Origin of the sequence: Micromonospora saelicesensis (assembly GCF_900091575.1) — a bacterium.
In the GTDB taxonomy this organism is placed as follows: Bacteria; Actinomycetota; Actinomycetes; order Mycobacteriales; family Micromonosporaceae; genus Micromonospora; species Micromonospora saelicesensis.
This window is the reverse complement of sequence record NZ_FMCR01000004.1, coordinates 561559-660392: the sequence shown is the minus strand read 5'-3', so window position 1 is coordinate 660392 and position 98834 is coordinate 561559. Positions and strand designations below refer to the sequence as shown.

The following is a 98834-nucleotide window of genomic DNA, read 5'->3' as shown; positions in this document are numbered from 1 at the left end:
ACTTTGTGGGGTAAGGCCCCCAGCTAGACGACTGGGTTGATAGGCCGGAAATGTAAGCCCGGTAACGGGTTCAGTTGACCGGTACTAATAGGCCGAGGACTTGACTACTAAGCTGCTACGCGTCCACTGTGCAACTCTGAACAAGCGAACACCCGTGAAGTGTTACCGGGGTTGTTTGATATGTTCATAGAGTTACGGCGGTCATGGCGGAGGGGAAACGCCCGGTTACATTCCGAACCCGGAAGCTAAGCCCTCCAGCGCCGATGGTACTGCACTCGTGAGGGTGTGGGAGAGTAGGACGCCGCCGGACAATCTTTCAGAAAAGGCCACCCCTAACGGGGTGGCCTTTTCTGCATTCCCCTGCCTGGTTGATCGGCTCGGTTTCCTGATACCCCCGGGCTACCCGATGACCCGGTGAGGTCGGGAACGATGACCTGTCAGGCCGGGGACAGGGGCCGAGCTGCTCCGAAGCCGTCAAGGTCACGCTCGAACCAGGATGTAGTGGCCTCACGGCGTGCGGACACCACTACATCCAGGATGTTGCGCGATCTTGCGAACGGGCCAGGTGGTGGTCAGCGATTCTGCAGATCAGCAGATCAGCAGATCAGCGGTCGGGGGGTCAGCAGATCAGGGGTTCGGCGGTCAGCAGGTCGGCAGGCTGGGTGTGCAGTCCAGGCTTGGGCCTGGCGTCCAGGGCTAGGCTCGGCCTGTGGATGAGGTCCTGATATTTGTGGTGTTCGCGGGCTGCGTGGCGGCGGTCCTGGGCATCCTCTGGTGGCTCGCGTCCCGGGTCCGTCGTCGTGGCATCGGTGGCGAGGTCATGGGGCCGTTCGAGGAGATGTGGCACCCCGCGGCGCACCGGTTCCGGGCCGAGATCCGGGTGCAGGAGACTCGCACGGTGCCGATGCCACCGCAGGGCGGCAAGCGCATGGGCGCGGCGGCAACGCCGCCTGAGCTGGCCCGGGACCTGAGCTGACCGCAGAGCAGGACCGACCTCTCGGAGCAGGACTGGCCTCAGAGAAGGGCTGACCTCGGACCTGAGCGGACCCTCAGACCGTCGGGCCTGAGTAGACCCCCGGACCCGCGCTGACCGGAGCAGGGTCGGCCTCAGAGCAGGGTCGACCCCGAGCGGGGGCCTCAGGACGTCTTCGGCCCGCAGACGTAGCGGGGCTCCGCGTCGTAGCGCCAGGTGAACTTCTCCCGCTTGACCACCACGCCGCCCTTCTTGATGACCCGGAAGGCGTCCTGGGTGAAGCCGTTGATGCCGTTGGTCTCGATGCACGAGGGGCCGGGAGCCAGATGGATCTGCTTCGGCGCCGTGATGTTGCGGCGCGGCCCGTACTCGGTCTTCACGCTGTCGTAGATCTTCGTGCTCCAGATCGACACGGTGATCGTGCTGGACGTGTACGACGTGTCGATGAGCACGCCGTACTCGGTGTTGTTGCGGAACTTGAAGTCCAGATTCGGCCAGAAGATCGTGGACTCGATGACCGCCGGGTACCTGTCGAACCAGTACGAGTGCGGCTTGTGCTCGACATCCTCCAAGCCGGCGTAGTAGGTCGCGTTGAACAGCGTGGTGGTGAACTGCGAGGTGCCGCCGCCGACGCCCGGCACCAGCTTGCCGTCGAGGATGACAGGTGCGTCCCGGTAGCCCTGGGCGTAGCCGCGCTCGCCGGTGTGCCCGTTGAGCGAGAACGTCTTCCCGGGTAGCACGACGGTGCCGTCCACCTTCCTCGCGATGGTCGCGATGTTCTGGCTGCGCGACGAGGCCATGCCGCCGGTGAACCGGGTGGTGAAGGTCGACACCCGCTCCTTGATGCCCAGGCCGGCGAGCTTCTCCCCGGTCAGCTCCGGCGGCGTCGGCTGCAACTCGCCGGTCACCTCGCGGCCGTCCGCCTTCGGCAGCACGGCCAGCAGGTCTCGACTGAGGGCTGCGGTGTCCAGCTGCTGCCCGGATCGCCCCTCCTTGGCGGTGGGCCGGCCACCGGAAATCGTCATCGTGGCGTCCTTCGGCGGCACCTCGATGGCGGCCAGCTTGTCGCCGAGCGCCGCCCGCAGCCGCTTGACGTCCACCGACGGGGTGAGCTTGCCGGTCTTGTCGGCCCCGAACCGAAGGCTCTTCGCGATGGCGGCGGGCGGGATCGTCACCTGGCCCTTGTTGGTACGCAGGGTGACCGGCGCGGCGACCGCCGGCTTCGCCAGCTCGCTGACCATCCGGTCCAACTCCTCCGGAGTGGTCGCCGGGTGGGTCTCCACCAGGGGCACGGTGACCGGGGCGCCGGCCAACCAGCCGGCGCGGACCACCTCGGCGGAACGTTCCGGGTTCAGAGCCAGCCCGGGCTTGGGCTGTACGACCTTCGGCGTGGTGCCCTGATAGGTGATCGCCGGCATCGTCATGCCCTGGGCCTGGTTGCCGAGCACCTTACGGAGTGCATCGTCCAACCGGCCCACGTCGACGGTCACCACCGGCTCGACGGTGCGGGAGCCGACCAACCGGCTGACCGGGTGGGCGTCGGCCTCGGCGGCTGCCGCGACGGTCGCCGGCACGTCGACGGTCAGCCCCACGTCGGCGGGGTTGATCTCGGCGGTGCGCCCGTCGACGGTGACCTTCAGCGGCGTGGCGAGCGTTGCCGCCCTCCGGTCCAGCTCCGCCCGCAACTCCCGGTCGGCGTCCGCGCGGCTCCGGCCGCCCAGTTCGGTGCCGAGAACGCTGGTGCCACGGGGAACGTCACCGGCGTACGCCCAGGCGCCGGCACCCGCCACGGCGGCGAGGACGCCACCCGTGATGCCGGCGGCGAGCAGCACGCGCATCCGACGCGGCCGACGCGGGCCGCCGTCCGGCTCGCCGGGAGCGGCTGTGGTGACCGGCTCAGCTCCGTCGTCCGGCCAGGTGACCGCGGTGACCTGCACGGTGGGCCGGTCGTCGGCGGGTGGACTGTTTTCGCCGTACAGCGTCACTGCAACCTCGATCGCCAGGGTGCCGCGGGAGGTCCTCCCTCCCGGAGGCACCTACGGTAACGAATGCCCGGCCGTCCTCGTCGGCTGCGCCCTTCAGGCGCTGCTACCGCGTGTCGTTCGGCGTGTCGCACCGGTCCGGGGGCGGTGCCGACGGCCGACCACCGGCGTGGCACGGTGACCGGGTGGACACTGCGGAGCGGGTGTTGGCGTACGGGGGCGGATCGCTGGACCGGGCGGGACCGTTGCGCACCGATCCGACGCGGTTGGGTGCGCTGCTCACCGAGTCGACCACCATGCTGCTGCCGATGTGGCGGGACCGTTGTCTCGTCGACGGGCACGGGCCGGTTCGGCTCAGCGCGGAGCGCGCGGCGCTGGTCCGGTCCGCCGCCGGCGAGACCGTCTTCCTGGGGCTCGACGGGGAGGCCGCCGTGTTCGCCGCGGACCTCTCCGCGCTCCCCGAGCGGTCCGCCGTCGAGATGGCCGGTGCGGTGCGGTCCGTCGACGTGCGGGCACTGGTCGGGCGGCTCGAACCCGGCGACGCGGCCGTCCAGGCGTACGCCAGGGGTTTGTTGCACTGGCACCGGCAGCAGCGATTCTGCGGGACGTGCGGCGCGCCGGCCGTCGCCGACGGCGGCGGGCACCTGCGGACCTGCACCGACACGGAGTGTGGACGTCTGCTGTTCCCCCGGATCGAGCCGGCCATCATCGTGTTGGTCGAGGCACCCGGTCGGTCGGGGCGCTGTCTGCTGGCCCGGCACGCGGGCGCGGCCGAGGACGCGTACTCGACGCTGGCCGGCTTCGTCGAGATCGGCGAGAGCCTGGAGGACGCGGTCCGTCGGGAGATGGGCGAGGAGGCGGGCGTGACCGTCACCGACGTGACCTACCAGGGGTCACAGGCGTGGCCGTTCCCCGCCGGCCTGATGGTGGGCTTCCGGGCCACCGCCACCTCCGACGAGGTACGCGTGGACGGCGAGGAGTTGCTGGAGGCGCGCTGGTTCACCCGGGCGGAGCTGCGGGGCCGGGCGGCCTCGGGTCGTCCGCTCGGTCGGGTGGACTCGATCGACCACCGACTGCTGACGGACTGGCTCGCGGAGGGCTAGTCGGGCTCAGCCGCCGGAACCGGAGCGGGCCGACGGGCCGTCACCGCCATCAGCGCGGTGGTGACGATGGCCGTGCCCACGGCCACGAGGAGAAGACCGGGGACGGTGTGGGGCCGGAGGGTCGCGGTGACGGCCACCAGGCCGGCCACGCCCACCCACAGCGGTGCCGCCGCCCAGCGCGCGCCGGCCGCGAGACGGTCGTTGAGCAGCACGAACGTCACCGCGTAGAGCGCACCGACCGCCGCGAAGAGCGGCGCGTACCGGCCCAGGTGGTCGTAGTCGGGCCCACCGGCGAGGCGGAAGGCGAGCCCTCCGGCGAGCGTCGAGGCGAGGACCAGTGCCACCCCACACCCGCCGGTCACCGCGAGCGCAACCGTTCGGCTGCGCCGGTCACCGCGGGCCAGCCGCGGTAGGGCGAGGACGGCGGCGACCTGCGGTGCCCAGAGGGCGCCCTTGCTCAGGACGGTGCCGACCGAGTACGCACCGGAATCCGACGGGGACAGCAGTTGCCGGGCCAGCAGCAGGTCGGCGTAGGAGACGACGAGCATCGCCAGTGTCGCACCGCAGCCGGCGACGACCTGAGCGACTGTCAGCCGTGGCGCGGTGGACGAACGTCCGGGCTCACGGGCGAGTCGGGCCAGCACCGCAGGGGTGAGGGCGGCCGTCAACGCGCCGATCGCCAGCGCGCCGGTCGGTCCCGCGCCGAGCAGCAACCCGGCGATCACGCCGCCGTAGCGGCCGGCGGCGAGCAGTGCCATCCCGACGGCGAGTCGTACGAAGCGTTGGCCACCCTGCAACTCTCCGAGGGACCGGGAGGAGAGCACGACCGCCGCGGTGGTGACCGCCAGCAGTGCGGGCATCTCGATCGGAAGATCCAGGGCGGCGACCAGCAGTGGTGTCGCCGCGACGAGGGTTCCCGCGCACACTGCGGCGGTGACCGCGGTGAGCCGTCGAGTGTCGGAGGCGCCGTGCCGGGCGCGGTGTACGGCGACGGCCAGTTGCAGGCCGAGCCCGGGCACACCGGCGATGGCCACCAGACCGAGGGCGGCGGCGAGCGCGCTGAGGTCGGCCGGGTCGAGTCGCCGGGCGGCCAGGACCGGCACCAGGTAGGCCAGGCCGTTGACCAGGACCCCGGCCACTGTGACGCTGACCCCGGCAGCGCCGAGGCCCGTACTCCATCCGCGTGTCAGTCCCGTCTGGGCCGGCCGCGCCGTCTGCGCCGTCCGCTCTGCCGCCGTCGGACGGACGGGTCGCCGAGGGCTCATGTGACCTCTGAGAAGGTCGGGAGTTGCCCGTCGGCCGGCCCCACCGCCGGGTCCGGCCCCGCCGGGCCAGGTTCGGTCGGGTCAGGTTCGGTCGGGTCAGGTTCGGTCGGGTCAGGTTCGGTCGGGTCCGGCTTGGCCAGGTCCGGGTCTGGTCCCTCCCCGACCAGCGCGGTCGCCGCAACGGCCGAGGTCACGGCGGTCGGTCTGGCCCGGCGTACGGGCCGTCGTCGGGAGGCAGTGGAGAGCCAGAGAGCACCCAGGGCGACGACGATCATGAGTTGCAACAGGGCGTCGGTGTTGCGTTGCGTCGAATTGAGATAGAACCACCCGGCGAGCAGGACGAGCGCGCCGGGGAGCCACGTCTCGACGGCCCGGCTGATCGTCCTGGCCCGACGTGGGTCGGCTGGCCAGGGCAGGCGGCGTGGGCCGGGTACCGCCAGCATGAACCCCGCCGCGACCAGCAGGCCGCCGATGAGACCGCTCGCCAACACCAGCGCGGCGGCGCCGACGGCCAACAACGGCAGGGATCGGGTGACCCGACGACGGCCCCGCGGTACGGCGGTCGACGACGTGCGCCCGGTGGGCTGCCGGGCGGGCAGCACCGCGAGGAGGACCACCACCGCCAGCAGGATGCCGCCGAGCAGAAGGCCCGCCCGGTACGTCGTGTCCGGGGCGAAGCGGAGTACCACCTCCCCGGAGGTGCCGGCGGGAAGAATCCAACCCTGCTGCCATCCGTCCACCACCAGCGGCTTCAGCGTCCGCCCGCCGATGGTCGCCTCCCAGCCGGTGTTGGTGTTCTCCCGCACGGCGAGTACGCGGTCGACTGGGTGATCGGCCACCCGTACCCGTCGTTCGGTGGCTGCCCAGGAGCCCACCTCGATGGCGCTGGCGACCGCCGCCGGGGTCGGCGTGGGCGTCCGCGGCACCAGGGCGACCCGAGTCGGCGAGGCGAGCTTGCTCGGTGTGGTCACGAGGCGGTGCTCCCCGCGGCCCAGGTCAAGCTGCCCTGGCGTGGCCCGCCCGCACGGTGTCACCGGCATCTCGCGCAGTTCCAGCAGGTCGCGGAGTGTGCCCCGGAGCGTGGTGGTCACCCGGGACGCGCCGATCTGCAGCGTCGGGCCCGACCCGCAGGCCAGCGCCAGGGGTGCGTCGAGGCGCGGTTTGACGATGGCCGCTCCGGGCAGCACTGCCACCTCGCCGACCGCGACGGGCAGCTTCTCCGGCAACCGCAGCTTGTACGGGTCCGTGCTGGTGGCGGCCGGCTTGTCGAGGAACTGGATGGTGATCTCGTCGGTCCGCATCGGCGGGTCCAGGCGAAGGAGCCCGTCGTCGCCGAGCAGGCTGCTTCGGAAACCGTCGTCGCCGACCACCCGCACACTGCCGAGGCGGGTGGCGGCTGTGTCGTCGTCGACGGAGAACCGGAGCCCGGTGATGGTCTGCGGCTTGAGCCACTTGAGGCGCAGGATCGGTGCCTCGTCGCTGACCGCCGGTGACCAACTGGTGGTCGGGTCCCCGTCGAGCGCCGCGCCGGCCCGACCGGTCGGGTCGGCAACGGCCGTTGAGGAGGCGCTGGCCTGCGCGGCGAGGCGCAGCGGCTGTGCGTCGGCCACCAGCTTGTCGAGAGTGTTGTCCAGGTCCGGGCCGGCCGTCGGCCGCGCCCACAGCTTGGCGTCGTACGCGCCGGCGGCGGGCAGGTTGACGGTCCGGTCGATGGTGGAGGCGTCCTCAGAACCGCGTACGGCGTCGGTGGAGCAGCGAGGGTGGCCGTCGACGGAGAAGCAGGCCGGCGTGGTGGGCGCCGCCGACACGACGACGGTCGCCGGCCGGTCGGTGGCCGGTGCGGCGGGAAGGACAAGGGTCCGGCTCGTCTGGACGCCGGGAATCTTGATCTCGGCGATGCCGACCGACCCGTTACCGAGCGGGCGGAGGTCGTAAGCGTCGTCGATCGAGATCTGAACCGCGCGGGTGACATGGACGCCGGGCAGGTCGAAGACCATGTGATCGCTGAACTGTTCGACGGTGCGGCTCTCGTACCCGGCGGTGACGGTCACCGTCGTGGGCAGAACGTCGGCCTTCAGGTCGAACCACACCTCGACCCGGGTGACCCGTGTCGGGTTGGCGAGGCCCACCTCGACCCACTGGCGGTCGCTGGGCGAGTACGGCGCGGACTGCCAGGAGGTTTCGGGATTGCCGTCCATCGCCGCGTACGGCTGGTGCTCAGGGCGGGCGCCGCCGGGGGAGTCCACCTGCGAACGGGCGGTCGACGCGCGGATCGCGCTGATGCCCTCGAAACGGGCGACGGTCAACTGCTGCGCCCCCCACTCGGGCAGGTAGTCGTGAGCGGGTGCCGCCACCTCGAAGGTGTCATCGGCGGTGAGAGTCTGGGAGGCGTTGTCGCGCGATCGGCCGAACGACACGTCCCGCCTGCGCAGCCCGTCGGTCATCGCGACCGGGCCGGCAACGCCGGCAGCCGCCGCGTCGCCCGCCAGGACCGTTGGCGCCGCGCCGAGCTGCCCTGCCGCGGCGAGGTCGAGGAGCGATTCGGGGCCTCCCACCACGGTGCTCACGTCGTCACTGTCGTACGCGACTACCGGCTCGACTGGCCGGTCGACCTGGTAGACCTCCAACGCCCGGACGGGCACGTCGAGCCCTTGGTCGCGGAACTCGTCCCGGGACGAGGGCCCGCCGCGCAGGGGGCCGAAGGAGGTGACGCGGGTCAACCCGGGTGAGCGATCCAGTGCCTGGCGGACCACTGCCGGGCGGGCCGTATCGGAGCGGCCGTGGTCAAGGTCGGCGCGGAACAGGACGTGGCTGATCCCGGACCGGGCGAGCAGGTCGGCCAGCCCGGTCGAGCCGGCGCCGGTGGCGAGTGTCGACTCGATCGCGTCCAGCAGCCGGATCGTGGTCGGTGGGGTGAAGGGGATGGCGTTGCGTACCGCCCACCGGCTGTTCAGCAGCGGCTGGGCGATCTCATCGGTGGTGTTGCCCCAGTCGTACGAGGGGAAGCGGGCCCCGGGTACGACGAGTACCCGCCCGCGCCCGGTGTTCGCGTCGAGCCAGTCGGTGGCCTCATGCCAGTAGCCGGGCACCGCCTTGACGCCGCCCGGCGTGGCGAGACCGCCGGCGAGCGCGGGCGTGGCAACCGCCGTGACGGCGACCATGGCCACGCCGGCCGTGAGCCAGGCGCGTGCGACCGTTCGCGGGCGGTGCTGCTCGGGTGCGGTGCGTGCCGCGCGGACGGCCAGGCCGATCAGGTGCGCGATGCCCAGGGCCAGGGGCAGGCGGAGCAGGACGTCGAACTTGTGCACGTTGCGCAGGGGGGCGCCGACGCCGTCGAGGAACTCGCGCTGAGGGCCGGCGAGGATGTTCGGCAGGTCCCCGACGTGCCCGAGACCGACGAGGGCGGCGCCCAGCACCAGACCGGTGATGAGGAACCGGCGGTGCGGCATCCCGCGTCGGGACAGCCCGAGGACACCGAGGGCGGCGACCACCAGGGTGGCGGCGACCAGTAGCGCCTCGTTGGCGAGTCGTGCGCCGGACGGAAGGTTCGGCCCGAACGGGGAGGCCAGGTAGGCGAGCCAGTAGGAGGCGCCGCGGAGCGTCGTCACCGCGTCGGTGACGCTGGTCGTGTTCCGGGCGGTCTCGATGTAGTCCAGGAAGGGTGGGCTGTACCGCCCCAGAACCAGCAGTGGAACCAACCACCACGCCGTGGCCAGCGCCACCGCGCCACACCAGGCGGCGATGGCGGTGACGCGGCGGCGTAGCGGCTGGAGGGTGGCGAGCCATAGCAGGGCGAGTGGCACCACCGCGGCCACGGCTGTGGCGTTGACTCCACCGGCGCAGGCGACGGCGACGGCCGACCCGGCGACGGCACGCCGCACTGGGGTGCCGCGGGCGAGGCCCACCAGCGGGATGAGCACCCAGGGGGCGATGGCGCTGGGCCAGGACTCCACCGAGCCCCAGCCGAGCTGGGTGAGGATGCGGGGTGACAGCGCGAAGGCGACACCTGCGATCATGCGTCCGGCGGGCGTGCCGATGCCCAGCCTGCCCGACAGCCTTACCACTCCCAGGTAGGCGACACAGAAGATCAGCGCCCACCACAGCCGCTGGACCACCCACGGCGCGAAGCCGAGTTCCGATCCGAGCAGGAAGAACGGGCCCATCGGCCAGAGGTATCCGTACGCCTGGTTCTGTAGCTGACCGAACGTGCCGGTGGGGTCCCAGAGGTGCAGCGAGCGGAGCAGCCACCCGGCCGCGTTGACATTCAGGTCGATCTTGGTGTCGGGGACGATCTGACCCGGGGCCTGCTGGAAGGCGAGGGCGGTGAGAGCGATGCAGATGGTCAGGTGCCGAAACCGCCGGGCCGTGTGCCGGGTACGGCTGGACCCCCGAGCGGGATCATTGGTCACCTCTGCACGCATTTCGGCTCCTGTCTTCGCCAGCCGGACGCGCACCTGCAACCGACAACCGTCGCGCGACGTTATCCGGATCAGGCACGGACGGGCCACCAGGGGTGCTGTGGTGGCGTTATCGGGAAAACGGCCGTCCCCACGGCGTGTAAGCGTGTGGCAGGCTGCCGACCATGTCAATGCCAGAAGCTGAGGCCGAGACGCATCTGGAAGGCGTCGCGTCCGAGGGCGACCGGCCGGGGCCGATCGGCCGATGGTTCCGTGCCGACCGTGTCCGCGCGGTAGCGTTCGCCCTGATCGTCGTGTCCGTCGCCTGGCGCGCCGGCCTCGCCACCCGTGGCTGGTTCTCGCAGGACGAGTTCGTCATCGCTGCCCAGGTCCTCGACACCCGGTTGGACGCGGACTACCTCCTGCGTACCTTCAACAACCACCTCATGCCCGGCGGCCTGCTGGTGGCGTGGGCGATGGTGCGGGTGGCGGGCTTCGTCACCTGGCCCTGGGTGCTTCTGCTGGCGGTCGGCCAGGCGGCGACCGGGTTCGCCGTCTACCGGTTGCTGCGCCATCTGCTCCGGCCAGGCTGGGGGCTGCTCATCCCGCTGTGCCTGTTCGTGTTCAGCCCGCTGACGCTTGAGGTCTCCTCGCTGTGGCTGGTCGGGCTGCTCGTGATGCCGATGCAGTTGGCCCTGGTCATGGCGGCGACGGCCCAGGTCTGGTACGTGCGGACCGGCCGACTGCGGCACCTCGTGGCGGTCGTCCTGTGGGTGGTGTTCGGCCTGCTCTTCGACACCAAGTCCCTGCTGATCGTGCCGCTGCTGTTCCTGCTGACCGTCTTCCTCTTCACGTCGGGGGGCGCCTGGCGCAGCCTGGTGACGGCGGTCCGCCGACACTGGCCGGCGTGGCTGGCGCTCGGTGCGCTCTCGGGGGCGTACCTGGCGTTCTACCTGACCCGTCCCGCCCGCGAGCTGGACGAACCCACGTCGGTCGGTCAGGTCCTCAACTTCCTCGGTGACCTGGTCGGCGAAACCGTCGTTCCGGGTCTACTCGGAGGTCCCTGGCGTTGGTCGTACGCCGGTGACGGTCCGCCGCCCGTGGACCCGTACGACATCGCCAAGTGGCTGTCCTGGGCGGTGCTGGGGGCTCTCATCGTGGTCACCGCGAGGCGGCGCCCGTCGGCACGGCGGGCCTGGCTGCTGCTCGCGTGCTACCTCGGGCTGGTCGCCGCGCTCTTCGCCGTGACCCGCCTCGGTGGGCCGCTCGGCACGTTGGTGGGCATCATTCCCCGGTACGTCGCCGACGTGGTGCTGGTCGCCGCGATCTGTGTCGGCGCGGCCCTGTTGGGGACGAAGGACGCCGATGAGGACGACGTGTCCGCGTGGCCGGTGCCGACCGTTCTGCGGGAGCCGGGTGCCTTCGCGGTCGGCCTGGTCTCGATGATCGTCGTCCTGGCCACCATCGGGGTGGGCACGCTGTGGAGCACGGCCCGTTTCGGGGACAACTGGAGCACCAAGTACGGACGGGACTACCTAGCGACGACGCAGATCGAGCTTGCCGCCGCTGCGCCGGGCACCGTCTTCCTGGAAACCACCGTCCCGGACCGCGTCATCGCCGGCTACTTCTGGCCGGACAATCTCCAGTCGCACTTCTTCCGCCCGGCCGAGCGTCGGCCCACCTTCGTGGCGGAGGCCGAGCGGCCGTTCATGTTCGACGACTTCGGCCGGATCCGTCCGGTCGTGGTGCAGGGGCGAAAGATCGTGCCGGGAACGGTGCCCGACTGCGGGCACCTGGCCGAGGGTGGTCGACCCGCCCGGATCCCGTTGGACGGGTACCTGGAGGAGTGGCCGTACGCGGTCCATTTCGGCTACGTCAGTTCGGGGGACTCGACGGCACTCTTCCGTCTCGGGGACGCCGTCCGGGTAATCACCCTGAAGCGCGGGCTGAACGACGTGTTCTTCCTGCTGGAGGGGGCTGGGGACGCCGTCGAGGTCACCGTGAGCACCTCGGGGGTCAGCGTGTGCACCCAACTGATCACCGTCGGCCGGGCGGTGCCGGCGCCGTGAATGGTTGAGCAGACCACCGGCGCCGGCGCCCCGCCGGTGCGGTGGGTGCGCGACACGCTGCCGCTGTACGCCGTTGCGGCGGCCGTCACGGTGCTGGTGCTGGCCCCGCTTGCGGCACCCGGCTACGCGCTGCTGTACGACATGGTGTTCGTCCCCCGGCAGCCGCTGAGTTGGGATCTCGTCGCCCCGGCGCAGACTCTGCCCCGGGCGGTGCCGATGGACGCAGTGATGTCAGTGGTCACCCAGCTCGTGCCGGGCTGGGCGGTGCAGCGGGTGGCGCTCGGTGGGGCGGTTCTCCTGGCCGCGGTCGGCGCCGGCCGTCTGGTGCCGACCGAACGGCTCGCGGTCCGGTTGCTCGCCGCGGTGGCGTACGCGTGGACGCCCTACCTTGCCGAGCGGCTGCTGATCGGACAGTGGGGGCTGCTGCTCGTGTACGCCGCGCTGCCCTGGTTGGTCCGGGCGGCGCTGGACCTGCGGGCGGGCCGTGATGGCGCGCTCGCTCGAGTGGTTCTCGCCGCCGCTCCCGCCGCGATCACCCCGACCGGCGGGTTGATCGCGTTGGGCACGGTGATCCTGCTGGTGTCGGACGGGACGCGCCTTCGCCGGTCGGCGCTCGTGGTGGGCGGCGTCGCGTTACTCAACGCCCCCTGGGTGACCGCGGCCCTGGTCACCGGAGCTGGCGGGTCATCCGATCCGGCGGGGGTGGCTGCGTTCGCGGCGCGCTCGGAGAATTGGGCCGGTCCGCTGGTGGCGCTCGCGGGTACGGGTGGCGTCTGGAGCGCACAGGCGACGCCCGCCAGTCGCGCGGCACCGCTGGTGCCGCTGGCGACCCTGATCCTGCTGATCCTGGCCGGTGTCGGAGCCGGCCTGCTGCGGCGCCGGCTGTCCCGGGGTACGGCGGTGCGGCTGGCGGTGCTCGCCGGGATCGCCTTCCTCCTCGCTGCCCTCGGGGTGCTCCCCGGCGGGGCCGCCGCGCTGCGTTGGGCGGTGGTGCACCTGCCGGGCGCGGGGCTGCTACGAGACGGCCAGAAGTTCCTGGCCCCGTACGCCCTGCTGCTGGTGGTGTGTGCCGCGTTGGGTGCCGAGCGGCTGGTGGCCAGGATCGACCGGGAGGTGGCGGGGGTGGTTCTGGTCGGCCTGCTGCTCCTGCCGGTGGCCGTCATGCCCGACCTCGCATTCGGCGGTGCCGGCCGGCTTCGTCCGGTGAGCTATCCGGCGGACTGGCAGGCGGTCGCCGAGCGGGTGGCCGGCGAGCCGGGGGAGATCCTCGCGCTGCCGCTGTCCGCCTACCGGGCCTACCCGTGGAACCCGGGACGTGTCGTCCTGGATCCGCTGCCGCGCTATCTGCCGGGGACGGTGTTGACCGACGACACACTCCGGGTCGGCGATGTCGCTGTGGCCGGGGAGAATCCACGGATCCGCGAGGTGCGCCGGGTGTTGGCCGAGGGGCGGCCCGTCTCGGCCACCGGCGTGCGCTGGGTGGTGGTGCAGCACCAAGGGCCCAGCGAGGTCGACCCGGCGACCCTTCGCGATCTCGAAGTCGTCCACGAGGGACCGTTTCTCACTCTCTACCGAAATCCAACTGTTCCTCCCGAATCGGACCCCCCTGGACATGGCGCGTGGGCAGTCGTGATGGCGCTCGGCGCTGCCCTTCTGATGGTTATGGCTGCTGCCATTTCGGCACTACACCGGCGCCCTACCGCGTGGTAACGTCCGCTCGCACGTCTCGCCATTGGAGGATTGGCATGCGTAGAGCTCTGACCCTGGTCGTCTCCGGCATGGTGGCGGCGTTGCTGGGGATCCTGGCCCTCGGCGGGCTCTCGGCCGCCGCGACCGCCACCGACAAAGAGGCGGCCAACGAGGCCAAGAGTGTTTCGGAAGCGGCCAAGCGTGCCGGAAAGAAGGACCCGTACGCCCCCGAGGTCTACGGCGTCAGGTAGGACGGCTCGCCCCGCTGCTGCACTGGGCGGGGCGACTCCACACCGTTCAGCAGGTCCGCGAAGTGCCCACCCGCTGCCTGCCAGGTGAAGCTCGCCGCGTGCTTCCGGGCCTGCGCCCCCATCTCTCGCCGCATCTCGTCCTCGTGCAAAAGCGTGCGCACCTTCGCCAGGTAATCGTCGATGTCGTCGGCCAGCAGGCCGGTGCGCCCGTCGACGACAGCTTCGGCGACTCCACCCGCTTCCCGGAACGCGACGGTTGGCGTGCCCGCGGAACCCGCCTCGACAATCGTCAGACCCCAGCCCTCCTTCAGTGACGGGGTCAGGGCAACCCAGGCGGAGGCGAGCAGAGCGGCTTTCTCCTCCTCCGTCACGAAGCCCCGGAAATCCACCCGCTCGGTGATGTCCAGCTCCGCGGCGAGCTCGCGCAGGTGCGACTCCCACCAGCCCTGGCCGGCGACGACCAGTCGCAGCTGGGGCAGCTCGTCGGCGAGGGCCGCGACCGCCCGCAGCGCCACCTCGACCCGCTTGTGTGGCACCAGCCGATTCAGCGTCACGAGAAGCGGGAACGGCGCCCGCTCGGCGTCGGTGCTGCGCAGCGCCGGGGTGCCGTTGTGCACCACGGCGACCTGCTCCGGCGGTACGCCCAGCACGGCCAACTCTCGGCGGGTGGCCTCGGAGACGGTGACGTACCGGCACCGCCGGTAGACGCGTACGGCGAGCGACGACTCGATCCACCAGCCGAACCGGGCGGCCCACTGCGGAAGGACCACCGGCCACTGCTCGCGATGCACGTGGTGGATCAGCTTGACCACCGGTCGCCGTGTCCACAGCGGGGAGAGGAACGGCAATCCGTTGCAGACGTCGACCAGGATGTCGGGGCGGCCGCCCCGACGGCTTGACAGCGGGCCCACGCCCAGCGCGCCGGCCAGGTAGCTGAGCGCCGCCCAGAGGTAGACGGTGTGTCTGCCGCCGCGCCGCACCAGCCGGACGCCCGCCTCGTTGATCTCGTCGCCGGGTGCCTCGCTGTGGGCGGCGCAGAAGAGGGTGGCCCGGAAACCGCGCGCCACCAACTCGGCGGCGATCCGTTCCACGTACACCTCGGAACCGCCACCCTCGGGGTTACGGGTATCTCGCCAGTTGAGGAACAGCACGTGTCCGGGCATGCCGAAGCGACGCTCCACGCGAACCCTACTCTCAAGTAATTTAGGGACGCGCGTCACACTAGGGGCTGGGGTGCCGGCCCGGCAATGCCCCGATGGGGCAGCGCTGATCGACTGGCGCTACGCGTTGACAGTGGGTGCGGGCGTGACCGTCGGTACCGCGACGGCCGGTGCGGCCACGTCGACGGCGGGTGTGCCGGACGCCTGCCCGCGCCCGGCCCGTCGGTTCCGATGCTGCGATCCGAGGACCTGCAGGGGCCGCTCGACGCCGTGGTAGCTGACGGCGGCGTACACCAGGCCGAAGACCATGGTGAGTACGAAGATGTTGAACAGCCCGCCGGTGAAGAGCGGTCGGTCGTCGATCAGGTAGATGAGTTCGATGACCAGCGGGTGCCACAGGAACAGTCCGTACGAGACGGTGCCGAGCCATCGGGCGGACTGGGCACCGAAGGCCTCCTTGACCCGCGTTGGCCCGCCGAAGGCCACCGGGATCAGGATCAGCGTCGCGATCGCGAGGTACAGGGCCAGCTTGACCGCGAACTCGGCGGCTGTCGGACCGGCGAGGTCGCGGGGTCCGGCGATGGGCGTCGTCGCGATCGCCATCAGCCCGACCGCCGCTGCCCAGCAGGCAATGGGTGCGGAGGCGAGGTCATCCAGTACGCGGAATGCGGCGGGCGCGGTCCCGGTGCGCAGGGCGACGTGCGCCGCCGCCAGGGCCATCCCTGCGCTGAACCAGGCCGCGTACGAGGGGAGCCACATGGTGTGCAGACCATTGCTGAGCCAGCCGAACCCCATCAGGGCGAGCCATCCCGCGGTCACCAACAAACCCCCGCAGACGATCACGACGGTTCGGACGGGACGCCATGACCGACCAACAGCGAGCACGGCGACCAGCGGCAGGATCAGGTAGAACGCGACTTCGGTGGCGAGACTCCAGGTCTGGGTGAGCCCGGAGCGCAACTGGCCAGGCCCGTAGATCTGGGTGAAGGTGAGGTGGCGAATCCAGTCACCGGCGGACGCCGGCCGATTCTGCGGCAGGACGATCAGGCAGACCAGCACCGCCAGCCAGTAGGCGGGCAGGATTCGTAGGGCCCGCCGCCAGAGGTACCGCCCGGCGCGCGGCCGGGCCTGTCCCGTCGCGGCGTTCAGGGCCCACGGTCGGAACAGCAGGAATCCGGAGAGCACGAAGAAGATGGCGACGCCGACGTCGAGCCGGGCCAGCCAGCCGCCCCACGAGGTGTTCATGGTGGCGGCGGTCTGGAACCCGACGTGGTGACCGACGACCGCCACGGCGCCAATTGCTCGCAGCGCATCGAGGGCGGGGAGTCGATCGGTTACCGAAGTCTGCGGAAATGTTGGCGCGGCGGCTGTGGACATCTGGACATCCAGGGGGTCGCTTTCGAAGGTGACCGGGGAGTAACCTCCCGCCATGTTAAGGATCGGGTGCCCCGGACAACAGGTCGTAGGGCGGCAGGTTACAGGAGGATGAGTGAAGCTTCGCGTGGGCGCCGCGCTATTCGGGCTCGGTGTTTTGTTGCTGGTCTTCGCGGCTGGGCTGCCGTTCTATGTGGCCCCCTCCGTGACCAAGCTCCCTTATGATCTTGAACCAACGACGTCCGTCGCGGAGGCAAAGAACGCCAAGTTCCTGAAGATCACTCGCGTCGGCGAGTCGGTGAGCATCGAGGTCCTGCAAGGTGACCTCGTCTCCAGCGTCGAGGTCATTCCTCAGCCGGACGACACGAGGGACCGGCTACCCAAGGAACTCAAGGGCGACGCGGTGATCTGGGACGTCTACCAGACGGTCAGGCGTGCCGACACCCCGGATGTGGTCAGCCAGTACAGCACCGAGCTGGCTCTCTACCGGATCTCCGGCGCGGCCGCCCCGTGGAAGGAGCAGTGGCTCAACGAGAGCGGCGCGGAGCAGACTCCGGTCGGGAACGTGAATTACTCCGGCCAGATCTACAAGTTCCCGTTCGGCGCCGACAAGCGGGACTACCAGGTTTTCGACCGTGACCTGAAGCGGGCCGTCCCGGCGAAGTTCGTCGGCACGGAAAAGATCAAGGGCATCGAGGCGTACCGCTTCGAGCAGCGGATCGAGAACGAGGTGCTGAACACCCCGGAGGCGAGCCTCAAGCCGCTGTTGGGCAGGTTCGCCCCCGGCGCCACCAGCGGCCAGATCGTCTACAGCAACACCCGTACGCTCTGGGTCGACCCGGTGACGGGCTCGTACGTGAACGTCCGGGAACAGCAGAACAAGGAGCTGCGCCCAGACACCGGCACCGCCACGGTGCTGCTCGACGCTGACTTCAACTACAACGACGACACGATCAGCCGCAGTGTCGAGACGGTCAAGGACAACCGCTTCAAGATCGGCCTGATCAGTTTCTGGGGCCCGATCGCCGCCGGTGTCCTTGGTCTGATCGCCCTGGTCGTCGGCGTATGGCTGGTGACGCGGACCAACGACGGTGCCGCCCGGCACCGCGCCGACCCGGCTGTGACACCCGGCACCGACCCGACTCGGACCCGGGTGGACCAGGAACCGGTACGCGACGCGGAGACCGCCGAGCAGCCCAGGACCGAGCCCGCAGGCGGTCCACTGACCGACGAGATTCCGCCGGCCTCGACGAACTGGAAGTCCGAGGACCCGACGGTGCCGACCCAGCGCCCGGCGCACGGCGAGGTGGAGCAGCGCTGACGGGCACGACAGGAAGCACGACCGAGGGGTGGGCCGCGATGCGGGCCACCCCTCAGTCGTGGAGCGGCTCCTGCCTCGAATGCCCTGCGCGGCGTACCGCGTACCGCATGCAGACCCAGTCTTCGCTGTACAGCAGATCGCGCCATTGCCCGACGATGTCCCCGCCGTGTGCGGCCATGAGCCGCACCATGTCGGCGTGTGGTACGACAGTCATTTTCATCGGCGCCGGATAATTGAGCAGGTGGCACTGTGCCCAGCTGATCAGGCGGGACGGCGCCAGATGCCAGACGATGCCCCTGGCCGTACGCCCCGGCTCGGTTGGCAACCCCACGACGGCGATGCCGCCTGGCCGCAACACGCGCAGGAATTCGGCCAGATAGTGATCGATGGCGGGGCGCGGCAGGTGTTGCAACACCAGGGCGCTGTAGACCAGGTCGAAGTGGCCGTCGGGAAACTGGCTCAGGTCCGGTGCGTCGTTGAGGACGAACCGGACGTTCTCGGCGCTCCGGTTCAGTCGCCGGGCGGCCTCCAGCATGGTCGGAGCTATGTCCACTGCGACGACCTCGTCCGCGTGTGGGGCGAGTGCCTGAGACAGTCGCCCGACGCCGCAGCCGAAGTCGAGCACCCGCTCCCAGCGGGTGGGCAGGCCGAGTTGGCGAAGTTGGCCGGACGTCCCCTCGACGTCGGTGCGGCCGGTGGCCAGGAACTCCTCCACGTCCCACCGTCCGCCGCGTTTGCCGGGCTCAACGAGTACGGCCCAGAGTGGATCTTCAGCTCCGAGCTTGGTCCAGTCGCGTCGCACGTCGTTCAGTTGCACGTCGAAACCCTAGGACCTCCGGCCGCTCGGTGGGGTCCTGCTGTTTCCCGGATCGCCTGGATATTCGGACGAGAGGAAGAGCCGAACGGCTCTCCGCGATTGCGCGCTTTACATCTGTTATCTAATTGTAATTCATCGATGCTCTGCCACTCTCCGCTGTTGGGGAGCAGGGTTATGTCTTCTTTGTCACTTGCCAAGGTTTCTGTCCACACCGGTACTTCTACGATTCGTGACGTTGGCCTGCTGTTGAGTCACCCTCGTGTTGCCGCCGGATGGCCAGGGGGTTGTGAGCCGCGCCGCAACGGGTGCACCATCAGGCTCGATCGTTACCCGCCGGTAACACATGACGGGCCCGGCGCGGGGCCGCCAGTCCCGGGACCGGCCACCTGAGGAGGAACCCGTGCAGGATCGGTTTGAAAATCAGGGTCGTACCCGGTGGCGGCGGTTCGTCGCCATGGCGGTCCCCGCCACCGCCGCCGCCGGCGCCATCCTGTTCGGCATGTCGACCGGCGCCATCGCGTCCGACGTCACCGTGTCCGGGCAGACGTTCAAGATCGGCGCGGCCCGCCTCGAGGGCGACGGCTTCAAGCAGTACGGCGGCGTCGTCCGCGAGAAGGGTAAGGACGGCAGGACCCACCCGATCGCCGTCGCCGAGATCAGCAGCGCAGAGCTCTACAACCTCTGCCAGTCCATCCGCTCCGACCTGCCTGGCCTGCCGGTGGTTCTCACCATCAACGCCGGTGAGGGCAAGGAGCCTGCCCGGGCCAAGGACCTGCTGATCGCCATGGACTCGCTCGACGGCAACGCGACGTTCACCAACATCAAGATTGGCCGGGACGCTACCGACCTGAACGCGACGGCGCAGAAGGGTTCGTTCGGCCAGAACTCCGACCACGTCACCATCACGAACCTGCAGCAGGTGTCCCGGTACACCACGGCGGCCACCTTCAACCTCGTCGGACTCCGGTTGAAGGTCAACGTGGGCGACGAGGCCAAGGGCAAGGAGTGCTTCTGACGTGAGTCGGGGCCCGCGGTGGCCGACCACCGCGGGCCACGTCCCCGTCCCCGTCCCCGCTCCGCCAGGAGGAGTACGTGACAACCGCCAACACGTCCCACGCCCGACCCGGCGGCACGGCCCAGGCGTGGCGGACCTTCCGCCGCTGGCAGCGGAGCCGACCGTTCTGGGGTGGCTTCTTCATCGCCCTGGCCGGGGTGGCGATGTTCGCCTCCACCCGGATGACGATCAACGGCCTGAGCTTCCACAGCGGAGCCACCGGTCTGCTCTCGCTCCTGATCCCGGTCATCCTGGTGACCTGCGCCCTGCTGCTCTGGTTGAGCCCGGCGCAGCGGCTGTTCTACTCGGTCGTCGCGGCGGTCACTACGGTCTACTCGCTAATCGGGCTCAACCTCGGCGGCTTCTTCGTCGGTCTGCTGCTCGGCATCGTCGGCAGCGCGCTCGCCTTCTCCTGGACCCCGATCCGGCCCGCACCACCCACGCCGCCACCGGCCGAGATCGAGCAGAACGGCGACGACCCGGGCGGTGCCGGCCTGGCCGGCGTTGGCCTGGCTGATGTCGGCGCCGACGAATCTGACCGTGGCGGCGCCGAGCAGGACGGTGTCGGGCGGGTCGGCGACAGCCAGGGCGGTATCGACCAGGACGGTGCTGGCCAGGGTGGTGTCGACCAGGGCGGTGTCGGTCAGGGCGGTGTCCTGCGGGTCGATCATCCGGGGGTCGGAGCGTCCGACGGTGCGCCGCCCGAGTGGCCGGGACGTTCCGCTGATCCGCGAGCCTTCGCCATCGCTCTCGTGGTCGTCGGCCTGGCGGCCGTCGGGTTGGCCAGCCAGCCCCGAGCGGTACAGGCAGCGCCGAGCCGACCGGCCTCGACCGGCTGCCCCACTCCGCCCCGGGCCGTCACCCCGTCGCCCAGCCGCAGCGCGGCCACGCCGACGCCCGCCCCGAGCCCGGGACAGGGTGGCAACGTGATCACCGACATCCTGGACGGAATCGGTGATCTGCTCGGCCTCGGAGGCCGCGAGGACCCCGCGCCCTCGGCGAGCCCCACCGCCACGCCGGCAGCCCGGCCGACCAGCACGGCGACGCCCCGCCCCGGCCCCGCCGACTGCCCGGCGCAGCCCCCGGGCAAGCCGACCCCGGGCAAGCCCGGAAAACCGGCACCCGACCGGCCGGGAACGGTGCAGCCGGGCAAGCTCCTGCCGCGGATCGCCGCCGATCCGGCCCTGCCGACGGTGGCCCAGACGCCGTCGAAGCTCACCGGGTCCTCGGTGCGGATGACCGGGCTGCGGTTCGACGGGGTTACGGACCTGCACACCGTGAAGGGCGACCTCAAGGTGCTGAAGTTCAGCATGCGGGAAGCGGTGACCACCGACTTCCTGCTGCGGGCCGACGGCCCCGAAGGGCGCAACCAGCGGTACGCGACCAACCAGTTGACCGTGCGGGGAGACGTGGCCTTCTACGCGACCCGGTTCGTCGGCCGACTGCTCGGCATCAAGATCACGCTGACTCCGGATCTGCCCCTACCGGACGGCCTTCCGATCACCTCGCCCATCCCGATCACGTTCACCGACCCCACCATCGACCTGGCGTACGTCACCAGCGACACGCTGACCGCCCGCCCGGCGTTGGCACTCACCCTCGGCTGAGCGCACAGCCGCAGAGCGGCCTCGGGCGCACAGCCGCAGAGCGGCCTCGGCGTCCGGTTGCGCGAGCAGCTTCGGCTCGGGGCGTGGCCGCGCGCGGCGACGGACTCGTCGTACCGTCGGGCGCGCGCAGCCACCGCCGGTCAGAGCCGGGCCAGCGCCCGGCGCAGCGGGTCGAGACCCAGCGCACCCAGGTCCAACGCCTGCCGGTGGAACTCCCGCAGGTCGAAATCGGCGCCCTTGCGGGCCTTGGCGTCCTCGCGGGCCTGGAGCCAGATCCGCTCACCCACCTTGTACGACGGCGCCTGCCCCGGCCAACCCAGGTAGCGGTTCAGCTCGAAGCGCAGGTTCTCGTCCGGAACCCGGCAGTGCGCCCGCATGAACTCCCAGCCCAGCTCGGGCGTCCACCGCTCGCCCGGGTGGAAACCGAACGGATTGTCCTTCGGGATCTCCAGCTCCAGGTGCATGCCGATGTCCACGATCACCCGTGCCGCGCGCATCGCCTGGCCGTCGAGCATGCCCAGCTTGTCGCCCGGGTCCTCCAGGTAACCAAGCTCGTCCATCAGCCGCTCCGAGTAGAGCGCCCAGCCCTCACCGTGCCCGGAGACCCAGCAGAGCAGCCGCTGCCAGCGGTTGAGCAGGTCGGCCCGGACGGCGGTCTGCGCCACCTGGAGATGGTGACCCGGCACGCCCTCGTGGTAGACCGTGGTCACCTCTCGCCAGGTGGAGAAGTCGCTGATGCCCTGCGGCACCGCCCACCACATCCGACCCGGGCGGGAGAAGTCCTCACTCGGGCCGGTGTAGTAGATGGCACCGTCACTGGTCGGTGCGAGGCAGCACTCGATGCGGCGGACCTGCTCCGGGATGTCGAAGTGGGTGCCGTGCAGCTCGGTGATCGCCTTGTCGGCCAGCGCCTGCATCCAGTCCCGGAACGCCTCCTTGCCCTGGATGGTCCGGGCCGGGTCGGCGTCCAACTTGGCCACGGCCTCGTCGACGCTGGCACCGGAGCCGGCGATGCGCCCCGCCACGACCCGCATCTCCGCCTCCAGGCGGGCCAACTCCGCGAAGCCCCAGGCGTACGTCTCGTCGAGGTCGACCTTGGCGCCGAGGAAGTACTGCGAGGCGAGCTCGTAGCGCTCGCGGCCGGCGGCTTGCTTGTCCCGCCCGTGCGGGGCCAGCTCGGTACGCAGGAACTGGCCGAACTCGGCGGTCGCCGCGGTCGCCGCCGCCGCACCCCGACGCAGCTCCGAGCCGAGCGTGCCCTCCGCCCCGAGCCGCTCGACCAGCCCGTGGAAGAAGTTGTCACCGGTCGGGTCGACCCAGATGTCGCACTGCTTGGCCACCTCTACCAGCTGCACCTTCGAGCTGACCTCACCGGCGGCGAGAGCCTCACGCAGGGTGGTCTTGTAGCCCTCCAGTGCGGCGCCGAAGCCGTTGAGGCGGGCGGCGATGTTGGCCTGGTCGTCGCTGGTCGCGGTGGGCATCAGGTCGAACACCATGCGGATCTCGTGCAGCCCGCTGGTGATGACGCTGACCTCGCTGGTCACCTCGCCGGCGTCGTACCGGGCGAGATCCAGGCCGAGCCGTTCCTGCATGGCCTCCTTGGCGGTCCGTTCCGATTCGGTCTCCGGCTCGGTCACCTCCAACTCGGCGAGGGTCCGGCGGGTGAGGTCCGCGCGCGCCCCGTAGCCGTTGGGTGAGAGGTCGTCGAGCTGGTCGTCATGGCCGGCGATGCCGACGAAGGTCGCGCCGGTGGGGCTCAACGGCGCCCACTCGGCCACGTAACGGTTGGCGAGTTCATCAATTCGTCCCACGCTGCGACCCTACGTGACCACCCCACCCCTGTGTCGCCGACGTTTGTCGTGTTGGACCTGCGGGTTCAGGCACGGCGTGACGGCCGAAAGGCGCGCGACTTTGTCGTACGGTTGCGGCAGAGTGTCAGGGGTGACCACCGATACCACTCCTGACAAAGCGCCGGTCCGCGCCTGGCTGCCCGGCTTTGTCGCCCTCGCCGCGATCTGGGGTTCCAGCTTTCTCTTCATCAAGGTCGGGGTGGCCGAGCTGCACCCGGTCCAACTCACCCTCTACCGGGTCGTCGCCGGCGCGTTGACGCTGCTGGTGGTCCTCGCCGTGCTGCGCGACCGGCTGCCCCGCGAGCCCCGGGTCTGGGCGCACCTGACCGTCGTCGCCGCCTTCGGCGTGGCAGTGCCGTTCACCCTCTTCGGCTACGGCGAGCAGCGGGTCGAGTCGATGCTGGCCGGCATCTGGAACGCCACCACGCCGTTGATCGTGCTGCCGCTGGCGGTGCTGGTCTTCCGCACCGAGCGGCTCACAGTGCGCCGTGCGGTCGGGCTCGGGCTGGGCTTCGTCGGGGTGCTGGTGGTGCTCGGGGTCTGGGAGGGCATCGGCGGGGCGCACTTCACCGGGCAGCTCATGTGCTTCGGTGCGGCTGCCTGCTACGGCGTGGCCATCCCGTACCAGAAGCGGTTCGTCGCCGGCAGTTCGTACTCGGGTCTGTCGCTCTCCACGGCGCAACTGCTGCTCGCCGCCGCGCAGCTGGCCATCGTCGCCCCCTTCGTCGCCGGCCTGCCGCCGCTGCCCACCGAACTGTCGGCGGGGGTGGTGGCAAGTGTGCTGACCCTCGGCGCGCTCGGCACCGGGCTCGCGTTCGTGATCAACATGCGCAACATCCGGGTGGCCGGCGCGAGCACCGCGTCCACCGTCACGTACCTGATTCCGATCTTCGCGGTGCTGATCGGTGCCCTGGCGCTCGACGAACGACTCAACTGGCACCAACCGGTCGGCGCGTTGATCGTGCTGCTCGGGGTCGCGGTCTCGCAGGGGATGTTCAGTCGCCGCCGGAGCAGCCCGGTCGTCGGCGTCGGTGCTCCCGCCACACCCGCCGCCGAACCCGCCCGCCGCTGACAGACCACCGCTCGATCCGGCGCGCGATCGACTCGGTTTTCTTGAAGTCGGGATGTCCGGCGGACCGGAACAGCCCGACTTCAAGGAACGCGAGTGGATCAGCGCCGGAAGGCTGGTCAGGTGCGGTCGTGCGTCCAGGCCACCAGTTGCTCTGCCGACCAGGTGTTGATCACGCGGTCGGCGGGGACGCCGCAGAGGGCGGCGCGTTCACAGCCGAATCGTTGCCAGTCGAGTTGGCCGGGCGCGTGCGCGTCGGTGTTGACGGCGAACCGGCAGCCAGCCTCCAGGGCGCGGCGGATCAGGCGCTTCGGCGGGTCCTGTCGCTCCGGCCGAGAGTTGATCTCGACGGCGGTGTCGTGCTCGGCGCAGGCGGCGAAGACGGCGTCCGCGTCGAAGTCACTCTCCGCCCGGGTACGCGCGCGGTGCCCCCGATCGCCCGGGCCGGTCACCCCGGCCGGGCGGGACGACACCATCCGGCCGGTGACGTGACCGAGGATGTCCAGGTGCGGGTTGGCAACCGCCTTCAGCATGCGCCGGGTCATCTTCGACCGCTCGTCCTTCAGGCCGCTGTGCACCGAGCCGACCACCACGTCGAGCCGCGCCAGCAGGTCGTCGTCCTGGTCCAGGGAGCCGTCGGCGAGGATGTCCACCTCGATCCCGGTGAGGATCCGGAAACCCTCGGGCAGCGCCGCGTTGACCTGCGCCACGTGGTCGAGCTGCCGGCGTAGCCGCTCCGCGGTCAGCCCCCGGGCCACCGTCAGCCGGGGCGAATGGTCGGTCAGCACCAGGTACTCGTGGCCCAACTCAACAGCGGCCAGCGCCATCTCCTCGATGGGCGAGCCGCCGTCGGACCAGTCCGAGTGGGTGTGACAGTCGCCGCGCAGGGCGGCGCGGAGCGCCGTGGCCTCGGCGTCCAGGTCGCTGCCCTCGGTCGCCACCAGCCGGCGGAGGTAGACCGGTTCCTCACCGGCGAGGGACTCCGCCACGCAGCGGGCCGTGACGTCACCGACACCGGCCAGTTCGGTGAGCGTGCCATTGCCGGCCCGTTCGGTCAGCTCGGCCGCGGGCAGGCCGGCCAACGCCTTCGCCGCCGACCGGAACGCGCGTACCCGGTAGGTGGCCTCGTTCGCCCGTTCCAGCAGGAACGCGATCCGGCGCAGGTCGGCGATGGGATCTCTCGCGCGAGCCATGTCAGGGCGCCTTCGGGCAGCCGTGCTTGCGTTGCCACGCGGTGACCTCGGCGGCCGGCTCCCGGTTGCCGCCGCGCCGCCAGGAGTCCAGGTAACGCGCCGGCCAGATCACCCCGCGCCGGATCCACCAGCCGTCCTTGCCCGCGCACGCCGGCGAGATGCCGAAGTGCACATGACACACGTTGTTCGCGTTGCCGGTGCGGCCCACCTTGCCGAGCTGCTGCCCGGCGCGGACCCGCACCCCGGCGTCGACTCCGCTGGTCACGACGCTCAGGTGCGAGCCGTAGTAGCGCACCCCGTCGTCACCGAGCAGGGCGACCGACAGACCGCCGTTGTCCGGGCCCTGTGGCCCACGCTTGCGGTACCGGTCCACGCGGCTCACCTCCAGCACCGTCCCGTCGGTCACCGCCACGAACGGCTCGCCGCAGTCGGCGAAAAGGTCCGTCGCCGGGTACGCCCCGTGCGTCGGGTGATAGTCGACGTCGTCGGCGCGTACCGGAAAGACGTGCTTCAGCCCGGCGCGGGGTGCCGTCGCCGACGGCCCGGCCGACGACGGCGCCGGGGCGCTCGGGTCGGTCGCCGCCGGCGTGGGCGGCTGCGACGCCGGCTGCTCGGCGGTCGCCCAGACCGAAGGCGCCGTCGGCGCGGCGCCGTCGGGCACCCCCGGCCGGGTGGTCGCACAGCCGGCGGCCAGCACCGGGGCGAGCAGCAGCAGGATCGGGTACGCCGGACGAGCGCGGCGGCTGATCGTCGGCGAGGACATCCGGTCATCCTGGCAGAGCCGGTACCGTGGGCACGAGCGGCACGCGTGAGGGAGGGCAGCGACGGTGACCATTGCCCGACCCGACCCTGGCCCGGATTTCGGTGCCGTCCGCCCGGTGCCGCGTACCCCCTCGGGTCTCTTCCCCTCCGGGCCACCGATGCGGCCCACCTACCGCGAGCCGCACCCGGTCACCGGCGGTGGTGTCGCCTCCGGTGGTGGCGCGGCGGCCGGTTGGCTGCTGCTGTTCGGCCTGCTCGGCACCGACGTGACCAGCTACGCGTGGTGGACGGTGTTCGCCGGCCTGCTGGCCTGGGTCACCGCCCTGGTGCTGGTCCGCTACGGCGACCGAGGGGTGGCCACCGGGGTCGCCATCGTCACGGCGGGTGGTTGGAGCATCGCGGCCGCCGTGGTGGCGGTCCGCTGGGCCACCAGTGGTGACTGGCCGCTGTGGTGACCGGCACGGACGGGCTCCGAAACGGCGCTCGGTGACTGCACCGTGTGCCCGGTTGGCTGCGTAGCGAACGCCGTCTTGACGTGGCCGCCGAGACTCGGCACGCTCGGGACTATGGCCTGGACCACTCCCCGGCAGGATCCCGATCGCAATCGCCGTCGACTGCAGTTGCTGGCCGAGTTGGCGGGCGCCCGGGCGGTCCGCCAGCGCAGCCGACCGCAGCGGCAGCGCACCGAGCGTCTGCGCCAACTCATCGCCACCCGCCGTCGAGTCGTCGGCTGATCCGACTTTGTCAGGAATGACCCGCCCTTCGGGGCGTTGACGGGTCGCGTGCCGACCCGACCGGCTAACGTGCACGCGTAACGAGTCGACGCTGTGTCGAGGGCTATTGGGGGGACCGTGTCGTACTTCGCTGCGGCCGTGGTGCGCGACGACAGTGGCTGGACCGCCGCCGAGGTCAGCCTGCGTGGCGCCACCGACATCGACGAGGTTGCCGACCGGCTGCGTGACGTCGACCAGGAGGCCGACGTGTCGCTGCTCTTCGTCGAGGCCGACGACGCGTACCTGGTGATTCTGCGCCTCGACGAGGGCGAGGACCTGCGCGTGTTCGGTTCGGACTCCGCGTTCGCCGAGGAGTCGCAGCTCGGGGCACTGCTGGTCGGTGACCTGAAGACCTCGGTCACCGGGCTCGACGGTGACGACGAGCCACGCCCGGTGAGCACCGGTGACGAGGAGAGCGAGCAGCCCGTCGTCGACCCGGAGGCCGACCCGGTCGGTGAGGCCGACCTGCTGGCCAACCTGGGCATCTCCGCGCAGAAGCTGCTGACCCTCTGCACCCACGAGGGGATGATGCCGGCGGACGTCACCGCCGAGATCTGCCAGGTGCTCGGCTGCGCCGACGAGGTCGAGGAGCTGCGTGAGGTCTGAGCCGGCCGACGCCACCGATCCGTCGCTGGAGTCGATCCGACCGGGGCAGCCGACCCCCGGCGCGGTGGACCGCGCCGGGCCCGGCGCCCACGAGGGCCTGGCCGACCTGGGCGAGGTCGGCCGACGACAGCGGCACGAACTGTGGATGCGCCGCGCCCTGGAGATCGCCGTCGCCGGCCCACCAGTCGACGACACGGTCAGCACCGACGTCGACGACGTGCCGGTGGGGGCCGTGCTCTACGGGCCGGACGGCACCGAGTTGGCCACCGGACGCAACGAGCGCGAGCTGACCGGTGACCCCACCGCCCACGCCGAGGTGCTGGCCCTGCGGCGGGGCGCCGAGCGCACCGGCCGGTGGCGGCTGGACGGCTGCACCCTGGTGGTCACCCTCGAACCGTGCACCATGTGCGCCGGGGCGCTGGTGCTGGCCCGGGTCTCCACGGTCGTGTTCGGCGCGTGGGAGCCCAAGACCGGCGCGGCCGGATCACTCTGGGACGTGCTGCGGGACCGCCGGCTCAACCACCGCCCCGAGGTCTACGGCGGGGTGCTGGAGGCCGAGACCGCCACCGTCCTGCGCGCGTTCTTCCGCTGAGGCCGGGTCGCCGGTCAGGCCGGCGGCACTGTGACCGTGACGATCAGACCGCCGTCCGGGCGGGGCTGCGCCTCGGCGGTGCCGCCGTGGGCCCGGGCCACCGCGCGGACGATGGACAGCCCCAGCCCGAAGCCCCGCGCCCCGACGACCCGCTCCCGCGACAGCCGACGGAAGGGCTGAAACATCGTCTCGACGTCGTAGCCGGGGATGACCGGGCCGGTGTTGGTCACAGTGAGGGTGGGCCGGCCGTCGACCAGCCCGGTGCGCACCTCCACCCAACCGTCAGCGGGCAGGTTGTGCCGCAGCGCGTTCTCCACCAGGTTGAACGTGAGCCGCTCCAACAGCACCGGGTCGCCGCTGGTGGGTGCCGGGGCCAGGGCCCGCCGAACCCGCACGCCGGGTGCCTGCTTCCCGGCCTGATCGGTTGTGTGCGCACAGACCTCGGCCAGGTCGACCGGCGTACGCTCGGTCAGCTCGTTCTCCGAGTCGGCCAGGGTCAGCAGACCGTCGATCAGCCGCTCGTGGCGTTCGTTGACCGCCAACAGCGACTCACCCAGTCGCCGGGTCTCCCCTGACGCGTCCGGGCGGGTGATCGCCAGCTCCACCAGGGCGCGGTTGAGCGCCAGCGGCGTACGCAGCTCGTGCGAGGCGTTCGCCACGAACCGGCGCTGCCCGTCGAAGGAGCGATCCAGTCGTTCCAGCATCTCGTCGAAGGTGTCGGCGAGTTCGCGTACCTCGTCGGGAGGGCCGGTGAGCGCGATCCGCTCGTGCAGGCCACGGCCGGCGGTGTCCGCGCCGGCGATCCGGCGGGCCGTGCCGGTGATCTGGAGCAGGGGCTGCAACGCCCGACCGGCGAGCAGCCAGCCGAACGCGATCGCCACCGTCGACACGACGATCAACGCGATACCGCCCTGGGTGAGCAGCGACTCCAACGCGTTGCGCTTCGCCTCGTCCTGCACCTCCTGCAACAGGGCGCGCAGGTTGTCGACGTTCTGCCCGCTGGGTGTCGTGGGGGCGGTCTTCGGCAGGTCGCGCAGGCTCACCCCGAACGGCTGCGGCATCCGCTGATCCACCAGCACGTACGTGACGGCGAGCAGGACCACGCCGGCCAACAGGAAGAGCCCGCCGTAGATGAGGGTGAGCCGGGCGCGGATCGTGAGGCGTTTCATCGGATCTGGTACCCCGCCCCGGGGACCGTCTCGATCACCGGCGGGTCGCCGAGTTTGCGGCGCAGCTTCATGACGGTCACCCGGACCACGTTGGTGAACGGGTCGATGTGCTCGTCCCACGCGCGTTCCAGCAGGTCCTCGGCGGAGACCACCGCGCCGTCGGCGCGCAGCAGTTCGGCCAGCACCGCGAACTCCTTGCGGGACAGCGCCACGTGCCGGTCGTCGCGGCGTACCTCGTGTCGGGCCGGGTCGAGCTGGATGCCGGCGCGACGCAGCGTCGGCGGCGCCGCCGGGCGGGACCGGCGGGTCAGCGCGCGCACCCGGGCCGACAGCTCGACCAGGGCGAACGGCTTGGTCAGGTAGTCGTCGGCACCGAGCGCCAACCCCGCCACCCGTTCCCGGACCGCCGCCGACGCGGTCAACATCAGCACCCGGGTCTCCCCGCCCGCGTCCACGATCGCCCGGCACACGTCGTCGCCGTGCACCACCGGCAGGTCCCGGTCCAGGACCACCACGGCGTACTCGTTGACGCCGAGCCGTTCCAACGCGGCGTCCCCGTCGTACGCCACGTCGACCGCGAACGACTCCCGACGCAGCCACTCGGCGATGGCGTCCGCCAGCACGTTCTCGTCCTCGACCACCAGCACTCTCACCCCTCCATGGTGCTCGGGGTGCGGTAACGCCGGCATAACCGCCGACGGTAACGCCGGGGATACGCCCGCTGCCGTGCACTGGGTGTCACGTTCGGCGAACCGCGCCGGACCTGAGCGGAAGCGGACACCATGCGACGACAGATGCTTGCGATCCCCGTCCTGCTCGCCCTGGCGCTGTCCGGGTGCGGTGCGGGAGGCGACGACGGCGGCGGGGTCGCGACCGCCGGTGGGGCGAAGGCAGAGGCCACGGCGAGCGGCACGCCGGTCAGTGACTCCGAGCGGCAGCTCGCCTTCGCCAGGTGCATGCGGGAGAACGGGGTGGACATGCCCGACCCGGAGGCGGGCGGGCGTCCCGGCTTCCGGTTCGGTGCGGACGTGGATCAGCAGAAGGTCCAGGCGGCCATGGAGAAGTGCCAGGACAAGCTGCCCAACGGTGGGCAGGGGCCGCAGCTCAACCCCGAGCAGGCCGAGCAGATGCGGACGCTGGCCAAGTGCATGCGGGAGAACGGGGTGCCGGACTTCCCGGACCCGGACGCCGACGGGCGGGTCCGTATCGGGGCGGGGGGCAACGCGATCAACATCGGCGACCCGGCCATGAAGGCTGCGCTGGAGAAGTGCCGGCAGCACGCGCCGCAGTTCGGAGGTGGCCGGTGACCGGCGCCATCCGACGCTCGCGGCTGCGCGCCGCCGTCACCGGCGGCGTCGTCCTGCTGGTCGCCGCCGTGGGCGTGGTCGCCGCGGTGGGTTTCGGCGGCGGCGCCGACGGGGGCCGCGCCCAGGCTGGCAGCGCGCCACCCGCCACCGCCACTGTCACCCGGCAGACCCTCGCCGACTCGGAGACCGCGGACGGTGAACTGGGGTACGGCGCGACGCGTACCGCCACGGCGAAGCTCAACGGCACCGTCACCGGGCTGGCGGCCACCGGGTCGACGGTACGGCGGGGCAAGGCGCTCTACCTGGTAGACAACGAGGAGGTGGTGCTGCTCTACGGCGGGCTGCCCGCGTACCGGACCCTCGCCCCCGGGGTGGAGGGGCCCGACGTCGCGCAGTTCGAGCGGAACCTCGAAGCGCTGGGCTACACCGGCTTCACTGTCGACGACGAGTACACCGGCGCCACCGCGGACGCCGTCCGGGACTGGCAGGAGGACCTGGGCCTGACCGAGACCGGTCGGGTCGAGCCGGGGCGGGTCGTGTACGCCGACCGGGAGGTCCGGGTGGAGAGCCACCAGGTCGACGTCGGCGATCTCACCCAGCCCGGCCAGGCGGTGCTGACGTACACCGGCACCAGCCGGGTCGTCACCGTCGAATTGGACGTGGACGACCAGCGGTTGGCCGAGCGCGACGCGAAGGTCAGCGTGCGGCTGCCGGACGGCGGGACGGTGGCGGGCACGATCAGCACTGTCGAAACGGTCGTCCAGGCCGGCGCGGCCGGCGCCAACGGGCAGGCCGGCGACGCCGAGACGAAGATCGAGGTGACAGTCGCGGTGACCGACCCGAAGGCCCTCACCGGCTTCGACCAGGCCAGCGCGGACGTGACGTTCACCGTCTCGGAGCGCCGCGACGTGCTCACCGTGCCGGTGTCGGCCCTGTTGGCGCTGGCCGAGGGCGGTTACGGCGTCCAGGTCGCCGAGGGCGACGCGAGCCGGGTCCTCGCGGTGACCACCGGGTTGTTCGCCGACGGCCGGGTCGAGGTCACCGGTGCGGGCCTCACCGAGGGCACGTCGGTGGTGGTGCCGACGTGAGCGGCGAGGTGATCGTGCTCGACCGGGTCAGCAAGCGGTACGCCGGCGGCGTCGTCGCGTTGGACGACGTGTCGCTGCGGATCGGTCACGGCGAGTTGGTCGCGATCGTCGGCCCATCCGGATCGGGCAAGTCGACCATGTTGCACCTGATCGGCACCCTGGACCGGCCGTCGTCGGGCAGCGTGCTCATCGACGGGTACGACGCGGCGAAGCTGACCGACCGGGAGCTGTCCGCGCTGCGGGCCACCCGGATCGGTTTCGTCTTCCAGCAGTTCCACCTCGCCCCCGGCGTCCCGGTCGTGGACAACGTGGCCGACGGGTTGCTCTACTCCGGCGTACCGCTGCGGCGGCGGCGCGAACGGGCGGAGGCCGCGTTGGTCCGGGTCGGCCTGGGCCACCGGTTGGGGCACCGGCCGCACGAGCTGTCCGGCGGGGAACGGCAGCGGGTGGCCGTGGCCCGTGCGGTGGTCGGCGAGCCGGCGGTGCTGCTCGCCGACGAGCCGACCGGCAACCTCGACTCGCACTCCGGTGCCGGGGTGTTGGAGTTGCTGCACGATCTGCACCGGGCCGGCACCACCGTCCTGGTCATCACCCATGATCGGGAGATCGCGGGAAGCCTGCCCCGGCAGGTGCGGATGCGCGACGGCGCGGTGCGGCACGACTCGGCCCTCGCGTCGGGCGGGGTCGGCTGATGGCGGCGCTGACCCCGGCCCGACTGCGGCCGGCGGACGTCGTGCGCGTCGGTGGGGTGGGGCTGCGGACCCGTCCGCTGCGGGCGTTCCTCTCCGCGTTGGGCATCGCGATCGGTATCGCCGCGATGATCGCGGTGGTCGGCATCTCCTCGTCGTCCCGCGCCGAGCTGGACCGGGCGCTCGACGCGCTCGGCACCAACCTGCTCACCGTCGAGCCGGGCAGCACCCTGTTCGGCGCGGACGCGCAACTGCCCGAGGAGTCGATCGCGATGATCGGGCGGATCGGCCCGGTGACCGAGGTGTCCGCGACCGGGCAGGTGCCCGACGCCAAGGTGTACCGCTCGGACCGGATCCCGGCGGCGGAGACCGGTGGCATCGCCACCCGGGCGGCCCGGCTGGACCTGCTCGGCACCGTGGGCGCCGAGGTGACCACCGGCACCTGGCTCAACGAGGCGACCGCTCGCTACCCGGCGGTCGTGCTCGGCGCCACCGCCGCGCAGCGGCTCGGGATCACCTCGGCGGATCCGCAGGTGCAGGTGTGGCTGGGTGGGCGGCCGTTCACAGTGGTCGGCACCCTCGCCGCCGCACCGCTCGCCCCCGAGTTGGACACGTCGGCGTTGGTCGGCTGGGCGGCGGCTGCCGAATACCTGGGCTTCGACGGTCACCCGACCACCGTCTACACCCGGGCGCAGGAGTCGCAGGTCGAGGCGGTCCGGTCGGTGCTCGGCGCGACCACCAACCCGGAGGCGCCGAACGAGGTCGAGGTGTCCCGGCCGTCGGACGCGCTGGCCGCCGCCGAGGCGAGCGACGACGCGTTCACCGGCCTGTTGCTGGGCCTGGGCGCGGTCGCCCTGCTGGTCGGTGGGGTCGGTGTGGCGAACACCATGGTGATCTCGGTGCTGGAACGCCGGGCCGAGATCGGCCTGCGCCGGTCACTCGGCGCCACCCGCGGCCAGGTACGGGCCCAGTTCCTCACCGAATCGCTGCTGCTCTCCGCGCTCGGCGGGATCGGTGGGGTGGTGCTGGGCATCCTGGTCACCTCGGGCTACGCGCTGTCCCAGGACTGGCCGACCGTGGTGCCGGCCTGGGCGATGCTCGGCGGGGTGGGCGCGACACTGGTCATCGGCGGCTTCGCCGGCCTCTACCCGGCGGTGCGCGCCGCCCGCCTGGCGCCGACCGAGGCGCTGGCCGCCGTCTGACTGGGGTAGTCGGTCGGGCCGACGTGGCGGTCTGGGCCCGGCGTGGCGCGGGTCGGGCTGGCGTGGCGGTCCGGGCCCGGCGTGGCGCGGTCGGGCCGGCGTGGCGGTCCGGGCCCGGCATATGCGAGAGAGCGGTATGACTCTGAGGCATATTTATACCTCTGAGTCATACCGCTCTCTCGGCAGTGACGCCGCCGGAATGGATCAGGCGATGATCGTGTCGAGGGCGATCTCGACCATCTGGCTGAAGGTCTGCTCGCGCTCCTCCGAGGTGGTCTTCTCACCGGTCTTGATGTGGTCGCTGACGGTCAACACGGTCAGCGCGCGGGCCTTGAACCGGGCGGCGATCGTGTAGAGCGCCGCCGACTCCATCTCCACCGCCAACACGCCGTAGTCGGCGAGGGTGTCGTACAGGTCCGGCCGGTCCGTGTAGAAGGCGTCCGCCGCCAGGATCGGCCCCACGTGCATGGTGATGCCGCGCCGCTCGGCCACCTCGACCGACGTACGCAGCAGCCCGAAGTCGGCCACCGGGGCGTAGTCGATCAGCCCGTCGAAGCGCATCCGGTTCATGTTCGAGTCGGTGGACGACCCGATCGCGGCCACCACGTCCCGCAGTTGCAGGTCGGTGCTGAGGGCACCACAGGAGCCGACCCGGATCAGCGTCTTCACGCCGTACTCGTTGATCAATTCGTGGGCGTAGATGGAGGCCGACGGCATGCCCATGCCGGAGCCCTGGACGGAAACCTCGACGCCGTTCCAGCGGCCGGTGAAGCCCAGCATGCCCCGAACCGTCGAGTAGCAGGTGGCGCCCTCGAGGTAGGTCTCCGCGATCCACTTGGCCCGCAGGGGGTCACCCGGCATCAGGACCCGCTCGGCGATCTCGCCCGGCTTCGCGCCGATGTGCGTACTCATGGCAAAGATCCTGCCAGGCCGGCCCGGGCGATACCGGTTCGGCGTCGGAACCGGCGGTCCTGTACCCTCGTCGGCGGTGGCGTGTCCGAGCGGCCTAAGGAGCACGCCTCGAAAGCGTGTGAGGGTTAACGCCCTCCGAGGGTTCAAATCCCTCCGCCACCGCTCTGAAATGCAGAAACGCCCGGTCGATCCGCGAGGATCGACCGGGCGTTTTCGCGTCAGAGCTGCTGCTCGCCGCCGTCGACGAACAGCTCGCCGCCGGTCATGAAGCTGCTCTGGTCGGAGGCGAGGAAGAGCGCGGCGTTGGCGATCTCGTCCGGGTGTGCCATGCGCTGCATGGGCACGCCCGAGGCGATGGCCTTCAGCAACCCGGGGGCCTCCGCGGGGCTGGGCGCGAGGCCCGCGAGCCCGGGGGTCTCGGTCGAGCCGGGGATCAGGGTGTTGACCCGGATCTTCCGGCCGATCAGCTCGGCGGCCCAGGTGCGGCCGAACGAGCGGATGGCTGCCTTGGACGCGGCGTAGACGCTGAACGCCGGGGTGCCGTTGCTGGCGGCGGTCGAGCCGGTCAGCACGATCGAGGCGCCCTCGTTGAGCAGGGGCAGGGCCTTCTGCACCGTGAAGATGGTGCCGTAGATGTTGGTCTCGAAGGTGGTGGCGACGTGCTCGACCGTGATCGAGTCGAGCGACCGGAACTCGCCACCGCCGGCGTTGGCGAACACCACGTCCAGGCCAGCGCCCCGCTCCTCGATCGCGCGCATCACTTGGTCCAGGTCGTCGAGCTTGCTGACATCGCTGGCGATGCCTGTGACGTTCGCGCCGATGCTGGCGACTGCCTCGTCGACCGGGCCCTTGCGGCGGCCGGTGACGAAGACGTACGCGCCTTCGGCGGCGAAGCGGCGGGCGGCGGCCAGGCCGATGCCCGTGGTGCCCCCGGTGACGAGGGCGGTCTTGCCGTCGAGCTGTCCCACGATGGATCTCCTCTGTTGGGGTGTGGTGTGCGGCCGGCCGAGCCTCCGGCAAGTTTTGTACCGAGCGGTACGTATCCGACCGTAGCAACCGCCGACCGGGTGCGCAAATTTCTGTACCGATCGGTTTTCGCTGCCGGTAGGATGGGCGGAGAAGGGGTGGTGGGCTGTGCCGCAGCGAGGTCGACCACGGGGCTTCGACGCCGACGAGGCGCTGGAGCGCGCTGTGGAGGTGTTCTGGCGTCAGGGGTACGAGGGCGCCTCGGTGAGCGACCTCAGCGAGGCGATGGGGATCAACAAGCCCAGCCTCTACGCCGCCTTCGGCAGTAAGGAGGAGCTGTTCCGCAAGGCCGTGGCCCTCTACGCCGAAAAGGACATGGGGTACGCGCGGGACGCCTTCGCCCAACCGACCGCGTACGAGGTGGTCGCCACCCTGCTGCACGAGAACGTGGTCGCCGTGACCCGGACCGACCGACCGGCCGGTTGCCTGTCGATCCAGGGCGGCACCAGCTGCTCCACCGAGAACGCGCCCATCGCCGGGTTCCTCGCCGCCAGCCGCCTTGGCGGTGAAGGTGCCCTCGCCGACCGGCTCGCCCGCGCCGTCGCCGACGGCGACCTACCCGCGCACGCCGATCCGGCAGCGCTCGCCCGCTTCGTCATGATCGTCACCGAGGGGCACGCGGTGCATGCCGCCGCCGGAGTCAGCAGGGAAGACCTGCGACAGGCCGCGGAGATCGCGCTCGCCGGTTTCGTCGCCGCGTCCGGGGCGCGCCTGCCCGAGCAGGCCACCGACCCGGTCTGAGCGGTCACCGTTCGAGCAGCGCCGCCATGCCGTCGAGCAGACGTTGCAGGCCGAATTCGAAGAGACTCTCGACATTGAGGTCGATCGCCGTCCGGCTGAGTCGGGCCAGATGCGGAAACTCGCCCGCCGCGAGCAATCCACCGAACACGTCGGCCTGGGCCTCCATCCACTCGTCGTCGGTCAGGCCGGTGTCCTGCTCCGCTTCAATTCCTCGCTCCAGATTGATGGCGGTGCCTCGAACATGGTTGGCCAGTGCGGCCACCAGGTGGAGCTGGGTGTGCTGGTCCAGGCCCTGCCGGGCGAGGGCGCGCAGTGCCCACTCGGTGTGCGCGACGGCGTTCGGCGCCATCAGCGGGCGGGTCAGCGAGACGACCTGGGCCAGCCAGGGATGCCGCCGGTAGATCGACCACTGAAGTCGGCTGAGCAACTCCAGTTGGGCTCGCCAACCCGGCGGGAAGGTGCGCGGCAGCCGATGCGCGGCGAAGGCCGCGTCCGCCATCAGAACGAGAAGCTGCTCCTTGCCCCGAACCTGCCGGTACAGCGACATGGTGGGGACATCCAACTCCGTCGCGATGCGCCGCATGCTCAGCGCCGGTAACCCCTCGGCGTCGGCGATCGTCATGGCGGTCCGCACCACATGGTCGCGGTTCAACCCCTGGACGGGCAGCCGCCGACCGGCGGACGGGGCACCCCGACCCGGCGTGGTCGGCGCTGCGCCGGTCACCACCATGCCCACACCCGGCACCGCCCGGGCCAGGTTCTCCTGGCGAAGCGCGGTGAGCGCGCGGCTGGCGGTCGCCATGGCGACGCCCCACTCCCGGACGATCTGCCGGGTGGACGGCACCCGGTCGCCGGGGCCCAACTCGCCTGCCAGGATGCGCCGTCGCAACTCGCCGACGATGCGCAGATAAGGGGGAGTGGATTCGTCGATCTCCGCCACGATCGCCTCCCGCCGGCCTCGCGTGACCGTAGCGCACTAGAGCACCAGCAGGCGCCCCCGTCCTTCCTGTCACGGCCGTACTAGAGCTCCCTGGCCGGGTGGTCGCCAGCTCGACATGCTCGGCGCAGCCCGGTGCGTACGCCGTACCGGCGTCGACGAAATGGGGAGAGCATGGAAAGACTTTCGTACCCCCGATGGGCCGTCACGGTGGGCGCTGTCGTCCTCGTCGGCCCGGCGATGGCCGTCGGTCCGGCCGCAGCCGACGACCGCCGGAGTACGGCCGTCGTCCGGACCGACCAGGGCGCGGTGCGCGGGACAGTCGCGGCAGACCACCGGTCGTTCCAGGGCGTTCCGTACGCGAGCCCGCCGGTGGGCGCGCTGCGCTGGGCACCGCCGCAACCTGGTCCGACGTGGACCGGAGTACGCGACGCGAGCCGGCCCGGTGCCGCCTGCGCCCAACTGCAAGGGCTGCCGATGGACACACCCTCCGATTCCGAGGACTGCCTCTACCTGAATGTCACCACCCCGCGCTCGGCCGTACGAACGCCTCGACCGGTCATGGTCTGGTTGCACGGCGGGGACTTCCGGTTCGGCAGCGGTGACGGGTACGGCGGGCAGCGGCTGGCCGTCGGTGGTGGCGTCATCGTCGTCACGGTGAACTACCGGCTCGGCGCGCTCGGCTTCCTGGCGCATCCGGCGCTGGCCGGTCGGGACGGAATCACCGGCAACTTCGGGTTGCAGGACCAGCAGGCCGCGCTGCGCTGGGTGCGGCGAAACGCGGCGGCCTTCGGGGGCGACCCGGGCAACGTCACAGTGTTCGGCCAGTCCGCCGGGGCGACCAGCGTCTGCGCGCAACTCGCCGCGCCCGCCACCGCTGGCCTGTTCCACCGGGCGATCATGCAGAGCAACTCGTGCGCCAACCCGGTCCAGACCCGGGCCGAGGCGGTCGGGGCGGCCCAGGAGTTCGCGCGGAGAATCGGCTGCACCGACCCGGCTGTGGTCGCCGCCTGCCTGCGCGGACGTTCCCCCGCCCGGCTGATCGAGACCGCCGGCTACCCCGGTGCGGGGGTCGACCTGGGTCCGGTCGTCGACGGCCGCACGCTAACGGTGGACCCGGCGGACGCGCTGACCACCGGGAGGCTGCATCCGGTGCCGGTGTTGACCGGAATGAACCGGGACGAGTCCCGGCTCATGGTGTGGGGGATGGAACGGGTCGGGCTCAACTGCCCGGAGCCGCCGAAGCCGGACCAGGAGCCGGAGTCGTGCCCGCTCACCGACGACCAGTACCGCGACCAGGTGCGCGCCATGTTCGGTGACCATGCGGGAAAGGTGCTGGCCCGCTATCCGCGCGACCCCGCACATCCCGCCAGCGTGACGTTGGGCGCCGTGCTGACCGATCACGACTACGCCGAGCCGGTCTACTCCGCCGCGTTGGCGTTCGCGCGGCGGGTGCCGACCTTCGCGTACGAGTTCGCCGACGAGGACGCGCCGTTCTTCACCGAAGGTCCCGAACCGACGTTCGACACCGGCGCGTACCACTGCGCCGAGCTGCCGTACCTGTTCACTGTCGACTACGCCGAGGCGTTGACGCCGACTCAGCGGCGGCTCTCCGACGCGATGGTCCGGACCTGGACCGACTTCGCCCGGACGGGTCGGGCGGGCTGGCCTCGACTGGGCAGCGGCTCTTCCTACGTGCGGGTGCTGGCCGGTGACGGCAGGCCGGGAACGAGCGATTTCAGGGCGGCACACTCGTACGACTTCTGGCGGTCGCTCGGCCGCTGACGCTGCGGTGTTCGGCGAGCCGGCTCTCCGAGTGGAGAGCCGGCTCGCCGCCCGTCACGCGCCGGGGTTGCTGGCGTCGCGGTGGGTCAGCTGGTACGCAGCGTCGACGCCGTCCGCCTCCAGGATCACCGTGACTGGTCCGTCAGGTAGCGAGCAGGAAATGGTCCGCTCGACGGCGTAGCCGGTCGGGCCGCAGTAGCGACGCCCCTCCGAGTCGAACACCGACAGGCGAGCGTCACCGGTACCGTCGGTCCGCTTCCACGTGAACGACTCCGTGGCGGCGCGAGCGTCGGCCGGGATCGAGAAACAGACCCCGAAACGGTCCGCACCCGTCGTCACCGTGGCACCCGTCGCACCCGCCGGCAGCGTCGGGCAGGCGGGCGGGCCGTCGGTACGTGCGAACGCGAGCGAGTACGGCCCGTCCGAGGCGCCGTTCCGCGAGTTGAGCACGGCGAAGTACGGCGCCTGGCCGGTCAGTTCGCAGTGGTACTGGCGCAGCGCCCAGGAGGAGTCACACATGAACGCCCCGGTGGAGTCGATCACCGTCACCTCAGGCGAGCCGGCTCCGGTGGCGTCACCCGGGAGCAGTTCGGTGATGAGAGCGCCGGAAGGGCTGCTCAGCTGGAGGCAGTCGAACTGCGCGGGGTTGGCGAGCTGCCCTCGTACCGGTGCGTCCTGCCAGCCGGTGTCGGACGCCGGCCGGCAGCCGGACGGCAACCACGGCAACACCGCGAGGTGGTACCGCAGGCCCTCGTCGATCACCGAGTCCGGAGCACCGCCACTGAGCACGAGCGTGTACCTGCCGGCGGTGGGGACCTGACACGCCTCGTCCGTGCACACCCGGTGGCCGGTGCTGTCGTAGACGTTCGCGTACTGCCGGTAGTTGTCCTCCCCGACCGCCTTGACCCGGTAGTTGCCCGCGGCGGGGAGGTCCAGGACGCGGCACCGGACGGCGCCGAGCGGACCGGCCGGCGCGGCGTTGTACGCCCCGGGGGTGACCGTCGGGCAGCCGGTCGCGTCCGAGAGGCTGCGGACCTGCATCCGGTAGGTCAGGTCGGTGTCCTCCGAGGCCCAGCGGGAGAGGTAGGAGACGACCCGGAAGGTTCCGGTCGACGGAAGGACGCAGCCGTCCTCCCCCTCCGACGTTTCGGCGCACACCACGCCGCCCTGCTCGTCGACGAGCCAGGAGGAGAGGTCGTTGTACCGGTCCGGGGTCCGGTAGACCATGACGCGCTCACCGGCCTCGCCGTGGAACGGCTGGCAGTTGGTCTGCACCGCCGAGGTCTGGTGCACCGTCAGGGTCGGCTGGTCCCACCCGAGCCCGGTGGGGGCGGCACAACCCTCGGACTGGTCGAGTCGGGCCACCGCCACCTGATAGGTGACCGGTTCCCAGTTCCAGTTCTGCGCCACGAACGTGTAGTTGCCGGCCGTCGGTGCGGCGCAGGACCGCGAGGAGTCCCACTCTGCGCACACCACTCGTCCCGCGTCGTCGTACACCTGCCAGTTGAGGTACTGGTTCGCGTTCTGCTCCATGCGGACGAGCAGCGGGCCGGGGGTGGTGACTCGCAGCGCTTGACAGCCGATGCCCTGGTTCGGCGGCACGGTGCCGGTCCCGACCGCCGCGCCCGGGTCCCCGAACCCGGTCAGGGGCAGGGCGGGGCAGCCGACGGCCCGCGAGAGCCGCGGCATCTTGAGGGTGTAGGCGGCCTTGCTGCCGTAGGTCTCCTGAAGGAAGAGCCGGTACGGCCCGGACCCTTCGAGCGTGCAGTCCGTGGGGTAGCGCACCGTGCAGACCGGCTGGAACTGCCCGTTGAGGATGGCGCCCTGGATGTCCTCGGCACCGCCCGGGTCGGCCAGGTGCAGGACTGTGCTGGCGGGCTGCTTGAACGTGAAGCAGCGGGCGGCCAGACCGGCGGGCAGCGTCCCGCTGCGTCCGGTCGAGGCGAAGGAGAAGAAGCTGTCGGGCAGGTTGACGCAGGTGGACGGAGTCCGCATCGACTCTGCCGACAGCGAGTAGGTGCCCTTGCCGGTGCCGTAGTCGAGGCCCACAGTCACCGTGTAGGTGCCCGCAGCGCCGAGCGCGCAGTCCGTCAGGTACGAGCTGACGTAGCAGGCGTGGGTCCCATCAGGACCCTTGACCTCGGCTCCGACACCGTCACCGGAGATTGCTCGGAGCCGGATGTAGAGGGTGTCCTGGTCAACCGTGGAGGTGATCGTCCACGTCTGCTTTGTGGCGCCCGAGATCGACGCGCAGTTCTTGACCGTGCCCAGCGGAAGCTGCCCGCCGCAGGTGGCCGTCGTACTGCCGATCTTCGCCGGGGTCTTGGTGGCCGTGGGGGCCGCCGGGATGACCGGCGCCTGCGCCGGCTTCGTGGCCGGGCGCGGCTGCTCGGCCGTCGCTGTCGGTCTGGCCGACGGTTCGCCGGTCGGGGCGGCGGTGGCTGGACCTGCCAGCAGGCCCGCTCCGGCGGCGCTGAGGGCGGCCACGGCCGCCCACCTCGCCACGTGTCTCCACACTGGATCGAACATGGTTGTACGCACGCTTGGCTCCCCCGCTAGAGTCGCGCGATCTGCGCGAGCGGAGGGATGATTTCACGAAGCTCGATGACCGACAATCGGCTTGTCGGGCATCTACTGAACGACGGTTCAGCAGGGGCCGACGCCCTCGTCGAAGAGGCGGCGCGCCCAGTCCGCGTACCCGGCGATGGTTTTTCGGACCGTGCGCCCGTCGTGCAGGAACAGGTACGCGCGGTCGCCACTGCGGGCGAGCAACCCGTCGAGGCGGCGCGTCCCCTGTGGAGCCCGCAGCCGGCTGACCTCCGGGTAGCGGTCCCAGACCTCGTCGACGGGCGAGCCCGCCGTTATGCCCTCCGGTGTCCGCATCGGGTCGCCGACCCAGAGCAGCACGAGTTTGTCCTCCACGAAGACCGGGCTGACCATGTCGTGGCCGGCGAGCATCGGTCCGCAGGCCTCCAGGCTGGTACGCAGGATGCCGCGTCGGGTCAGCTCGTCCTCGGTGGCACCGAACTCGATGTTGCGCAGGCCGTTCAGGTCGATGATCTCCACGTTGCCGGCGGGCCGGCCGTTCGGAATCGACCCGGTTGGCGGTACGCCGCTGCCCGCGATCGAGGCAGCCGTCAACAGCGTGGCGATAAAAGCAAATTGTCGCAATTTCATGGAATCCCCCAGTCCCCAACGGAACGGGAGCGTTCAGGTTGCTGCCGAACGCCGGATTACTGGTTTTCCCACTGTTCGACCAGCTCGTCCCAGTAGTCGGCGCTGAGTCGACGCCGCCCGTGCGCCAGCCAACCCTCGGTGCTCCGTTCCAGGTGCAACCCCAGTTCGGCGAACGGGTCGATCCAGGTGCCGGGCTCCACGCCGAGCTGACTCAGCGCACCGTTGATCGGCCACTGCTCGCGCGGCGCGCTCAACTCGTCGTCGAAACGTGGGCCCCAGGACAGCACCCCGCCCAACCACACCGCTGCCGACTGGTGGCCGACGCCGCCACCGAACTCCGCCTCCAGATAGGCCACCGGCCCCGACTGTGACCATCGGGTCAGCACCTCGACCAGCGCCGTCGACAACACCAGGCCGAACGGGCGCGCGGCGCTCCGGTCGTCAGTGACGAAATCCGGCAACGACCCGGTCAGCTCGATCACCAACTGCGGGGTGATCGGCAGCAACGCGAAGTCCTGGCGCAGCTCGCCGAGGACCGCGTGATCCAGCTCGGCGGTCTGCTCGCGGAGCAGCTCAATGTCCGCGACCACCGCGCTGAGCTGGTAAGCCATCGAACCCTCCGCCGTCCACAGCCTGTGGATAGAACATGTGTACGACGGTTGCAGGACCGCCGGCCGCCTCCGGACGGTACCCGTCGTTGGCGCTCAGTTGCCCACTGCCGAATGGTCCGTCACCCGCACTGCCCGTTCGTCTTATTTTGAAGATCGAGTCGGCTGCCTATGGTGTCCAGGCGCCCATCGAAACGGGGTATCTATGCAGCGAAGCGCAACTTTTCTGGTTCTCCCAACTGTTCTGGCCAGCCTGGCAATCAGTGCCCCCGCAAAGGCTGCGGAAGGCGTCCGGACCATCACCCGGGACGGCGTCGTTCTCCAGCACCACGAGGTGTCCTGGCTGAAGGCGACGCCCCGGTTGCGGGGCACGGGTGTCGGTCAATCCGACTTCGACGGCGACGGCACCGACGACATCGCGGCCAGTGGCGACCCGTTCTATTACAACTTGCCGCTGACCCCGGCCGGTGTGGTCACCGTGCGGTATTCATCCGTCGCAAAGGTCGACTACCTCATGGGTGCCATACCGGGGGACGGTGGTTCCGTCGCGTTCGGCACGACCCTCGTGGCGGGGAACTTCAACGGCGACCGTTACGCCGACCTGGCGATCGGCAACCCCGACGAGCCGGACGCCCGGACCAAGACCCACGCCGGCGGGGTCTGGGTCATTCCGGGAAGCAGCAACGGTCTGGTGGTCAACTCGGCAATCCATTTCAACCAGGACTCGCCGGGTGTTCCGGACAGCCCGGAGACCTTCGACCAGTTCGGGGGTGCCCTCGCGGCCGGTGACATCAACGGGGATGGCCGCGACGACCTCGCCATCGGCGCCTGGGGCGAGTCGATCGGAACCAAGGCGATCGCCGGGGCGGTCACCGTCCTCTTCGGTGGGTCGGGCGGCCTCACGGCCACCGGGGCTCAGCACCTTCAGCAGGACCAGGCCGCGGTGCCCGGATCGGCTGAGAGCAACGACCAGTTCGGCTTCACGCTCGCGATCGGAAAGGTCGACAACAACCGGTACCAGGACCTGGTCATCGGCGCTCCGCGGGAAAACGACGGCGCGAGCTGGGGTGGCACCGGCATGGTCACCCTGATGTGGGGCTCGGCGAGTGGTGTGTCGTCCACCGGTGCCACCTCGGTCACCGGTGCGGCGATCGAACCCGACGATGGGACCGGGACCATCGCCTGGTACCTGGGTGACGCGCTCGCGGTCGGCGACCTGAACGGCGACGGGCTGGGCGAGGTGGTCGTCGGAGCCCCCGGCGCGCAGACCCCGCACATCAACGGCGGCCTCATCGCGGCCTTCGCCGGCCGCTCCGGCGGCCTGTCCAGCACTGCCGTGCAGATCATCACCCAGCGTACGGCCGGCGTGCCGGACAACCCCGAGGACGACGACCGCTTCGGTGGCGTGCTGGCGGTCGGCGACGTGACCGGTGATGGCAAAGCGGACGTGCTGGTCGGTACCCCCGGCGAGGACGTCGGCTCGCGGGTCGACGCCGGCATGATCACCCTGCTCAAGGGGTCCGCCGGTGGGCTGACGGGGGCCGGCGCGCAGGCGTTCGACCAGAACTACGGGTCTGTTCCGGATGCGTCCGAGAACGGCGACAGGTTCGGCTCCTCCGTCGCCCTGCTGAACCTCAGCCGTGCGAGCGGGCTCGACGCCGTCGTGGCGTCGACCGGCGAAGAGGTGAAGGGTGACTTCGCCGGATATGCGTCCGGGGTCATGAATCCGTTCTACGCCTCCGCCGGCGGGCTGGTGCCGCAGAACAAGACGTGGAGCGGTCTGTCCGACCGGACCGAGTTCGTCTGGCCCCTGCGCTACGGTCTCCGGATCGCTGGACCGCAGAGTGGTGGCCCGATTTTCTGAGTGGTGCTCAGCAACGCCCGGTCGGTCTGTCGTGGACCGGCCGGGCGTTTGTGCGAAGAGGTCGTCGGGGCTGCTCAGGCCCGCCGGGGGAGCTGGCTGACGAACGCGCGCCAAGCCGTGGGCGCGAAGGCGAGCGCCGGGCCGGTCGGGTCCTTTGAATCCCGTACGCCGATGACGCCGGGCAGGTTGTCGGCGACCTCGACGCAGGCGCCGCCGTTGCCGCTGCTGCGGCTGCTCTTGCGCCACCGGGCGCCGTTCAGCTCCATGACTCCGCCACTTCCTGGATGAGTTCGACCGACTGCCAGTGGGACAACGCCTCGCCGCGCACGTTCTCCCATGCCGCCATCATGGCGGCGATGTCCTCGGGGTCGCTAGCCACTTGTCCCTGAAGTTGGTTGTCGAGGTAGCCGGCGACCCGATGGTCGTGGCTGTGCGCGATCACGAAAGGTCCGTTGAGGCCGGCATAGGCGCCGACCGTGCTGGGCACGACGTGCACCCGGATGTGCGGCTCGACGCACGCCGCCGCCACGGCCAGCAGTTGCTCGCGCATCGTCGACCGGCCGCCCACCGGACGGCGGATGACCGCCTCGTCCACTACCGCCGTGAACTGCGGCGGGTCGTCCCGCTTGAGGATGCCCTGCCGGCCGAGCCGGACCGTGAGATGCCGCTCGATCTCACCCCGAGGGATCAGGCCCGCGTCGCCCAGCACCGCGCGGGCGTACGCCTCGGTCTGGAGCAACCCCGGCAGAACTGTCGACTCGAACCAGCGAAGCGACACCGCCTCGCGCTCGATCTCCTGCCACGGACGAAACCAAATGGGATCACGACGTCTTGAAGTGTCCGGCCAGATGTCCGACACGTCCTTGTGCAGAGCCTCCGCTGCCGCCAGCCGGTGGCGTGGATGCGGGATGCGGTCCTCGGTCAACCAGCGCCCCACGGTCTTCGGGTCGACGCCGACGGTCTCGGCGAGGGATTCGGTGGTGTGCCCGGTGTCGCTGAGCGCCACCCGAAGCGCGTCGTTCACGGCCCCTCCATCGGATGTCCTAAATATCTGGCAACCATATCGCTACGCGGTGTATCTGTCTCGTAACTCTCCCGAGGGTGGTCCACAGAAGACGGCGTGGCCGGTGGAGGCGCAGGAGCCCGGCGGTCGGCGTCAGTCCGGGGTCGCCCCGACGGGGAGGCGGGGCGGCCCCCGTCCACCGCGAAGGAGATCCGCCCATGCCCCGCCGCCGCTACCGGAACCACCTGCCGACCCGACCCACCTGGCGCTGTGCCGCGTGCGGCATCGCCTGGCCCTGCTCGGCGGCGAAGCTGCGGCTGCTCGGCGAATACCGGCACGACCGGCTCGCGTTGACCGTCTACCTGGCGGCGCTGCAAACAGAGGCCGGCGAACACCTCACCGACGTCGACCCGGCCCGGCTGACCGACCGCTTCCTCTCCTGGGCCCGCGCCCGCGCCTGACCTCGCCAGCGCACGCTAAGTTCCGGATCGGGGCCGAGGTCGAAGTGGGACGGCAAGGTGGTGTTCGACAAATGAGCAGGTACAAGCGGGCCAGTGACGACGTGATCCGCTGGCCGGACAGCCCGGAGGCGCGGAAAGCGCTCCAGGAGTGGTTCGCCGACGCTTCGGCCACGGCGTACCTGTCCGGGGATTTTCTTGATTTCCGCAGGGCGGACCTCAGCCGGCTCGACCTGACCGGCGCTTATCTCGCCAACTCCCACCTGAACTGGTGATTGGCTTCGGACTGCACCTAGAGCATGCGTTCTAGGTGCAGTCCGCTCTTGCCGAGATCTGAATCAAAGAGACCGAAGGTGCGGCAACGTGCATACCACGGTTGTTGCCATCAGTCATTGGATAGTCGGATCAAAGCCAACGTGTGGGCCTGCCGCCGGACAGGGGTGGTTATGAAACGTTCAGGTGGGCCTGCGTCGGGCCGCGTACTGCTGGTCTTTAGTCATTGCTGCTACGGTATCAATTCTCAGTTAGGCCTTCAGCGGATCTATCGAACGCACCGAATATGAAGTCATTGTCGACATGGTCCGGCTTAAACCCGGGCTGGGAGAGTGCGATATGCAATATGGCACACAAGGCGGCTATGGCGACACGCGAGGCATGCATGGGAATTCCGTCGACTTCCAACAAGTCTTTCTTATGTGGTCCCGGAGTTCCATGCACTACCCTCGAACGGTAGCTATAAACGTCGCGGACTAAATCGTAGACCGCCCTGCTTTTGCCCCATCCCAGTGGCCCAAGGATCGCAGCTGCGCGTATGGATAGGCGATGTACAGTTTCTCCGGACCCCGTCCCAAGCATGGCCTCAAGGCCGATGCACAAATCGATGATTCGGTCTTCGTCGTCATCCCGATCGCGGGACCGGACCAAGCGCCTTGCGGCAACGCGAACGCTTGGATGGCTCTCAGCCAACGCCTGCACATCGTGAGCTATCCGCTCTGACTGATCGGGATCAACCATGAGCCAGGATTGGATATTCGCCGCTTTATCCATTCGTACCGGATAGTCACGAAGTAGGTGAGTGTAAACGCCTCCCCTGCGTACCTCGAACTGTCCAACCCACCCTAACGGTCTAGCAGCCACCTGGACGAAGGTCGTACCTGCCGGTAGTTCGATCGCCGCCCCCTCGAAGAACCTATCTATCAGATCCTTTGTTTCGGGTGAGGGGTCTACAACGAAATAAAATCCATGCCCACCGATCACGGCCGTGGAATCTCTAATAACTAGGGCATGGGTGGCGTGGGCGGCCGTTACAAGATCGGATGTAGGGATGTTGTCCTCCGCCGAAAGCGCTAGGCGCAAGTCCTCATCGATTCCCACCACGGAGTATGCGCCACTATCAATATCCTGCTCGAAGTGTGCACCGAGGATTGGCACGATGACATCAACATGCAGGTCTCTTCCTAGTATGTACTGTTCTTGGTCTAAGTAGAGGCGAGCCAACTTCACTTCATCGGCCTCAGGGGTCTGATCTAAGAGGAACCGCTCAGCCAACACTAGCGGAACCATGGCGACTTCTCGCTCGATAACTTGGCGGTCAGCAGGACTGTCGGCAAGTTCTGCCGGCAACATGAATTTTCCCGCGGCGTGGTCGATCGCTTCAACGGCCTTGATTAGTTCGGCAAGCCCATCAAGTCCTTCGAAGTTGTGTGGACGTGCAACCCCGCTAGCGTCGCGGATAGGGGTCGCGAAAAGTGCTTTGTAGCCGTATTTCGATACCTGCTCCTTCAGTCTTGGATTTGAGGGCTTATCGTTCGGCTCTGACAGGTAGCTGCGCATTTTGGTCAACGCGTCCATTGTGGTTCGGTGAACCGCCTGCCACAGCATTGCATTGGATGGGTTCTGAAGGGATTCCATCCGGGAAGTATATGGCGCGGGATAGTCGTTGGCGGCCCTGCGGCGGTCGCCGTGCCTAGAACCCTGATCCCGACAAGCGCACTGAGAATGTCAATGCTTTTCTCGAAGGAAGAGGACGCCGGGCGCGAAACCGCCGCCCCGGTTCTGGCGTGATGAGGCTGGATGTTCGCCTCATCGACCGGCGAGGCGATCCATCAATCGGCCGACTGCGACGACTGGCTGCTCAAGCTCTGCGCCGGAGTGTGGGACGGCCGGCTACACGGCGCCCGGGGACCTCCGCCGCCTTCATCTTGGTCCTCGGATCTCTGCGCCGTGATGGGCAGCATGGGTTGGTCTTCTCGACCATCGCTGTCCGGTGCCAGCACATCGTCCGGAGCCAGAACATGACGGATCAGGTGCGCCGAGACGCCGCGCAGCAGTTCGGGGGGCTGCTCTGGGGCGATTCGCCGCCGGGCAGGCCGGCAACGGGCAGCCAGACGGGCCGGAGCGGGGCAAGTGAGACGACAATTGAGACGAGAGTGGCGCACAAACGACTCAGGGCCGGTCCCCGTAGGGCCGGCCCTGTCGTTCGTGCTGCTCAGGCGAGCGGAGGATACGAGATTCGAACTCGTGAGGGTGTAAACCCAACACGCTTTCCAAGCGTGCGCCCTAGGCCTCTAGGCGAATCCTCCGCGAGCCAGGATACAGGCCCGTGTCGGCCGGGCCACCCCACCACCCCCTGAAGATCGACGGGCGGTCGGGTAGGCTGGGCGTCACCTCCCGTGCGGCGGTATCTCGTGAACCTCCCCAGGGCCGGAAGGCAGCAAGGATAAGCGAGCTCTGCCGGGTGCACGGGAGGCCTTTTTGTCTGTGGGCCGGTTGATCCACTCGGCATCCGTGATGTCGCGGTGTCCCGACCACGCGGACACCGCGGTTTCCAGGAAACCGAGTCGATCAAGGCCGACAGTCGAGTCGATCAAGCCCGAAGGCCCAGGCGCCCGGGGTGGTGGGTGGTCACCCGCGCCCGACCGGCGCAGAATGGCTCGGTCGAGAGGAGGCGGGACGAGTGACGCTGGCGCTCTACCGCAAGTACCGGCCGCGTACCTTCGCTGAGGTCATCGGCCAGGAGCACGTGACCGAGCCGCTGTCGCAGGCGCTGCGCAGCGGACGGCTCAACCACGCCTACCTCTTCTCCGGCCCCCGTGGTTGCGGCAAGACCACCAGCGCCCGGATCATGGCCCGCTCGCTCAACTGTGAGCAGGGCCCCACCCCGGAGCCGTGCGGCAAGTGTGAGTCCTGCCGCTCGCTGGCCACCGACGGCACCGGGTCGATCGACGTGATCGAGATCGACGCGGCCAGCCACGGCGGTGTCGACGACGCCCGCGAGCTGCGCGAGCGCGCCTTCTTCGCGCCGGCCAGCAGCCGCTTCAAGATCTACATCATCGACGAGGCGCACATGGTCTCGACCCAGGGCTTCAACGCCCTGCTCAAGCTGGTCGAGGAGCCCCCGGAGTACGTCAAGTTCATCTTCGCCACCACCGAGCCGGAAAAGGTCCTCGGCACGATCCGGTCGCGGACCCACCACTACCCGTTCCGGCTGTTTCCGCCGAAGGTGGTCCGCCCGTACCTGGAGCAGCTCACCCAGGCCGAGGGCGTCGCCGTCGAGCCGGCGGTCTTTCCGCTGGTGGTCCGCGCCGGTGGCGGCAGCATGCGGGACAGCCTCTCCGTGCTCGACCAGCTCATCGCCGGGGCCGGCGCGGAGGGGGTCAGCTACGCCCGGGCCGTCGCGCTGCTCGGTGTCACCGACTCGGCGCTGATCGACGAGATGTGCGACGCGCTGGCCGCCGGTGACGGCGCGGCCGCGTACGCCACCGTCGACCGGGTCGCCGAGGCCGGGCACGACATGCGCCGGTTCGCCTCCGACCTGCTGGAGCGACTCCGCGACCTGATCGTCATCCAGCAGGTGCCGGACGCCGCCGCGAAGGGTCTCATCGACGGCCCGGCCGACCAGATCGAGCGGATGGCCGCCCAGGCGTCGCAACTCGGCTCGGCCACGCTGTCCCGCTGCGCCGACATCGTGCACAACGGGCTGGTCGAGATGCGCGGCACCACCGCGCCCCGCCTGCTGCTGGAGCTGATCTGCGCCCGGATGCTGCTGCCCGGCGCTGACGACTCCACCGGCGGCCTGCTCCAACGCCTGGAGCGGATGGAACGCCGGCTCACAGTGGGCGGCACCGACGCGCCGTCGGCCGCCGCCGGCTCCGCGCCGACCAACCACCCAGGGGTACGCCCACAGCAAGCCACCCCGGTCCCGGCTGCCGCCACCCCGGCACCCGCGAACGCCCCGACCTCCGCACCGCCGTGGACGGTCGACCCGGCCGCGTCCCCGACCCAGAGCGCTGCGGGCGCTCCCGCTCCGGCTGCTTCGGTCACCGGGGCACCTGCTTCGCCCGCTCCGACCTCCGGTGCACCTACCTCGTACGTCGTGGCGGCCGACTCGCCGATCCCGGCCTCCCCCGGCGCGTCGACCGGGTCCGCCCCCGCTGACCAGGCCGGACCCGTCTCACCCGCCGGGCCGGCCCCGCGTCGCGTGGTGCCACCGTCGGCGGTGCTACCCGACCCGGCCACGCCCGCGCCGCCCCGACCCGGAGCACCGGCCGCCGCGCTGGACGCGGTCGCGGTCCGCCGCGTCTGGCCCGACGTGGTCGGCAAGGTCAACCGGACCAACAAGCGGATCGCCGCCCTGATGCGGGACGCGGTCGTCCGCGAACTCGATGGCGACATGCTGGTGCTGACGGTGAAGTCCACAGTGCTGGCCAAGATGATGGCCGACCACGCGGCGGTGCTCACCGACGCGCTCTACGAGGAGTTGGGCGGGCGCTGGCAGATCCGGTGCGAGGTGGCCGGCGAGCGCGGTGGCGTGTCGCTGTCCGGCTCACCGCGCACACAGCAGGCCGCACCGGCTCGCCCCGCCGCGCCGCCAGCCACGCCCGCCGCTGCGACGAACGCCGCGACCCCGACTGCCGCCGGCCCGACGAGCGCGCCGCCGGCCGGGCCAAGCACCAACCCCGCGCCCGCCTCGAACGGTGCGCCTGGGTCCAACGCCACGTCCGGCTCGAACGCCACGTCCGGCTCGAACGCCGCGTCAGGCTCGAACCCCGAGCGTGGCTCGAACGGTGCGCCAGGCTCGAACGCTGCGCCAGGTTCGAGCGCGCCTGGCTTCAGCGCCGCGCCTGGTTCCAGCGCCGTGCCCGGCTCGACCTCAGCGCCAGGTGCGAACGCCGCCGGGCCGGGGACTGTGGCGCCCAACGCCCCGACCGTCGTCGGTCCGACGAACGCCTCGCCGACCGCAGCGAACCCGACCGGCCCTGCCGGCTCGGCTTCGCGTGGCGGTGTCGGTGCGGGTTCCGCTGGTCACGGTGCTGGTGGGCAGGGCGCAGCGCCCTCCGCCCCGGCGGCGGACGACGACGGCGACTGGCCGGAGGCGGCCCGCCCTGGCGGCGGCACCCTCGCCGCCGAGGCTACGGATGACGAGGACTGGCCGGAGGCCGCCCGCCCTGGCGGCGCGTCGGCCGGAAACGAGTCGAGCCCGCACTCCGCACAGGCGTCGAGCGGCGCGAACGGCAACGCCGGGAACGGCAGCGGCACCAACGGTGGTGGCGTGAACGGCACCGGGCCAGGGGGTTCGGGCGGTTCCGGGTCAGCGGCTGGTGGCGGTAAGCCGGGCGGGCGGGGTAACCCGACTCCGGCGGCCCGGCAGCCGGCGACAGCCGGTGGTGCGCCGGTGAGCAGCGCCATCGCCGCGGCTCGCGCGGCGGCGGCGGGGCGCGGTGCGCGTACCGGAGCGGCAGCCCGGCCTGTCGCGGACGCCGAGTGGGCCGGCGAGCCGCCCTACGACCCGGACTTCGACGGCCCCGCGCGGGCCGGCCGACCCGGCGGCACGGCACCCGCCGCGGCCCCGGCCTTTGAGGGGTTCGACCCGGGCGACGAGCCGTTGGACGAGATCATCGACGAGAAGACCGCGCGGGAGTCCAGCGAGGAGCAGGCGGTACGGCTGCTCCGGGAAACCTTCGGCGCCGAGAAGATCAACGAAGTCGACGCCCGCTGACAAGCCCCGGCCCTACCTGGCTCGGCGATCTTGCAGTTTCGGTCGTCGTCTTGCGTGGAATGTCCCCTTATGTCGCGGCAGGAAGTGCAAGATCGCGCAGGGGAGGGGCCTCGGCGAGCAGGACACCCAGGGCGCAGGCCCAGAGGGGGAAGGGTAGGACGGCTACTCGTTCCATGCCGCCTACCCCGATGGCCAGCCCCTGCTGGGCGGCGAACAGTGTCGTTCCGGCCAGCGCGATGAGCCCTGCGGTGAGGGTTAGCCGTCGCCACCGGCCGAGCGTCGTGGTGCGTGGCGCGAAGCCGGCCAGGAGCAGGCCGATGTTGCCAATCCCCATGATCAGGACTGCGCCGAGGACGTGCAGGTTCTCGTCGATGTCGGCCGGGTAGAGGGCCGCGAGGGCGTATCCGCCGGTGGCCAGCAGCAGGAGTGTCTGGGCCGTGCGTACGACCGGGCCGTGACCGAGGATCCGCCAGGTCAGCAGGAGCCCGGCGGCGAGCAGGACGGCGGTGGCCAGTGTCGCGGTGTTCATCAGTGGGTGCCACGGTGAGCAGACGTAGCGGGGGCGGGTGGTGTCCCAGATGCCGCAGTGGGCGTTGCCGAGGTCGCTGATGTTGTGGGTGGCCCAGCTGTAGGCGGGCTCGCGCCACCGCAGCCCGGTGATCAGGCTGGCGACGAGGAAGATGGGCGCGGCCGCGACCCAGCACAGTGCGCCGACCCGGCCGGTGCGGTTGAGGTTCATGTCACGAGCAGACCAGTGCGACGGTTGTGGGCGCACTACCAGCAGATGGCCGGTTCGGGGTAGGGGTAGCTGTACCCGAAGGCTCGGCGTGGGCGGACGCACCGGGCGGGGCGAGGTCGGTCCCAGCGGATAGGCTGAGCGGCGGTCGAGCAGACGAGTGCGAGAAGGAGCCATCCCGTGCGCCCAGGTGGACAGCCGAACATGCAGCAGATGCTGAAGCAGGCGCAGAAGATGCAGCAGCAGATCGCCGCCGCCCAGGCCGAGCTGGCCGAGGCCGAGCTGACCGGCACCGCCGGCGGCGGGCTGGTCACCGCGACCGTCTCCGGCTCCGGTGAGTTGAAGGCCATCAAGATCGACCCGAAGGCCGTCGACCCGGACGACGTGGAGACGCTGGAGGATCTGGTCGTCGCGGCCGTGCACAACGCCGCCGAGGCGGCCCGGGAGCTGACCGAGCGCAAGATGGGCCCGGTCGCCGGCGGCATGGGCGGCCTCGGCCTGCCCGGTTTCTGAGCCGGCAGATGTACGAAGGTGCCATCCAGGATCTGATCGACGAGCTGGGTCGGCTGCCGGGCGTGGGCCCGAAGAGCGCTCAGCGGATCGCGTTCCACGTCCTCTCGGCGGATCCGGCCGACGTCAACCGGCTGGCCGGCGCGCTGCGCAAGGTCAAGGAGCTGGTGCGGTTCTGCACGACCTGTTACAACGTGGCCGAGTCCGAGCAGTGCCGGATCTGCCGCGACCAGCGTCGCACCGACGAGGTGCTGTGCGTGGTCGAGGAGCCCAAGGACGTGGTGGCCATCGAGCGGACGGGTGAGTTCCGCGGTCGCTACCACGTGCTGGGTGGCGCGATCAATCCGCTGGAGGGGATCGGCCCGGACAACCTACGCATCCGGGAGCTGATGATCCGGCTCGGTGGCGGCGGGGTGCGGGAGCTGATCCTGGCCACGGATCCGAACACCGAGGGTGAGGCGACCGCCACCTACCTGGCGTTGATGGTGAAGCCGATGGGCATCTCGGTGACCCGGCTGGCTAGCGGGCTGCCGGTCGGTGGCGATCTGGAGTACGCCGACGAGATCACCCTTGGTCGGGCCTTCGAGGGGCGCCGCGCGGTCTGATCCCCCTGACGAACGGCCGGTGGCCGGCACCCGTGCGGGTGCCGGCCACCGCTGCGTCTCTGCCCGGAAATGATCTGACACCTGTGCCCTCATCGGGGCTGTTCGACGTAACAGTTTGGCATCGCGGGTGCTGATTGATCGGTTTTTGCCGCTGTTTACCTAAGAATCGAATGTCAAGCGGCGGTTGAGGCACGATCCGATACCAACCGTCCACTCAGCGGTTTCCGGGTGGACGCATCGGGAGCTATGGTCACCGCCATCGGTGACCCCTGTCACCACGTTGTCCGTACCCCCAAGGACGAGGTGAAGCACACATGCGTGCACCCAGGCCGAAGGTCGCGATCGCGGCCATCGCGGTCGCGGCCCTCGCGGTAGCAGGCTGCGCCGAGAGCAACCGCGACGACGACAAATCCGGTGGTAGCAAGAAGGACACCCTCGTCTTCGGCGTCGCCGGAGACCCGAAGGTGCTCGACCCGAGCTTCGCCAGCGACGGTGAGTCGCTGCGCGTGGCGCGTCAGGTCTTCGAGACCCTGGTCCGACCGGAGGAGGGTGGCACGAAGGTCACCCCCGGCCTGGCCGAGTCCTGGACCCCGGACGCCGCGGGCACCACCTGGACCTTCAAGCTCCGCTCGGGCGTGAAGTTCCACGACGGCACCGACTTCAACGCCGAGGCCGTCTGCGTCAACTTCAACCGCTGGTACAACGCCAAGGGCCTCATGCAGAGCCCGGACGTGACCGCGTACTGGCAGGACGTCATGGGTGGCTTCGCGAAGAACGAGAGCGAAGACCTGCCGGCGAGCCTCTTCAAGTCGTGCGCCGCCAAGGACGCCACCACTGTGGACCTGGCGTTCACCCGGGTCTCCAGCAAGATCCCGGCCGCGCTGATGCTCCCCTCGTTCTCCATCCACAGCCCGAAGGCGCTGCAGGAGTTCGACGCGAGCAACGTCGCGGGCACCGCCGAGGACATCAAGTACCCGGCGTACGCGACGGCGCACCCGACCGGCACCGGCCCGTTCAAGTTCAAGGCCTGGGACGTCGCCAACAAGACGCTGACCCTGGAGCGCAACGAGGACTACTCGGGCGCCAAGGCCAAGCTGAAGACCCTCATCTTCAAGACGATCTCGGATGAGAACGCCCGCAAGCAGGCGCTGCGCTCCGGTGACATCCAGGGCTACGACCTGGTTGGCCCGGCCGACGTCGAGCCGCTGAAGAGCGAGGGCTTCAACATGCTCACGCGCCCGGCGTTCAACGTGCTCTACCTGGCGATGAACCAGAAGGGCAACCCGAAGCTCGCCGACGTCCGCGTCCGGCAGGCCATCGCCTACGCCCTGAACCGTCAGCAGCTGGTCACCTCCAAGCTGCCGCCGGGTGCCAAGGTCGCCGACAACTTCATGCCGGACACCGTCGAGGGCTGGAACGGTGACGTTCCCAAGTACACCTACGACCCGGCCAAGGCGAAGGCGCTGCTGGCCGAGGCCGGCGCGTCGAACCTGACGCTGAAGTTCCACTACCCGACCGAGGTCACCCGGCCGTACATGCCGAACCCGAAGGACATCTTCGAGTTGCTCTCGGCGGACCTGAAGGCCGTTGGCATCACCGTCGAGGCGATCCCGCTGAAGTGGAGCCCGGACTACCTGAACGCCACCACCTCGGGCAGCAAGCACGACATCCACTTCCTGGGCTGGACCGGTGACTACGGCGACGCCTACAACTTCATCGGCACCTTCTTCGACCGGCCGAAGGACGAGTGGGGCTTCAACAACAAGGCCCTGTTCGACCAGTTCAAGGACGCGGACACCACCGCGGACATCGCGGCCCGGACCGAGAAGTACAAGGCCCTGAACAAGTCCGTGATGGAGTTCCTGCCCGGTGTGCCGATCTCGCACTCGCCGCCGGCGATCGTGTTCGGCAAGGACGTGACCGGCGTCAAGGCGAGCCCGCTCACCGACGAGCGCTTCGCCACCGCCGAGTTCAAGTAAGTCCTGATCTGACGCAGCAAGGAACGCGGGCGGGCGCTGTCGCACAGCGCCCGCCCGCAACCCTCCGCACCCCTTCGAGGCCGCCGTGTTCCGGTTCATCGTCAGGCGCCTGCTTCAGCTGATACCCACGCTGTTCGGGCTCTCCCTTCTGCTCTTCATCTGGCTCCGCCGGCTCCCCGGCGGCCCCGAGACCGCCATCCTCGGCGAGCGCGGCACGCCCGAGATGCGTGCCGCCATCCGCCGCAACATGGGGCTCGACGAGCCCATCCTGGTGCAGTACGGCCGGTTCGTCCGGCGGATGATCAAGCTCGACCTGGGCACGTCGACCTCCACCAAGCGGGCGGTCACCACGGAGTTCATCGAGCGCTTCCCCGGCACCGTCGAGCTGACCATCACCGCGATGATCATCGCGATCGGCATCGGCATCCCGCTGGGCTACCTGGCCGCCCGTCGTCGCGGCCGTTTCCTGGACCACGCGTCAGTGGGCGGTTCGCTGATCGGCATCTGCATCCCGGTCTTCTTCCTGGGCTACGTACTCAAGGCGATCTTCTCGGAGAACCTGCACTGGTTCCCGTCCAGCGGCCGGCAGGACCCGACGCTTGAGGCGACCCGGGTCACCAATTTCTTCGTCCTCGATGGCCTGATGACCCGCGAGTGGGACGCCGCCGCCGACGCGCTCTGGCATCTGGTGCTGCCCGCCATCGCGCTGGCCAGCATCCCGCTGGCGATCATCGTCCGGATCACCCGGGCGAGCGTGCTGGAGGTGCTCAACGAGGACTTCGTCCGCACCGCCGAGGCGAAGGGCCTGACCGAGCAGACGGTCCGTCGCCGGCACGTACTGCGCAACGCGATGCTGCCGGTCGCCACCTCGATCGGTCTGCTCGCGGGCGGCCTGCTCTCCGGCGCGGTGCTGACCGAGACCGTCTTCGCCTTCAGTGGCATTGGAGCGTTCGTCGCCGAGGCCATCGGCCAGCGCGACTATCCGGTGCTGATGGGCTTCATTCTGATCATCGCGGTGGTGTACGTGCTGGTGAACCTCCTGGTCGACCTCTCCTACAGCTTCATCGACCCGAGGGTGAGGGTGCGATGACACTCAGCCCGGGCAAGAAGCGCGAGAAGATCGACCGGCTCTCCGAGTTGGCCGCCCGTGACGACGAACGCGGCGTCAGCCTCTGGCAGGAGGCGTTCCGCCGGCTGCGCGGCAACCCGGCAGCGATCGTCGGCGCCGTCATCCTGGCGCTCTTCGTGCTGGTCGCGGTGGTCGGACCGTTCCTCGTGCCGTACGCGGCGACGGACACGATCGGTATTCGGGAAGGGCTGATCAAGCCCGGTGTCATCCCCGGCCCGAACGGCGACCACTGGTTCGGCTACGACCATCAGGGCCGTGACGAGTTCAGCCGGATGATCGTGGGTGCCCGCCAGACCCTGCTGGTCGGCGTGGTCTCCACCCTGATCGGTCTGGCGATCGGCGCACTGATCGGTGGCGTCTCCGGTGCTGCGGCCGGCCTCGGTGGCCGGTGGGGGCGGTGGATCGACACCACCCTGATGCGCTTCATCGACATGCTGCTGGCGATGCCGAGCCTGCTGCTGGCGGTGAGCATCGCCGCCCTGCTCGGGGCCAGCCTGACCACCGTGATGATCGCGGTCGGCGTGGTCTCGGTGCCGGTGTTCGCCCGGCTGCTGCGCGGCTCGATGATCTCCCAGGCCAACAGCGACTACGTGCTGGCGGCGACCTCGCTCGGCGTCAAGAAGTCGAAGATCGCGCTGACCCACGTGGTGCCGAACTCGCTCGCCCCGGTGATCGTGCAGGCCACGCTGACCCTGGCCACCGCGATCATCGAGGCCGCGGCGCTCTCCTTCCTCGGCCTCGGCAACCCGGACACCGCCGTACCGGAGTGGGGGGTCATGCTCGCCGACGCGCAGCAGTACCTCGGCATCCGGCCGTCACTGGCGATCTACCCGGCCGTCGCGATCATCATCACCGCGCTCGGCTTCACCCTGCTGGGTGAGGCGATGCGTGAGGCCCTCGACCCGAAGCTGCGGAAGTAGGCCCGGCAATGGCACTGCTCGAAGTTGAAGATCTCTCCGTCACGTTCGCGCGCCGCGGCCAGCGGGCCGTGCACGCGGTCGACGGGGTGTCCTTCTCGGTCGACGCCGGTGAGGTGGTCGGCCTGGTCGGCGAGTCCGGCTGTGGCAAGAGCGTCACCTCGCTCGCGATCATGGGTCTGCTGCCCAAGCAGCCCGGCCTGCGGGTCGGCGGCAAGGCCGTCTTCGACGGCACGGACCTGCTCCAGCTCGACGACCGGTCGCGGCGGGACATCCGGGGCCGGGACATCGCGATGATCTTCCAGGACCCGCTCTCCTCGTTGAACCCGGTGATCCCGATCGGGTTGCAGGTGACCGAGGTGCTCGCCCGGCACCGGGGGATGAAGGGCGAGACCGCGGCGAAGGAGGCGGCGGCGCTGCTGGACCGGGTCGGCATCCCGGACCCGAAGCGGCGGCTCAAGGAGTATCCGCACCAGCTCTCCGGTGGGATGCGCCAGCGTGCGCTCATCGCGATGGCGGTGGCCTGCCAGCCTCGGCTGCTGATCGCCGACGAGCCGACCACCGCGCTGGACGTCACCATCCAGGCCCAGATCCTGGAGCTGCTCAAGGAACTGGTCCGGGACTCCGGCACCGCACTGTTGATGATCACGCACGATCTCGGTGTGGTGGCCGGCATGGTCGACACCGTCAACGTGCTCTACGGCGGCCGGGTGGTGGAGACGGCCCGCCGTCGTCCGCTGTTCCGCCAGCCGCGTCACCCGTACACAGTGGGTCTGCTCGGCTCGGTGCCGCGCCTTGACGCCGGGCGGGGCGAGAAGCTCAACCCGATCCCCGGTTCGGTCCGCGACCTGCTGCCCTGGCCGGACGGATGCGCCTTCGCCCCGCGCTGCGCCCGTCGGATCGACGAGTGTGTGGGTGAGCCGCCGGAGCTGGTGCACGCGCACGACGGACGGAGCTACCGGTGCGTCAACCCGGAGCCGCTGCCGGGCATGGTGCCCGCCCCGCGCGAGGAGGAATCAGCGTGAGTGAGAACGACGTCCTCGTCGAGGTGCGCGACCTGAAGGTGCACTTCCCGATCAAACGGGGGGTGCTCTTCGACCGGGTGGTCGGCCAGGTGAAGGCCGTCGACGGGGTCGACCTGAGCATCGCGCGGGGCAAGACGTACGGCCTGGTGGGTGAGTCCGGTTGCGGTAAGTCCACGTTGGGCCGGGCGCTGCTCCAGCTCACCCCGCCGACCGCCGGTGAGGTCAGCTTCGACGGCGTCGAGCTGACGACGCTGCCGCCCGGCAAGCTGCGCAGCATGCGTCGCCGGATGCAGATGATCTTCCAGGACCCGATGTCCAGCCTCGACCCCCGGCAGAACGTCGAATCGATCCTGACCGAGGGCCTGCAGACCCACGGGATCGGCACCGACCGCACCGACCGTCGACGGATCATCGGCGAAACCCTGGACGCGGTCGGGCTGCCGCGCTGGGCGCTGTCCCGCTACCCGCACGAGTTCTCCGGCGGGCAGCGGCAGCGCATCGGCATCGCCCGCGCGCTGGTGCTCGGGCCGGAGCTGATCGTCGCCGACGAGCCGGTCTCGGCGCTCGACGTGTCGATCCAGGCCCAGGTGGTCAACCTGCTGGACGAACTCCAGGACAGCCTGGGGCTGACCTACCTGGTGATCGCGCACGACCTCGCGGTGGTGCGGCACATCTCCGACACGGTCGGCGTCATGTACCTGGGCGCGCTGGTCGAGGAGGCGCCGAGCGACAGGCTCTACAACGAGCCGCTGCACCCGTACACCCGGGCGCTGATGTCGGCGGTGCCGGTGCCGGACCCGGACGTGGAGGACCGCCGGGAGCGGATCCTGCTCGCCGGTGACCTGCCGTCGCCGGCCAACCCGCCGTCCGGCTGCCGCTTCCACACCCGCTGCCCGTGGGCGCAGCCCACCCGCTGCGCCGACGAGCGACCGGTGCTGCGGGACATCGGCGCCAGCCGGGTGGCCTGCCACTGGGCCGAGCAGATCGCCAGCGGCGAACTGCGCCCGCACGGGGTCAGCGCGCAGATCGTCCGACCCGAGGGCGAGGGGGACGCGCCGGGCGTGGTCTCCGCGCCCACCGAGCCCGGCTCGTACGTCTGAGACTGGACGCGGTGCCGGCGCTGGTCAGCCCTCGGGGCGGTTCAGCAGCCCCACGGCGACGCCGTGCACCGCGTCCAGCCCAGCCGGGTCGGCCAGCGTGACCGACGTGCCGGTCACCGCGTACCACTCGTCCGCGTCCTTGTACTGCACCCGCAGTGTCACCTTGCCGTCCGCGTACTCGGTGCGCAGCGTCAGGTCACCGGTGACGACGCCGACCTCGTCGGTCATCACGCCGCCGGGGCCGGGCACGATGTCGGTGGTGCGGGCCTGCGGGCCGGCCGCCCCGCCCGAATCCGCGACCATGCCGGCACCCGGTACGGCGGCGGGGGTCTCGGCGGTGCCGTCGGCGGTCATGCCGGCGGCGGACGGGCCGCTCTCCCCGGCGGCGCTCACGAATCGCTCCCCACTGAACAGCCCTCCAACATGTCGGTCAGGGCGGCCTTCTCGGCGGTGGTCACCGTCAGCCGCCAGTAGTGCTTGACCGTCACCCAGTCCTGGGCGTATTTGCACCAGTAAGACCGGTTTGCCGGCTTCCACTGCGACGGGTCCTGGTCACCCTTTGCCCGGTTCGACGAGGCGGAAACCGCGAAGAGCTGCGGACGGGTGGTGTCGTTGGCGAAATCCCCGCGCTTCGCGTTGTCCCACTCGTCGGCACCCGAGCGCCACGCATTGGCCAACGGCACCATGTGGTCGATGTCCACGTCGGAGGGATCCGAGAAGCTGCGACCGTCGTACACGCTCTCCCAGCGCCCACCGACCACGTTGCAGCCGGAGAGCTTCACGTCCTTGCCGTCGCGCTGGAGGATGCTGTCCCGGATATCGCAGTTCTTGCCGGTGTCCCGCCAGTGCGGGAAACGCTCCCGGCTGTAGCCCTTCATCGAGCCGGCGGTAGCGACGGTGAGCTGACTCAACTGCTCCGCGGCGTTGCCGCCGTCGCTCGACGGCGGTGTGGTCGGCTCATCCTGCGGGACACAACCGACCACGCCGAGCGCCAGCGCCGCGGTGAGCGCGGCCACCGCCGCTCGCGGTCCTGATCTGGTACGCACAGACGACACCTCTCCAGCTTGGGGGCTCCCGGCGATTGCGCACAGTACCCGGGCACGGTTTCGGCGTTTCGTGGCGTCTCCCACATGATGCAAGGCAGATTGGTGGGATGACCGCACCCGTACCGGCGACCGCCCTCCGGATGGGCACCACCGCCGGCCGGGGCACGCTGCTCGCCGCCGTACTCGCCTCTGGCATGGTCTTCCTCGACAGCACCGTCGTCAACGTGGCGCTGCCGAAACTCGGGCAGGACCTCGGCGCGAACGTGGCCGATCTCCAGTGGACCATCAACGGCTATCTGCTGATGCTGGCGGCGTTCGTGCTGCTCGGCGGCGCGCTCGGCGACCGCTTCGGTCGGCGACGCATCTTCCTCATCGGCGTGGTCTGGTTCACCGCCGCCTCCGTGCTCTGCGGGCTGGCCCAGGACACCGGCATGCTGATCGCGGCCCGATTCCTCCAGGGCGCCGGTGGCGCGTTGCTCACACCCGGGTCGCTGTCGGTGCTCCAGGCAAGCTTCCATCCGGACGACCGGGGCCGGGCGATCGGCGCCTGGGCTGGGCTGTCCGGGGTGTCCACAGCGCTGGGCCCGTTCATCGGGGGCTGGCTGATCGACGCGCTCTCCTGGCGCTGGATCTTCTTCCTCAACCTGCCGATCGCCGTGCTGGTGCTGCTGGCCGCCCTGCGCTGGGTGCCGGAGAGCCGGGACGAGAGCGCCTCCCGCACCGAGGGACGGGATCGGACCCGACGACGGTTCGACGTCGCCGGAGCCCTGCTCGGAGCGCTCGCGCTCGCCGGCGTCACCTACGCGCTGATCGACGCGCCGGCCCGCGGGTTCGACTCCGCCGAGGTGCTGACCGCAGCCGTGATCGGGGTGCTCGCCGCGGTGGCCTTCGTCCTGCTGGAACGGCGGCGTGGCGACGCGGCGATGCTGCCCACCGGGCTGTTCAGCAGCCGACTCTTCTCGGTGCTGAACCTCTTCACAGTCGTCGTCTACGCGGCACTCGGCGGCTTCACCTTCTTCTTCGCCGTCTACCTGCAGAACGTGGTCGGCTGGTCGGCCTTCCGCACCGGCATCGCGTTGCTGCCGATGACCCTGCTGCTGTTGGTCGGCTCCGCGCGCGCCGGTGCGCTGTCCGCCCGGATCGGCCCACGGCTGCCGCTCGCCATCGGACCGGTGGTCGCCGCGGTCGGCCTGCTGCTGCTGCGCGGCGTCGGACCGGGCGCGTCGTACTGGCGGGACGTGCTGCCCGGGGTGCTGCTCTTCGGCATCGGGTTGACCCTGGTGGTGGCACCGCTGACCGCGTCGGTGCTGGCCGCCGTGCAGGACCGGTTCTCCGGGGTGGCCAGCGGGTTCAACAACGCCGCGTCCCGCGCCGGCGGCCTGCTCGCGGTGGCGGCGCTGCCGCTGCTCGTCGGGCTTTCCGGCGGTGGGTACGAGCAGAAGGCCGAGCTGACCGACGCGTTCCGGGGCGCGATGGAGTGGTGTGCCGGGCTGCTCGTGGCCGGCGCGCTGCTGGCCCTGGTGCTGGTGCACCGACCGCCCCGGAAAGCCCCGCCGTCCCAGCCCTGCCATTCACTGCCCGCCGCGACACCCCCGAAGTAGGAACCCACTTCGGGGGTGTCGCGCCCAGGTCAGCGGCGGGCGCGGTTGACGGCGCTGGTGACCGCCTTGATCGACGCGGTGACGATGTTGGCGTCGGTGCCGACACCCCAGACCGTCCTGCCGTCCACCTCACACTCCACGTACGCGGCGGCCTGCGCGTCACCACCGGAGGAGAGCGCGTGCTCGTGGTAGTCGAGCACCCGTACGCCGACCCCGACCGACTGGAGCGCGTTGACGTACGCGTCGATCGGGCCGTTGCCGACCGCGGCGAGCGAGCGCTGCTCGCCGCCCACACCGACCTGGGCCTCGATCTCGACCTTGCCGTCCGCCGTGCCGATCGTGTAGCCGGCCAGCCGGACCGCCGGGTCGGGCTGGTGGTCGAGCAGGTAGTGCGTCGCGAAGATCTCCCACATGGCGGTCGGGTCGACCTCGCCGCCGTCGTGGTCGGTGACCTGCTGCACCACCCCGGAGAACTCGATCTGGAGCCGGCGCGGCAGGTCCAGTTGGTGCTCGCTCTTCATGATGTACGCGACGCCGCCCTTGCCGGACTGCGAGTTGACCCGGATGACCGCCTCGTAGGTGCGGCCCAGGTCCTTCGGGTCGATCGGCAGGTACGGCACCGCCCAGGTGTGCTCGTCCACCGGTACGCCGGCCGTCTTCGCGTCGGCGACGAGGGCGTCGAAGCCCTTCTTGATCGCGTCCTGGTGGGAGCCGGAGAAGGCGGTGTAGACCAGGTCGCCCGCGTACGGGTGGCGCTCGTGCACCGGCAGCTGGTTGCAGTACTCGACGGCTCGCCGGATCTCGTCGATGTTCGAGAAGTCGATCATCGGGTCGATGCCCTGGGAGAAGATGTTGAGCCCCAGGGTCACCAGGTCGACGTTGCCGGTGCGCTCACCGTTGCCGAACAGGCAGCCCTCGATGCGGTCCGCGCCGGCGAGCAGGCCCAGCTCGGCGGCGGCCACGCCGGTGCCCCGGTCGTTGTGCGGGTGCAGGCTCAGCACCACGCTGTCCCGGCGCGGCAGGTGCCGGTGCATCCACTCGATCGAGTCGGCGTACACGTTGGGGGTGGCCATCTCGACGGTGGCCGGCAGGTTGATGATCAGCGGCCGGTCCGGGGTCGGGTCGATCACGTCGATCACCCGGGAGCAGACCTCCAGCGCGTACTCCAGCTCGGTGCCCGTGTACGACTCCGGCGAGTACTCGTAGAAGATCTCCGTGTCCGGGGTGTGGATCTCGGCGTACTTCTGGCAGAGCCGCGCCCCGGTGGTGGCGATGTCGGCGATGCCGTCCCGGTCCAGGCCGAAGACCACTCGCCGCTGGAGGGTGGAGGTCGAGTTGTAGAAGTGCACGATGGCCCGCTTCGCGCCGCGCAGCGACTCGAACGTCCGGTCGATCAGGTGCTCCCGGCACTGCGTGAGCACCTGGATGGTGACGTCGTCCGGGATCATGTCGTCTTCGATGAGCTGGCGGACGAAGTCGAAGTCGGTCTGGCTGGCCGACGGGAAGCCGACCTCGATCTCCTTGTAGCCCATCTGGACCAGCAGCTGGAACATCCGGCGCTTGCGCTCGGGCGACATCGGGTCGATCAGGGCCTGGTTGCCGTCGCGGAGATCCACGGCGCACCAGCGGGGTGCGGCCTCTACGGTGCGGGTGGGCCAGGTGCGGTCGGGCAGTTCGACCCGGAACTGCTCCCGGTACGGCTGGTAACGGTGGTACGGCATCCGGCTCGGGCGTTGCCGGGCGATCGGATCGGTTTCAGCGTCGGTGACAGGTTGAGCCATCTCAGAGTGCTCCCTGGAACATGTGGCGTCAGCAGATCGGAAGGTGTCGGCGAGATGCCGGGCGACGGTGCGCGGCGGTGCCGAGAAGAAGTTCGGATGTGCTGGACGGCGCGATGCGACTCCGCGACGAGGTGCCGGCCGGTCAGGCCTCGTCGCGGCGGCTAAGGAGGAGAAGCGCCTGCCACATGACCAGGTCACCCTACGTGATGGAACGGGGGGTGGAAAGACAGGTCCGGACTATGGGACCGGCGTCATGGCCGGCTCTGCGGCCTCGGCACCCAGCCTCGGCGTCCGTTGCGCCCAGGCCACCGCGGGCACGATCGCCACCGCTACCAGCACGAAGATCGCTGCCGTCGGTAACCAACCCCACCCGCCGGTGGTCACCCCGAGCGCGGTCAGCCCCGCCGGCGCGATCAGGTACTGGACCTGCACGCCGAGTCCGAGCGCCCCCACGTACGCACCGCGCTGGTCGGCCGGCGGCAGGGTGGCGGTGAGCCCCCAACTGCCCGCCGACTCGATCAGCTCGGCCAGGATCAGCAACATGGCGGCGGCCACCAGCACCACGACGGTCAGCAGGCCCCGGGTGACCCCGGAGATCGGCAGGACCAGGCAGAACAGGGCGATCAGCAGCCCGCCCCGGCGGGAGGCCCGGGCCGCGCCCGCCGCGGTGTCCGCGCCCCGGCTGACGCGCACCTGGAGCAGCACGATCAGGACGGTGTTGAGCAGCACCAGTCCGGCGATCATCGTCTTCGGGGCGTCGGTGTGGGTGAGGATCCACAGCGGCATGACCGTCAGGTAGAGCACCCCGTGCGCGGTGAGCAGCCCGGACACCAGGGACACCGCCATGAACGGCCGGTCCCGCAGCACGGCGAGCCGACTCATCGGCTCCGCCGGTCGGGCCACCTGCGGCAGCCGGGGCAGTCGCCGCACGAAGAGGGCCGTCACGAGGAAGACCGTCGAGATGAACCAGACCATTCCCCGGTACGCGGTGATCGTGTCCACCGCCAGCACCAGGCCGCTGATCACCGCGCCGAGCCCGAAGCCGACGTTCAGCGACGAGCGCTGGTACGCCATCGCCGTGACCCGTTCGGCCGGCGGGAGCGCGTTGATCGAGTAGACCTGCCGGGCCACGCCGACAGCGGCGTCCACGGCGGCCAGCGCCACCACCACGGCGAGGAACCCCGCGAAGCCGCGCACGAACGGGTAGGTCGCGAACAGTGCCGCGTTGAGCACCAGGCCCACCACCCAGACCCGCTGCGGCCCGTACCGGTCGGTGAGCCCACCCAGCGGCACCGTGCCCAGCAGCGACACCCCCGCCGCGACGGACAGCCCCAACCCGACCTGGGCGGCGCTGAGCCCGAGTGCCCGGGTGAAGAAGACGGCGCTGCCGGCGTGGAACAGACCGCTGCCGACGGCGTAGACCATGGCCTGCACGGCCAGGGCGCGGGTCAGCCCGGCCGGCGGTACGACGTCTCGAACGGCGGTACGGATGGTTTCTCTGGTCCCCATGTCCGGGGAGTGAAGCGGGCCCCCATCGGTCCGGTCGAGTCTTTTAGGCTGGACCGAATCCTGTTCCTGGGGGGCGTGTGTCCGAGTTGCGGTTCAGCCTGGCCGACGTGGCGGGAGTGCGGCTCGCCGTGTCACCGGCCAACGAGACGGTCATGAGCATGTGGGCGCTGGCCAACCCGATCCGCTACGCGGTGCACCTGCCCTGGATCGACCGGGCCCGGGTGACGTTGCGTCGTCCCGAGGTGGCCGACCGGGTCCGACCTCTGGTGGGGTTGGTCGTGCCGGGTCGCTGGCTGCCCGACTTCCTCACCCCGGCGGCCCGACCGAACGTGGAGATGGCCGAGCAGCTCGACCAGATCGCCGCGACGCCGCCGGCCGTGGTGGTCCAGGACCTGCTGTCGACCACCTGGCAGAAACCGCTGAGCCCGTTCGGGCGGGCGCTGCTCGCCGACCCCGGCGGGCTGCTGCCGCAGGTCGTCGACGCGGTGCGGGTCTGGTACGACGAGGCGATCGCCCCGGACTGGCCGCGGATGCGGGCGCTGCTCGACGCCGACGTGGCGTACCGGGCCGCGCAGCTCGCCGAGAGCGGTGCCGGTCGGTTCTTCGAGCAGCTCCACCCGAGCCTGCGCTGGCACGGCGACAGGGTGATCAGCGACGACACGTTCGAGCGGGACTTCGACCTCCGCGGTCGTGGGCTGGCGCTGAACCCGACGGTGTTCACCGAGCAGCACGTGCTGTGGAACCTGCTGGAGGATTCGCTGCCGGCCGGCGCGTACCCGGTCCGTGCCGTCGGGACGCTCTGGGAGGCGGCCGCGCCGCCGTCCGGCGACCCACTGGCACGGGTGATCGGGCCGGGCCGGACCGCGCTGCTGTACCTGCTCGAGACGGCGCTGACCACCACCGACCTGGCCCGACTCACCGGCATGTCCGCCGGGAACGTCTCCCAGCACCTGGCCGCGCTGCACGGCGCCGGCCTGGTGTCCCGGTCCCGCGAGGGTCGGCACGTGCGCTATCGCAACACCGATGCCGCGGCGGTCCTCGTCCGGGCCAGCCGGGGCGGGTGAGCCCGCTCAGCGCAGCAGCAGCTCGGCGACCGGACGGCGGCGACGCAGGCTGGTCTCCCGGGCCCGCAGCTCGGCCGGAAGGGCGAACGGGTCCCCGAGTCGGCCGACGGCGGCGACCACCAACGGGCGGACGCCGCCGGGCAGGTCGAGTTCGGTGGAGAGGCCGGCCCGGTCGAACCGGGTGAGCTGGTGCACGTGCAGGCCGAGCGCGGTGGCCTGCACTGTCAGGTGGGCGACCGCCTGTCCCAGGTCGTACGCGGCCCGCTCGGTGTCGAGGCCGGTGTGGGCGCCGACCACCAGGGTCGCTGCGTGCCGGATCCAGATCTGGTCGTCGACCGGGAGGCTGATCAGGATCCGTTTCCAGGTCTCGTCGTCGCGGTGGCCGAGGGCGAACCGCCAGGGCTGCCCGTTCTCCGTCGACGGGGCCCAGCGCGCGGCCTCCAGCAGCGAGGCGGACTCCTCCGGGGTCAGCTCGGCGCTCGGGTCGAAAGCTCGCGGACTCCAGCGGTAGGCGAGCAGCGGGGTGAGGTCGGCCATACACCGGATCGTCCTGTATGGGCGATTCGCTCCTCAGAACAGGGTGGCTAAATGTGGGCAAGAGCACCCGTAACGGGACGAAGATCAGGGCGTTCCCGCGCTCGGGCTCTCCGACGGGTCAGGGGTCGGCGGCGCCGCGGTGTCGAGCGGCTCCCGGTCGATCACCACCGGGCCGGCCAGCTGCACGGTGGCCGGTGCCGGGCCGGGTGCACCGGCCAGCCGCAGCGTCCCGCCCCCGGTCCGGACGCCGGTCGGTGTGCCGTCCTGGTCGTAGCAGTAGATGCCCACATCCAGCGGGGCGTTGAGCGACGCCGAGGTGGAATCCACCGAGTAGCAGGTGCCGGTGAGACCCTCGGGCGCGTTGGCCGGGGCGACCGCCAACGGCGCGCGTCGGTCGGTGAGCACGTTCAGCCAGTCGGTGAGCAGGTGCTGGACCCGGGGGTCCGACCGGCGTGGGATCGCGTCGTCGCGATCACCCAGGCGTACGCAACTCGCCGACCCGGTATGACCGGCCGACGGCAGGGCACACTGGAACAGCCCGTCGGCCGTGCTGGCCATCGAGACATCGGCGGTGCCACCCAGGGCGCCCCCCGGCACATCCACCCGCCAGCTGCCGTCGTTCGCGCTGGTGAACACGATGGTGCGATCCGGTTTACCCGCCTGGCTGTAGACGTACTGGGCCACCAGGTGACGGTCCTGAGCCGCCGCGGCAAGCGCGGCCAGCTCATCCCGTGCGGCGTCCACCTCGACCGGCCCCGGATCGACGGGCGGCGGAGTCGGAGGCTGCTCACTGGTGCAGGCGACCAGGAGGGCTGGCAGGGCGAGGACGAGCGGCCCGAGCACGCGGCCGGCCGAGCGGATGAGGACGGGCACCGGCCCATTCTGGTGGGTGCGGGCGGTAGGTGGGTGCCGGCGCGTACCCGGCTCGTTCCGGCGTGTCGGGCGAGGCGTCCCGGCGTACCCGTCCGACCTGGTGGGACCGGCCTGGCCGGTCCCGGCCGGGCCGGATGGTGGGATCACCTGACCCGGCTTCGTTATCCGCCGGATACCCTCATGGGGTCTGACACGCGCCGCCGGCCCCGGTTCCGGCGGCGTCGGCACGCTCAGGGTCGCTGGGAGGGAGTGCACCGTCGTGGCACTCGTGGTGCAGAAGTACGGCGGGTCCTCCGTCGCCAACGCCGAGCGGATCAAGCGGGTGGCCGAGCGCATCGTCGCCGCCCGCAAGGCCGGCGACGACGTGGTGGTGGTGGTCTCCGCGATGGGTGACACCACCGACGAGCTGCTCGACCTGGCCAACCAGGTCAGCCCGCTGCCGCCGGGCCGCGAGCTGGACATGCTGCTCACCGCCGGGGAGCGGATCTCCATGGCCCTGCTGGCCATGGCCATCCACAACCTGGGGTACGAAGCCCGCTCGTTCACCGGTTCGCAGGCCGGCGTGATCACCACCTCGGTGCACGGCCGCGCCCGGATCATCGACGTCACCCCAGGGCGGCTCAAGGGCGCGCTCGACGAGGGTTCGGTGGTCATCGTGGCCGGCTTCCAGGGCGTCTCGCAGGACACCAAGGACGTCACCACGCTGGGCCGCGGTGGTTCGGACACCACGGCCGTGGCGCTCGCCGCCGCCCTGCACGCCGACGTCTGCGAGATCTACACCGACGTGGACGGCATCTTCACCGCCGACCCGCGGATCGTGCCCAACGCCCGACACATCCAGCACATCACCTACGAGGAGATGTTGGAGCTGGCCGCGTGCGGCGCGAAGGTGCTGCACCTGCGTAGCGTGGAGTACGCCCGGCGGGCGGGGTTGCCGATCCACGTCCGTTCGTCATACTCGACCAACACCGGCACGATGGTCACCGGATCGATGGAGGACCTTTCCGTGGAGCAGGCACTGATCACCGGGGTCGCGCACGACCGCAGCGAGGCCAAGATCACGATCGTCGGGGTGCCCGACGAGCCGGGTGCCGCCGCGCGGATCTTCGACACCGTCGCCGGCGCCGAGATCAACATCGACATGATCGTGCAGAACGTCTCCACCGAGGGCACCGGCCGGACGGACATCTCGTTCACCCTGCCCAAGGCCGACGGCCCCACCGCGATGGCGGCGCTCAGCAAGATCCAGGAGCCGGTCAAGTTCAAGGGCCTGCTCTACGACGACCACGTCGGCAAGGTCTCGCTGATCGGCGCGGGCATGCGCTCGCACCCCGGGGTGGCGGCCGGCTTCTTCGCCGCGCTCGGCGCGGCCGGGGTCAACATCGAGATGATCTCCACCTCCGAGATCCGGGTCTCCGTGGTCTGCCGGGACACCGACCTCGACGCCGCCGTCCGCGCCATCCACGACGCGTTCGAGCTGGGCGGCGACACCGAAGCCGTGGTCTACGCGGGGACGGGTAGGTAGCGCCGATGACGGCGCTGCCCACCCTCGCCGTGGTCGGAGCGACAGGTGCCGTCGGCACCGTGATGTGTGAGCTGCTCACCGGGCGACGCAACGTCTGGGGGGAGATCCGGCTGCTCGCCTCCGAGCGCTCCGTCGGTCGCCGGGTCCGCTGCCGGGGCGAGGAACTCGTCGTCCAGGCGCTGACCCCCGAGGCGTTCGACGGTGTCCAGGTGGCCATGTTCGACGTGCCCGACGAGGTCTCCGCCGAGTGGGCGCCGATCGCCGTCGCCCGGGGCGCGATCGCTGTCGACAACTCCGGCGCGTTCCGGATGGACCGCGACGTCCCGCTGGTCGTTCCGGAGATCAACCCCGAGCAGGTCCGCAACCGGCCCCGGGGCATCATCGCCAACGCCAACTGCACCACCCTCGCGATGATCGTCGCCGTCGCGCCGCTGCACCGCGAGTACGGCCTACGGGAGCTGGTGCTCGCCTCCTACCAGGCGGTCTCCGGAGCCGGTCAGTCCGGCGTCGACATCCTGCACGACCAGCTCACCAAGGTCGCCGGCGATCGGGCGCTCGGCTCGCGCACCGGCGACGTACGCCAGGCGGTCGGCGACGACCTGGGGCCGTTCCCCGCACCCATGGCGCTCAACGTGGTCCCCTGGGCCGGCTCCCCGGCGGACAGCGGCTGGTCATCGGAAGAGATGAAGATCCGCAACGAGTCGCGGAAGATCCTCGGCCTCCCCGACCTCAAGGTCTCCGCCACCTGCGTCCGGGTGCCGGTGGTCACCGCCCACTCGGTCGCGGTGCACGCGGTCTTCGCCACCGAGGTCGACGCCGAGGGTGCTCGCGAGGCGCTGCGCAACGCACCCGGGGTGATCCTGGTCGACGACCCTGCGGCCGGGGAGTTCCCGATGCCGATCGACGCCGTCGGCACCGACCCGTCCTGGGTCGGCCGGATCCGCCGGGCCCTGGACGACCCCCGCGCCCTCGACTTCTTCGTCACCGGCGACAACCTCCGCAAGGGCGCCGCCCTCAACACCGCCCAGATCGCCGAACTCCTGGCCAAAGAACTCCGCACCCCCTGACCCCCGCACCCCCCCGCTGCCGCGATCTTGCAGTTTCTGTGCCGGCATAAGGGGCGAGGGCGACAGAACGACAACCGAAAGTGCAAGATCGGCGGGGACGTGGGGGCGGCTACGCGGCGGAGAGCAGGACGCCGTCTCGGCCTTGGCGTTTTACCGCGTAGAGGGCCTGGTCGGCTCGTTTCAGGGTGCGGTCCGGGGTTTCGCCGGGGCGGGGCAGTGCGACGCCCACGCTGATCGTGCGGCCGATGCGTCGGGCCGCCTCGGTGAGCCGTTCGGCGATGCGGACCGCCTCCTCCGGGCGGCTCACCTCGATCACCGCGACGAACTCGTCGCCGCCGATCCGGTACAACTCGTCGCCGTGCCGCAGCGCCCCCTCCAGCGCCCGGGCCAGCCCGACCAGCACCCGGTCGCCGGCCTGGTGGCCGTACGTGTCGTTCACGGTCTTGAAGCCGTCCACGTCGATCGCCAGCAGAGCCGTACGCCCGGGGGTGGCCGCCGCGATCCGCTGCCCGAACGGGCCGGTGTGCCGCAACCCGGTCAGCGGGTCGGAGCTGGCCTGCTCCCGCAGCCGGGCCAGCGTGCGCAGCCGGTCCACGCTCGTCCAGGCCTGTCCGGCGAGCAACTCCATGAGGCTGACCGTGGTCGGGTCCGGGCGCAGCGCGCGTTCGTCGGCGACCAGCAGCACCCCACCGGCGTCAGTGGGCCCGACCGGCACGGCCACCAGCGTGCGTACCCCTGCCCGGGTCAGCGGGCGGTAGTCCTCGGTCGGGGGATGCCCGGTCTCGCCCAGCGTGTACCCGGCGCCGTAACGGTGGGCCCGCTCGACCATCCGGTCCAGGGCGGCGGGACCCGCCGCGGCCAGCTCGGCGCGAATCCGGGTCTCCAGGTCGCTCGGCGTCGCCGGGGACGGGCCGAGCTGACCGCCGATCAGCAGCAGTGCGGTGGAGAGCGCGGAGACCTCTCGGGCGGCGCGGGCCGCCGCCCCCATCACCTCTCCCTCGGTCGGCGCGGAGGAGAGCGCCGCCGCGTGCCGAAGCAGCTTCTCGCTGCGACTCTCCGCAGGTGGGCCACCGAGTGCGGCGATCCGTGCGCCGAGCCCGTCGGCCAGCCGCTGCGCGGTCTCCCGCCACGGCTCCAGGTCGGTGGGCTCACTCCACTGCAGGTCGAGTACGCCGATCGCCCGTCCCGTCGGGTCCAGCACCGGTACGCACAGCTCGGCCGTCACATCCGGGCGGACCGGCAGGTAGTCCGGGTCCACGGTGACGTCCGGGACGACGGCGGGAGCGCCGGTCGCGTACACCCGGCCGACGATGCCGGTCCGAGCCGGCACGGTGGCGAAGACCTGCCAGGCCCCGGTCGCGGCGACGCAGCGCAGGCGGTCGTGGACCGCGAGCAGCACGGAGATGGTCGCCGGGGTGTGGCGGGACAGCGCGGTGACCGTCCACCGACACGCCTCCGGCGTGCTCGACGCCATCGGCAGGCGGACGGTGACGTCACGGATGACTCGCTGATGATCCACTCGCACGTCGTTCCAGGTAGGGGAGGGGGCTCGGCCGACGCCGAACCGCTCGATCAAGCGTACTCACGGTGGCTGGGACCGGCCGGGCTTCGTACACACGTGCTATCCACAGGCTGTGGACACAGCCTGTGGGCATTGAGGTCGGGGTGTGGGGGTGGCAGCCCCTCGGCGTACGGGCCGCAGGTCAGGCGTGGGCGGCGGCCGGCTCTGGGCGGCCGCGGCGATCGCCCAACCGTCCTGGGCGGTGGTGAGCGGCAGCGCGAGGGGCACACGTTAACCGATGGATCAACTACTATGTGCGTGGGCCCTCGCTATTCGGAACGCACCCTCTGGGCGAAGTGCTTGCGCGCCATTGGTGTCTTCGTTACGGTGAATGTGTCCACATTGGATTATCCCTCTAGTTAGGATCAAAATGCGCGCAACGGGGAAAGCACGTGTTGGAGCCGCACTGTTCGGTGCACTCGCGCTCGGCGGAGTTCAGCTGATTGGTGCCTCGCCCGCACTTGCGGGAGACTTCACGATTCAGGCGACCTGCTATCGGACAGTTTCGGTTGTCGGGGGAGACGTCGGGGTCTCGGGCGAGGACATTCCCTCGGCTGGCAGCACCGCTGCCAGCACGGCTTGCGGTATGGCGCAGGGCGCCAACAGCGCGGCCGTGAAGAAGTTGCAGCAGACCTTGAAGTACTGCTACAACCAGAACATCGCGATCGACAGCGATTTCGGTCCGGCAACCAAGACTGCCCTGAGGAATGCGCAGAGGTCCGAGGGAATTACCGCCGATGGCGTATACGGAACCCAGACGCGGAACACCCTGATTTGGTGGACCGGCACGACGACCTACAACTGCAACAGCATCGAGCTTCCCGTTCGACTGGCCTAGTCGATAAATTCAACTGATTGCCGTCCCGGCGCAAGCAGGCAAGCAATTGTCAGCTTGTGCCGGGACGGCATTGGTGCGTGCCATCAGCGAATTTTCACTGAATCGCCGCAAGGCAGCCGGCGTGTCCGGCGTCGATCGAGTGCGACTCGATCGCCGGAGCGGGCCGGACCCAGCGCCCCGTCCCCCTCAGCGGCCAACTCACCCGCATCGGCGTGTGCCCCCGCGACGCCGCGCCTGCCGCTAGCGTGGAGCCTCCCGGCGCCGAGGAGGCGAGCCCATGCTCATCGCCCAGCTCAGTGACCCGCACCTGACCACCGGCCTGCTCGCCGCCGAACCGGCCGCCGGGTTGCACCGAGCGCTCGGCCGGGTGCTGGCGTTGCGACCCCGACCGGACTGCGTGGTGATCAGCGGCGACCTGGCCGACCACGGCCAGCCCGACGAGTACGTGGCGCTGCGCGAGGTGATCGGCCGTTTCCCGCTTCCGGTGCACCTGACCACCGGCAACCATGACGACCGGGAGTCCCTGCTCGACGCGTTCGGCGGCACGCCGTGGCTCGGCGGCGGCTTCTCGGCCTACTACCACGTCGACCACGAGGCGGCGTCTGTCGTGGTACTCGACTCGCTCGTCCCCGGCAGCGACGGCGGCCAACTCGGCGAGGAACAACTCGGCTGGCTTGACGGGGTGCTGGCCGGGCGGCCCGAGGTGCCCGCCGTGATCTTTCTGCACCACCCGCCGGTCGCGGTCGGCATCCCCGTCGCGGACTCCATCCGGCTCGCCGACGGTGACGCGCTCGCCGAGGTGATCGGCCGGCACCGGCACGTGGTACGGGTCGGCGCCGGCCACCTGCACCGCCCGGTCACCACGGCGTACGCGGGCACGGTCCTCACCGTGGCGCCCAGCACCTGGAAGCAGAGCACGCTCACCATGAGCGCCGACGAGCAGATCGGTTGGGTCAACGAGCCCACCGCCTTCCTGCTGCACTCGATCGAGGCCGGCGGATGCGTGACCCACACCGTGCAGGTGAGCCACTCCGCCGGGCAGACCTGCGGCTTCTGAGGGGTCATCGTGCTGGCCTGGTACGTCTCGTACGGCTCGAACATGCACGCCGCCCGGCTGGGCTGGTACATCGGTGGTGGCTGCCCACCCGGAGGAAAGCGGACGTACCCGGGCTGCCGCGACCGGCGTCCACCCAGCCGATCGACGCCCGTGTCACTGCCCGGCGGCGTCTACTTCGCCGGCGAGTCCGCGGCCTGGACCGGCGGCATGGCCTTCTACGACCCGCACCTGCCGGGCGAGGCCGCGGCCCGCGCCTACCTGGTCACCCTGGAGCAGTTCACCGACATCGCGGCCCAGGAGATGTACCGCCCGCCGGGCGACACGACCGAGCTGATCCCGGCGACCGGCGCGGCCATCGACGCCGCCGTCGCCAACGGACGGGCCACGCTCGGCCCGGGGCGGTACGAGACGTTGATCTGCCCGGGCAGCCGCGACGGTGTTCCGATGCTCACCTTCACCGCCCCCGAGGGGGCGTCAGCCGTGCGGTGCCGACCTCCCGCGCCGATCTACCTCGGCATGATCGCCCGAGGGCTGCGCGAGTCGCACGGCTGGCCCGCCGAGCGGATCGCCACCTACCTGGCGGACCGGCCCGGCGTGGCGGGCGCCTGGCCACCGGACGCCGTAGCTGCCCTGGTCGACAGGGCCCTGGCTGACGGCTGATCCGCCGGGCCGCGCCTCGGCGGGCCGCTGGTGCGGTCAACCGAGCAGGAACTCGCGCAGCGCGGGGGCCAGCGTCGTCGGCGGCACGTCGTGGTAGCCGCCGTCGAGGCTGACGGACCGACCGCCCGGGACGGCCTCGGCCGCCGCCCGACTCGCGTCCCGCAACCACTGAGGACTGCCGGTGCTGTCCACAGCGAGGGTCGGCACGGTGATGGCCGCCAGCCGTTCGGCGGGGAACCGCCCTCCGGCGGTGACGATCGAGTCGTACACCAGCGTGTGCGCTACCGCAGTCAGCCCACCCCACACCGGTTGTGACCGCATCCCGGTGATCTGCTCGGCCGGCAGCCCCACCGATGCGCTGAGGAAGGTCTCCACCGCGCCGTCCCGGTCGTCGGCGGCGATCAGCTCGATGAGCTGCGGGGTGATGTCCTTGCGGACGCCCACGTGCGGGCCGACCTGGAACGGTGGCTCGAACATGACCAACTTGGTCACCGGCAGGCCCTGTGCGGTGGCGAGGGCGGCCAGGACGGCACCGGAGGAGATGCCGTAGACGGCGGCGGAACCACCCGCCGCCGCGATCAGGGCGGCCAGGTCGTCGATCTCGCGGCCGACCTCGTACGGTGCGGTGTCGCCGCTGTAGCCCCGACCGCGACGGTCATAGCTGAAGGCGGTGAAATCGGGCGCCAGTGCCGCACCCAGGTCGCGGGTCGCGTTGCGATCGCTGAACGCGCCGCCGACGAGGACGACCGCCGGCCCGGCACCGGACCGCTCGAACCCGATGGGTGTGCCGTCGACCGATCGCACCTGCTCCGCCACGGGTGTCGTTCCGCTCACGATGCCGTCCCCATTCCTCGTAGGCTGTCCCGTCCTTTCTAGACCCCGGGTCCGACGTTGTCCGGCAGACCGCGTTAAACGATGATCGATAGCGGCCTCGGCGTACGCGCTGCTCCGATGCGCTGCCCGGGTCGACCGGTGGGCGTCCGGATGAGAGGCTGTCGGGGCGGGGGCCATGCTCAACCACCGTCATCCGCGACCCTTTCGACGGCGTCCGTCGGCGGCCCGGTCGACCCAGAGGCCAGGCACCGTACGCGCCGATTCTCACGAGGAGATCCATGTTCATACCCGGGATGCGTCGGGCCACTGTCGGCCTGACCGCGCTCGCGGTGGCCGCTTTCGGCGCGGTCGCCACCAGCCCTGAGCAGGCCGACGCCGGGCCGAAGCCGGTCGACGTCACCCTGCTCGCCCTCAACGACTTCCACGGCAACCTCGAACCGCCGACCGGGTCCAGCGGCACCATCGCCGGGCAGACCGCGGGCGGCGTCGAGTTCCTGGCCACCCACCTTGCCGAGCTGCGTGCCGCAGCCAAGAAGCAGAACACCATCACCGTTGCCGCCGGTGACCTGATCGGTGCGTCCCCGCTGCTCTCCGCCGCGTTCCACGACGAGCCGACCATCGAGGCGCTGAGCATGGCCGGGCTGGACTACGCCAGCGTCGGCAACCACGAGTTCGACGAAGGCGCGGCCGAGCTGCTGCGAATCCAGAACGGCGGCTGCCACCCGGTGGACGGTTGCGCCGACGGAACCCCGTACCGAGGTGCGGGCTTCCAGTACCTGTCCGCGAACGCCTTCAAGACCGCCACCGGCAAGCCGCTGATGGCGCCGTACGCGATCCACAAGGTGCAGGGCGTCAAGGTCGGCTTCATCGGGATGACCCTGGAGGGCACCCCGCAGATCGTCAGCCAGCAGGGCGTCGCCGGCCTCAGCTTCGCCGACGAGGCGGACACCGCCAACCGGTACGCGCGCGAGCTGCGCCGCAAGGGCGTACAGGCGATCGTCGTGCTGCTGCACGAGGGCGGCGCCCAGGCGTCGACCGGCGGCATCAACGACTGCGTCGGCATGACCGGCCCCATCGTGGACATCACCAACCGGATGGACCCGTCGATCGACGTGGTGGTCAGCGGGCACACCCACCAGGCGTACAACTGCGACATCAACGGCAAGCTGGTCACCAGTGCCAGCTCGTTCGGTCGCCTGGTCACCGACATCGACCTCAAGATCGACCGCCGGAGCGGGGACGTGATCTCCGCCGCCGCGAACAACGTCGTGGTCACCCGCGACGTGGCCCCGGACCGGAGGCAGACCGCGCTGATCAACCGGTACAAGACGGTGCTCGGCCCGGTCGCCGACCGCCAGGTCGGCGTGACCGCCACCGCGATCACCAAGACCCAGGAAACCCTCTTTGGTACGACCCTGGGCGAGTCGCCACTGGGCAACCTGATCGCCGACGCGCAGCTCGCCGCCACCGATGACGAGCAGAATGCGGTCGCCGCCTTCATGAACCCGGGTGGGGTCCGGGCGGACCTCAACGCCGGCCCGGTCACCTACGAGGAGGCGTTCACGGTACAGCCGTTCGCCAACAACCTGGTGACGCTCGACCTGACCGGTGCGCAGCTCTACTGCGTACTGGAACAGCAGTTCGTCACCGGTCGGACCCTGTACCCGTCGGCCACCGTGGGCTACGTGGTCGACCCGAACGGCACCACCGGTACGGTCGCCGACCCGTGCGCCGGCACCCGGGTGGTCCGGGGCAGCCTCACCCTCGGCGGCACCACCGTCGACACCGCCGCCACCTACCGGGTGACGGTGAACAACTTCCTGGCCGGCGGCGGTGACGGTTTCAGCACCTTCACCGGCGGGACGAACCTGGTCACCGGCCAGATCGACCTGGACGCGTTCGTGGCCTACCTGACCGCCCAGTCGCCGGTCTCCGCGCCGACGCTGGACCGGATCCGCACCACCGCCGAGGTCCCCGCCGCCTGACGGCCGACCCCGCGATCATCGGGCCCCGGAGCACCAGCTCCGGGGCCCGACCCGTCTCAGACACCGTCTGCCCCGGCCGTGCCCGCCCGCGCCCGTGCCTGCCCCGGCCGTCCCAGACACCGCCTGCCCCGGCCGTGCCTGCCCGCGCTCGTGCCTGGCTGCCCGCGCCCGTGCCGCCTGCGCCCGTGCCGCCTGCGCCCGTGCCGCCCGCGCACGCTCTCTGGGCAAGATCGCGCTCGAACATGGATGTAGTGGCATCGGTACGCGCCGGATGCCACTACATCCAGGATTTAGCACGATCTTGGACCTCGACAAGATCAATGACGAGGCCAATAAGGAAGGTCCGCGCAACTTCCCGGATGTTGCTGCCTCCCGCGCGCCCGAGGCACCAACTTCCGGGAAGTTGGTGCCTCGGGCGCGAGGCGCAGGGCGCGGGGGCCGAGGCGCAGGGCGCGGGGGCGCGAGGCGCAGGGCGCGGGGGTGCGGGGTGCGAAGCGCGGGGGCGCGAGGCGCAGGGCGCGGGGGTGCGAGGCGCGAGGCGGCGCGCTGCGGGGTGCGGGGTGCGGAGGGGGTGTTCGAGGTCAGGCGGGGGCGGGCGTGGGGGTGGGGGATGCCGGGGTGGCCGTCGGGAGGCCGTCCTGCTCCGTGGTGAGCAGCCGGCGCAGGGAGAGCGCGACAAGCGACGCGACCAGGCAGCCGCCGACCACCGTCGCCACCCAGACCATGCCGTTGGCGGCGCCGATGAGCGGGCCGGCGGTCACCGGGCCGATCACGCCGCTGATTCCGAAGATCATCGAACTCATCGCGTTGTACCGGCCGCGCAGCTCGTCGGTGGCCAGCGCGTTGGTCAGTGCGGGCATCACCGGGGACAGCATCGTCTCGCCGAAGCCGAAGATCGCCGAGCAGAGCACCACGCACAGGGCGGCCAGCACGGCGTTCTCAGCACTGACCAGGCCGGCCGCGCCGAGGACCAGCCAGGCGGCGGCGAACACCGCTCCCACCACTGCCAACGCCCGGGTGCGGCTGCGCCCCTCGATCCGGCGGATAACCAGGAGTTGCGCGAGCACGATCATCACGGTATTGGCCGCGAGTGCCCAGGCCACGACACGGGGGTTCACCTCGGCCACCCGCACCGCGTACGCGGCGAAGCCCACCTCCACCTGCGCGTAGCCGCAGGTGGTGAGGATCAGCCCGAAGATCACCAGCCGCCGGAACGGGCGGTCGCGGAGCACCGTCAGGTAGCCACCGGGCGACGGCTCGCCGACGCCTCGACGTTTGCCGAGTCGGTGGCCCACCCCGGGCAGGGTGAGCAGGATCAGCGCCGGCATCAGGTAGGTCACCGCGTCCAGCAGGTAGATCGCCTGGAAGGTGCCGGGCCGGGCGGTGTCGACGATCGCGCCGGAGGTCATGCCGCCGATGCCGATGCCGAGGTTGAGCAGGGCGAAGTTCAACCCGAAGACGCGTTGCCGCTCATCGTCGTCGGTCAGCGACGCGAGGATGGTGTTCTGCCCGGACCAGATCGCCGAGCTGCCGATGGCGATCACCGTCATCACCAGCAGGGCCGAGCCGGTCGAGTGGACCAGCGCCAGCGAGCCGGTGCCGATCGCCTCGATCAGCAGGCAGGGCACCACCACCCGGCGGGCGCCGATCCGGTCGATCAGTGTCCCGCCCAGCGGCGACAGGGCCAGGGTGACCACGCCGTACCAGCCGATGACGAGCCCGGCACGGGTGTCGGTGAGCCCGCGTACGTCGGTCAGGTAGATGAACAGGAACGGCAGGGTCAGACCCCGCCCGATCGCCGACAGCAGAGTGCCGAGGAGGATCCGGCGAGCTTCCGAACGGCGGGGCAGGGCACGACGCAGCATGCCGGCATTCTGTTCGGTGGGTCTGACGCCGCGCGAACCGTTTTGGCCACGCCTCGCGGTCACCGGGGCCGGCGGGTGACCAATCCCACGTTGATCCACTCGCCCTGGTCGCGGCCGATCGGTGTCCGCCGGGTCTGCGATGCTGGCGCGATGACCGGCACCTGGCGACATCTGCCCGCTACCGCCCGCGCCATCGCGTTGACCGCAACGACGGCCGTCGCCGCCGCCCAGGCACGCGACGGTCAGGCGTACGACGAGGCGGTCGGCGGTCTCGCCGCGGACGAGCGTTCCGGCCTGGTGCTCGGCGCGGTGGTGCGGTTGCTGCTGGAGGAGAGCCATCCGGACGGGTTGACCGGCGACGACATCCGCCAGGTGTTGACCCGCTGCGTGCAGGAGTCGACGCGGTGGCGAACGGATGTCGACCCGCACGTGGTGCTCGTCCTGCTGGCCGGCGCGTTGGGCGTGTACGACCCCGAGAGCGACGAGTCACCGCCGGACGCGTCGGCTGTGGCTCGACACGCTCCGCTGCTGGTGGCCGACCTGTTGGCGGCGACCAGCGTGCCGTTGGACGACTACCTGGCCGCCGCGTTCGCCGAGATCGAGCGCACCGAACGGCAGGACTGAGATCGAGCGCACCGAACGGCAGGACTGAGATCGAGCGCACCGAATGGCACGACCGACCGGCCCGCGCCACCTCGAGCGGGGTGGCGCGGACGGGTGTCAGGCCGGGTCGGTGGTCCTCTGCGCCACGACCTCCAGGTACTCCGCCGGGATCCGGACCGTGGCGTCGGTGGCGCGGTTGTGGATGCGGGCCAGCTCCACCAGATCGGCGTGCAGGTCCGGGCGTCGCTCCTCGGGCAGTGCCTCGAACGCCTTCAACGTCGGACCGTAGTTGACCCGGAAGAAGTCGGCGAACTCCTCTGGTGTGCCGAAGCGGAAGACGAACTCCCGGCGTACCGTCCGCAGTTCACCCACTGCCGTGCCGAGCAGCTCGCGGACCCGGCCCTCGTCGCCCCACTCGACCGGCGGGCGCAGCCCTGCCGGTGGCGGCACATGCCGCCCCACCGTGCGGAACAGGTCGCCGATGAAGCCCTGCGGCGTCCACGACGCCAGCGCCACCGTGCCGCCGGGCCGGCAGACCCGGACCAACTCCGCCGCCGCCCGCTCCTGGTCCGGCGCGAACATCACCCCGACGACGGAGAGCACGGCGTCGAAGGACCCGTCGGCGTACGCCAGGCGCTCCGCGTCGCCGGTCACGAACGTGACCGGGAGTCGTTCAGCGGCGGCGCGGGCCTGGCCGCGTTCCAACAGTTCGGGTACGTAGTCGACGCCGGTCACGACGCAGCCGCAGCGGGCGGCGGCGATGGCGGCGTTGCCGGACCCGGTCGCCACGTCGAGTACGCGGGCGCCGGCGGAAAGGTCGGCGGCGGTCACCAGAAGCTCGGAGATCGGATGGATGAGCGCGGCGACGGCGCCGTAGTCACCGCTGGCCCACGTCACCTGCTGGCGTGCCTTCACGGCGATGAGATCGGGTGCGATGGTCATCGGTGGTCTCCCTCGGACAGTGTGGTGTGCCACTGACGGTAGAGCTGGCAGCATTCGGGGGGATCGGTAGAAACACCTATATCGGCAGCTCAAGAACCGGTCGGAGGGGTGCCCGAAAGGCGTCGCCGTGCCGGGGATCATCGCGAAGCGGTCACTCCTGGTTCCAGGTGTCGGTCTCGGTTGCCCGCTGTGCGCCCTGCTGGGCCACCCGACCGTTGGCAATTGTCCCGCCGGACGCGTCGAGCGCCTCCACGACGAGGCCCGCGGTGGGGTGGGGCACCTGCATGGCCGTCCCGGAGCCGCTGACGGCGCTCCTCGCCACCTCCTGCCCGTCGCGCAGGACGCGCACCGTGGTGGCGGCTGCCGGCGTCACCACGAACAGGAACTGCTGGCCCTCGCCACCGGCGGCGTCCTCGTCGATGGACACGGCCAGCCCGCCGGCGGGATCGGTCGGGTCGGTCGTCGCAGTGAAGGTCGCAGTGAAGGAGGTGCCGGTGAAAGCAGCGGTGATGGTGAACAGCAAGGGGTGCCGCTGCCGTGCCGTCGGGCGGGATCCACGGTTGAGGCGCCTGAGGGTGGGTCACACGCGGACGCCAGCCACGCAGCCGTAGTCACGGGAACCGGTCGACAGGGCTTGCTGGGGCAGACAAAAAGGCCAGGTGAGAGGGAATCTCACCTGGCCTTCGGCCTCTGGTCGGGGTGGCCGGATTCGAACCGACGACCTCTTCGTCCCGAACGAAGCGCGCTACCAAGCTGCGCCACACCCCGAGGCGTGCCGACAAATAGTAGCCCACCCGCCCCGATGGTCAAACTCGGTACCCCCGCCGCTCCGACCCTGCCCGGAGTGGCCAAGATCCGCACAACTTCCAGGATGTTGCTGCCTCACGACGCGCCGAGGCAGCAACATCCCTGATGGTGCGCGAATCTTGAAGCGGGCGGGGGCGGCGCAGCGGGGCGGTCAGCGGGGGATGAGGGTCAGGATGCTGGCCTCCGGGGGGCAGGCGAAGCGGATCGGGGCGGTCGGGTGGGTGCCGAGGCCGGCGGAGACGTGCAGCCAGGAGTCCGAGCCCGGCCACCGGTGCAGGCCGCGCGCCATCGAGCGGGGCAGGCCGCAGTTGGTCACCAGCGCCCCGAAGCCCGGTACGCAGACCTGACCACCGTGGGTGTGCCCGGCCAGCAGCAGCCCGAAGCCGTCCGCCGCCATCTGGTCGAGCACCCGTGGCTCGGGTGAGTGCGTCAGCGCGATGGAGAGGTCCGCCGAGGACGACACCGCGCCGGCCACGGAGGGGTAGTCGTCCCGGTCGATGTGCGGGTCGTCGACGCCGACCAGGTCGAGCTGTCGGCCGCCGGCCTTCAGCATGGTCCGGGCGTTGTTGAGGTCCGCCCAGCCGGCGCCGGTGAAGACCTGACGCAACTCCTCGTAGGGCAGCTCGACGCCCTCGGTGTACTCCCGGTCGGGCAGGAAGTAGGTGAAGGGGTTCTTCAACACCGGCCCGGTGTAGTCGTTGGAGCCGAACACGAACGCGCCCGGGTAGTCCAGCAGTGGTTGCAGGGCCCGCAGCACCCCGGGCACCGCACCAGGGTGTGCCATGTTGTCGCCGGTCACCACCACCAGGTCGGGGTCGAGGGCGGCCAGCGATGCCACCCAGCGCTGCTTGCGCGCCTGGTCGGGCATCATGTGCAGGTCCGACAGGTGCAGCACGCGCAGCGGCTCCGCGTCGGCCGGAAGCACCGGCACGTCGTACCGCCGCAGGGTGAACATGTTGCGCTCGACGAGCGACGCGTACGCGAGGGTGGCCGCGCCGATCGTGGCGGTTCCGGCGGCGAGCCGGAATAGTGTGCGCTTTCGCATGGCGTTCAGGGTAGTTTGACCCTCCATGAGCACGCTGAAGGACCGCCTCACTGCCGACATGCGTTCCGCGCTCAAGGCGCGCGACGAGCTGACCACCTCCACGCTGCGGATGGCCCTGGCCGCCGTCGGCACCGCCGAGGTCGCCGGCAAGGCCAAGCGCGAGCTCACCGATGACGAGGTGCTCGCGGTGCTGACCAAGGAAGCCAAGAAGCGTCGGGAGGCGGCCACCGCCTTCGCCGACGCCGGGCGCGCCGAGCAGGCCGCGAAGGAGAGCGCCGAGGGTGAGGTGTTGGACCGCTACCTGCCCAAGCAGCTCTCAGACGCCGAGCTGACCGAGCTGGTGTCGGGGGCGCTCGCCGCGGGCGGCTTCACCGGCAAGGCCCAGATGGGCCCGGCGATGAAGGCGGCCCAGGCCGCGGTGGCGGGCCAGGCCGAGGGTGGCCGGGTGGCTGCCGAGGTACGCCGACAGCTCGGTCTCTGACCCGGCAGGGTCAGCGGGGCGGCACGACGGGTTGTCGTAGCCGCTCGCGGGCCCGGACAGACGAAACGGGCGGGCACCCGAGGAGGGTGCCCGCCCGTTGTGTCCTACCAGTCGGCTCAGCCGCCGGGGCGACCACCGGGTCGGCCCCCGGGCTGGCCGCCCTGGTTGCCGGCGGTGTTGCCCGGCGTGCTGCCGCCGCCGCTGCTGACCTCGATGGTGACAACGCCACCCTTGATCGTGCGTCCGTCCGGGCTGGTGCCGGCCGCGTCGCCCGCCTTGCAGGAGGACGGCACCTTCGCGCTGGAGACGACCGGCTCGAAGCCGGCGCCCTTGAGCCGGGACTTCGCCTGATCCACCGAAACGCACTTCACGTCGGGGATGCTGCGCTGGTCACCCTCGGAGATCTTCTGACCCGGCGCCTCAAAGTCGACCTTCGGCTTGCCCTTCATCGCGTCGCGCAGCGTCTCCCAGACCGGCGGGTTGATGCCGTCCTTCTCCGCGTGCTTCATCTCGACGTTGGTCTGCGGCCAGTCCGGGTCGGCCATGATGCCGGCGACCGCGTACTGCTTGGTCATCGCGACCAGCGCGGCGGTCTTCTCCGAGTCGGTGGTGCCGGACTTGCCGGCCACCGGATAACCGACGTCGCCGCGCACGTTGGGTGCGGTCGCCCCCGCACACCGGGACGACGGCGACTTGTCGCCGACCGGGCAGCGGGCCGCGTCCACAGCGGCGCGGGCCACCTCGGTGCTGAACCGCTTCTCGCAGCGCGGGTTGGCGATGTCCAGCTTGTTGCCCTCCGGGTCGCGGATCTCCTGCACCGGGATCGGTTCGCAGTACTTGCCGTCCGCGGCCAGGGTGGCGTAGGCGTTGGCCAGATCCAGCGGAGTGGTCTGTGAGACGCCCAGGGTGAAGGCGCCCCACTGGTGCGCGCCCTTCTCCAGATCCAGGTCTTCCTGGGACCGGAAGTTGATGCCCAGCCGCTTGGCGGCCTTGACCACGTTCTCGGCGCCGACCTGCTGCTGGAGCGGCACGAAGTAGGTGTTCACCGACCGGCCGAACGCGCTCCACATGTTGTGTACGCCGGCCATGCTCTCGGTCGAGTTGGTGGGGCAGTAGAGGTTGGTCCCCGGGCAGGCCGCCGGGCCAGGCCGGATGATGTATTCCGACCGGAACTGCTTCGGCGCGTTGATCGTGTGGCTGAGCGGAATGCCCTTTTCCAGCGCCGCGACGATGGTGAACATCTTGAACGTCGACCCGGCCTGGTAGCCGGTGATGCCGTCACCACCGGTGAGCAGCGGGTTGACCGTCGCCGGGTAGTTGCCCCGAATCTTCTTCTTGCTCTTCGCGGGATCGCTGGAGAGCTTGTTCTTCGGGTTCTTCGGGTCGTCGAGCTTGAACTGCCGGTTGACCGCGAGCGCGCGTACCCGGCCGGTGCCCGGCTCGACCACCGCGACCATTGCCGCTTCCTTGCTGTTCACGCTCTTGGCCTTACGGACCGCCTTGTCCGCGGCGCGCTGCGCCTGGACGTCGATCGTGGTCACGACGTTGTAGCCGCCGCTCTTCAGCCGCCGCTCCCGGTCGTACCTGGTCGAGCCGAACGTCTCCTGATCCATCCACCAGCGGTAGAAGTAGTCGCAGAAGAAGCCCCACTCGTTGACGTTGGCGGCGACGCAGCCGTTCGGGGTGCGCTTGTCCTTCACGACCAGCTCGGTCGCCTTGGCGGCGTCCGCCTCCTGCTGGGTGATGGCCTTGATGTCGACCATGTTCTGGATGACGTAGTCGCGCCGGTCCTTGGCGAGCGGGTAACCCGCCTCGGTGGTCGGGTCGTTCGTCGTCGGCGCCTTGACCATGCCGGCCAGCAACGCCGCTTCCTCGATCTTCAGCTTGCTCGGCGGCTTACCGAAGTAGACCTGGCTGGCGGCGTAGATGCCGTACGCGCCGTTGCCGAACGAGGCCAGGTTGAGGTAGCGGGTGAGGATCTCGTCCTTGGAGAATTCCTTGTCGACCTGGAGGGCCAGCCGCATCTCGCGCAGCTTGCGGGCGCTGGTGTCCTCGGTCGCCGCGACGACGTCCGCCGGGTGGGTGGCCGAGTAGGCGATGGCCAGCCGGACGTACTGCATGGTCAGCGTCGAGGCGCCCTGCCGGCCGGAGCCTTCGCTCTGGTTGTTGACGAACGCACGGGCGACACCGTTGATGTCGACGCCGTTGTGCTTGTAGAACTCATGGTCCTCGGCCGCGATGATGGCCTTCTGCATGGCCGGCGAGATGTCGGCGAGCTTGACGTCCCGTCGGTTCTCGTCGTACATCGTCGCGAGCGGTGTCTTGCCGTCCGATGCCAGCAGGTAGCTGATCTGTGGCGCGCGGGCCACCGTCAGCTCCGTTGGCAGGGCACCGAATGTCTCGGCGCCGGCCTTCGCGGCCAAGCCGGACATCGCTACCGCGGGGAAGGCCGCCGCAGCGACCACCACGCCGGCCAGCAGGCCACACACGAGTAGCGATGCGGCATTGGTCAGCACATTGTGGTCACGTTTCCGCATCCAGGTCACCTCGACAGGGTACGCGAGTAGGGAACGAGGGGCGCTGGGGCGTTCTTTCCCCATTTCCTGCGCGCGCTGCCCTCGTTGTGCTAAACGCACGACCCCCGGTGCTTGGTTGCGTGTGAACTGGCGTGAGTCTCCTCCGATTCAGTGAGGTGGCGCAGCGTTATCGCTGACCTCGGCGGGGTAACCGGCGGTCGAAGGCCCGGGAAGCCGGGAGTGTCCGAAATGATGGATTTCGTCGACAACGTTGCGTAATCAGTCGACTACAGAGCATGATGGGGGCGGCGACAGCGCCACATGTCGTCCGCGTCGCCTTGGGGAAGGCGGGCCGGGCGATCGGGGGGAATTGCCGGCTGACGTGCATCGACGAGGTCGGTAGGTACTGCAAGGGGGGACGTGTACACATGGGCATGATCACTGACTGGCCGTCGCTGGCGGCATGTCAGAACGGGGACCCGGACGCGTTGTTCGTACAGGGCGCCGAACAGAACGTGGCGAAGCGGATCTGCCGGAGCTGCCCAGTTCGGTACGAGTGCCTGGCCGACGCGCTGGACAACCGGATCGAGTTCGGTGTGTGGGGCGGCATGACCGAACGCGAACGGCGGGCGCTACTGCGTCGTCACCCGCAGGTGACGAGCTGGCGCAAGATGTTCGAGGCCGCGATGAAGAAGAACAGCAAGGACAAGGCCGGCAAGGACAAGATTCTCGTCAGCGCGGCCAACTGACGCCGGTCACGGCCGGCTGATCGCCGCGCCGATCGTCCGTAGCCCGTCGACGTCGTGCACGTCGGCGGGCTGCGCCGTGACCGAAACCGCCGGCACGGCCGGGAACGCCTCGGTGAAGCGCGCGGCGACCTGCTGCTCGCGTACCGCCTGGCGAGCCAACGCCGCGTGCGCCCGCAGCACGTCGGCGGTGGCCTCATGTCCACCCAGCTGGGTCAGCCGCTCGGCGGCGACCCGGCTCTGCTCGGCGTCCAGCTCCGGAACCGCCGGGCGGTGCACCCGGTTGAGCACCAGGCCGGCCAGTGGCATCCGCTCGTCCCGCAGCCGACCCGCGAAGTAGGCGGCCTCCCGGACCGCGTCCGGCTCCGGCGTCGCGACCAGCAGAAAGGCCGTCTCCCGCGCCTGCAGGATGCGGTACGTCTGCTCGGCGCGCTGCCGGAAACCACCGAACATCGAATCCAGTGCCGCCACGAAGCCGGACAGGTCGGTGAGCAGCTGCGCGCCGAGCACCTTCTGCACCACCTTCGAGAACATCCCGAACGAGGCCGTGACCAGGCTGAACATGCTCCGCCCGCCGCTGCGCGCCGGGGCCAGGAGCAGCCGCAGCATCCGACCGTCGAGGAAACGGGAGAGCCGAGCCGGCGCATCCAGGAAGTCCAGTGCCGAGCGGGAGGGTGGAGTGTCCACCACGATCAGGTCCCACTCGCCCCGGGCGTGCAACTGGCCCAGCTTCTCCATTGCCATGTATTCCTGCGTGCCGGCGAAGGTCGAACTCATCGCCTGGTAGAACGGGTTCGCGAAGATCTCCGCGGCCTTCGTCGGGTCGGTGTGCTGCAACACCACGTCGTCGAAGGTGCGCTTCATGTCCAGCATCATGGCGTGCAACTCGCCGCCACTGCTCTCGACGTCGATCCCCTTGACCTGGCGAGGGGTGTTGTCCAGCTCGGTCAGGCCCAGCGACTGGGCCAGCCGGCGGGCCGGGTCGATGGTGAGCACCACAGTGCGTCGGCCATGGTGCTCGGCGGCCCGCAGCGCCAGCGCCGCGGCCGTGGTCGTCTTTCCCACTCCGCCGGCACCGCAGCACACGACGATCCGCACGCCTGGGTCGGCGAGGATCTGGTCGACGTCCAGCTGCGGCGCCGCGTCTTCGGAAGGCACCAATCGAGCGTATCGGGCCGGTGGGTCCGCGCGCCCGTGCTGCGCTCAGGTGTGAGTCATTCGGCGCGGACGAGGGCCTGGGCCAGCGTCGCGAGCCCCGCCCGATCAACCCCATCGGGCAGCAACGGCAGCTCGATCATCGGCAGCCCCAACTCCACCAGGTCGGCGCGGAGCGAATCTTCCAGTTCGCGCCGGATGAGCTGATCACGCGCCTCATCGTGCAACCCGGCCACGATGTCCCGATCGGCCGGCAGCCCGGCGGCGACCAGCCCGCGCTTCAACTCCGCGGCGGTGACCGCCGCTCCGGCGGGCAGCGGCGGTCGGACTCCGTTGACGAGCACCTTCCCGACGCCGAAGCCGAGGGCGGTCAGGTCGGCGATCGCGTCGACCGTCTCCTGGATCGGCATCTCCTCCAGCAGCGTGACCACGTGCACCGCGGTCATCGGGGACCGCAGCAACGCGGCGACCCCCTCGCTCTGGGTCTTGATCGGGCCCACCTTGGCCAGCCGGGCGGTCTCCGCCGTCACGTTGAGGAACCGGCCGATCCGCCCGGTCGGCGGGGCGTCCAGCACCACCGCGTCGTACGCGCGCCGCTGCCCGGTGGTGCGGGTGGTGGCCTCCTTCACCTTGCCGGTGAGGAGGACGTCCCGCAGGCCGGGCGCGATGGTGGTGGCGAAGTCGATGGCGCCGAGCTTGCGCAGTGCCCGGCCCGCCGCGCCCAGTTTGTAGAACATGTCCAGGTACTCGAGCAGCGCCTCCTCGGCGTCCACCGCGAGCGCGCGCACCTCACCGCCGTCCGGCGCGTCGGCGAGGTGCCGCTCCTCGTAGGGCAGCGGCTCGATGCCGAACAGCTGGGCGATGCCCTGCCGCCCCTCGACCTCGACCAGCAGGGTGCGCCGGCCACCGGCGGCGAGCGCGAGGGCCAGCGCCGCCGCCACGCTGGTCTTACCGGTGCCGCCCTTACCGGTCACCACGTGGAGACGGGCGGGCCATCCGGTACCGGCCGGGTCGATCGGACGCTCAGCTGCACACACCCGTCGAGCCTATCCAGGCTCGGCGGTCAGGCGACCTCGCAGACCCACCAACCCGTCTTCTGCACCACAGTGAAGCGCAACTCCTGGTCGGCCACCTTCTCGTCTGCGGTGGTCATGGTGAGCCGGGTGGAGACGGTGGCCCGTTCCCCGGTCTGGTTGTCCACCTTCGGGGTGGTCCACCGGAAGCGCGGGTTCTGGTAGGTGGAGGCGTACTTCTCCACCTCGGCCACCTTCGCGGCGATCTTGTCGTCGTCGCGGGAAGCGGCGCAGACGCGACCGGCCGCCTTTGTCGCGTCGCGATCCTTGTAGACCGCGGTGAGGAACTCGTCGACGGCGACGGCCGGCTCCTTGGCACCCTCGCCGGTCTCGGCATCGCGCAGGGTCAGGAAGGCCACCACGCCACCCCCCACGCAGAGCACCATGATCACGATCAGGGCGATCGCCGCGATCAGCAGACCACGCTTCTTCTTCGGCTCGGCCGTGCCCTGGTAGGGCGGATAGGCCGGCGGGGCCGCGGGAATCGACGAGGGGTTCGGGGCACCAGGTTGCGACGGTGCGGCGGCCGAGGTGGGGCCGCCAGGCCCTTCCGGCTGGCTGGGGCCGCTGGGCTGCCCCGGGAAGGCCGGTGAGGTGGGGGCGGCGGAGAGTGCCGGCTGGGCGGGGGAGGCGGGGAGAGCGAGCTGCCCGGGCGGTGGAGGGGTCGGCTGGCTGGGGATGGTTGGCGCGCCGGGCTGACCGGCGGGATCCGGGTGGGCCGGTGGGTGAGCGGGTGTGCCGGCCTGGTCGCCGCTGGGCGGGTGGGTCATGTCGTTCCCCCAGGGGTGCGGCGCCCGTCGCCACCCCTGGCGCCGAGCGTGATCGAGCGGGCGGCCGGGCGCTGCGCGACCGTCCGACCGGAAGGGTAGCGGTCGATGACCGGATCGGTGTCGCCCCTGCCTGTCGAGCGGCCCAGCGATCCGGTGAGCGGTACCCGCGTCGGTTTCGGTGTCGGGCCCCCGACCTGCGGTGTGTCGCATATGTGACTGTTGGTGGCCTCTTGTGCGCGTCCTGTTGGCGGGACCGTGGCCACAGACCTACCTTCGTCCCGGTGCGGGGGCCGGAACGGACGAATGGGTCCGGGCCGGAAGCATGGTCCGAGAGGTACGACCGGAGGCAGTGCATGCGCGACGCGGACAACATCCCTCGCACCCAGTTCCCGACGAACGACCGGCCCCGCCGGCTCGGGTCCGTGGTCGAGGCCGGCGGGCAGGTCACCAACCAGCCGATCAACGAACGGTCGTACCGCCGGATGCCGGAGCAGGCGGAGACGACCCGGATGCCGAGCCAGCCCGCCGAGCGGACCCGCGAGGACGACGAGCCGGGCTTCGTCATCCACCTGCCGATCCGGGTGCCGAATCTGGCGGCGGCGACCGTGCTGGCCGGTCGGGTCGCGGTGTCCCTGGGCTTCCTGCCCGAGTTGGACGCCGGCGAGACCACCGTCTCGAACGCCGACGATCAGAACAACCGGCACCGGGTCTTCTGTGACCTGCTGCTGCCCGACCGGTCCCGCTGCCCCCAGGGGTACGAGCACGAAGGGCGCTGCGGGGAGCTGCCGGCTGCGCCGGACCAGCGTCCCGTACCTCGCCCGGCCAGCGGACCGTAGGCTGTCCCTCGAACAATTCCGCACCGAGAGGGAGCCCTTCAGCGATGCAGAAGTGGGAATACTCCACGGTCCCGCTGCTGGTCCACGCGACCAAGCAGATCCTCGACAACTGGGGCGAGGACGGGTGGGAGCTCGTCGCCGTGGTCCCCGGCCCGAATCCGGACCAGCTGGTCGCCTACCTGAAGCGGCCGAAGGCGTGAGCAACGGTCCGCACGCGAAGCTCGCCGAGCTGGGTCTCGACCTGCCCGAGGTCGTGCCGCCGGTGGCCAGTTACGTCCCGGCCGTGCAGTCCGGGCAGCACGTGTACGTTTCCGGCCAGTTGCCGATGGCCGAGGGCAAGTTGCTGGCGACCGGCAAGGTCGGCGCCGGGATCTCCGCCGAGCAGGCGAAGGATCTGGCCCAGCGGTGCGCGCTCAACGCGCTGGCTGCTGTCGACTCGCTGGTCGGCCTGGAGAACGTGGTCAAGGTGGTCAAGGTGACCGGGTTCGTGGCCTCCGCGCCGGGCTTCACCGGTCAGCCCGCCGTGATCAACGGTGCCTCGGATCTCTTCGGCACCGTCTTCGGGGAGGCCGGCCGGCACGCGCGCAGCGCGGTGGGCGTGGCCGAGTTGCCCCTGGACGCCCCGGTGGAGATCGAGCTGATCGTCGAGGTCGCCTGACGCGTCCCCATCGCCCCGCGATCTTGCACTTTCTGCTCGGACGAAAGCCCCGAACCGGGATGAATCAGGGGCCGCAAGTGCAAGATCGTGGGGTGTGGCGGGCGGGGTCGTACGATCGCAGCCATGAGCGGGCACGTGACGGGGGCGGTGGCGGCGCTTGCCGACGAGTTGCCCCGCTGGGTCTCACTGCTGCGTGCGCCGAACCCGGGGCCGATGACCCTCGACGGCACCAACACCTGGGTGCTACGCGCCCCGGCGGCCGAGTCCGGCATCGTGATCGACCCGGGGCCGGCGGACGAGGGACACCTGACCCGGATCGCCGAGCACGGCCCGGTCGGGCTGATCCTGATCACCCACGGCCACCCCGACCACACCGAGGGCGCGGCCCGGCTGAGTGAGCTGCTCGGCGGCGTGCACGTGCTCGCCGTCGACCCGGCGCACACCATCGGCGGCGAGCCGCTGACCGAGCCGGGCGAGCACTTCGGCGGCTTCGGTCTGCACATCAGCCTGTTGCAGACGCCAGGGCACACCGCCGACTCGGTCTGCTTCCTGGTCGAGCACGGCGACGAGCGGGTGGTGCTCACCGGTGACACCATCCTCGGCCGGGGCACCACCGTGGTCGCCCACCCCGACGGGCACCTCGGTGACTACCTGAGCAGCCTGGAGCTGCTGTCCGCGTACCGGGGGATCCCGGCGCTGCCCGGACACGGCCCGGCACTGGCCGACTGCGCCGCCGCCGCCGACTTCTACCTCGCCCACCGCCGGGCCCGGCTCGACCAGGTCCGGGCGGCGGTCGCCGCCGGCGCCCACACCCCCGCCGACGTGGTGGCGGCGGTCTACGCGGACGTGGACCGCTCACTCTGGTGGGCGGCCGAATGGTCGGTCCGGGCCCAACTGGAGTATCTGGGCGTCGACACCGGGGAATCCGCGCCCGGGGTCAGTGGGTTGGAGCACATGTGACCTGCCCCGTGTGTGGAACCGTTGCCGTTCCCGGCGCGCGGTTCTGCCACAACTGTGGCGCCGCGCTGCCGGCTGCCGCCACGTTGCCGGCGGCCGAGCGCCGGGTGGTCACCGTGCTCTTCGGTGACCTCTCCGAGTTCACCTCCTGGTCGGAGGACCTCGACCCGGAACGCGTCGGCGCGGTCACCGACCGGGTCCTCGCCGCCCTCGCCGGTGCGGTGAAGACGTTCGGCGGGCACGTCGACAAGCTGACCGGTGACGGCATCATGGCGGTCTTCGGCGCCCCGGTGGCGCACGAGGACGACGCCGAACGTGCCGTCCGGGCCGCCCTGTCCATGCAACGGGCCGTCCGCCGGGTGCTCGACGACGAGCGGGGCGGTGGCGCGCCGCTCGGGCTGCGGGTCGGACTGAACACCGGCGACGTCATCGCGGGCATCCAGGCCGCCATCGAGTACACGGTCATCGGCGACACGGTGAACACCGCCGCCCGGCTCGCCGACGCCGCCGCGGTCGGGGCCGTCTACGCCGGTGGACGTACCGCCGCGGCCACCAGGCACGTCTCCTCCTGGCGGGCGCTGCGCCCGCTGCGGCTGAAGGGCAAGCGTGAGCCGGTCGAGGCGTACGAGCTGCTGGGTCTGCTGGACGCGCCGGGCACCCGCTCGGGGCTCGGCGACGAGGCACCGTACGTCGGCCGGGAGACGGAGATCGGTCGGGTCGCCGGCCGGCTCGCCGAGGTGATCGACCAGGGCGACCCGCGGGTGCTGCTGATGACCGCCGAGGCGGGCATCGGCAAGTCCCGGTTCGCCGCCGAGGTGGAGCGCCTCGCCGCCGGGTACGACGTCGGTGCTGGCCGATACGCGGCGCACACCGGGGCCCGGGTGCTCTCGGTGCGCTGTGCCGCGTTCGGGGAGCGGCGACGGCTCGCGCCCCTGGCCGATCTGGTGCGGGCCGCCGTCGGTCTGCCCAGCGACGCGTCCACCGCGCTGACCCGCCCGGCCGTCGAGGAGCGGCTGCGCCGGCTCGGGCAGCGGCTCGCCCGCTCCGGTGCGGAGACACCGCCGATCGCCACTGAGCAGCTGCTCGCCCTGCTCGGCTACGCCGAACTCCCGGCGCACGGTGGCAGCGACAGCGGCGAGTGGGGCGGATCGGGCACTCCGGCAGCGGACGCCGAGGTGGTGCCGAACGCGGTCGCCGACCTGCTCAGTGGGCTCGCCTCGGAGGCGCCGCTGGTGATCGTGGTGGACGACCTGCACGATGCCACCGCCGAGACGATCAGTGCCCTCGGGTTGACCCTGTCCAGGCTCACCGGCCCGGTGCTGGTGCTGCTGCTCGGCCGCCCCGAGTTGGTGCGTACCGCTGGCGCGCTGACCCGGGTCGCGGACGCCGAGGTGCACTCGCTGCCGCCGCTGCGCGGTGCCGACGCGGCCCGGCTGCTCACGAGTTACCTCGGCGGCGGCAAGCTGCCGCAGGCCGACACCGACCGGTTGCTCGCCACCGCGCAGGGCAATCCGTTCTACCTGGCCGAGCTGGTCACCCTGCTCATCGAACGGGGCGCGCTCACCACCGAATCAGTGCGCGGTACCGCCTCGACGCGGGGTGCCGCGGCGGATCGGTCCGGCTCCGGCGAGCGGGAGCAGAGCGGGTCGACCGGCTGGCGGCTGGTGCCGGGTTCGCTGGGCAGTCGGCTGCTCTCCCGGGACCTCGCCGCCGTGCTCGCGGCCCGGATCGACGCGTTGCCGCCGGACGCCCGGTCGGTGCTGCGCGACGCCGCGGTCACCGGTGACACGGTGCCGACCGGCGCGTTGGAGGCGATGCGGGAGCAACGCGGCGGTCGCGACGGCCGGCCGTCGGCCGTGGTCGCGGTCGAACTCGACCGGGCGGTCGAGGAGTTGCTGCAACGCCGCATGCTGCACCGCTCGCGTGCCGGCTACTCGTTCGCCACACCGCTGATGCGGGAGGCCGCGTACGCCGGGGTGAGCAAGGCCGAGTTGGCCGAGCGGCACGCGGCGCTGGCCCGCTGGGCGGCGCCAGCGGACGAGTCCACGGCCAGCACGGTGGGCGGGTTCACCGACGAGGCCCGGGACGACTTCGTGGCGACCCACGTCGAGCGGGCCGCCACGCTCGCCGACGCGGTGAAGCTGCGCCCGGACGCGCCGGCCCGGGCGGTGGTTCCGCTCGGCGTCGCCGCGCTCGGCCGGGCCGCCCGCCGGTCGCTCTCCGCCGGTGAGCCGGCAATGGCCGTCGAGTACGCCGAGCGCGCCACCGAACTGGCCCGCGACGGGGTGCCGGCAGCCGATCGGGTGGTGCACGCCCGGGCGTTGCTCCAGGTCGGCCGGGTTTCCGACGCGTTGGCGTACGCCGAGAAGATCGCCGCGAACGCGGGGGACGAGGCCACCCGGGTCAGCGCCCTGCTGCTGGCGGGACAGGCCCAGGAGACCCTCGGCGACCAGAGCCGGGCGGTGACCGCCTGGGAGGAGGCGTTGCAGGTGGCCACCGAGGGTCGGTTGCCCACGCAGCGCGCCACGGCGATGCGCCGGCTCGGCATGGCCGACTTCGTGGCCGGGCGGTTGAGTCAGGCGAGCAGCCGGTTGGCGGCCGCGTACCAGGTCAGCCTCGGTGCGCAGGACCGACGCGGGCAGGCGTGGTCCCTGCAGAACCTGGCCTGGGTGACCACCACCCGGGGTGACTTCGCCGGGACGGACGCGGTGCTCGGCCGGGCTGCCCGACTCTTCGCCGAGCTGAAGGACCCGTACGGGCGGGCCTGGCTGCGCGGCACCACGGCGTTCGCCCGGCTGCTCGCCGGCCGACTGCGCGAGGCGTGTCGGATGGCGCAGGTGTTCCTGCCGTTCGGCGAGCGGGTCGGTGAGGCGTGGGCGGTGGGCACGTTGCGCGCGGTGGCGGCGTTCGCCACGGCCGAGCTGGGTGACCTGGCCGAGGCGGACCGGGAGGCCCGACGGGCGTACCGGGAGTTCGCCGCCGCGTCCGACGACTGGGGGCGTGGGTTCGCCCTTGTGGTCCGGGCGGTGGTGGCGCGCGGCCTGGGCGAGCCGGAGCACGCGGCCGACCTGCTCACCGACGCCCTGGCGTACGCGGAGCGCACCTCGCATCCGCTGCTCACCGGGATGGCCGGCACACTGCGCGGCTTCGTCGCGTTGGACATGGGCGACTGCGAGACGGCCGAGCGGGTGGCCCGTGCGGTGCTGACCGCCGTGGAGCCGCACAACCCGCAGGCCCCGGCGCAGGTGGCCCCCCGGGTGCTGCTGGCGACGGCCCGTCTCGCCGCCGGCGACTCGGCGACAGCGGTAGGGCTGCTCGCCCCGGTGGCCACGGCCGCCGCGAACGCACCCTCGCTGCTCTTCTCCCGCCGCCAGACGATGGCTCAGTACGCGGCGGCGCTGCTCGCTCACGGTCAGCGGGAGCAGGCGTTGGACTGGGCCCGGCGGGCGGTCACCGCGCCGGCCGAGGACGTGCGCAGCCAGGTGATCGCGGCGAGTGTGCTGGCCGAGGCGTTGGCCGCCTGCGGTCGCCCAGCGGAGGCGGTGTCCTGCGCGCAGGAGGCGGTCCGCCTGGCGTACGCCACCGAGCAGCGCAGCGAACGAGCCGCAGCCGACGCCCTCCACACCCGCCTGACCGCCCTGGTCTGACCCACCCCCCTCACCCTCCGCTGTTGATCAAGAGGTTCCCGTCAGAATTCGGGCCGCCGGTGACCGAAAGCTCTTGATCAACGTGACCCGGGGTGGGGTGCAGTTTTTGCCGGTTCTGGGGATGTGGTGGTCTCGGGGAGCGGCTAGCGTGTCAGCACCGCGTACGGGTCCACAGTGGTGACCGTCGCCGTGCCTGGGGAGGCCCTTCATGAAGCTGCCGCGATCCATCGCGGGCTGGACCATCGCGGTCTTCGGCGTGTTGGCGCTGGTGATGGGCGCGGTTGGGCTGCTCTGGCCGGAGGCGCAGCTGCGCATGCTCGGGTTCGAGGTGCCGGCGACGCGGTCCGTCGGTGATCACACCGGGACGTTCCTGCTGGCGTCGTCGATGGCGGCCTTCAACATGGGCGTCTACTACCTGCTCGCCACGGTGACCGAGTGGCGGGCGTTCTACCGGTTCACAGTGGTCTTCCGGCTGGTCACGTTCACCGTGTTCGCCATCGCGGTGCTGGCCGACATCGCCCCCGACCGGTTCTTCGGGGTGGCGGCGTGGGAAGGGCTGGGCGCCGTGGCCACCGCCATCGGTCTGCGTCTGGACGCCCGGCGGGGCATCCCGGCCGGCGGGGTCGGATCGTCCGAGGGTGCCGGGACGACTGCGGTCGCCGAGGAGGGTACCGGTCCCACCGGTGCGGCTCCGGCGGACGCGGTGCGCTGAGCCATCGGTCGGGTTGGGTATTTTCGAGCGGTGACCGACACCCCGACCGGCGGCCTGCCAGTGCCGATCGTGCCCGGCCTGACTGATTTGCGGGTCTTTGCCCGGGGCGGGTACGCGACCGTCTACCAGGCCACCCAGATCTCCGTGGGTCGCGAGGTCGCCGTCAAAGTGGAGAACCGGACGCTGGACAGCGAGCGCGATCAGGCCCGCTTCCTGCGCGAGGCGCGGGCGGCCGGCCGGATGTCGTCCCACCCGCACGTGGTGGACCTCTTCGATGTGGGGGTCACCGTCGATCAGCACCCCTACCTGATCATGGAGCTCTGCGACGGCTCGTACGCCGAACGGATGCGCACCTCGCCGCTCGGCCCGGTGGAGGCCCGCGACCTCGGCATCAAGATCGCGGACGCGCTGGCCCACTCGCACGCCGCCGGGGTGCTGCACCGGGACGTGAAGCCGGCCAACATCCTCCACTCGCACTTCAACTCGGCGGTGCTCGCCGACTTCGGGCTCGCCGTCCTCGCCGAGCACCGGGACGCCTCGGTCACCCTGGAGGTGCTCACCCCGGCGTACGCGCCGCCGGAGATGTTCAGCCACAGCCCGCCGTCACCGGCCGTCGACGTGTACGCGCTCTGCGCCACCCTCTACGCGGTGATGCACGGCCGGCCGCCGCGCTGGCAGTCCGAGCGCAACCCGAGCCTGGTCACCGTGCTGGAGATGTTCAACCAGCCGCTCCCCGCCCTGCCCGGGGTGCCGGACGAGCTGATCGACGTGCTGCGCGTCGGCATGGCCAACGATCCGGGCGAGCGTCCCTCCGCCCTGGAGTTGCACGACCTGCTCACCAACCTCCCCCTCGGCTCGCCGGTGACACCGGTCAGCGGCGCTCCGGTCAGCGGTGCCGCCACGCTCTCCGGCCCGTACGCGGCCAGCCAACCGGTGCCCCGATCCCCCATCGAGGACACGCAGCGAAGCGACGCCGCCGGTCGACGGTGGCGGCGCTGGCTCTTCGGCGGCGCCGGGGTGCTCGCGCTCGCCGCCTCCGCGACCGCCGGGGCCTGGGTCGCCGACCGGGCGCCACCACCCGCCCCGTACCCGTCGGCCACTCAGATCGCCGCACCGGCGACCGGGCCGTTGCCTGGCTGTGCGAACGGCACCGGTGCGCCCACCGCCCTGCCCGAGGGTGCCCGGTGCCTGCCCGAGCTGGAGTGCTTCGGCCCGATGCGGATCCGCGGTAGCCGCGCCGAGGCGGCTCGGCTGTCCTGCGCCGGCCGACACACCTGGGAGACGTACGCCGAGGGCATCCTGCCGGTGTCGCTGGTCGGCGCCGACCACGACGAGGTGGCCGCCGCTGAGCCGGTGCGGCAGGTGTGCAGCACCACGACGTTCCGGTTGACCACCGGGATCGCCGAGGCGACCGGTTGGCACCTGGAGGTGCTACCCCCGGTCGACGGCAGCATCGACCGGACCTACCGGTGTCTGGCGGGGCGCGGTGTGGACGCGCTCTCCGCACCCACGCTCACCGGCCGCTGAGCCCGTTCGACCCGCGTCGGCGGTCACGCACCGCACGCAACGCGTCCCGGGGGTCCATGGCGTCGAGGGTGTCCGCGTCGATCCCGTACGGCATCAGCTCGGGCGGCCCGACGACTGCCGACCGGTCCGCCGGCTCCGGATCGTCGACCTGACGAGCGGCGGAGACCGCAACCCCGGCGATCATGGTCATCAGCACGCAGAGCAGCGCGAGAACCACGCCGAGGAGGTCCTGTCGGCGCCACACGACCAGCATGACCAGCGGCGCAAGGGCTCCCAGCGCCGCGAGCACCGCCACCGTGCGCGCATCGGGTCTGGACAATCGGCTCACCCGTCCAGCATGTCGCGGCCAGGCCGGCTGTCAACAGCAGAGCCGGCCGCCGCGCCGATCGAGGTCGATCTGAGCCGTCCACTCGACAGGGTCCACCGCGCCCACACGGATTGGACAAGAACGGCTACTCTCGGTGTTCCGCAGGCCCTTTCCGGTAGCGAGGTCGCCCATGAAATCAGGCAGTTCGCAGTCCCGGCTCCGCTCGATCGCGTCGACGCTGGCGGTCGCTCTCACTCTCGTGCTCGCCGCCGCGGCCGGTTGCGACAGTCGGAAGGAACCGGACCTTTCGTCGGTGCAGGAGAAGATGCGCGAGACGCACATCTACGGTCAGTCGAAGCTGCGGATCGGTGTCGCCA

At 70.8% G+C, this 98834-nt stretch carries 86 protein-coding genes, 3 tRNA genes, 2 rRNA genes, 1 other RNA gene and 1 pseudogene (1 of these 93 running past the window's edge); 53 read left to right on the top strand and 40 right to left on the bottom strand.

Features of this window, described 5'->3' with window-relative positions; translation table 11 throughout:
- The 3 genes from GA0070561_RS21240 to GA0070561_RS21230 form a co-directional block, all read left to right on the top strand.
- A 23S ribosomal RNA gene (locus GA0070561_RS21240) occupies positions 1-108 on the top strand; the annotation flags it as partial.
- An 85-nt stretch (positions 109-193) separates the two neighbouring features.
- Positions 194-310: ribosomal RNA gene (gene rrf / locus GA0070561_RS21235) — 5S ribosomal RNA — on the top strand.
- Positions 311-709: 399 nt separating this feature from the next.
- A complete protein-coding gene (locus GA0070561_RS21230) occupies positions 710-976 on the top strand; it encodes a hypothetical protein (RefSeq protein ID WP_091403514.1) in 267 nt (88 codons plus the stop codon).
- A 161-nt stretch (positions 977-1137) separates the two neighbouring features.
- Here the strand turns inward: GA0070561_RS21230 and GA0070561_RS21225 are convergent, their stop codons facing one another.
- A complete protein-coding gene (locus GA0070561_RS21225) occupies positions 1138-2958 on the bottom strand; it encodes a VanW family protein (RefSeq protein ID WP_091403513.1) in 1821 nt (606 codons plus the stop codon).
- 182 nt (positions 2959-3140) lie between these two features.
- Here GA0070561_RS21225 and nudC point away from each other — a divergent pair, with 182 nt between their 5' ends.
- Positions 3141-4058, top strand: a complete 918-nt coding sequence (nudC, locus tag GA0070561_RS21220; protein WP_091403648.1) for an NAD(+) diphosphatase — start codon at positions 3141-3143, stop codon at positions 4056-4058.
- On the opposite strand, the gene GA0070561_RS21215 is transcribed toward nudC, so the two are convergent.
- Complete coding sequence (locus GA0070561_RS21215; protein WP_482194121.1) at positions 4055-5323, bottom strand: polysaccharide biosynthesis protein; 1269 nt, start codon at positions 5321-5323, stop codon at positions 4055-4057. The genes nudC and GA0070561_RS21215 overlap by 4 nt on opposite strands.
- A complete protein-coding gene (locus tag GA0070561_RS21210) occupies positions 5320-9744 on the bottom strand; it encodes an alpha-(1->3)-arabinofuranosyltransferase (RefSeq protein WP_091403511.1) in 4425 nt (1474 codons plus the stop codon). Before GA0070561_RS21210 ends, GA0070561_RS21215 begins: the two co-directional genes overlap by 4 nt.
- 167 nt (positions 9745-9911) lie before the next feature.
- Between GA0070561_RS21210 and GA0070561_RS21205 the strand changes: the two genes are divergently transcribed.
- The 3 genes from GA0070561_RS21205 to GA0070561_RS21195 are packed head-to-tail and all read left to right on the top strand — an operon-like array spanning position 9912 to position 13729.
- A complete protein-coding gene (locus tag GA0070561_RS21205; RefSeq protein WP_425255906.1) occupies positions 9912-11789 on the top strand; it encodes a hypothetical protein in 1878 nt (625 codons plus the stop codon).
- The gene (locus GA0070561_RS21200) at positions 11790-13499 is read left to right on the top strand and encodes an MmpA family trehalose lipid delivery protein (protein ID WP_091403506.1); all 1710 of its coding nucleotides are present in this window, start codon (positions 11790-11792) and stop codon (positions 13497-13499) included.
- Positions 13500-13534: 35 nt separating this feature from the next.
- The gene (locus GA0070561_RS21195) at positions 13535-13729 is read left to right on the top strand and encodes a hypothetical protein (protein ID WP_091403503.1); all 195 of its coding nucleotides are present in this window, start codon (positions 13535-13537) and stop codon (positions 13727-13729) included.
- On the opposite strand, the gene GA0070561_RS21190 is transcribed toward GA0070561_RS21195, so the two are convergent.
- The gene (locus GA0070561_RS21190) at positions 13714-14892 is read right to left on the bottom strand and encodes a glycosyltransferase family 4 protein (protein ID WP_091403642.1); all 1179 of its coding nucleotides are present in this window, start codon (positions 14890-14892) and stop codon (positions 13714-13716) included. The genes GA0070561_RS21195 and GA0070561_RS21190 overlap by 16 nt on opposite strands.
- A 117-nt stretch (positions 14893-15009) precedes the next feature.
- Positions 15010-16266 carry an acyltransferase family protein gene (locus GA0070561_RS21185; protein ID WP_091403500.1) on the bottom strand — a complete coding sequence of 419 codons (1257 nt, stop codon included), beginning with the start codon at positions 16264-16266 and terminating at the stop codon, positions 15010-15012.
- A 112-nt stretch (positions 16267-16378) separates the two neighbouring features.
- Between GA0070561_RS21185 and pgfA the strand changes: the two genes are divergently transcribed.
- On the top strand, positions 16379-17584 hold the full coding sequence (pgfA, locus tag GA0070561_RS21180) for a cell envelope lipid trafficking protein PgfA (protein ID WP_091403496.1): 1206 nt from the start codon (positions 16379-16381) through the stop codon (positions 17582-17584).
- A gap of 52 nt (positions 17585-17636) precedes the next feature.
- Here the strand turns inward: pgfA and GA0070561_RS21175 are convergent, their stop codons facing one another.
- Positions 17637-18401 (bottom strand): class I SAM-dependent methyltransferase, encoded by a 765-nt coding sequence (locus tag GA0070561_RS21175; RefSeq protein ID WP_091403493.1) that lies wholly within the window; start codon positions 18399-18401, stop codon positions 17637-17639.
- Between the two features lie 400 nt (positions 18402-18801).
- Here GA0070561_RS21175 and GA0070561_RS21170 point away from each other — a divergent pair, with 400 nt between their 5' ends.
- Entirely contained in the window at positions 18802-19416 is a 615-nt protein-coding gene (locus tag GA0070561_RS21170) for a DUF6230 family protein (protein ID WP_091403490.1), read from the top strand.
- Positions 19417-19493: 77 nt separating this feature from the next.
- A complete protein-coding gene (locus tag GA0070561_RS21165) occupies positions 19494-21062 on the top strand; it encodes a DUF6114 domain-containing protein (RefSeq protein WP_091403487.1) in 1569 nt (522 codons plus the stop codon).
- Between the two features lie 140 nt (positions 21063-21202).
- Here GA0070561_RS21165 and GA0070561_RS21160 read toward each other — a convergent pair whose 3' ends face one another.
- The gene (locus tag GA0070561_RS21160; protein ID WP_091403484.1) at positions 21203-22873 is read right to left on the bottom strand and encodes a DUF885 domain-containing protein; all 1671 of its coding nucleotides are present in this window, start codon (positions 22871-22873) and stop codon (positions 21203-21205) included.
- 130 nt (positions 22874-23003) lie between these two features.
- Here GA0070561_RS21160 and GA0070561_RS21155 point away from each other — a divergent pair, with 130 nt between their 5' ends.
- A complete protein-coding gene (locus GA0070561_RS21155; RefSeq protein ID WP_181545434.1) occupies positions 23004-23984 on the top strand; it encodes a DMT family transporter in 981 nt (326 codons plus the stop codon).
- A gap of 116 nt (positions 23985-24100) precedes the next feature.
- Here the strand turns inward: GA0070561_RS21155 and GA0070561_RS21150 are convergent, their stop codons facing one another.
- Together GA0070561_RS21150 and GA0070561_RS21145 are read right to left on the bottom strand one after the other, a co-directional pair.
- Positions 24101-25174 carry a PHP domain-containing protein gene (locus GA0070561_RS21150; protein ID WP_091403477.1) on the bottom strand — a complete coding sequence of 358 codons (1074 nt, stop codon included), beginning with the start codon at positions 25172-25174 and terminating at the stop codon, positions 24101-24103.
- Position 25175: 1 nt separating this feature from the next.
- The gene (locus GA0070561_RS21145; RefSeq protein ID WP_091403475.1) at positions 25176-25937 is read right to left on the bottom strand and encodes a M23 family metallopeptidase; all 762 of its coding nucleotides are present in this window, start codon (positions 25935-25937) and stop codon (positions 25176-25178) included.
- A 157-nt stretch (positions 25938-26094) separates the two neighbouring features.
- Between GA0070561_RS21145 and GA0070561_RS21140 the strand changes: the two genes are divergently transcribed.
- The 4 genes from GA0070561_RS21140 to GA0070561_RS21130 all read left to right on the top strand — a co-directional run bounded on the left by GA0070561_RS21140 (position 26095) and on the right by GA0070561_RS21130 (position 27907).
- Positions 26095-26391, top strand: coding sequence for a hypothetical protein (locus GA0070561_RS21140; RefSeq protein WP_244166360.1), 297 nt, complete (start codon positions 26095-26097; stop codon positions 26389-26391).
- A gap of 111 nt (positions 26392-26502) precedes the next feature.
- Positions 26503-26670: a hypothetical protein gene (locus GA0070561_RS33660; protein ID WP_167362451.1), complete on the top strand. Its 168-nt coding sequence runs from the start codon at positions 26503-26505 to the stop codon at positions 26668-26670.
- A 117-nt stretch (positions 26671-26787) separates the two neighbouring features.
- The gene (locus tag GA0070561_RS21135; RefSeq protein WP_091403472.1) at positions 26788-27315 is read left to right on the top strand and encodes a tRNA adenosine deaminase-associated protein; all 528 of its coding nucleotides are present in this window, start codon (positions 26788-26790) and stop codon (positions 27313-27315) included.
- Between the two features lie 145 nt (positions 27316-27460).
- The gene (locus GA0070561_RS21130; RefSeq protein ID WP_091403639.1) at positions 27461-27907 is read left to right on the top strand and encodes a nucleoside deaminase; all 447 of its coding nucleotides are present in this window, start codon (positions 27461-27463) and stop codon (positions 27905-27907) included.
- 14 nt (positions 27908-27921) lie between these two features.
- Here GA0070561_RS21130 and GA0070561_RS21125 read toward each other — a convergent pair whose 3' ends face one another.
- Positions 27922-29076 (bottom strand): sensor histidine kinase, encoded by a 1155-nt coding sequence (locus GA0070561_RS21125; RefSeq protein ID WP_091403470.1) that lies wholly within the window; start codon positions 29074-29076, stop codon positions 27922-27924.
- Positions 29073-29729 carry a response regulator transcription factor gene (locus GA0070561_RS21120; protein ID WP_208603813.1) on the bottom strand — a complete coding sequence of 219 codons (657 nt, stop codon included), beginning with the start codon at positions 29727-29729 and terminating at the stop codon, positions 29073-29075. Before GA0070561_RS21120 ends, GA0070561_RS21125 begins: the two co-directional genes overlap by 4 nt.
- A 141-nt stretch (positions 29730-29870) precedes the next feature.
- Between GA0070561_RS21120 and GA0070561_RS21115 the strand changes: the two genes are divergently transcribed.
- Genes GA0070561_RS21115 through GA0070561_RS21100 form a run of 4 tightly spaced genes read left to right on the top strand, consistent with a single transcriptional unit; the run spans position 29871 to position 33362 of the window.
- Positions 29871-30383, top strand: coding sequence for a hypothetical protein (locus GA0070561_RS21115; protein ID WP_225855149.1), 513 nt, complete (start codon positions 29871-29873; stop codon positions 30381-30383).
- The gene (locus tag GA0070561_RS21110) at positions 30380-31471 is read left to right on the top strand and encodes a peptidoglycan-binding protein (protein WP_091403463.1); all 1092 of its coding nucleotides are present in this window, start codon (positions 30380-30382) and stop codon (positions 31469-31471) included. The genes GA0070561_RS21115 and GA0070561_RS21110 overlap by 4 nt, the downstream gene beginning before the upstream one ends.
- Positions 31472-31479: 8 nt before the next feature.
- Entirely contained in the window at positions 31480-32163 is a 684-nt protein-coding gene (locus GA0070561_RS21105; protein WP_208603818.1) for an ABC transporter ATP-binding protein, read from the top strand.
- Positions 32163-33362, top strand: coding sequence for an ABC transporter permease (locus GA0070561_RS21100; protein WP_091403455.1), 1200 nt, complete (start codon positions 32163-32165; stop codon positions 33360-33362). Before GA0070561_RS21105 ends, GA0070561_RS21100 begins: the two co-directional genes overlap by 1 nt.
- A 204-nt stretch (positions 33363-33566) precedes the next feature.
- Here the strand turns inward: GA0070561_RS21100 and deoD are convergent, their stop codons facing one another.
- Positions 33567-34274 carry a purine-nucleoside phosphorylase gene (deoD, locus tag GA0070561_RS21095; RefSeq protein ID WP_074315244.1) on the bottom strand — a complete coding sequence of 236 codons (708 nt, stop codon included), beginning with the start codon at positions 34272-34274 and terminating at the stop codon, positions 33567-33569.
- 75 nt (positions 34275-34349) lie between these two features.
- On the opposite strand from deoD, the gene GA0070561_RS21090 reads away from it, so the two are divergent.
- Positions 34350-34436, top strand: a tRNA-Ser gene (locus tag GA0070561_RS21090).
- 56 nt (positions 34437-34492) lie between these two features.
- On the opposite strand, the gene GA0070561_RS21085 is transcribed toward GA0070561_RS21090, so the two are convergent.
- Positions 34493-35242: an SDR family oxidoreductase gene (locus GA0070561_RS21085; RefSeq protein WP_091403452.1), complete on the bottom strand. Its 750-nt coding sequence runs from the start codon at positions 35240-35242 to the stop codon at positions 34493-34495.
- A gap of 166 nt (positions 35243-35408) precedes the next feature.
- Here GA0070561_RS21085 and GA0070561_RS21080 point away from each other — a divergent pair, with 166 nt between their 5' ends.
- Positions 35409-36041 carry a TetR/AcrR family transcriptional regulator gene (locus tag GA0070561_RS21080; protein ID WP_091403449.1) on the top strand — a complete coding sequence of 211 codons (633 nt, stop codon included), beginning with the start codon at positions 35409-35411 and terminating at the stop codon, positions 36039-36041.
- A 4-nt stretch (positions 36042-36045) separates the two neighbouring features.
- On the opposite strand, the gene GA0070561_RS21075 is transcribed toward GA0070561_RS21080, so the two are convergent.
- Complete coding sequence (locus tag GA0070561_RS21075; RefSeq protein WP_091403446.1) at positions 36046-36981, bottom strand: TetR/AcrR family transcriptional regulator C-terminal domain-containing protein; 936 nt, start codon at positions 36979-36981, stop codon at positions 36046-36048.
- Between the two features lie 171 nt (positions 36982-37152).
- On the opposite strand from GA0070561_RS21075, the gene GA0070561_RS21070 reads away from it, so the two are divergent.
- Positions 37153-38763 (top strand): carboxylesterase/lipase family protein, encoded by a 1611-nt coding sequence (locus GA0070561_RS21070; protein ID WP_208603812.1) that lies wholly within the window; start codon positions 37153-37155, stop codon positions 38761-38763.
- Positions 38764-38817: 54 nt separating this feature from the next.
- Here the strand turns inward: GA0070561_RS21070 and GA0070561_RS21065 are convergent, their stop codons facing one another.
- The 3 genes from GA0070561_RS21065 to GA0070561_RS21055 form a co-directional block, all read right to left on the bottom strand.
- Positions 38818-41250, bottom strand: a complete 2433-nt coding sequence (locus tag GA0070561_RS21065; RefSeq protein WP_091403443.1) for a hypothetical protein — start codon at positions 41248-41250, stop codon at positions 38818-38820.
- A 159-nt stretch (positions 41251-41409) separates the two neighbouring features.
- Positions 41410-41904 carry a hypothetical protein gene (locus GA0070561_RS21060; RefSeq protein WP_244166349.1) on the bottom strand — a complete coding sequence of 165 codons (495 nt, stop codon included), beginning with the start codon at positions 41902-41904 and terminating at the stop codon, positions 41410-41412.
- 92 nt (positions 41905-41996) lie between these two features.
- Complete coding sequence (locus GA0070561_RS21055) at positions 41997-42551, bottom strand: hypothetical protein (protein WP_091403438.1); 555 nt, start codon at positions 42549-42551, stop codon at positions 41997-41999.
- A gap of 97 nt (positions 42552-42648) precedes the next feature.
- Here GA0070561_RS21055 and GA0070561_RS21050 point away from each other — a divergent pair, with 97 nt between their 5' ends.
- Positions 42649-44412, top strand: coding sequence for a hypothetical protein (locus GA0070561_RS21050; protein ID WP_244166347.1), 1764 nt, complete (start codon positions 42649-42651; stop codon positions 44410-44412).
- A gap of 74 nt (positions 44413-44486) precedes the next feature.
- Here GA0070561_RS21050 and GA0070561_RS21045 read toward each other — a convergent pair whose 3' ends face one another.
- Positions 44487-44678, bottom strand: a complete 192-nt coding sequence (locus tag GA0070561_RS21045; protein WP_091403433.1) for a DUF397 domain-containing protein — start codon at positions 44676-44678, stop codon at positions 44487-44489.
- Positions 44669-45436 (bottom strand): helix-turn-helix domain-containing protein, encoded by a 768-nt coding sequence (locus GA0070561_RS21040; RefSeq protein WP_091403430.1) that lies wholly within the window; start codon positions 45434-45436, stop codon positions 44669-44671. The genes GA0070561_RS21045 and GA0070561_RS21040 overlap by 10 nt, the downstream gene beginning before the upstream one ends.
- Positions 45437-45633: 197 nt before the next feature.
- On the opposite strand from GA0070561_RS21040, the gene GA0070561_RS21035 reads away from it, so the two are divergent.
- Positions 45634-45876: a flavin reductase gene (locus GA0070561_RS21035; protein WP_091403427.1), complete on the top strand. Its 243-nt coding sequence runs from the start codon at positions 45634-45636 to the stop codon at positions 45874-45876.
- Positions 45877-45947: 71 nt separating this feature from the next.
- The gene (locus tag GA0070561_RS21030) at positions 45948-46148 is read left to right on the top strand and encodes a hypothetical protein (RefSeq protein ID WP_091403425.1); all 201 of its coding nucleotides are present in this window, start codon (positions 45948-45950) and stop codon (positions 46146-46148) included.
- Positions 46149-46386: 238 nt separating this feature from the next.
- On the opposite strand, the gene GA0070561_RS33115 is transcribed toward GA0070561_RS21030, so the two are convergent.
- Positions 46387-47784: a HEPN domain-containing protein gene (locus GA0070561_RS33115; protein WP_141710415.1), complete on the bottom strand. Its 1398-nt coding sequence runs from the start codon at positions 47782-47784 to the stop codon at positions 46387-46389.
- 586 nt (positions 47785-48370) lie between these two features.
- Positions 48371-48455: transfer RNA gene (locus tag GA0070561_RS21025), tRNA-Ser, on the bottom strand.
- Between the two features lie 82 nt (positions 48456-48537).
- Between GA0070561_RS21025 and ffs the strand changes: the two genes are divergently transcribed.
- Together ffs and GA0070561_RS21015 are read left to right on the top strand one after the other, a co-directional pair.
- Positions 48538-48627, top strand: an RNA gene (gene ffs / locus GA0070561_RS21020) — signal recognition particle sRNA small type.
- 202 nt (positions 48628-48829) lie between these two features.
- Positions 48830-51871 carry a DNA polymerase III subunit gamma and tau gene (locus GA0070561_RS21015; RefSeq protein ID WP_091403423.1) on the top strand — a complete coding sequence of 1014 codons (3042 nt, stop codon included), beginning with the start codon at positions 48830-48832 and terminating at the stop codon, positions 51869-51871.
- Positions 51872-51938: 67 nt separating this feature from the next.
- On the opposite strand, the gene GA0070561_RS21010 is transcribed toward GA0070561_RS21015, so the two are convergent.
- Positions 51939-52610, bottom strand: a complete 672-nt coding sequence (locus GA0070561_RS21010) for a DUF998 domain-containing protein (RefSeq protein WP_091403420.1) — start codon at positions 52608-52610, stop codon at positions 51939-51941.
- A 201-nt stretch (positions 52611-52811) separates the two neighbouring features.
- Between GA0070561_RS21010 and GA0070561_RS21005 the strand changes: the two genes are divergently transcribed.
- The 7 genes from GA0070561_RS21005 (at position 52812) to GA0070561_RS20975 (ending at position 59872) form a co-directional block, all read left to right on the top strand.
- Positions 52812-53120, top strand: a complete 309-nt coding sequence (locus tag GA0070561_RS21005) for a YbaB/EbfC family nucleoid-associated protein (protein WP_007466279.1) — start codon at positions 52812-52814, stop codon at positions 53118-53120.
- 8 nt (positions 53121-53128) lie between these two features.
- Positions 53129-53722 carry a recombination mediator RecR gene (gene recR, locus GA0070561_RS21000; RefSeq protein WP_091403417.1) on the top strand — a complete coding sequence of 198 codons (594 nt, stop codon included), beginning with the start codon at positions 53129-53131 and terminating at the stop codon, positions 53720-53722.
- A 314-nt stretch (positions 53723-54036) separates the two neighbouring features.
- Positions 54037-55701: an ABC transporter substrate-binding protein gene (locus GA0070561_RS20995; protein WP_091403415.1), complete on the top strand. Its 1665-nt coding sequence runs from the start codon at positions 54037-54039 to the stop codon at positions 55699-55701.
- 85 nt (positions 55702-55786) lie between these two features.
- Positions 55787-56791: an ABC transporter permease gene (locus GA0070561_RS20990; protein WP_088950603.1), complete on the top strand. Its 1005-nt coding sequence runs from the start codon at positions 55787-55789 to the stop codon at positions 56789-56791.
- Positions 56788-57750 carry an ABC transporter permease gene (locus GA0070561_RS20985; RefSeq protein ID WP_091403413.1) on the top strand — a complete coding sequence of 321 codons (963 nt, stop codon included), beginning with the start codon at positions 56788-56790 and terminating at the stop codon, positions 57748-57750. Before GA0070561_RS20990 ends, GA0070561_RS20985 begins: the two co-directional genes overlap by 4 nt.
- Positions 57751-57758: 8 nt before the next feature.
- Complete coding sequence (locus tag GA0070561_RS20980) at positions 57759-58772, top strand: ABC transporter ATP-binding protein (RefSeq protein WP_091403410.1); 1014 nt, start codon at positions 57759-57761, stop codon at positions 58770-58772.
- Positions 58769-59872, top strand: coding sequence for an ABC transporter ATP-binding protein (locus tag GA0070561_RS20975; RefSeq protein WP_091403407.1), 1104 nt, complete (start codon positions 58769-58771; stop codon positions 59870-59872). Before GA0070561_RS20980 ends, GA0070561_RS20975 begins: the two co-directional genes overlap by 4 nt.
- 24 nt (positions 59873-59896) lie before the next feature.
- Here the strand turns inward: GA0070561_RS20975 and GA0070561_RS20970 are convergent, their stop codons facing one another.
- Together GA0070561_RS20970 and GA0070561_RS20965 are read right to left on the bottom strand one after the other, a co-directional pair.
- Positions 59897-60286 carry a hypothetical protein gene (locus tag GA0070561_RS20970; RefSeq protein ID WP_091403632.1) on the bottom strand — a complete coding sequence of 130 codons (390 nt, stop codon included), beginning with the start codon at positions 60284-60286 and terminating at the stop codon, positions 59897-59899.
- Complete coding sequence (locus tag GA0070561_RS20965; RefSeq protein WP_091403630.1) at positions 60262-60918, bottom strand: HNH endonuclease family protein; 657 nt, start codon at positions 60916-60918, stop codon at positions 60262-60264. Before GA0070561_RS20965 ends, GA0070561_RS20970 begins: the two co-directional genes overlap by 25 nt.
- 107 nt (positions 60919-61025) lie before the next feature.
- Between GA0070561_RS20965 and GA0070561_RS20960 the strand changes: the two genes are divergently transcribed.
- A complete protein-coding gene (locus GA0070561_RS20960; RefSeq protein ID WP_091403404.1) occupies positions 61026-62519 on the top strand; it encodes an MFS transporter in 1494 nt (497 codons plus the stop codon).
- Between the two features lie 29 nt (positions 62520-62548).
- On the opposite strand, the gene leuA is transcribed toward GA0070561_RS20960, so the two are convergent.
- Together leuA and GA0070561_RS20950 are read right to left on the bottom strand one after the other, a co-directional pair.
- Complete coding sequence (leuA, locus tag GA0070561_RS20955) at positions 62549-64300, bottom strand: 2-isopropylmalate synthase (protein ID WP_091403401.1); 1752 nt, start codon at positions 64298-64300, stop codon at positions 62549-62551.
- Between the two features lie 237 nt (positions 64301-64537).
- The gene (locus GA0070561_RS20950) at positions 64538-65809 is read right to left on the bottom strand and encodes an MFS transporter (protein WP_091403398.1); all 1272 of its coding nucleotides are present in this window, start codon (positions 65807-65809) and stop codon (positions 64538-64540) included.
- Between the two features lie 77 nt (positions 65810-65886).
- On the opposite strand from GA0070561_RS20950, the gene GA0070561_RS20945 reads away from it, so the two are divergent.
- Positions 65887-66873: an ArsR/SmtB family transcription factor gene (locus GA0070561_RS20945; RefSeq protein ID WP_091403395.1), complete on the top strand. Its 987-nt coding sequence runs from the start codon at positions 65887-65889 to the stop codon at positions 66871-66873.
- Between the two features lie 6 nt (positions 66874-66879).
- Here GA0070561_RS20945 and GA0070561_RS20940 read toward each other — a convergent pair whose 3' ends face one another.
- Together GA0070561_RS20940 and GA0070561_RS20935 are read right to left on the bottom strand one after the other, a co-directional pair.
- A complete protein-coding gene (locus GA0070561_RS20940) occupies positions 66880-67410 on the bottom strand; it encodes a nitroreductase family protein (RefSeq protein ID WP_091403392.1) in 531 nt (176 codons plus the stop codon).
- 84 nt (positions 67411-67494) lie between these two features.
- Positions 67495-68283 carry a hypothetical protein gene (locus GA0070561_RS20935; protein WP_244166346.1) on the bottom strand — a complete coding sequence of 263 codons (789 nt, stop codon included), beginning with the start codon at positions 68281-68283 and terminating at the stop codon, positions 67495-67497.
- Positions 68284-68542: 259 nt separating this feature from the next.
- Here GA0070561_RS20935 and GA0070561_RS20930 point away from each other — a divergent pair, with 259 nt between their 5' ends.
- Positions 68543-69808 carry an aspartate kinase gene (locus tag GA0070561_RS20930; protein ID WP_030489892.1) on the top strand — a complete coding sequence of 422 codons (1266 nt, stop codon included), beginning with the start codon at positions 68543-68545 and terminating at the stop codon, positions 69806-69808.
- Between the two features lie 5 nt (positions 69809-69813).
- Positions 69814-70875, top strand: coding sequence for an aspartate-semialdehyde dehydrogenase (locus tag GA0070561_RS20925; RefSeq protein ID WP_091403390.1), 1062 nt, complete (start codon positions 69814-69816; stop codon positions 70873-70875).
- 109 nt (positions 70876-70984) lie between these two features.
- Here GA0070561_RS20925 and GA0070561_RS20920 read toward each other — a convergent pair whose 3' ends face one another.
- Positions 70985-72394, bottom strand: coding sequence for a sensor domain-containing diguanylate cyclase (locus tag GA0070561_RS20920; protein ID WP_091403387.1), 1410 nt, complete (start codon positions 72392-72394; stop codon positions 70985-70987).
- 412 nt (positions 72395-72806) lie between these two features.
- Between GA0070561_RS20920 and GA0070561_RS20915 the strand changes: the two genes are divergently transcribed.
- The 3 genes from GA0070561_RS20915 (at position 72807) to GA0070561_RS20905 (ending at position 74991) form a co-directional block, all read left to right on the top strand.
- Positions 72807-73274 carry a peptidoglycan-binding domain-containing protein gene (locus GA0070561_RS20915; RefSeq protein ID WP_167362449.1) on the top strand — a complete coding sequence of 156 codons (468 nt, stop codon included), beginning with the start codon at positions 72807-72809 and terminating at the stop codon, positions 73272-73274.
- A gap of 277 nt (positions 73275-73551) precedes the next feature.
- Positions 73552-74331 carry a phosphodiesterase gene (locus GA0070561_RS20910; RefSeq protein WP_091403382.1) on the top strand — a complete coding sequence of 260 codons (780 nt, stop codon included), beginning with the start codon at positions 73552-73554 and terminating at the stop codon, positions 74329-74331.
- 9 nt (positions 74332-74340) lie between these two features.
- The gene (locus GA0070561_RS20905; protein ID WP_244166344.1) at positions 74341-74991 is read left to right on the top strand and encodes a histone deacetylase; all 651 of its coding nucleotides are present in this window, start codon (positions 74341-74343) and stop codon (positions 74989-74991) included.
- A 36-nt stretch (positions 74992-75027) separates the two neighbouring features.
- On the opposite strand, the gene GA0070561_RS20900 is transcribed toward GA0070561_RS20905, so the two are convergent.
- Positions 75028-75825, bottom strand: coding sequence for an alpha/beta fold hydrolase (locus tag GA0070561_RS20900; protein ID WP_208603811.1), 798 nt, complete (start codon positions 75823-75825; stop codon positions 75028-75030).
- A gap of 278 nt (positions 75826-76103) precedes the next feature.
- On the opposite strand from GA0070561_RS20900, the gene GA0070561_RS20895 reads away from it, so the two are divergent.
- A complete protein-coding gene (locus tag GA0070561_RS20895) occupies positions 76104-77810 on the top strand; it encodes a bifunctional metallophosphatase/5'-nucleotidase (RefSeq protein ID WP_091403376.1) in 1707 nt (568 codons plus the stop codon).
- Between the two features lie 581 nt (positions 77811-78391).
- Here GA0070561_RS20895 and GA0070561_RS20890 read toward each other — a convergent pair.
- Positions 78392-79675 carry an MFS transporter gene (locus GA0070561_RS20890; RefSeq protein ID WP_091403373.1) on the bottom strand — a complete coding sequence of 428 codons (1284 nt, stop codon included), beginning with the start codon at positions 79673-79675 and terminating at the stop codon, positions 78392-78394.
- Between the two features lie 150 nt (positions 79676-79825).
- Between GA0070561_RS20890 and GA0070561_RS20885 the strand changes: the two genes are divergently transcribed.
- Positions 79826-80299: a hypothetical protein gene (locus tag GA0070561_RS20885; protein ID WP_091403371.1), complete on the top strand. Its 474-nt coding sequence runs from the start codon at positions 79826-79828 to the stop codon at positions 80297-80299.
- A 96-nt stretch (positions 80300-80395) separates the two neighbouring features.
- Here GA0070561_RS20885 and GA0070561_RS20880 read toward each other — a convergent pair whose 3' ends face one another.
- The 4 genes from GA0070561_RS20880 to GA0070561_RS20865 form a co-directional block, all read right to left on the bottom strand.
- Complete coding sequence (locus GA0070561_RS20880) at positions 80396-81220, bottom strand: class I SAM-dependent methyltransferase (protein ID WP_091403369.1); 825 nt, start codon at positions 81218-81220, stop codon at positions 80396-80398.
- A gap of 151 nt (positions 81221-81371) precedes the next feature.
- Positions 81372-81743, bottom strand: coding sequence for a hypothetical protein (locus tag GA0070561_RS20875; protein ID WP_091403367.1), 372 nt, complete (start codon positions 81741-81743; stop codon positions 81372-81374).
- Between the two features lie 168 nt (positions 81744-81911).
- A tRNA-Pro gene (locus tag GA0070561_RS20870) sits at positions 81912-81988 on the bottom strand.
- A 190-nt stretch (positions 81989-82178) separates the two neighbouring features.
- A complete protein-coding gene (locus tag GA0070561_RS20865) occupies positions 82179-83072 on the bottom strand; it encodes a metallophosphoesterase (RefSeq protein ID WP_091403364.1) in 894 nt (297 codons plus the stop codon).
- 25 nt (positions 83073-83097) lie between these two features.
- Here GA0070561_RS20865 and GA0070561_RS20860 point away from each other — a divergent pair, with 25 nt between their 5' ends.
- The gene (locus GA0070561_RS20860) at positions 83098-83553 is read left to right on the top strand and encodes a GatB/YqeY domain-containing protein (RefSeq protein ID WP_030328082.1); all 456 of its coding nucleotides are present in this window, start codon (positions 83098-83100) and stop codon (positions 83551-83553) included.
- Positions 83554-83669: 116 nt separating this feature from the next.
- On the opposite strand, the gene GA0070561_RS20855 is transcribed toward GA0070561_RS20860, so the two are convergent.
- Positions 83670-86090: a penicillin-binding protein gene (locus GA0070561_RS20855; RefSeq protein WP_091403621.1), complete on the bottom strand. Its 2421-nt coding sequence runs from the start codon at positions 86088-86090 to the stop codon at positions 83670-83672.
- A 407-nt stretch (positions 86091-86497) separates the two neighbouring features.
- On the opposite strand from GA0070561_RS20855, the gene GA0070561_RS20850 reads away from it, so the two are divergent.
- Positions 86498-86818: a WhiB family transcriptional regulator gene (locus GA0070561_RS20850; protein ID WP_030328078.1), complete on the top strand. Its 321-nt coding sequence runs from the start codon at positions 86498-86500 to the stop codon at positions 86816-86818.
- A 6-nt stretch (positions 86819-86824) separates the two neighbouring features.
- On the opposite strand, the gene bagB is transcribed toward GA0070561_RS20850, so the two are convergent.
- The 3 genes and pseudogenes from bagB to GA0070561_RS20835 all read right to left on the bottom strand — a co-directional run.
- The gene (bagB, locus tag GA0070561_RS20845) at positions 86825-87976 is read right to left on the bottom strand and encodes an ArsA family ATPase (RefSeq protein ID WP_091403361.1); all 1152 of its coding nucleotides are present in this window, start codon (positions 87974-87976) and stop codon (positions 86825-86827) included.
- A 53-nt stretch (positions 87977-88029) separates the two neighbouring features.
- Positions 88030-89007, bottom strand: a complete 978-nt coding sequence (bagA, locus tag GA0070561_RS20840) for an ATPase BagA (RefSeq protein ID WP_091403358.1) — start codon at positions 89005-89007, stop codon at positions 88030-88032.
- Between the two features lie 26 nt (positions 89008-89033).
- Positions 89034-89621: pseudogene (locus GA0070561_RS20835) on the bottom strand (Rv0361 family membrane protein); the annotation flags it as partial.
- A 545-nt stretch (positions 89622-90166) separates the two neighbouring features.
- Between GA0070561_RS20835 and GA0070561_RS20830 the strand changes: the two are divergent.
- The 7 genes from GA0070561_RS20830 (at position 90167) to GA0070561_RS20800 (ending at position 98150) form a co-directional block, all read left to right on the top strand.
- Positions 90167-90649, top strand: a complete 483-nt coding sequence (locus GA0070561_RS20830) for a hypothetical protein (RefSeq protein ID WP_091403353.1) — start codon at positions 90167-90169, stop codon at positions 90647-90649.
- A gap of 44 nt (positions 90650-90693) precedes the next feature.
- The gene (sp36, locus tag GA0070561_RS33655) at positions 90694-90849 is read left to right on the top strand and encodes a Sp36 family protein (RefSeq protein WP_007466198.1); all 156 of its coding nucleotides are present in this window, start codon (positions 90694-90696) and stop codon (positions 90847-90849) included.
- Positions 90846-91307: a RidA family protein gene (locus GA0070561_RS20820; RefSeq protein WP_091403351.1), complete on the top strand. Its 462-nt coding sequence runs from the start codon at positions 90846-90848 to the stop codon at positions 91305-91307. Before sp36 ends, GA0070561_RS20820 begins: the two co-directional genes overlap by 4 nt.
- Before the next feature lie 123 nt (positions 91308-91430).
- Positions 91431-92267 (top strand): MBL fold metallo-hydrolase, encoded by an 837-nt coding sequence (locus GA0070561_RS20815; RefSeq protein WP_091403349.1) that lies wholly within the window; start codon positions 91431-91433, stop codon positions 92265-92267.
- Positions 92264-95911, top strand: a complete 3648-nt coding sequence (locus tag GA0070561_RS20810; protein WP_091403347.1) for an adenylate/guanylate cyclase domain-containing protein — start codon at positions 92264-92266, stop codon at positions 95909-95911. Before GA0070561_RS20815 ends, GA0070561_RS20810 begins: the two co-directional genes overlap by 4 nt.
- Before the next feature lie 208 nt (positions 95912-96119).
- Positions 96120-96623, top strand: a complete 504-nt coding sequence (locus GA0070561_RS20805; protein WP_091403345.1) for a hypothetical protein — start codon at positions 96120-96122, stop codon at positions 96621-96623.
- Between the two features lie 30 nt (positions 96624-96653).
- On the top strand, positions 96654-98150 hold the full coding sequence (locus tag GA0070561_RS20800) for a serine/threonine-protein kinase (RefSeq protein ID WP_091403343.1): 1497 nt from the start codon (positions 96654-96656) through the stop codon (positions 98148-98150).
- On the opposite strand, the gene GA0070561_RS20795 is transcribed toward GA0070561_RS20800, so the two are convergent.
- Entirely contained in the window at positions 98137-98478 is a 342-nt protein-coding gene (locus tag GA0070561_RS20795; protein WP_141710414.1) for a hypothetical protein, read from the bottom strand. The genes GA0070561_RS20800 and GA0070561_RS20795 overlap by 14 nt on opposite strands.
- Before the next feature lie 169 nt (positions 98479-98647).
- Here GA0070561_RS20795 and GA0070561_RS20790 point away from each other — a divergent pair, with 169 nt between their 5' ends.
- Positions 98648-98834, top strand: the start of a protein-coding gene (locus tag GA0070561_RS20790) for a transporter substrate-binding domain-containing protein (protein WP_091403338.1). Its footprint extends 755 nt past the window's final position; only the first 187 of its 942 coding nucleotides appear in the window; it begins with the start codon at positions 98648-98650; its stop codon lies off the right edge, out of view.

What these genes read in the sequence shown, in the direction of transcription:
- GA0070561_RS20890 (WP_091403373.1), bottom strand. Translation starts at nt 79,675, where the DNA reads ATGCTGCGTCGTGCCCTGCCCCGCCGTTCGGAAGCTCGCCGGATCCTC.
- GA0070561_RS21215 (WP_482194121.1), bottom strand. Translation starts at nt 5,323, where the DNA reads ATGAGCCCTCGGCGACCCGTCCGTCCGACGGCGGCAGAGCGGACGGCG.
- GA0070561_RS20995 (WP_091403415.1), top strand. Translation starts at nt 54,037, where the DNA reads ATGCGTGCACCCAGGCCGAAGGTCGCGATCGCGGCCATCGCGGTCGCG.
- GA0070561_RS20830 (WP_091403353.1), top strand. Translation starts at nt 90,167, where the DNA reads ATGCGCGACGCGGACAACATCCCTCGCACCCAGTTCCCGACGAACGAC.
- GA0070561_RS21150 (WP_091403477.1), bottom strand. Translation starts at nt 25,174, where the DNA reads ATGGCTCGCGCGAGAGATCCCATCGCCGACCTGCGCCGGATCGCGTTC.
- GA0070561_RS33115 (WP_141710415.1), bottom strand. Translation starts at nt 47,784, where the DNA reads ATGGAATCCCTTCAGAACCCATCCAATGCAATGCTGTGGCAGGCGGTT.
- GA0070561_RS21035 (WP_091403427.1), top strand. Translation starts at nt 45,634, where the DNA reads ATGCCCCGCCGCCGCTACCGGAACCACCTGCCGACCCGACCCACCTGG.
- GA0070561_RS20805 (WP_091403345.1), top strand. Translation starts at nt 96,120, where the DNA reads ATGAAGCTGCCGCGATCCATCGCGGGCTGGACCATCGCGGTCTTCGGC.
- GA0070561_RS20815 (WP_091403349.1), top strand. Translation starts at nt 91,431, where the DNA reads ATGAGCGGGCACGTGACGGGGGCGGTGGCGGCGCTTGCCGACGAGTTG.
- GA0070561_RS21130 (WP_091403639.1), top strand. Translation starts at nt 27,461, where the DNA reads ATGCGCCGCGCCCTGGAGATCGCCGTCGCCGGCCCACCAGTCGACGAC.
- leuA (WP_091403401.1), bottom strand. Translation starts at nt 64,300, where the DNA reads ATGGCTCAACCTGTCACCGACGCTGAAACCGATCCGATCGCCCGGCAA.
- GA0070561_RS20850 (WP_030328078.1), top strand. Translation starts at nt 86,498, where the DNA reads ATGGGCATGATCACTGACTGGCCGTCGCTGGCGGCATGTCAGAACGGG.
- GA0070561_RS33660 (WP_167362451.1), top strand. Translation starts at nt 26,503, where the DNA reads ATGGCCTGGACCACTCCCCGGCAGGATCCCGATCGCAATCGCCGTCGA.
- GA0070561_RS21210 (WP_091403511.1), bottom strand. Translation starts at nt 9,744, where the DNA reads ATGCGTGCAGAGGTGACCAATGATCCCGCTCGGGGGTCCAGCCGTACC.
- GA0070561_RS21100 (WP_091403455.1), top strand. Translation starts at nt 32,163, where the DNA reads ATGGCGGCGCTGACCCCGGCCCGACTGCGGCCGGCGGACGTCGTGCGC.
- GA0070561_RS21185 (WP_091403500.1), bottom strand. Translation starts at nt 16,266, where the DNA reads ATGTCCACAGCCGCCGCGCCAACATTTCCGCAGACTTCGGTAACCGAT.
- GA0070561_RS20915 (WP_167362449.1), top strand. Translation starts at nt 72,807, where the DNA reads ATGCGCGCAACGGGGAAAGCACGTGTTGGAGCCGCACTGTTCGGTGCA.
- GA0070561_RS21070 (WP_208603812.1), top strand. Translation starts at nt 37,153, where the DNA reads ATGGAAAGACTTTCGTACCCCCGATGGGCCGTCACGGTGGGCGCTGTC.
- GA0070561_RS21205 (WP_425255906.1), top strand. Translation starts at nt 9,912, where the DNA reads ATGCCAGAAGCTGAGGCCGAGACGCATCTGGAAGGCGTCGCGTCCGAG.
- GA0070561_RS21190 (WP_091403642.1), bottom strand. Translation starts at nt 14,892, where the DNA reads ATGCCCGGACACGTGCTGTTCCTCAACTGGCGAGATACCCGTAACCCC.
- GA0070561_RS21055 (WP_091403438.1), bottom strand. Translation starts at nt 42,551, where the DNA reads ATGGCTTACCAGCTCAGCGCGGTGGTCGCGGACATTGAGCTGCTCCGC.
- GA0070561_RS21195 (WP_091403503.1), top strand. Translation starts at nt 13,535, where the DNA reads ATGCGTAGAGCTCTGACCCTGGTCGTCTCCGGCATGGTGGCGGCGTTG.
- GA0070561_RS21115 (WP_225855149.1), top strand. Translation starts at nt 29,871, where the DNA reads ATGCTTGCGATCCCCGTCCTGCTCGCCCTGGCGCTGTCCGGGTGCGGT.
- GA0070561_RS20885 (WP_091403371.1), top strand. Translation starts at nt 79,826, where the DNA reads ATGACCGGCACCTGGCGACATCTGCCCGCTACCGCCCGCGCCATCGCG.
- recR (WP_091403417.1), top strand. Translation starts at nt 53,129, where the DNA reads ATGTACGAAGGTGCCATCCAGGATCTGATCGACGAGCTGGGTCGGCTG.
- GA0070561_RS21045 (WP_091403433.1), bottom strand. Translation starts at nt 44,678, where the DNA reads ATGGAGCTGAACGGCGCCCGGTGGCGCAAGAGCAGCCGCAGCAGCGGC.
- GA0070561_RS21125 (WP_091403470.1), bottom strand. Translation starts at nt 29,076, where the DNA reads ATGAAACGCCTCACGATCCGCGCCCGGCTCACCCTCATCTACGGCGGG.
- GA0070561_RS20960 (WP_091403404.1), top strand. Translation starts at nt 61,026, where the DNA reads ATGACCGCACCCGTACCGGCGACCGCCCTCCGGATGGGCACCACCGCC.
- GA0070561_RS20980 (WP_091403410.1), top strand. Translation starts at nt 57,759, where the DNA reads ATGGCACTGCTCGAAGTTGAAGATCTCTCCGTCACGTTCGCGCGCCGC.
- GA0070561_RS20860 (WP_030328082.1), top strand. Translation starts at nt 83,098, where the DNA reads ATGAGCACGCTGAAGGACCGCCTCACTGCCGACATGCGTTCCGCGCTC.
- GA0070561_RS21145 (WP_091403475.1), bottom strand. Translation starts at nt 25,937, where the DNA reads ATGTCCTCGCCGACGATCAGCCGCCGCGCTCGTCCGGCGTACCCGATC.
- GA0070561_RS20865 (WP_091403364.1), bottom strand. Translation starts at nt 83,072, where the DNA reads ATGCGAAAGCGCACACTATTCCGGCTCGCCGCCGGAACCGCCACGATC.
- GA0070561_RS20895 (WP_091403376.1), top strand. Translation starts at nt 76,104, where the DNA reads ATGTTCATACCCGGGATGCGTCGGGCCACTGTCGGCCTGACCGCGCTC.
- GA0070561_RS20950 (WP_091403398.1), bottom strand. Translation starts at nt 65,809, where the DNA reads ATGGGGACCAGAGAAACCATCCGTACCGCCGTTCGAGACGTCGTACCG.
- GA0070561_RS21005 (WP_007466279.1), top strand. Translation starts at nt 52,812, where the DNA reads ATGCAGCAGATGCTGAAGCAGGCGCAGAAGATGCAGCAGCAGATCGCC.
- GA0070561_RS21200 (WP_091403506.1), top strand. Translation starts at nt 11,790, where the DNA reads ATGGTTGAGCAGACCACCGGCGCCGGCGCCCCGCCGGTGCGGTGGGTG.
- GA0070561_RS20985 (WP_091403413.1), top strand. Translation starts at nt 56,788, where the DNA reads ATGACACTCAGCCCGGGCAAGAAGCGCGAGAAGATCGACCGGCTCTCC.
- GA0070561_RS20880 (WP_091403369.1), bottom strand. Translation starts at nt 81,220, where the DNA reads ATGACCATCGCACCCGATCTCATCGCCGTGAAGGCACGCCAGCAGGTG.
- GA0070561_RS21140 (WP_244166360.1), top strand. Translation starts at nt 26,095, where the DNA reads ATGCGGCCCACCTACCGCGAGCCGCACCCGGTCACCGGCGGTGGTGTC.
- GA0070561_RS21010 (WP_091403420.1), bottom strand. Translation starts at nt 52,610, where the DNA reads ATGAACCTCAACCGCACCGGCCGGGTCGGCGCACTGTGCTGGGTCGCG.
- GA0070561_RS20925 (WP_091403390.1), top strand. Translation starts at nt 69,814, where the DNA reads ATGACGGCGCTGCCCACCCTCGCCGTGGTCGGAGCGACAGGTGCCGTC.
- GA0070561_RS20940 (WP_091403392.1), bottom strand. Translation starts at nt 67,410, where the DNA reads ATGGCCGACCTCACCCCGCTGCTCGCCTACCGCTGGAGTCCGCGAGCT.
- GA0070561_RS20855 (WP_091403621.1), bottom strand. Translation starts at nt 86,090, where the DNA reads ATGCGGAAACGTGACCACAATGTGCTGACCAATGCCGCATCGCTACTC.
- sp36 (WP_007466198.1), top strand. Translation starts at nt 90,694, where the DNA reads ATGCAGAAGTGGGAATACTCCACGGTCCCGCTGCTGGTCCACGCGACC.
- GA0070561_RS20910 (WP_091403382.1), top strand. Translation starts at nt 73,552, where the DNA reads ATGCTCATCGCCCAGCTCAGTGACCCGCACCTGACCACCGGCCTGCTC.
- GA0070561_RS21030 (WP_091403425.1), top strand. Translation starts at nt 45,948, where the DNA reads ATGAGCAGGTACAAGCGGGCCAGTGACGACGTGATCCGCTGGCCGGAC.
- deoD (WP_074315244.1), bottom strand. Translation starts at nt 34,274, where the DNA reads ATGAGTACGCACATCGGCGCGAAGCCGGGCGAGATCGCCGAGCGGGTC.